96 protein-coding genes, 1 rRNA gene and 2 pseudogenes (1 of these 99 running past the window's edge) are annotated in these 115,343 nt (G+C 54.1%); 35 read left to right on the top strand and 64 right to left on the bottom strand.

Annotated features, from left to right (window positions below; all coding sequences use genetic code 11):
- From FE839_RS12275 to dapA, 5 genes are all read right to left on the bottom strand, one after another.
- On the bottom strand, window positions 1-935 hold the 5' portion of the coding sequence (locus FE839_RS12275; RefSeq protein ID WP_138361085.1) for a tRNA(Met) cytidine acetyltransferase TmcA. The gene continues 1,066 nt to the left of window position 1, outside the view; 935 of the gene's 2,001 nt are visible here — the first part of the coding sequence; the start codon lies at window positions 933-935; its stop codon lies off the left edge, out of view.
- Between the two features lie 12 nt (window positions 936-947).
- Window positions 948-1,817, bottom strand: a complete 870-nt coding sequence (gene ypfJ, locus FE839_RS12270) for a KPN_02809 family neutral zinc metallopeptidase (protein ID WP_138361084.1) — start codon at window positions 1,815-1,817, stop codon at window positions 948-950.
- 238 nt (window positions 1,818-2,055) lie between these two features.
- Complete coding sequence (gene purC, locus FE839_RS12265; RefSeq protein ID WP_138361083.1) at window positions 2,056-2,769, bottom strand: phosphoribosylaminoimidazolesuccinocarboxamide synthase; 714 nt, start codon at window positions 2,767-2,769, stop codon at window positions 2,056-2,058.
- 230 nt (window positions 2,770-2,999) lie between these two features.
- Window positions 3,000-4,034, bottom strand: coding sequence for an outer membrane protein assembly factor BamC (gene bamC / locus FE839_RS12260; protein ID WP_138361082.1), 1,035 nt, complete (start codon window positions 4,032-4,034; stop codon window positions 3,000-3,002).
- A 16-nt stretch (window positions 4,035-4,050) separates the two neighbouring features.
- Window positions 4,051-4,929 carry a 4-hydroxy-tetrahydrodipicolinate synthase gene (gene dapA, locus FE839_RS12255; protein ID WP_138361081.1) on the bottom strand — a complete coding sequence of 293 codons (879 nt, stop codon included), beginning with the start codon at window positions 4,927-4,929 and terminating at the stop codon, window positions 4,051-4,053.
- A gap of 153 nt (window positions 4,930-5,082) precedes the next feature.
- Between dapA and FE839_RS12250 the strand changes: the two genes are divergently transcribed.
- Together FE839_RS12250 and bcp are read left to right on the top strand one after the other, a co-directional pair.
- Window positions 5,083-5,652, top strand: coding sequence for a glycine cleavage system transcriptional repressor (locus tag FE839_RS12250; protein WP_138361080.1), 570 nt, complete (start codon window positions 5,083-5,085; stop codon window positions 5,650-5,652).
- Between the two features lie 3 nt (window positions 5,653-5,655).
- Window positions 5,656-6,126 (top strand): thioredoxin-dependent thiol peroxidase, encoded by a 471-nt coding sequence (bcp, locus tag FE839_RS12245; RefSeq protein WP_138361079.1) that lies wholly within the window; start codon window positions 5,656-5,658, stop codon window positions 6,124-6,126.
- Between the two features lie 77 nt (window positions 6,127-6,203).
- On the opposite strand, the gene FE839_RS12240 is transcribed toward bcp, so the two are convergent.
- The gene (locus tag FE839_RS12240; RefSeq protein WP_138361078.1) at window positions 6,204-7,271 is read right to left on the bottom strand and encodes an AI-2E family transporter; all 1,068 of its coding nucleotides are present in this window, start codon (window positions 7,269-7,271) and stop codon (window positions 6,204-6,206) included.
- Between the two features lie 225 nt (window positions 7,272-7,496).
- On the opposite strand from FE839_RS12240, the gene bepA reads away from it, so the two are divergent.
- Window positions 7,497-8,960, top strand: coding sequence for a beta-barrel assembly-enhancing protease (gene bepA, locus FE839_RS12235; protein ID WP_138361077.1), 1,464 nt, complete (start codon window positions 7,497-7,499; stop codon window positions 8,958-8,960).
- Between the two features lie 9 nt (window positions 8,961-8,969).
- The gene (gene arsC, locus FE839_RS12230) at window positions 8,970-9,329 is read left to right on the top strand and encodes an arsenate reductase (glutaredoxin) (protein WP_138361076.1); all 360 of its coding nucleotides are present in this window, start codon (window positions 8,970-8,972) and stop codon (window positions 9,327-9,329) included.
- Between the two features lie 39 nt (window positions 9,330-9,368).
- Here the strand turns inward: arsC and FE839_RS12225 are convergent, their stop codons facing one another.
- From FE839_RS12225 to FE839_RS12210, 4 genes are all read right to left on the bottom strand, one after another.
- Window positions 9,369-10,070: a DnaA inactivator Hda gene (locus tag FE839_RS12225; RefSeq protein WP_213799324.1), complete on the bottom strand. Its 702-nt coding sequence runs from the start codon at window positions 10,068-10,070 to the stop codon at window positions 9,369-9,371.
- Between the two features lie 95 nt (window positions 10,071-10,165).
- The gene (gene uraA, locus FE839_RS12220) at window positions 10,166-11,455 is read right to left on the bottom strand and encodes a uracil permease (RefSeq protein ID WP_138361074.1); all 1,290 of its coding nucleotides are present in this window, start codon (window positions 11,453-11,455) and stop codon (window positions 10,166-10,168) included.
- Between the two features lie 91 nt (window positions 11,456-11,546).
- Window positions 11,547-12,173 (bottom strand): uracil phosphoribosyltransferase, encoded by a 627-nt coding sequence (gene upp, locus FE839_RS12215; RefSeq protein WP_138361073.1) that lies wholly within the window; start codon window positions 12,171-12,173, stop codon window positions 11,547-11,549.
- Window positions 12,174-13,035: 862 nt separating this feature from the next.
- On the bottom strand, window positions 13,036-14,466 hold the full coding sequence (locus FE839_RS12210; RefSeq protein WP_138361072.1) for a 6-phospho-beta-glucosidase: 1,431 nt from the start codon (window positions 14,464-14,466) through the stop codon (window positions 13,036-13,038).
- Between the two features lie 362 nt (window positions 14,467-14,828).
- Here FE839_RS12210 and purM point away from each other — a divergent pair, with 362 nt between their 5' ends.
- The 4 genes from purM (at window position 14,829) to ppx (ending at window position 20,287) form a co-directional block, all read left to right on the top strand.
- Complete coding sequence (purM, locus tag FE839_RS12200; RefSeq protein WP_138361071.1) at window positions 14,829-15,866, top strand: phosphoribosylformylglycinamidine cyclo-ligase; 1,038 nt, start codon at window positions 14,829-14,831, stop codon at window positions 15,864-15,866.
- Entirely contained in the window at window positions 15,863-16,504 is a 642-nt protein-coding gene (gene purN, locus FE839_RS12195; RefSeq protein ID WP_138361070.1) for a phosphoribosylglycinamide formyltransferase, read from the top strand. Before purM ends, purN begins: the two co-directional genes overlap by 4 nt.
- Window positions 16,505-16,684: 180 nt before the next feature.
- Complete coding sequence (ppk1, locus tag FE839_RS12190) at window positions 16,685-18,745, top strand: polyphosphate kinase 1 (protein WP_138361069.1); 2,061 nt, start codon at window positions 16,685-16,687, stop codon at window positions 18,743-18,745.
- Window positions 18,746-18,748: 3 nt separating this feature from the next.
- A complete protein-coding gene (gene ppx, locus FE839_RS12185) occupies window positions 18,749-20,287 on the top strand; it encodes an exopolyphosphatase (protein WP_138361068.1) in 1,539 nt (512 codons plus the stop codon).
- Here the strand turns inward: ppx and FE839_RS12180 are convergent.
- The gene (locus tag FE839_RS12180) at window positions 20,284-22,545 is read right to left on the bottom strand and encodes a sensor domain-containing phosphodiesterase (protein WP_138361067.1); all 2,262 of its coding nucleotides are present in this window, start codon (window positions 22,543-22,545) and stop codon (window positions 20,284-20,286) included. The two genes, ppx and FE839_RS12180, sit on opposite strands and share 4 nt — an antisense overlap.
- 372 nt (window positions 22,546-22,917) lie before the next feature.
- On the opposite strand from FE839_RS12180, the gene FE839_RS12175 reads away from it, so the two are divergent.
- Both FE839_RS12175 and FE839_RS12170 read left to right on the top strand, forming a co-directional pair.
- A complete protein-coding gene (locus tag FE839_RS12175; protein ID WP_171034871.1) occupies window positions 22,918-23,109 on the top strand; it encodes a YfgG family protein in 192 nt (63 codons plus the stop codon).
- A 455-nt stretch (window positions 23,110-23,564) separates the two neighbouring features.
- Entirely contained in the window at window positions 23,565-23,786 is a 222-nt protein-coding gene (locus FE839_RS12170) for a hypothetical protein (RefSeq protein ID WP_142502377.1), read from the top strand.
- A gap of 408 nt (window positions 23,787-24,194) precedes the next feature.
- On the opposite strand, the gene guaA is transcribed toward FE839_RS12170, so the two are convergent.
- On the bottom strand, window positions 24,195-25,772 hold the full coding sequence (gene guaA / locus FE839_RS12165) for a glutamine-hydrolyzing GMP synthase (protein WP_138361064.1): 1,578 nt from the start codon (window positions 25,770-25,772) through the stop codon (window positions 24,195-24,197).
- A 68-nt stretch (window positions 25,773-25,840) separates the two neighbouring features.
- Window positions 25,841-27,307, bottom strand: coding sequence for an IMP dehydrogenase (guaB, locus tag FE839_RS12160; protein ID WP_138361063.1), 1,467 nt, complete (start codon window positions 27,305-27,307; stop codon window positions 25,841-25,843).
- Window positions 27,308-27,465: 158 nt separating this feature from the next.
- Between guaB and xseA the strand changes: the two genes are divergently transcribed.
- Window positions 27,466-28,836, top strand: coding sequence for an exodeoxyribonuclease VII large subunit (gene xseA, locus FE839_RS12155; protein ID WP_138361062.1), 1,371 nt, complete (start codon window positions 27,466-27,468; stop codon window positions 28,834-28,836).
- 6 nt (window positions 28,837-28,842) lie between these two features.
- Here xseA and FE839_RS12150 read toward each other — a convergent pair whose 3' ends face one another.
- The gene (locus FE839_RS12150; RefSeq protein ID WP_138361061.1) at window positions 28,843-29,061 is read right to left on the bottom strand and encodes a zinc ribbon domain-containing protein; all 219 of its coding nucleotides are present in this window, start codon (window positions 29,059-29,061) and stop codon (window positions 28,843-28,845) included.
- Between the two features lie 493 nt (window positions 29,062-29,554).
- On the opposite strand from FE839_RS12150, the gene FE839_RS12145 reads away from it, so the two are divergent.
- A complete protein-coding gene (locus tag FE839_RS12145; protein ID WP_241675627.1) occupies window positions 29,555-31,621 on the top strand; it encodes a TonB-dependent receptor family protein in 2,067 nt (688 codons plus the stop codon).
- Between the two features lie 237 nt (window positions 31,622-31,858).
- On the opposite strand, the gene FE839_RS12140 is transcribed toward FE839_RS12145, so the two are convergent.
- The 11 genes from FE839_RS12140 to FE839_RS12090 form a co-directional block, all read right to left on the bottom strand.
- Entirely contained in the window at window positions 31,859-32,152 is a 294-nt protein-coding gene (locus tag FE839_RS12140; protein WP_138361060.1) for a hypothetical protein, read from the bottom strand.
- A 468-nt stretch (window positions 32,153-32,620) separates the two neighbouring features.
- Window positions 32,621-34,099, bottom strand: a complete 1,479-nt coding sequence (gene der, locus FE839_RS12135; RefSeq protein ID WP_138361059.1) for a ribosome biogenesis GTPase Der — start codon at window positions 34,097-34,099, stop codon at window positions 32,621-32,623.
- 115 nt (window positions 34,100-34,214) lie between these two features.
- Complete coding sequence (bamB, locus tag FE839_RS12130; protein WP_138361058.1) at window positions 34,215-35,393, bottom strand: outer membrane protein assembly factor BamB; 1,179 nt, start codon at window positions 35,391-35,393, stop codon at window positions 34,215-34,217.
- A 10-nt stretch (window positions 35,394-35,403) separates the two neighbouring features.
- Window positions 35,404-36,024: a YfgM family protein gene (locus FE839_RS12125; RefSeq protein WP_138361057.1), complete on the bottom strand. Its 621-nt coding sequence runs from the start codon at window positions 36,022-36,024 to the stop codon at window positions 35,404-35,406.
- A 34-nt stretch (window positions 36,025-36,058) separates the two neighbouring features.
- Entirely contained in the window at window positions 36,059-37,333 is a 1,275-nt protein-coding gene (hisS, locus tag FE839_RS12120) for a histidine--tRNA ligase (protein ID WP_138361056.1), read from the bottom strand.
- A gap of 91 nt (window positions 37,334-37,424) precedes the next feature.
- Window positions 37,425-38,546 (bottom strand): flavodoxin-dependent (E)-4-hydroxy-3-methylbut-2-enyl-diphosphate synthase, encoded by a 1,122-nt coding sequence (gene ispG, locus FE839_RS12115; protein ID WP_138361055.1) that lies wholly within the window; start codon window positions 38,544-38,546, stop codon window positions 37,425-37,427.
- A 26-nt stretch (window positions 38,547-38,572) separates the two neighbouring features.
- Window positions 38,573-39,550 (bottom strand): cytoskeleton protein RodZ, encoded by a 978-nt coding sequence (gene rodZ / locus FE839_RS12110; RefSeq protein WP_138361054.1) that lies wholly within the window; start codon window positions 39,548-39,550, stop codon window positions 38,573-38,575.
- Window positions 39,551-39,824: 274 nt separating this feature from the next.
- Entirely contained in the window at window positions 39,825-40,991 is a 1,167-nt protein-coding gene (rlmN, locus tag FE839_RS12105) for a dual-specificity RNA methyltransferase RlmN (protein ID WP_138361053.1), read from the bottom strand.
- 289 nt (window positions 40,992-41,280) lie between these two features.
- On the bottom strand, window positions 41,281-41,712 hold the full coding sequence (ndk, locus tag FE839_RS12100; RefSeq protein WP_138361052.1) for a nucleoside-diphosphate kinase: 432 nt from the start codon (window positions 41,710-41,712) through the stop codon (window positions 41,281-41,283).
- A 431-nt stretch (window positions 41,713-42,143) separates the two neighbouring features.
- Window positions 42,144-44,468, bottom strand: a complete 2,325-nt coding sequence (gene pbpC, locus FE839_RS12095; RefSeq protein WP_138361051.1) for a peptidoglycan glycosyltransferase PbpC — start codon at window positions 44,466-44,468, stop codon at window positions 42,144-42,146.
- A complete protein-coding gene (locus FE839_RS12090) occupies window positions 44,469-49,415 on the bottom strand; it encodes an alpha-2-macroglobulin family protein (RefSeq protein ID WP_138361050.1) in 4,947 nt (1,648 codons plus the stop codon). It abuts the gene before it with no gap.
- Window positions 49,416-49,955: 540 nt separating this feature from the next.
- Between FE839_RS12090 and FE839_RS12085 the strand changes: the two genes are divergently transcribed.
- From FE839_RS12085 to sseA, 3 genes are all read left to right on the top strand, one after another.
- Entirely contained in the window at window positions 49,956-51,167 is a 1,212-nt protein-coding gene (locus tag FE839_RS12085) for a hypothetical protein (protein WP_138361049.1), read from the top strand.
- 36 nt (window positions 51,168-51,203) lie between these two features.
- Window positions 51,204-52,388 carry a M20 family metallopeptidase gene (locus FE839_RS12080; RefSeq protein WP_138361048.1) on the top strand — a complete coding sequence of 395 codons (1,185 nt, stop codon included), beginning with the start codon at window positions 51,204-51,206 and terminating at the stop codon, window positions 52,386-52,388.
- Between the two features lie 123 nt (window positions 52,389-52,511).
- Window positions 52,512-53,357: a 3-mercaptopyruvate sulfurtransferase gene (sseA, locus tag FE839_RS12075; protein ID WP_138361047.1), complete on the top strand. Its 846-nt coding sequence runs from the start codon at window positions 52,512-52,514 to the stop codon at window positions 53,355-53,357.
- 34 nt (window positions 53,358-53,391) lie between these two features.
- Here the strand turns inward: sseA and sseB are convergent, their stop codons facing one another.
- The 11 genes from sseB to trmJ form a co-directional block, all read right to left on the bottom strand.
- Complete coding sequence (gene sseB / locus FE839_RS12070; RefSeq protein ID WP_138361046.1) at window positions 53,392-54,168, bottom strand: enhanced serine sensitivity protein SseB; 777 nt, start codon at window positions 54,166-54,168, stop codon at window positions 53,392-53,394.
- Between the two features lie 100 nt (window positions 54,169-54,268).
- Window positions 54,269-55,555 carry an aminopeptidase PepB gene (gene pepB, locus FE839_RS12065; RefSeq protein ID WP_138361045.1) on the bottom strand — a complete coding sequence of 429 codons (1,287 nt, stop codon included), beginning with the start codon at window positions 55,553-55,555 and terminating at the stop codon, window positions 54,269-54,271.
- A gap of 269 nt (window positions 55,556-55,824) precedes the next feature.
- Entirely contained in the window at window positions 55,825-56,025 is a 201-nt protein-coding gene (gene iscX, locus FE839_RS12060) for a Fe-S cluster assembly protein IscX (protein ID WP_004104502.1), read from the bottom strand.
- Window position 56,026: 1 nt separating this feature from the next.
- Window positions 56,027-56,362 (bottom strand): ISC system 2Fe-2S type ferredoxin, encoded by a 336-nt coding sequence (fdx, locus tag FE839_RS12055; RefSeq protein WP_138361044.1) that lies wholly within the window; start codon window positions 56,360-56,362, stop codon window positions 56,027-56,029.
- Between the two features lies 1 nt (window position 56,363).
- Window positions 56,364-58,214, bottom strand: a complete 1,851-nt coding sequence (hscA, locus tag FE839_RS12050) for a Fe-S protein assembly chaperone HscA (RefSeq protein WP_138361043.1) — start codon at window positions 58,212-58,214, stop codon at window positions 56,364-56,366.
- Window positions 58,215-58,229: 15 nt separating this feature from the next.
- Window positions 58,230-58,745 (bottom strand): co-chaperone HscB, encoded by a 516-nt coding sequence (gene hscB, locus FE839_RS12045; RefSeq protein WP_138361042.1) that lies wholly within the window; start codon window positions 58,743-58,745, stop codon window positions 58,230-58,232.
- A 197-nt stretch (window positions 58,746-58,942) separates the two neighbouring features.
- On the bottom strand, window positions 58,943-59,266 hold the full coding sequence (iscA, locus tag FE839_RS12040) for an iron-sulfur cluster assembly protein IscA (protein ID WP_004104506.1): 324 nt from the start codon (window positions 59,264-59,266) through the stop codon (window positions 58,943-58,945).
- A 19-nt stretch (window positions 59,267-59,285) separates the two neighbouring features.
- On the bottom strand, window positions 59,286-59,672 hold the full coding sequence (gene iscU, locus FE839_RS12035) for a Fe-S cluster assembly scaffold IscU (RefSeq protein ID WP_002913991.1): 387 nt from the start codon (window positions 59,670-59,672) through the stop codon (window positions 59,286-59,288).
- Window positions 59,673-59,698: 26 nt separating this feature from the next.
- Window positions 59,699-60,913 carry a cysteine desulfurase gene (iscS, locus tag FE839_RS12030; RefSeq protein WP_138361041.1) on the bottom strand — a complete coding sequence of 405 codons (1,215 nt, stop codon included), beginning with the start codon at window positions 60,911-60,913 and terminating at the stop codon, window positions 59,699-59,701.
- 176 nt (window positions 60,914-61,089) lie between these two features.
- On the bottom strand, window positions 61,090-61,581 hold the full coding sequence (gene iscR / locus FE839_RS12025; RefSeq protein WP_138361040.1) for a Fe-S cluster assembly transcriptional regulator IscR: 492 nt from the start codon (window positions 61,579-61,581) through the stop codon (window positions 61,090-61,092).
- Window positions 61,582-61,816: 235 nt separating this feature from the next.
- Window positions 61,817-62,551 (bottom strand): tRNA (cytosine(32)/uridine(32)-2'-O)-methyltransferase TrmJ, encoded by a 735-nt coding sequence (gene trmJ, locus FE839_RS12020; protein ID WP_138361039.1) that lies wholly within the window; start codon window positions 62,549-62,551, stop codon window positions 61,817-61,819.
- Between the two features lie 120 nt (window positions 62,552-62,671).
- On the opposite strand from trmJ, the gene suhB reads away from it, so the two are divergent.
- Entirely contained in the window at window positions 62,672-63,475 is an 804-nt protein-coding gene (gene suhB / locus FE839_RS12015; protein WP_138361038.1) for an inositol-1-monophosphatase, read from the top strand.
- Between the two features lie 259 nt (window positions 63,476-63,734).
- On the opposite strand, the gene FE839_RS12010 is transcribed toward suhB, so the two are convergent.
- Window positions 63,735-64,715, bottom strand: a complete 981-nt coding sequence (locus FE839_RS12010) for a nickel/cobalt transporter (RefSeq protein ID WP_138361037.1) — start codon at window positions 64,713-64,715, stop codon at window positions 63,735-63,737.
- Complete coding sequence (locus tag FE839_RS12005; protein ID WP_138361036.1) at window positions 64,706-65,344, bottom strand: DUF1007 family protein; 639 nt, start codon at window positions 65,342-65,344, stop codon at window positions 64,706-64,708. Before FE839_RS12005 ends, FE839_RS12010 begins: the two co-directional genes overlap by 10 nt.
- Before the next feature lie 414 nt (window positions 65,345-65,758).
- Between FE839_RS12005 and FE839_RS12000 the strand changes: the two are divergent.
- The 7 genes and pseudogenes from FE839_RS12000 (at window position 65,759) to csiE (ending at window position 74,049) form a co-directional block, all read left to right on the top strand.
- A pseudogene (locus tag FE839_RS12000) lies at window positions 65,759-66,742 on the top strand (substrate-binding domain-containing protein).
- A gap of 104 nt (window positions 66,743-66,846) precedes the next feature.
- Window positions 66,847-68,355 carry a sugar ABC transporter ATP-binding protein gene (locus tag FE839_RS11995; protein ID WP_138361035.1) on the top strand — a complete coding sequence of 503 codons (1,509 nt, stop codon included), beginning with the start codon at window positions 66,847-66,849 and terminating at the stop codon, window positions 68,353-68,355.
- Window positions 68,348-69,337, top strand: a complete 990-nt coding sequence (locus FE839_RS11990) for an ABC transporter permease (protein ID WP_138361034.1) — start codon at window positions 68,348-68,350, stop codon at window positions 69,335-69,337. Before FE839_RS11995 ends, FE839_RS11990 begins: the two co-directional genes overlap by 8 nt.
- 1 nt (window position 69,338) lies before the next feature.
- On the top strand, window positions 69,339-70,292 hold the full coding sequence (locus FE839_RS11985) for an ABC transporter permease (protein ID WP_138361033.1): 954 nt from the start codon (window positions 69,339-69,341) through the stop codon (window positions 70,290-70,292).
- Window positions 70,293-70,309: 17 nt separating this feature from the next.
- Entirely contained in the window at window positions 70,310-71,947 is a 1,638-nt protein-coding gene (locus FE839_RS11980) for an FGGY-family carbohydrate kinase (RefSeq protein ID WP_138361032.1), read from the top strand.
- Complete coding sequence (locus tag FE839_RS11975; RefSeq protein WP_138361031.1) at window positions 71,944-72,555, top strand: KpsF/GutQ family sugar-phosphate isomerase; 612 nt, start codon at window positions 71,944-71,946, stop codon at window positions 72,553-72,555. The genes FE839_RS11980 and FE839_RS11975 overlap by 4 nt, the downstream gene beginning before the upstream one ends.
- 216 nt (window positions 72,556-72,771) lie before the next feature.
- Window positions 72,772-74,049, top strand: coding sequence for a stationary phase inducible protein CsiE (gene csiE / locus FE839_RS11970; RefSeq protein ID WP_138361030.1), 1,278 nt, complete (start codon window positions 72,772-72,774; stop codon window positions 74,047-74,049).
- Here the strand turns inward: csiE and FE839_RS11965 are convergent.
- A complete protein-coding gene (locus tag FE839_RS11965; protein WP_138361029.1) occupies window positions 74,046-75,179 on the bottom strand; it encodes a 3-phenylpropionate MFS transporter in 1,134 nt (377 codons plus the stop codon). The genes csiE and FE839_RS11965 overlap by 4 nt on opposite strands.
- A gap of 69 nt (window positions 75,180-75,248) precedes the next feature.
- On the opposite strand from FE839_RS11965, the pseudogene FE839_RS24870 reads away from it, so the two are divergent.
- A pseudogene (locus FE839_RS24870) lies at window positions 75,249-75,362 on the top strand (hypothetical protein); the annotation flags it as partial.
- Between the two features lie 95 nt (window positions 75,363-75,457).
- Here the strand turns inward: FE839_RS24870 and glyA are convergent.
- On the bottom strand, window positions 75,458-76,711 hold the full coding sequence (gene glyA / locus FE839_RS11960; RefSeq protein WP_138361028.1) for a serine hydroxymethyltransferase: 1,254 nt from the start codon (window positions 76,709-76,711) through the stop codon (window positions 75,458-75,460).
- 323 nt (window positions 76,712-77,034) lie between these two features.
- On the opposite strand from glyA, the gene hmpA reads away from it, so the two are divergent.
- Complete coding sequence (gene hmpA / locus FE839_RS11955; RefSeq protein ID WP_138361027.1) at window positions 77,035-78,225, top strand: NO-inducible flavohemoprotein; 1,191 nt, start codon at window positions 77,035-77,037, stop codon at window positions 78,223-78,225.
- 100 nt (window positions 78,226-78,325) lie between these two features.
- Here the strand turns inward: hmpA and glnB are convergent, their stop codons facing one another.
- The 5 genes from glnB to purL all read right to left on the bottom strand — a co-directional run bounded on the left by glnB (window position 78,326) and on the right by purL (window position 86,791).
- On the bottom strand, window positions 78,326-78,664 hold the full coding sequence (gene glnB, locus FE839_RS11950; RefSeq protein ID WP_002914032.1) for a nitrogen regulatory protein P-II: 339 nt from the start codon (window positions 78,662-78,664) through the stop codon (window positions 78,326-78,328).
- Between the two features lie 65 nt (window positions 78,665-78,729).
- The gene (gene glrR, locus FE839_RS11945) at window positions 78,730-80,067 is read right to left on the bottom strand and encodes a two-component system response regulator GlrR (RefSeq protein ID WP_138361026.1); all 1,338 of its coding nucleotides are present in this window, start codon (window positions 80,065-80,067) and stop codon (window positions 78,730-78,732) included.
- Window positions 80,054-80,758, bottom strand: coding sequence for a two-component system QseEF-associated lipoprotein QseG (gene qseG, locus FE839_RS11940; protein WP_138361025.1), 705 nt, complete (start codon window positions 80,756-80,758; stop codon window positions 80,054-80,056). The genes glrR and qseG overlap by 14 nt, the downstream gene beginning before the upstream one ends.
- Before the next feature lie 13 nt (window positions 80,759-80,771).
- Window positions 80,772-82,208, bottom strand: coding sequence for a sensor histidine kinase (locus FE839_RS11935; RefSeq protein WP_138361135.1), 1,437 nt, complete (start codon window positions 82,206-82,208; stop codon window positions 80,772-80,774).
- Window positions 82,209-82,903: 695 nt separating this feature from the next.
- Window positions 82,904-86,791, bottom strand: coding sequence for a phosphoribosylformylglycinamidine synthase (gene purL, locus FE839_RS11930; RefSeq protein WP_138361024.1), 3,888 nt, complete (start codon window positions 86,789-86,791; stop codon window positions 82,904-82,906).
- Between the two features lie 174 nt (window positions 86,792-86,965).
- Between purL and mltF the strand changes: the two genes are divergently transcribed.
- Entirely contained in the window at window positions 86,966-88,582 is a 1,617-nt protein-coding gene (gene mltF, locus FE839_RS11925; RefSeq protein ID WP_138361023.1) for a membrane-bound lytic murein transglycosylase MltF, read from the top strand.
- A 42-nt stretch (window positions 88,583-88,624) separates the two neighbouring features.
- Here mltF and tadA read toward each other — a convergent pair whose 3' ends face one another.
- Both tadA and yfhb read right to left on the bottom strand, forming a co-directional pair.
- Window positions 88,625-89,119 carry a tRNA adenosine(34) deaminase TadA gene (gene tadA, locus FE839_RS11920; protein ID WP_206665973.1) on the bottom strand — a complete coding sequence of 165 codons (495 nt, stop codon included), beginning with the start codon at window positions 89,117-89,119 and terminating at the stop codon, window positions 88,625-88,627.
- Window positions 89,120-89,178: 59 nt separating this feature from the next.
- The gene (gene yfhb, locus FE839_RS11915; protein WP_138361021.1) at window positions 89,179-89,814 is read right to left on the bottom strand and encodes a phosphatidylglycerophosphatase C; all 636 of its coding nucleotides are present in this window, start codon (window positions 89,812-89,814) and stop codon (window positions 89,179-89,181) included.
- Between the two features lie 211 nt (window positions 89,815-90,025).
- Between yfhb and FE839_RS11910 the strand changes: the two genes are divergently transcribed.
- Window positions 90,026-90,874, top strand: a complete 849-nt coding sequence (locus FE839_RS11910; RefSeq protein ID WP_138361020.1) for a MurR/RpiR family transcriptional regulator — start codon at window positions 90,026-90,028, stop codon at window positions 90,872-90,874.
- A 95-nt stretch (window positions 90,875-90,969) separates the two neighbouring features.
- A complete protein-coding gene (locus FE839_RS11905; protein WP_138361019.1) occupies window positions 90,970-91,230 on the top strand; it encodes a YfhL family 4Fe-4S dicluster ferredoxin in 261 nt (86 codons plus the stop codon).
- Here the strand turns inward: FE839_RS11905 and acpS are convergent.
- From acpS to rseD, 12 genes are all read right to left on the bottom strand, one after another.
- Window positions 91,227-91,607 carry a holo-ACP synthase gene (acpS, locus tag FE839_RS11900; protein ID WP_138361018.1) on the bottom strand — a complete coding sequence of 127 codons (381 nt, stop codon included), beginning with the start codon at window positions 91,605-91,607 and terminating at the stop codon, window positions 91,227-91,229. The genes FE839_RS11905 and acpS overlap by 4 nt on opposite strands.
- Window positions 91,607-92,338, bottom strand: a complete 732-nt coding sequence (pdxJ, locus tag FE839_RS11895; protein ID WP_138361017.1) for a pyridoxine 5'-phosphate synthase — start codon at window positions 92,336-92,338, stop codon at window positions 91,607-91,609. Before pdxJ ends, acpS begins: the two co-directional genes overlap by 1 nt.
- 11 nt (window positions 92,339-92,349) lie before the next feature.
- On the bottom strand, window positions 92,350-93,087 hold the full coding sequence (gene recO, locus FE839_RS11890; protein WP_138361134.1) for a DNA repair protein RecO: 738 nt from the start codon (window positions 93,085-93,087) through the stop codon (window positions 92,350-92,352).
- A gap of 164 nt (window positions 93,088-93,251) precedes the next feature.
- The gene (era, locus tag FE839_RS11885; protein WP_138361016.1) at window positions 93,252-94,157 is read right to left on the bottom strand and encodes a GTPase Era; all 906 of its coding nucleotides are present in this window, start codon (window positions 94,155-94,157) and stop codon (window positions 93,252-93,254) included.
- Window positions 94,154-94,834, bottom strand: a complete 681-nt coding sequence (rnc, locus tag FE839_RS11880; protein WP_138361015.1) for a ribonuclease III — start codon at window positions 94,832-94,834, stop codon at window positions 94,154-94,156. Before rnc ends, era begins: the two co-directional genes overlap by 4 nt.
- A gap of 224 nt (window positions 94,835-95,058) precedes the next feature.
- Window positions 95,059-96,033 carry a signal peptidase I gene (lepB, locus tag FE839_RS11875; RefSeq protein WP_138361014.1) on the bottom strand — a complete coding sequence of 325 codons (975 nt, stop codon included), beginning with the start codon at window positions 96,031-96,033 and terminating at the stop codon, window positions 95,059-95,061.
- Window positions 96,034-96,048: 15 nt separating this feature from the next.
- Window positions 96,049-97,848 (bottom strand): translation elongation factor 4, encoded by a 1,800-nt coding sequence (lepA, locus tag FE839_RS11870; protein ID WP_138361013.1) that lies wholly within the window; start codon window positions 97,846-97,848, stop codon window positions 96,049-96,051.
- Window positions 97,849-98,033: 185 nt separating this feature from the next.
- The gene (gene rseC / locus FE839_RS11865) at window positions 98,034-98,513 is read right to left on the bottom strand and encodes a SoxR-reducing system protein RseC (RefSeq protein WP_138361012.1); all 480 of its coding nucleotides are present in this window, start codon (window positions 98,511-98,513) and stop codon (window positions 98,034-98,036) included.
- On the bottom strand, window positions 98,510-99,466 hold the full coding sequence (rseB, locus tag FE839_RS11860; RefSeq protein ID WP_138361011.1) for a sigma-E factor regulatory protein RseB: 957 nt from the start codon (window positions 99,464-99,466) through the stop codon (window positions 98,510-98,512). The genes rseC and rseB overlap by 4 nt, the downstream gene beginning before the upstream one ends.
- Entirely contained in the window at window positions 99,466-100,116 is a 651-nt protein-coding gene (rseA, locus tag FE839_RS11855) for an anti-sigma-E factor RseA (RefSeq protein WP_138361010.1), read from the bottom strand. Before rseA ends, rseB begins: the two co-directional genes overlap by 1 nt.
- Window positions 100,117-100,148: 32 nt before the next feature.
- On the bottom strand, window positions 100,149-100,724 hold the full coding sequence (gene rpoE, locus FE839_RS11850; protein WP_004104583.1) for an RNA polymerase sigma factor RpoE: 576 nt from the start codon (window positions 100,722-100,724) through the stop codon (window positions 100,149-100,151).
- A 39-nt stretch (window positions 100,725-100,763) separates the two neighbouring features.
- The gene (gene rseD, locus FE839_RS25100; protein WP_395034070.1) at window positions 100,764-100,862 is read right to left on the bottom strand and encodes a rpoE leader peptide RseD; all 99 of its coding nucleotides are present in this window, start codon (window positions 100,860-100,862) and stop codon (window positions 100,764-100,766) included.
- Between the two features lie 292 nt (window positions 100,863-101,154).
- Between rseD and nadB the strand changes: the two genes are divergently transcribed.
- Complete coding sequence (gene nadB, locus FE839_RS11835) at window positions 101,155-102,774, top strand: L-aspartate oxidase (RefSeq protein ID WP_138361009.1); 1,620 nt, start codon at window positions 101,155-101,157, stop codon at window positions 102,772-102,774.
- Here the strand turns inward: nadB and trmN are convergent.
- A complete protein-coding gene (trmN, locus tag FE839_RS11830; protein WP_138361008.1) occupies window positions 102,759-103,499 on the bottom strand; it encodes a tRNA(1)(Val) (adenine(37)-N(6))-methyltransferase TrmN in 741 nt (246 codons plus the stop codon). The genes nadB and trmN overlap by 16 nt on opposite strands.
- Before the next feature lie 132 nt (window positions 103,500-103,631).
- Here trmN and srmB point away from each other — a divergent pair, with 132 nt between their 5' ends.
- A complete protein-coding gene (gene srmB, locus FE839_RS11825) occupies window positions 103,632-104,960 on the top strand; it encodes an ATP-dependent RNA helicase SrmB (protein WP_138361007.1) in 1,329 nt (442 codons plus the stop codon).
- Window positions 104,961-105,006: 46 nt separating this feature from the next.
- Here the strand turns inward: srmB and grcA are convergent, their stop codons facing one another.
- Window positions 105,007-105,390 (bottom strand): autonomous glycyl radical cofactor GrcA, encoded by a 384-nt coding sequence (grcA, locus tag FE839_RS11820; RefSeq protein ID WP_138361006.1) that lies wholly within the window; start codon window positions 105,388-105,390, stop codon window positions 105,007-105,009.
- Between the two features lie 310 nt (window positions 105,391-105,700).
- Between grcA and ung the strand changes: the two genes are divergently transcribed.
- Window positions 105,701-106,390 (top strand): uracil-DNA glycosylase, encoded by a 690-nt coding sequence (gene ung / locus FE839_RS11815; protein WP_138361005.1) that lies wholly within the window; start codon window positions 105,701-105,703, stop codon window positions 106,388-106,390.
- A gap of 66 nt (window positions 106,391-106,456) precedes the next feature.
- Here the strand turns inward: ung and FE839_RS11810 are convergent, their stop codons facing one another.
- Entirely contained in the window at window positions 106,457-107,530 is a 1,074-nt protein-coding gene (locus tag FE839_RS11810; protein ID WP_138361004.1) for a tRNA/rRNA methyltransferase, read from the bottom strand.
- 203 nt (window positions 107,531-107,733) lie between these two features.
- On the opposite strand from FE839_RS11810, the gene trxC reads away from it, so the two are divergent.
- From trxC to pssA, 4 genes are all read left to right on the top strand, one after another.
- Window positions 107,734-108,159 (top strand): thioredoxin TrxC, encoded by a 426-nt coding sequence (gene trxC / locus FE839_RS11805; RefSeq protein WP_138361003.1) that lies wholly within the window; start codon window positions 107,734-107,736, stop codon window positions 108,157-108,159.
- A gap of 69 nt (window positions 108,160-108,228) precedes the next feature.
- On the top strand, window positions 108,229-108,909 hold the full coding sequence (tapT, locus tag FE839_RS11800; protein ID WP_138361002.1) for a tRNA-uridine aminocarboxypropyltransferase: 681 nt from the start codon (window positions 108,229-108,231) through the stop codon (window positions 108,907-108,909).
- A gap of 53 nt (window positions 108,910-108,962) precedes the next feature.
- A complete protein-coding gene (locus FE839_RS11795) occupies window positions 108,963-111,617 on the top strand; it encodes a bifunctional acetate--CoA ligase family protein/GNAT family N-acetyltransferase (RefSeq protein ID WP_138361001.1) in 2,655 nt (884 codons plus the stop codon).
- A 117-nt stretch (window positions 111,618-111,734) separates the two neighbouring features.
- The gene (gene pssA, locus FE839_RS11790; protein WP_138361131.1) at window positions 111,735-113,090 is read left to right on the top strand and encodes a CDP-diacylglycerol--serine O-phosphatidyltransferase; all 1,356 of its coding nucleotides are present in this window, start codon (window positions 111,735-111,737) and stop codon (window positions 113,088-113,090) included.
- A 56-nt stretch (window positions 113,091-113,146) separates the two neighbouring features.
- On the opposite strand, the gene FE839_RS11785 is transcribed toward pssA, so the two are convergent.
- A complete protein-coding gene (locus FE839_RS11785; protein ID WP_138361000.1) occupies window positions 113,147-114,445 on the bottom strand; it encodes an MFS family transporter in 1,299 nt (432 codons plus the stop codon).
- Window positions 114,446-115,139: 694 nt separating this feature from the next.
- Window positions 115,140-115,255 (bottom strand): 5S ribosomal RNA (gene rrf / locus FE839_RS11775).
- Between the last annotated feature and the right edge of the window lie 88 nt (window positions 115,256-115,343).

Below are 115,343 nucleotides of genomic sequence, written 5' to 3'. Positions count from 1 at the left end.
GTCAAACTGAACTGCCGCAAATGCGTAAAACTGGCGCAAAACTTAAGCAGAAAGCCGCGTCCGGTACCTTCATACCCCTGCACGGTCGTGGTCAACAGCGTTCGCGGAAAGCGGGCGATAAGCTGGCGCAACTGCGGGCCAGGAATGGCGGCGGCCTCGTCGACAATCAGCCATGAAGCATTGCATTCTGACGCCAGTAATGCATCGGGAGCCATAAAACGAAAATCCCCTCCGGCGAAAGCCGCCATCACATCGGTTGCTCCACGTGCAGGCGCCGTAACAATGGCATCGCCCGCCAGTTGGCGAATAAGCATTCCGGCGAGAGCGGACTTTCCTCGCCCGCGTTCTGCGATCAGCGCGGCAATACCGGGGGAAAAATCGGCCAGTTCGGCAAGAACGGTGGCCTGCTCCGCCTGCGGATGACCATCAGCAGGATGCCATGCGACGCGCGCTGAAAAGTCCGGCACAACCAGTTTGTGTCTCTGCCGCCAGAGAATGGACTCACTATCGGCAATAATTTGCTGACAGAAGCGGTAGACAAAATTCGGCGCAACCACAGGCAGGAGAGTGTCGCTCCAGCGCAAAGAATCCGCATCTGGCCGCATGGCCCACTGCGCGAAATCAGGCGTCAGCAGGATCAGCCAGCTTCCGGCGCGCAGCGTACCGGCGAGCGCAGCCAGCGCCGCGACATCAAAGCCCTCGCGGGCATCAAAAAAGGCATGCTGAAATTCGCGTCCCAGCAGGGATTTCAGCGTTCCAGGTGAGGTGTACGGTGCCGGCATCGGCTGCGGGCCGACCCACAGACCGTCACCGGCCAGCGCCGTTCGCAGTATTTGCGCCTGACGCAAAGTCCAGGCATCATCGCCGCTGAGGACCAGCAGACGACGGATGCCTTCACGCGCCATTTGTGTGGTCAGATGAAGCAGTTCATCCATGACGGGCCGAGGTTATAACGTACTGCCAAATGTATTGCACTGCGCCGGGTCACCGCTGTCAAAACCGCGCTTAAACCAGGTATAGCGCTGCTGTGACGTCCCGTGGGTAAAGCTGTCCGGCACCACGCGCCCCTGGCTCTGCTGCTGCAAGCGGTCATCGCCAATCGCCTCTGCGGCGTTCAGCGCCTCCTGCAGATCGCCGGCCTCCAGTAAATCCTGCTTCTGCATATTGTAGCCCCAGACGCCCGCAAAACAGTCCGCCTGTAGCTCCATTTTTACCGACAGGCGATTGGCTTCCGCCTGTGAAGCATTCTGCTGTAGCTGGCGCACTTTCGATTCAATCCCCAGCAGCTTTTGCACATGATGGCCCACTTCATGGGCGATAACGTAACCCTGGGCGAAATCGCCGCCCGCGCCGAGCCTGGTTTTCATGTCATCGTAGAACGACAGATCGATATAAACAGTGCTGTCTGCGGGACAGTAAAATGGCCCCATCACCGACTGGCCAGTACCGCAGCCGGTTGGCGTCGAACCGCGATACATCACCAGCCTCGGTTGCCGATACTGATTGCCCATATCGTTAAAAATCGCGCCCCAGGTATCTTCCGTATCCGCCAGAACCACTTTCGTGAATGTCGCGGCTTCGTCATCCTGCGGGCTGATGGAGCGTTGGTTGGTGGTCTGCTGCTGAGAGAGCGGTTCGCCGGTCAACATACCGGTTAAATCTACGCCGTAATAGCCCGCCACCAGAATAATAATCAGCAGCACAATGCCGCCTTTCCCGCTGGGAAGACGAAAACCCCCGCCCCCGCCCATTGACGAACCAGATTGACCACGGCGATCTTCAACATTGTCGCTTTCGCGACGTCCTTGCCAACGCATAACTACCTCTATCTTCTTCTATAAATTACTCCTACGATCGTAGGCGGTTATGAACGGGATTACCACTGGAAATATGTCGGAGGGCATGTCCCCGGCCTCACGTTATCTGACCGGAATACGGAGAGTTATTGTCGACCTGATGAGCATAACGTCATCAGTGACATGCCGGATGGCGACGTAAACGGTGCATCCGGCATGGAGAGCGAGGCCTGTCAGCCCGGCAGAAAGAGAGGAAGGCTTAATCCAGTTTGACGCCTAAACGGTGCGCCACTTCTTCGTAGGCTTCAATCAGACCGCCAAGGCTCTGGCGGAAGCGGTCTTTATCCATTTTATCCATGGTCTTTTTATCCCACAGGCGGCTGCCGTCCGGAGAGAATTCGTCACCCAGCACCACTTCACCTTTGAACAGACCAAACTCCAGCTTGAAGTCCACCAGGATCAGGCCTGCGTCGTCGAACAGCTTTTTCAGCACATCGTTAGCTTTATAGGTCAGTTCCCGCATCCGGGCCAGGTTCTCTTTGCTCACCCAGCCAAAGGTTTCGCAGTAGGATTCGTTGACCATTGGGTCATGCATGGCGTCGTTTTTCAGGAACAGATCGAACAACGGCGGATTCAGTTCAATACCTTCTTCAATCCCTAAGCGTTTTACCAGAGAACCGGCAGCGCGGTTACGCACCACGCACTCCACCGGCACCATATCCAGCTTTTTAACCAGACATTCGGTATCGGACAGCAGCGCTTCCATCTGGGTCGGGATACCCGCTTCCGCCAGCTTGCTCATAATGAAATGGTTGAACTTGTTGTTCACCATGCCTTTACGATCAAACTGCTCAATGCGAGCGCCATCCCCTGCTGACGTATCGTTACGGAATTCGAGTATCAACAGATCCGGATTTTCGGTGCTGTATACCGTTTTCGCTTTACCACGATACAACTCAGCTTGCTTTTTCATCTTTCACCACTCCAGTGATATTAAGCCCAAAAAATACATTCCCGCCTGTACACAACATCATTCAAAGCGCATTGAGGCGGCAACTGAGCGAATCCCCGGTCATTAACATAAGCAAGTGACTGGGGTGAACGAAGGCAACCAACAACGACGCAATTTGAAGGATGATGCGCATACGCACACGTTTGCGTCACTATACATTAAAAAGGGCCGGATTGCTCCAGCCCTGTTTATTACTTACTGAATGCCGCCTGGAATACGGCGACCAGCGCATCATTTTGCGACTGCGTCAACGTATGCCCTTTCGGATCGATAAACTGCAGACTGCTGCGGTTATCGAGATCCCCGACCTGCAGTTTATAATCGCCGGATACCAGCTGCGGGTCGCGAGCCCCCAGATCGGTCCAGCCGCTGTCAGATAGCGGTTTGTAAGTCACAGAAAGACTGCCCTGAGAACGAGAGCTGTCGGTTACCTTCATCCCCACTTTTCCCAGCGCGCCCGGCAGACGTTGCCAAACCAGGTTAAACGGCGCACGCACCACCAGCATCGGCAGGCCGGTGTCATCAGCCGCGCTCTGCACGTCGAAAGTCGCTCCGGCATTTTTCTGCGCGGCGTTCTGTGCGTTGGTGGCGTTCAGATCCAGCCCCTCGGAAATGACGTTCAGCATCGCGGTGCTGTAGCGCTGCAGCGACGCCGGATCGGCAACGGGTTTACCCGCTTGCTCCAGGTTCACCAGCTTCACGATCACTGCCTGCTGATAGCCCTGCTGCTTCACTGAGATTTGATAGCGACCACGGTACTGCTGATCTTCATCAAGGCGATTCCAGTCGACCCAGTCGGTATTCAGCGTCTGGCTGGCATCATCACGCTTAGCAATAGTGTAGTTTTTCGCCTGCACGATGCTTGCCACCTGTGCCCACAACGAACCGCTGCGGCCATTTTCCACCATCAGCGTCGCGGTATCCCCCTTAAACTGGGTGCTCGCGCCGCTGAGCAGGGCCAGAGGCTGAGCAGGCGGACGGATGTCCAGCGCTTTACCTGTGTTACCGGTGCTGGTCGCAACCGGAATGTTATAATCACCCACCTGAACCGGCAGGATCATGCCTGCTGGCGCATGAAGTTCACTGAGCGGCGTTGCCTGCAAATAGGCCTCATCGCCGCTCACCTGGCGCTTATAGCGCGAATCAGAACTACAGGCCGCGAGGAGTAGAACCAGCGAAACACCCGCAACCTTCGCCAGGCGCGACTTCTGTACTGAGTAAGCCATCAAATCTCCCTAAACTTTACAGCAAACCGGCATGCTTCAACGCGGCGGTGACAGCCTTAATACCATTTTCGGTAATTGGTGTCATCGGCAGACGTAGCGTATCGGTCGCCACAAGACCCAATGCCTTACAGGCCCATTTGGCCGGGATAGGATTGGGTTCGACAAATAATTTGGTATGCAACGGCATCAGACGCTGGTTAATCGCACGCGCTTCAGCAAATTGACCCGCCAGCGCCAGTCGGCACATTTCGGCCATTTCACGCGCCGCAACGTTTGCCGTTACGGAAATCACGCCATGACCACCAAGCTGCATAAAGTCCATTCCGGTCGCGTCATCGCCGCTCAACAGAATAAAGTCATCTGAAACCAGCTCTTTGATCTGATGAACACGCGTTAAGTTCCCCGTTGCTTCCTTAATACCGATAATATTTTTGATTTCCGCCAGACGGCCAACGGTTTCCGGTAACATATCGCACCCCGTACGGGACGGCACATTATACAGAATTTGCGGCAAATCAGTATGTTCGGCAATCGCTTTAAAATGCTGGAACACCCCTTCCTGAGTCGGGCGGTTGTAATAAGGCGTTACCGTCAGACAACCTACCACACCGCTATCGTTAAAGCGTTTAGTCAGACTAATCGCCTCGGCGGTGGCATTCGCACCGGTACCGGCAATCACCGGAATACGCCCGTCAGCCAGTTCCAGCGTCTGCATCACCACATCACCATGCTCTTCATGGCTTAGGGTTGCGGACTCTCCGGTAGTCCCTACCGAAACGATCGCCGAGGTTCCATTGGCGACATGGTAATCAATCAGTTTTTTCAGGCTTGATCGGCAGACATTGCCGTTTTCATCCATCGGCGTGACAAGCGCTACAATACTTCCCGTAAACATGGGCCATCCTCAGAGCAGAAGTGGGATAAGATATTCAATGTTACGTTTGGTGCTGTAATAAAAGCAAGAGACCCGATGCCATCAGGGATGTTGTATGCCGGTTTTTTTTATGCTTTCCTAACGTTACCTCACCTTTTTAAAGGAAGAACAGGTTTGACCGCCTCATTACAACACTATCTGGTTATTACCGCATTGGGCGCAGACCGCCCGGGCATCGTGAATACAATCACTCGCCACGTCAGCAGTTGCGGCTGTAATATCGAAGACAGCCGGTTGGCTATGCTTGGCGACGAGTTTACGTTTATCATGCTGCTTTCCGGCTCGTGGAATGCGATTAACCTGATTGAATCCACTCTGCCGCTGAAAGGCGCCGAGCTGGAACTGCTTATCGTGATGAAGCGTACAACCGCAAGACCGCCTCAGGCGATGCAGAATACCGTCTGGATTCAGGTTGAGGTGCCGGATTCACCGCATATTATTGAGCGATTTACCGCCCTGTGTGATAAATGGAAAATGAATATTGCCGAACTGGTTTCCCGCACCCAATCGGGCGCAAACGACGATTCCGTTCAGCTTTTTATCCAAATCACCGCCCATAGTCCAACAACGCAAAATGCGTCAAATATCGAACAAGCATTTAAAGCACTATGTACAGAACTGAATGCACAAGGCAGTATTAATATCGTTAATTATTCACAGCATGATGAACAGGATGGAGTTTGAGTAATGAACCCACTGAAAGCCGGTGATATTGCACCGAAATTTAGCTTACCGGACCAGGACGGCGAGGAAGTAAATTTGACCGACTTCCAGGGACAGCGTGTTCTGGTTTATTTTTACCCGAAAGCCATGACCCCGGGCTGCACCGTACAGGCGTGCGGTTTGCGCGATAACATGGACGACCTGAAAAAAGCAGGCGTTGAAGTACTGGGCATCAGTACGGATAAACCAGAAAAACTCTCCCGTTTCGCCGAAAAAGAGCTGCTGAACTTCACTTTGCTCTCTGATGAAAATCATCAGGTATGCGAACAGTTTGGTATCTGGGGTGAAAAAACGTTTATGGGGAAAACCTACGACGGCATTCACCGCATCAGCTTCCTCATTGATGCCGATGGCAAAATCGAGCATGTATTTGATGATTTCAAAACCAGTAATCACCACGAAGTGGTGTTGAACTGGCTGAAAGAAAACGCCTGACGCTGAGAAAAATGCAAGACCCGGGTCGTTACCCAACCACCCGGCGTCTTTTTTAGCGCATATTTTTCAGCTTCTCGCTACTTCCCGTCTTCGATAACAGGGCCATCCGGCCAGGCATGCATTACCGCTTTGATTAACGTCGCCAGCGGAATCGCGAAGAACACGCCCCAGAATCCCCACAAACCGCCGAAGATAATCACCGACAGAATAATGACCAGCGGATGCAGATTAACCGCTTCTGAGAACAATACCGGAACCAGCAGGTTGCCATCCAGCCCCTGAATAATCAGGTACACCATGAACAGGCTCCAGAACTCGGTGCCCGCGCCAAACTGAAACAGCGCCACGCCAATCACCGGAATGGTGACCACAAACGCGCCAATGTAAGGGATCAATACCGAAAAACCGACCAGCACTGCCAACAACAGCGAATAATTGAGCCCAAAAAGGATAAAGCCAACCCATGTCGCCACGCCGACGACAATCATTTCCAGCACCTTACCGCGTATATAGTTGGTAATTTGCTGGTTCATCTCTTCCCACACCTGCCCGGCCAGACCGCGGTTACGCGGCAGAACACGGCGCACGGCATTCAGCATCTGCGCTTTATCTTTCAGCAGGAAGAACACCATCAGCGGGACCAGTACCAGATAGACCGCCAGCGTCAGCAGCCCGACCAGTGAAGCCAGGGAGTATTTCACCACCGAATCGCCGACGGTTAACATCCGGCTGCGCATATTTTCCGCCATCGCGTCGATAATTCCGGCATCCATTAAGGCGGGATAACGACGCGGCACGGTGGCGGCAAAGTCAGAAAGTTTGTTCAGCATGCCAGGCATATCGCGAATCAGATAAATACCCTGTTGCCAGGCAACCGGCATCACCACGAAAGCCATCAGGAGCAAAATACCAACAAACAGAATCAGAACAACTGACGTGGCCCAGGTCCGTGAAAAACCGATGCGCTCCAGTCTGACGGTCGGCCATTCCAGCAAATAAGCCAGTACGATAGACACTAAGAGCGGCGCCAGCAGGCCGCTAAAGAAAAACATAATGCCAAACCCGGCCAACAAAATGACCAGCAGCGCTATCGCCTCCGGATCGCTGAACCGGCGACGATACCACTGCATTAACATCTGAAGCATAAAACCCTTCCCTGAAGAGCGAAGCTGTAACAATCTCAGGAATTGTATCGAAATGTCACAAAAAAGACTTCGCTTTTTATGGGTAAAACGACAAACATTAATGACCGGGTGAATATCATATTTTCAATGCGGTTCACCCCAGCTAAACTCGCTGGAGTTGCGGTCAGGGAACATTACGCCGCACAATCGGTCAAACTGGCACATCCACATTACAGGACAGGGGTTATGTTCAGGCAGTTGAAGAAAACGCTGGTGGCAGCCGTCATCGCGTCGTTGACGCTGGGGTCGATATTACCTGCTTTTGCCGATACCGCAGATACGTTGCCAGACATGGGCACCACCGCAGGAAGCACGCTCTCCATCGGTCAGGAAATGCAGATGGGAGATTACTATGTTCGTCAGCTGCGCGGCAGCGCGCCGTTAATCAACGACCCTCTTCTGGTGCAATATATTAATGGCTTAGGCATGCGGCTGGTCTCGCACGCCAATTCAGTGCGTACGCCATTCCACTTTTATCTGATTAATAATGACGAAATTAACGCCTTTGCTTTCTTCGGCGGCAACGTTGTGCTGCACTCGGCGCTCTTCCGTTACGTGGATAACGAAAGCGAGCTGGCATCCGTCATGGCGCACGAAATTTCACACGTCACCCAACGCCACCTTGCCCGCGCAATGGAAGATCAGAAGCGTAATGCCCCACTGACCTGGGTCGGCGCGCTGGGGTCTATTCTGCTGGCGATGGCCAGCCCGCAGGCCGGGATGGCGGCGCTCACCGGCACGCTTGCCGGTACTCAGCAGGGGATGATCAGCTTTACCCGACAAAACGAAGAAGAGGCGGACCGTATTGGTATTCAGGTGCTTCAGCGTTCAGGGTTCGATCCTCAGGCCATGCCGGCATTTATGGAAAAACTGCTTGACCAATCACGTTATTCGACTCGTCTGCCGGAAATGTTGCTGACTCACCCATTGCCGGAAAGCCGCCTCGCCGACGCCCGCAACCGGGCGAATCAGATGCGCCCGGTTGTCGTGCAATCTTCCGCAAACTTCTATCTGGCAAAGGCCAGAACCCTCGGGATGTATGCTTCCGGAGACAATAAGCTCAATAATGATCTACTGAGCAGTTGGGAAAAAGGCAATATCCGCGAACAACACGCCGCCCGATACGGACGCGCCCTGCTGGCAATGGGCAGCGATAATTACGATCTGGCGCGCAAAACGCTGCAACCGCTGTTAAACGCCGATCCGCAAAACGCCTGGTATCTCGATCTGGCAACCGATATCGACCTCGGGCAAAAGAGAGCAACTGATGCGATCAGGCGCCTGAAAAATGCCCGTGAACTTCGTACCGATCCGGTTCTACAGATAAACCTTGCCAACGCGTTACTGGAAGGCGGGCAACCGGCGGAAGCCGCAACTATTCTTAACCGCTACACCTTTAATAATAAAGAGGACGTCAACGGTTGGGATTTACTGGCCCAGGCGGAAGCCAAACTCGGCAATCGCGATCAGGAACTGGCGGCGCGTGCAGAAAGCATGGCGCTGGTCGGGCGACTCGATCAGGCTATCTCATTACTTAGCCGCGCCAGTTCGCAAGTGAAATTAGGCAGCTTGCAACAAGCGCGCTACGACGCGCGCATCGATCAGTTGCGACAGTTGCAGGAACGCTTCAAACCGTACCAGAAAATGTAAGGAGATCTCGTGTCCGAGACGGTCAAAATCTATCATAATCCCCGCTGCTCCAAGAGCCGCGACACCCTGAGCCTGCTGAAGGCCAACGGTATCGACCCCGAAGTGGTGCTTTATCTGGAGACGCCACCGGATGCCGCAACGCTGCGCCAGTTGCTGAAGATGCTGGGAATGGCCAGCGCACGCGAATTAATGCGCCAGAAAGAAGATCTGTATAAATCACTGGAGCTGGCAAATCCGCAGCTCAGCGAAGAAGCGCTGATCCAGGCGATGATCGATAATCCGAAGTTGATCGAACGGCCTGTCGTCGTCAGCCGCGGCAAAGCGCGTATCGGTCGCCCACCGGAGCAAGTGCTGGAAATCATTGGCTAACGCGCTTTCACGGCGGCGGATTAGAACGTCGCCGTGCAGTTAAAGCTTCAGGATCTCTTTCACAAATGGAATCGTCAGTTTGCGCTGGGCGGTAATCGAGGCGCGATCGAGCTGATCGAGCGTCATAAACAACGAACGCATTTCGCGATCCAGTCGCTTAAGCAGGAAACGGCAGACGTCCTCCGGCATTTCGAAACCGCGCAGTCTGGCGCGCAGTTGCAGTGCCTGGAGCTTATCCTCATCCGACAGGGGTTGCAGTTTGTAGATTTGCCCCCAGTCGAGACGCGAGGCCAGATCCGGCAGCCCCAGCTTAAGCTGGCGAGGCGGCCGATCGCCGGTAATCAGCAGCCGGGTTTTCCCTGATTCAAGAATGCGGTTATAGAGGTCGAAGATAGCCATTTCCCACAGTTCATCACCGGCCACACATTCAATGTTGTCGATGCAAACCAGCGATAGCTGCTCCATTCCGTCCAGCACTTCCGGCACAAACCACGTCCGTTTATCCAGAGGAACATAGCCCACTGCATCGCCACGCTGGGAGAGTTCCGCGCAGGCGGCGTGTAATAAATGACTGCGCCCCGCCCCTTCGCGCGACCAGATATAGATATATCCGCTATGTTCCTGCCGCAGCACGTTCTGGAGGGCAGCAAGAAGAGAAGGGTTATCACCCGGCCAGAAACTTGCGAAAGTTTCATCATCGGGAAGATACAGTGGCAAAGAGAGCTGTGCCGGTGCGTTCAGATGGACCTCAACATAGGCTTGCAGAAAAACGCGAAGAGTTTAGCACAGAAATACGCAAGGAGAGAACCGGGCAGGCTCACCGCCCGGTATAAGGATCACGGTTTTGCGTCTTCACTGTCCGCGGCATCGAGGACAACCTCTTCCGGGCGCAAAACGCCGATCAGCCTGAAGATCAGGCTCAGACAGATACCGACAATGGTCGCCAGTGCCATACCTTTCAGTTCGGCGGCGCCAATATGCACTTTCGCGCCACTGACACCGATAATCAGGATAACGGAGGTGAGGATCAGATTCTGCGCCTTATTGTAATCCACTTTGGATTCAATCAGCACGCGAATACCTGATGCGCCAATCACACCATACAGCAGCAGGGAGACGCCGCCCATGACCGGTAGCGGAATAATCTGGATCGCTGCGGCCAGTTTCCCGACGCAGGAGAGCAAAATGGCGATGATCGCCGCCCCACCGATAACCCAGGTGCTGTATACACGGGTAATCGCCATGACGCCGATATTCTCGCCGTATGTAGTATTCGGCGTTGAACCAAAGAAGCCGGAGATCACCGTAGACAGACCGTTGGCAAACATCGAGCGATGTAAACCCGGATCGCGGATAAGATCTTTTTTGACGATATTGGCCGTCACCACCAGGTGGCCAACGTGCTCGGCGATCACCACCAGCGCGGCAGGTAAAATGGTGAAAATCGCAAACCATTCAAAACGTGGCGTGTAGAAGGTCGGTAGCGCAAACCAGTGCGCCTCAGCGATAGGCGTGGTATCGACTACCCCCATGACAAAAGAGAGCGCGTAGCCGACCAGTACGCCGATTAAAATCGGGATAATCGCCAGAAAGCCACGGAACAGCACCGAACCGAAGACCGTCACGGCCAGCGTCACCAGTGAAATAATGATGGTCTTGCTATCCGGCGATTGCCCTTCGGCAGGCAACAGACCGGCCATATTTGCCGCGACGCCCGCCAGTTCCAGGCCGATAACCGCGACAATTGCCCCCATCGCCGCCGGAGGAAACATCACGTCCAGCCAGCCGGTACCGGCTTTTTTCACCACAAAGGAGACAATACAAAACAGTACGCCGCACATGATAAAGCCGCCGAGAGCGACTTCGTAGCCCAGCGGCAGCAGAAGCAGAACCGGAGAAATAAACGCAAAGCTCGATCCAAGATAAGCCGGGATTTTACCTTTGCAGATGAAAAGGTATAACAGTGTACCAATGCCGTTAAACAGCAGTACCGTGGCCGGATTTATATGAAACAGAACGGGCACCAGTACCGTTGCGCCAAACATGGCGAACAGATGTTGCAAACTAAGCGGGATTGTCTGTAAAAGTGGTGGTCTTTCACTCACCCCGATAGCACGGCGCGTCATAGCATTTTCCTCTGAGAGTCGTTTGTTAGTTGCTGTGTGTTTTATTCAAAAAAAAGCCGACTATCAAAGTCGGCTTTTTTTACTTCATCATTTACTTGGTACCAAAGATCTTATCACCGGCATCGCCGAGCCCCGGAATAATGTATCCGTGCTCGTTCAGGCCCTGATCAATCGACGCGGTGTAGAGTTCCACATCCGGATGAGCTTTCTCCAGCGCGGCAATGCCTTCCGGTGCAGCCACCAGAACCAGCACCTTAATGCTGTTACAGCCTGCTTTCTTCAGCAGGTCAATGGTGGCGATCATTGAGCCGCCGGTTGCCAGCATAGGGTCAACCACCAGCGCCATGCGTTCGTCGATATTGGACACCAGCTTCTGGAAATAGGGCACCGGCTCAAGGGTTTCTTCATTACGGTAGATACCCACGACGCTGATGCGCGCGCTTGGGACGTGTTCAAGCACGCCGTCCATCATGCCCAGACCTGCGCGCAGAATCGGCACCACAGTAATTTTTTTGCCTTTGATCTGCTCAATGTCTACCGGGCCGTTCCAGCCTTCAATGGTGACTTTTTCCGTCTCCAGATCGGCGGTCGCTTCATAAGTCAGTAAGCTGCCCACTTCTGAGGCGAGTTCACGGAAGCGTTTGGTGCTGATGTCGTGCTCACGCATCAGCCCCAGCTTGTGTTTGACGAGTGGGTGTTTCACTTCCACAATCTTCATTCTCTTTCTCCTCTGAAGGGCAACCACAAAAAAAATCGCGGGATTATACCGCTTTTTCCCTTTTGCGCCATAGCCGATATGTTTGACCCCGATCAAGCAAAATGCTTTACGCTGCCTGAGGCAGTATAAACGAAATAAAAAAAGCCCCGCCAAAAGCGGCAATGCCGTTCACTTAAGCAAACCATTGGTGTTGCCTTTTGTTTTATTTGCCTGTGGCAATCGCATTATCGGTGGTTTAAACGAAAATCTGATTCGATTGATTCAATTACTGAGCTGATACGGGCTGAATGAAATATAAAGGATATAACTTTTTTTATGATTTTCAGCCTCTGAAAAGCCCCTGACGAATAACGGACTCACCGCATGGGGGTTGGGCGCATCAAGGAAAGCCTCGCGAGAACGCAGGCGCGCATCCATGACTGGCCGCCAGGACGGTGGCCAGAGGGCGGGTCGAGACAGGACAAAATTGCCGGGAGCAATTTTGAACAGCGCTTGCGCTGGCCCTGGAAGGGCGAGTCCCGGGGATGGGACGAGTAGCGTCGAGTCCCGCCCGGTCCGCCAGATGAAGCCGGAGTGGAGCGAACCGCGCAGCGGCAGGTTTTCAGCGCCATGCCGGGGGTGCAGGGGGACGGGCGAAACGTCCCCCTGCCCGTTCACACGCTGTGGATATAACGAATATCCGCGAATTTATCGTGAACGGAACAGGCCACTAAGCCAAAATGGGTGAAAATGAAAAATGCGTCATGTTCGCCAGAACCACCGATTGATGACAGAACCGCTCAGCCAGCCATAAATACAACTGACAGCCCTTAACTGACCAGCATTGCGCCAAAAGCGGGGCCGTATAAGGCTTTGCGACGATTTACAACCTCTCGCCGTTGCTGGCGATAACCTGCTGATACCAGGCAAACGATTTCTTGCGGCTACGCGCCAGCGTACCGTTGCCCTCATTGTCTTTATCGACATAGATAAAACCGTAGCGTTTTTTCATCTCGCCGGTACCGGCGGAGACCAGGTCGATGCAGCCCCACGGGGTATATCCCATCAGCTCTACGCCATCTTCAACAACCGCCTTTTTCATCTCAGCGATATGCGCGGCGAGATAGTCAATACGATACTGGTCATCCACCGAACCATCCGCTTCACGCACATCAATGGCGCCGAAGCCATTCTCAACAATAAACAGCGGCAGTTGATAGTGATCCCAGAACCAGTTCAGAGAGTAACGCAGGCCGACAGGATCAATCTGCCAGCCCCAGTCTGACTTCTGTACATACGGGTTAGAAACCAGGCTGGTGGTTTCATCATAATCCAGTTGCGGATTGTCATCGGTCGCTTTGGTGGCGAACGACATATAGTAGCTAAAGCCGATATAGTCGACGCAGCCCTCGGTCAGCGCCACGCGGTCCTCTTCGCTCATATCCAGCGCAAAACCGCGACGCGCATAGTAGTTCAGCAGATGTTGCGGGTATTTGCCGCGCACGTGAACATCGGTGAACCAGTAGCGACGATGCATGGCGTTCATCGCCATCATCATGTCGTCTGGCGCGCAGCTCAGCGGGTAAATCGGACACATGGCGATCATGCAGCCAATCTGCAGTGACGGGTTAATCTCGCGAGCCGCTTTGACCGCCAGCGCGCTGGCGACCAGCTCATAGTGCGCCGCCTGGTACATCACCGGCTCACGATCTTCTCCCGGCAGAAACTTCAGTCCCGAGTTGGTGAACGGCGCAAAATCTTCATGGAAATTAGCCTGGTTGTTGATCTCATTAAAGGTCATCCAGTACTTCACTTTATGCTGATAACGGGTAAACACAACCCGCGCAAAACGAACAAAGAAATCAATCAGCTGACGATTACGCCAGCCGCCGTATTCCGTCACCAGATGGTACGGCATTTCAAAGTGGGAGAGCGTAATCACCGGCTCAATGCCGTGCTTCAGACACTCATCGAACAGATCATCATAAAACTGTAGCCCGGCTTCGTTGGGCTCCAGCTCATCTCCTCGCGGGAATATACGCGTCCAGGCAATAGACGTCCGAAAGCATTTAAAGCCCATTTCGGCAAACAGCTGAATGTCATCTTTATAACGATGATAAAAATCAATTGCCTGATGATTGGGGTAATTTTTCCCGGGCAACACGCCATCGGTGATTTCGCGCGGTACACCGTGCGCGCCCGCGGTCATGACATCGGCGACGCTAACGCCTTTACCCCCCTCTTTCCATCCGCCTTCCAGCTGATGCGCGGCAACCGCCCCGCCCCACAGAAAACCTTGTTTAAATCCAGACATGCTCTCTCCCTATGCGCAGCGGCCGCTATGCGCCTCTGCTGCTGATTAAAAGGGTAACTGACATCCGCCTGAGCGCCTCATTACGCCATTTTTAACGCCGTATCGCTGATATCGCATTCGCGGTTTATCTGCGTCATACGGCATGCGACAAAAACAGAAACCGGTTTCAGTGGCATAATGATCATTCGTGTACACCGTAGCAAGCGGAAGAATGTACCCGGTTTCATTTTCGTGAACAGTATCAAATTTGTACACTTAGCCGTCGTTTTGTATTGACTGCAAAGCAGGCTCGCAAACGTTTGCTTTCCCTGTTAGAATTGCGCCGTTTTTTATTGCTACCGCAAACGCGTGGAGACTTCGCAGTGACCGATAAAACCTCTCTCAGCTATAAAGATGCCGGCGTGGATATTGATGCAGGCAACGCTCTCGTCGACCGTATTAAGGGCGTGGTGAAGAAAACCCGTCGCCCGGAAGTGATGGGTGGACTGGGCGGATTCGGCGCACTGTGCGCGCTGCCGCAGAAGTATCGCGAGCCGGTACTGGTTTCCGGCACCGATGGCGTTGGCACCAAGCTGCGTCTGGCGATGGACCTGAAGCGTCACGACACTATCGGTATCGACCTGGTCGCCATGTGCGTGAACGATCTCGTGGTTCAGGGCGCAGAGCCGCTGTTCTTCCTTGATTACTACGCGACCGGAAAACTGGATGTCGATACCGCAGCCAGCGTGATCAACGGCATTGCCGAAGGTTGCCTGCAATCAGGTTGCGCGCTGGTGGGCGGTGAAACGGCGGAGATGCCGGGCATGTACCATGGCGAAGACTACGACGTAGCAGGTTTCTGCGTCGGGGTAGTAGAAAAAGCGGAAATTATCGACGGCAGCAAGGTGGCCGATGGCGATGTTCTCGTCGCACTGGCCTCCAGTGGCCCGCACTCCAACGGCTACTCTCTGGTGCGCAAAATTATCGAAGTCAGCGGCGTTGACCCGCAAACTACCGATCTCAACGGCAAGCCTCTGGCCGATCACCTGCTGGCACCGACCCGTATTTATGTGAAACCGGTACTCGACCTGATTGCCAACGTTGACGTGCACGCCATCGCCCATCTGACCGGCGGCGGCTTCTGGGAAAATATCCCGCGCGTTCTGCCGGACAACACTCAGGCGGTTATCGATGAGTCCTCCTGGCAGTGGCCGGCGGTGTTCAAGTGGCTGCAAACGGCCGGAAACGTCAGCAACCATGAGATGTATCGTACCTTTAACTGCGGCGTTGGCATGGTTATCGCTCTCCCGGCGGAAGCGGCCGATAACGCAATCGCTTTCCTGAACGACAAAGGTGAAAACGCGTGGAAAATAGGTTATATCAAAACCTCAGATTCCGAACAGCGTGTGGTTATTGAATGAAAAACATCGTGGTGCTGATTTCCGGTAACGGCAGTAATCTGCAGGCCATTATTGACGCCTGTGCCCGGAAAAAAATCAACGGCACCCTGCGTGCAGTCTTCAGCAACAAAGCCGAAGCCTTCGGCCTGGAGCGCGCTCGCGCGGCGAATATTCCGGCTCATGCGCTCTCTCCCGGCCAGTTTGCCAGTCGTGAAGCCTTCGATCGTGAACTGATGCACGAAATTGATGCTTACGCGCCGGATCTGGTGGTGCTGGCCGGCTATATGCGTATTCTGAGCCCGGCATTTGTCGCGCACTATCAGGGGCGTTTGCTGAACATCCATCCTTCCCTGCTGCCGAAATATCCGGGGCTGCACACCCATCGTCAGGCGCTGGAAAACGGTGATGAGGAGCACGGGACATCGGTGCATTTCGTGACTGATGAGCTGGACGGAGGCCCGGTGGTGCTGCAGGCGAAAGTGCCGGTCTTTACTGAGGATACCGAAGACGAGATTACCGCCCGTGTACAGGCTCAGGAACACGACATCTATCCGCTGGTCATCAGTTGGTTTGTCGACGGTCGCCTTCGCGCGGTAGGGAATGAAGCCTGGCTTGATAAGGTCAAACTGCCACCGCAAGGCTACGCCGCTGACGAGTAACCCACCGCCCTGCGCTTTATCCACGCGGGGCTTTTTTTTGATTAAAATCGCTTAACAATCAATCATATTGAAGAGTATTGTTCTTCTTACTGTCATATTATTGTGACACAGTGGATCGCTATGCGGAAAATTTCGTCATAATAGTCTACGTCCTGTGAGTTAAACGGAGTGTGAGTTGTAATGGGCCAGGAAAAGCTATACATCGAAAAAGAACTCAGCTGGTTGTCCTTTAACGAGCGTGTACTTCAGGAAGCGGCGGACAAAAGCAATCCGCTGATCGAGCGCATGCGCTTTTTAGGCATTTACTCCAACAATCTCGATGAATTTTATAAAGTCCGTTTTGCCGAGCTGAAGCGGCGCATCATCATTAGTGAAGAACAAGGTATTACCGCCCACTCTCGCCACCTGCTGGGTAAAATTCAGACGCGCGTATTGAAGGCCGATCAGGAGTTTGACAGTTTATATAACGAGCTGTTACTGGAAATGGCGCGTAACCAGATTTTCCTGATTAACGAGCGTCAGCTTTCGGTTAATCAGCAGTCATGGCTGCGTAACTACTTCAAGGTCTACCTTCGCCAGCATATCTCGCCAATCCTGATCAACCACGAAACGGATCTGGTACAGTTTCTGAAGGATGATTATACCTATCTGGCCGTTGAGATCATCCGCGGAGAAACGATCAATTACGCGCTGCTGGAGATTCCGTCAGACAAGGTTCCCCGTTTTGTGAACCTTCCGCCGGAAGCGCCACGTCGCCGTAAGCCAATGATTCTATTAGATAATATTCTGCGCTATTGCCTCGATGATATCTTTAAGGGCTTCTTTGATTACGACACGCTCAACGCCTACTCAATGAAAATGACGCGTGATGCCGAATACGACCTGGTGCACGAGATGGAATCGAGCCTGATGGAGCTGATGTCCTCCAGTCTGAAACAGCGTCTGACCGCCGAACCGGTGCGCTTCGTCTATCAGCGCGATATGCCTGACGCGATGGTCGAAATGCTGCGCGATAAGCTCTCTATCTCCAACTACGACTCGATGCTGCCGGGCGGACGCTACCACAACTTTAAAGATTTTATTAGTTTCCCGAATGTTGGCAAAGCCAACCTGGTTAACAAGCCGATGCCGCGCCTGCGCCATCTGTGGTTCGATAAGTTCCGCAACGGATTTGATGCGATTCGCGAACGCGATGTGCTGCTCTACTATCCGTACCACACCTTCGAGCACGTGCTGGAACTGCTGCGTCAGGCCTCTTTCGACCCGAGCGTGCTGGCTATCAAAATCAACATCTATCGTGTCGCTAAAGATTCGCGAATTATTGATTCGATGATCCACGCCGCCCACAACGGTAAAAAAGTAACCGTAGTTGTGGAACTGCAGGCGCGTTTTGATGAAGAAGCCAACATTCACTGGGCCAAACGTCTGACCGAAGCCGGCGTGCACGTTATCTTCTCCGCGCCAGGGTTGAAGATCCACGCCAAGCTGTTTCTCGTTTCCCGTAAAGAAGGGGATGAAGTCGTCCGTTATGCGCATATCGGTACCGGCAACTTCAACGAAAAAACCGCCCGTCTCTACACCGACTATTCATTGCTCACCGCCGATGCGCGGATCACCAATGAAGTTCGTCGGGTGTTTAACTTTATCGAAAACCCCTATCGCCCGGTAAGCTTCGACTATTTGCTGGTATCACCGCAAAACTCGCGCCGACTGCTGTATGAAATGATCGACCGTGAAATTGCTAACGCGCAGAATAGCCGGCCATCAGGCATTACGCTGAAGCTGAACAACCTGGTTGATAAGGGGCTGGTGGATCGTCTGTACGCGGCCTCAAGTTCCGGCGTCCCGGTGAACCTGTTGATTCGCGGCATGTGCTCGCTGATCCCCGGTCTGGAAGGCATCAGTGACAATATTCGCGTGATCAGCATCGTTGACCGCTTCCTTGAGCATGACCGGATCTATAGCTTCGAAAACGGCGGCGATAAGCAGGTCTGGTTATCGTCCGCGGACTGGATGACGCGCAATATCGACTATCGTATCGAAGTCGCCACGCCGCTGCTGGATCCCCGACTCAAACAGCGCGTGCTGGATATTTTAGATATTCTGTTCAGCGATACGGTAAAAGCGCGCTATCTTGATAAAGAACTGAGTAATCGCTACGTGCCGCGCGGCAACCGCCGTAAAGTTCGCGCACAGATGGCGATATACGACTACCTCAAATCACTTGAACAGCCCGATTAACCTATGCCAATAAACGAAAATGCCCCCCGGCCACAAGAGTTTGCTGCGGTCGACCTCGGTTCGAACAGTTTTCATATGGTGATCGCCCGTGTCGTCGACGGAGCAATGCAGATCATCGGTCGTCTGAAGCAGCGTGTACACCTGGCTGACGGTCTGGATGAAAATTCTCTCCTCAGCGAAGAGGCCATCAAACGCGGGCTGAACTGTCTGTCGCTGTTTGCCGAGCGCTTGCAGGGGTTCGATCCCTCAAGCGTCTGCATTGTCGGCACTCATACGCTACGCCAGGCAACCAACGCGGCGGAATTTCTCAAGCGCGCCGAGCAGGTCATCCCCTATCCGATTGAAATTATCCCCGGCAACGAAGAAGCGCGTCTGATTTTTATGGGCGTGGAGCATACGCAACCGGAGCGAGGCCGTAAGCTGGTTATTGATATCGGCGGCGGTTCTACCGAGCTGGTCATCGGCGAAGATTTTGAACCCCGTCTGGTGGAAAGCCGCCGGATGGGCTGCGTGAGCTTCTCCCAGGTTTATTTTCCTGGCGGCGTTATCAGTAAAGCAAATTTCCAGCGCGCACGCCTGTCAGCCGTGCAAAAGCTGGAAACGCTGGCCTGGCAGTTCCGTATTCAGGGCTGGAACGTCGCCCTCGGCGCATCCGGCACCATCAAAGCCGCGCATGAAGTGCTGGTGGCGATGGGCGAGAAAGATGGCGTTATTACCCCGGAACGCCTCGAAATGCTGGTTGATGAGCTATTGAAATACAAAAATTACGACTCGCTGAACCTGCCGGGCTTATCGGAAGATCGTAAGGCCGTGTTTGCTCCCGGCCTGGCAATTCTCTGCGGCGTATTCGACGCGCTGGCGATTAAAGAGCTGCGTTTGTCCGATGGCGCGCTGCGCGAAGGCGTGCTGTACGAGATGGAGGGCCGGTTCCGTCATCAGGACATTCGTAGCCGCACCGCACAAAGTCTGGCCAACCAGTACAATATCGATCGTGAGCAGGCGCGGCGGGTACTGGAGACAACCACCCATATGTTTGAGCAGTGGCAGGAGCAAAATCCTAAGCTGGCTAATCCGCATCTGGAGGCGCTGCTGAAATGGGCAACCATGCTACATGAAGTCGGCTTAAATATTAATCACAGCGGAATGCATCGCCACTCGGCTTATATCCTGCAAAACAGTGATCTGCCGGGCTTTAATCAGGAACAGCAAATGCTGATGGCGACGCTGGTCCGCTACCATCGGAAAGCCATTAAGCTGGATGATTTGCCGCGTTTTACGCTGTTTAAGAAAAAGCAGTTTTTGCCTTTGATTCAGCTTCTGCGCCTTGGCGTCCTGCTGAATAACCAGCGTCAGGCGACGACAACGCCGCCGACCCTCACGCTGAAGACCGAAGCCAACCACTGGACGCTGGTGTTCCCCCATGACTGGTTCAGCCAGAATGCGCTGGTACTGCTCGATCTGGAGAAAGAGCAGGAATACTGGCAAGGCGTTCCGGACTGGTTGCTGAAGATCAGCGAAGAAAAACCTGACGCCGAGGGTTAAGTCATCCCCGATGGGCCGCCCCCCGGCCCATCGCTATCAGCGGGCATCACCAGCTTCTCAAGCGGGACAGGCTTGCCAATATCATCACCCTGCATATAGTCAATCCCCAGCGAAATTACCGCCTGACGAATTTCTGGCGTGTCGACATAATCGGCCACCACCTGCATATTGTGCATTCGCGCAACAAGGCAAATGGATGCGACGGTCTGATAGATAAGACTACTGCTCAGTAGATTACGAATAAAACCACCGTCAATTTTCACCAGATCCGCATTGATCATTTTCAGTTGCGCGTCGCTGGAATAACCGTGGCCAAACTCATCCATCACTACGCGACAGCCCATCTCCTGCAAGTACGCCTGCGTATTCCGCGCCCGTTCCGGGCTGCCCCGAAAATGGTTTTCAGTCAGTGCAAAAATAAGCTGCCAGGGCTCAATATCGTAGCGGATCAGCAGCATTTTCACCTGCCGATGAAAGTGGCTATTGTTCACGGAAAAAGGCGAAACATTCATGATCAGGCGTATTCCCGGCAGAGTATTACGCTGCCTGTCCATAAATGCCAGAGTACGCTCCAGAACCCAGCTATCAATACGCGCTGAGAGACCCAATTCCTCTGCTACCGGCAAAAAAGTCTCCGGCATAATGATCTCATCATTGTCATTCCGCACCCTGAGCAGGACTTCATGATAACTGTCGCCGCGGATACCAACTATCGGCTGGGCCATCAGCAGAAATCGATCCTGTTCCAGCGCTTTCATCAGTTGATTCATCATTGTGATTTTATTTTTTAGCTGCTGCTGCAAATTGATCGCGCCACTGCGCTGTAAATTTTCCGGCTCCCCGGTAGCCAGCGAGAGATCGGTCACGCTGTTGAGTTCACCAAGCAGCAAATGCAGACGGCTCACCGGAGAGTTGACGCTACAATAGCTCACTCCCACTGGTGGTTGTAATGGCATATCATTCCAGACAAAGCGAAACGTTTGAATCCGCTCATATAACAAGGGGATTCGTTGATGATGACCTTCGCTGTTGAGGCGGATCGCCAGCCCATGCCCGGTCATTTGATAGATATCTTCCCCCGGCTGTAATAACTTGCTGAGCACCCCGGCCAGTTGCTGTTTGTACTGAACGGGCAGCAGAATGCCGTAGTGATGCCCCAGTATTTCCAGCCCCGGAATACGTAAAAGGCACAGTACCGACCGGGGTGTGTAATTGAGTTCGCGGCTCAATGCGCGCAAATTAGGCAAGTTAATCGTCCGATCCAGTAAAGCCATCCGCCGCCTGTGCGAGCAAATCGTTCGTTGTCGCGTCGCCAGCATCGACATATAAATAATAATAAAAGAGAACACCAGATAGCTGGAAGAAGTTATAGCCAATTGGTTATTATAAGTCAGAGATAACGGCAGGTATTGATAATGAAAGTGAATAAGAACAATGAGAACGGGCAACCAAATTAACGAAATAACGTAACAGCCGAAGCGTATTGCCCCCCATAGCATGACCAGCATAAGCCATGACAACGTATAATATGTATTAAGAATAGTACTCGCACGACTTAACGGCATTAATAGTAGAATGAATAACATGCATAGCGCCGCAGCCCATAAAAAGATCTCCGGGAACGTTACTTTCGGATCACTTTGCAGCCTGATTTGAGAAATAACCCCGCGGATATACGGTGGATGCCGGATGATACGAATTAAAAAATAACACAATATTCCCCCGGTTAAACACCCCACCATCAAAGCCTGAAACGTGATGAGCGAATGCAAACTTAAAGGGTTTATCTCCATCAGGTGCATCGCCTGCGGCTGAATACCAAGACACTCAGCGAGTTGCCAGAGAATAAGAAAGATACCAGATGGCATAAACACCTGCCAGAAAAGCCGCTGAGGCATTGCTCTTGGGTGACAAAGTGAAATTTGCTGCCTGCGCGGCACAAAAATATGGTATCCGCCCCGGCATAAAACTGCCGGAATAAGAAAATGGAAAATGACGCAAATGGAATTTTCCAGCGTCATACCGTGCGTAATGGAAAGTAACAAACCGAGAATAATGCCTGGCAACGAAGCCCAGCCAAAAAACATCATCAGGCTGAGTACCATTGCCAAGGGTAAATAGTAAAGATAGACGTCTCTCCCCTCCAGCAATACGGTGGTATTGGCCCATCTTGACATGGGGAGCAGAACAACGGGTAAGACGAACGGCAGCGCCCACCATTTATCACGATATTGCCTGTAAAGTTTAATTATCTTCATTGATGTTATACGGATATCCCTAAATCCCACCTCAAAATAGTCGGGTGGGCATCTAACCAGCCATCATAATCATACCAGGGTTAACAACGCGGAACTGGCTGGTGATTTTAGTTATCAACGACGACAGACGATTGATATAAATCAATAAATCGCCTGGCCTATATTGATAACGCCCTGTTTTTTAGCATCTGCTCGCTATAAGCAGAAAATATGTCAATACAACAATTCTCTTATATAACATTTGGTAATATATTGAACAGCGGATTTTTGCCTTCTCATCAATTGACCCTTCCGCTTTCCTGTGCCTTAATACGCACATCGCCCATTCGCCGGGTATACTTGAAGGAACCTTTTGTGAGTCAGGCATCCAGTATGCGTAAACGACATCGATTTAACCGTCGCATGACCCGTATCGTACTGCTTATCAGCTTTATCTTCTTCTTTGGACGCTTTGTCTACTCTTCTATCGGTGCCTGGTATCATCATCAGGACAAAAAGCAATCACAGCAATCAACCATCACCGTTGAACCTTCCGATCCAGCAAAAGCACCCGTGCAAAAATAAACGCGCAGCAGTCCTGATGCCGCATCACGTCTGGCGGCAATGATGCCATTGATTCATCGCGATACCGGGCAGAAGACTGGAAACCGTCAATACAGTACAACCAGAATGGTACTCCGAAGATACGGTTACAAACTGACAGTTGGGCCATAAAATCGGGCTGGATGATGGATGACAAAGTGTCCGACCGTGAGGGTGGCATTATCGAACACCAGGCGGCAATTGTTGACTATGCCGCCTCCGGACAGAGGGCATTACGTTTTTTTGACTGAATACAGTGGTACGATTCCTTGCCTTTTATTTTCTCCGGCACGGTCACATTTATCCCGACGGTGTGCATTAAAGTCTGGAACGATGGAATTGATAGCTAATTTTAATCTGAAATCTGCCGATATCTGAAATAAAATATCTCTCAACTTCAACTGACAGACCTTTTGAAATCGATGACCATGGATAACATGCTAACCTTTGCCGTTGCTGCCTTCTGTTCGCTTTTATTGACCAATGGAATTGCTGCATTTCGAACGATCATCAAGGCCACGCACGAAGAGAAATATGAGAAAATTCAGGTAGGTAATATGAATATGACCATGCGTCGTTATATGGCAGGAGAAGGCGTAGGCTATACTCTGACATCAGCAGTAACCATTATGGCGTGGTTATCTTTTATTACCGGTTAATCAATACATTGGCAATAACTCAGCTCATCCCAGAGCTTCATCCTGACAGACACCATGAACAGCGTTATAATTCGTGCCTGAACAATTTGATCTGCAACCCGAATATCTGGCGCATAACTATTATTGACTGATAAATATCCTGTTTGGTCATTTTCCGCTTATCCCCATGCTCATTGAAAATACTTGATTTTCAACGGCAGAGGATCATATTACCTGCCATAAAAGATTTCATCATTGGCCAACAAAAAGCGAAACTTGAGCATCTCCATGCCATTACCCGCGACAGATGTGTTCGCAGCTGGATTTAAAACTATTCTTCTGGCCCCTGAAGACCAGGCGTAAAAAACCCTCTGCAAAACAGAGGGTTTCATTCAGCCATTAAAATCAGTCATAGAAAATTGAGGGAAATCATTCCCACTCTATTGTTGCCGGCGGTTTACCGCTGATGTCATACACCACGCGGGAAATACCGTCGACTTCATTGATGATGCGGTTAGACACGCGGCCGAGAAAATCGTACGGCAGATGCGCCCAGTGGGCGGTCATAAAGTCGATGGTTTCTACCGCGCGCAGGGACACCACCCAGTCGTACTTACGACCATCGCCCATCACGCCGACGGAGCGAACCGGCAGGAACACAGTGAACGCCTGGCTCACTTTGTTATACAGATCGGCTTTGTGCAGCTCTTCAATAAAAATAGCATCCGCGCGACGCAGCAGATCGCAGTACTCCTTCTTCACTTCGCCCAGCACGCGAACGCCAAGACCCGGCCCCGGGAACGGATGACGGTACAGCATGTCGTATGGCAGGCCCAGTTCGAGACCAATCTTACGCACTTCATCTTTGAACAACTCACGCAGCGGTTCAACGAGGCCCATCTTCATCTCTTTCGGTAGTCCGCCCACGTTGTGGTGAGATTTGATGACGTGCGCTTTACCGGTCGTGGAGGCCGCAGACTCAATGACATCAGGGTAGATAGTGCCTTGCGCCAGCCATTTAACATCTTCCAGCTTCAGCGCCTCTTCGTCGAATACCTCAACGAACACACGGCCAATGATTTTACGCTTCGCTTCAGGATCGTTTTCCCCAGCCAGCGCGGCCAGGAAGCGGGATTCGCCTTCCACATGAACGATGTTCAGACCGAAACGGTCGCCAAACATATCCATCACCTGTTGTGCTTCGTTCAGGCGCAGCAGACCGTTATCCACAAATACACAGGTCAGATTTTTGCCGATAGCGCGGTGCAGCAGCATCGCGGTAACAGAGGAATCCACGCCGCCTGACAGGCCAAGGATCACTTTATCGTCGCCGACCTGCTGACGAATACGCTCGATGGCATCGTCAATAATTTTCGCTGGCGTCCACAGCGCTTCACACTGGCAGATCTCAAGCACAAAGCGCTCCAGCATACGCAGTCCCTGACGAGTATGGGTCACTTCAGGATGGAACTGCACGCCATAGAAACGCTTCTCTTCATTAGCCATAATGGCAAACGGGCAGGTTTCGGTGCTGGCGACGGTGACGAAGTCAGACGGAATGGCGGTAACTTTATCGCCGTGGCTCATCCAGACATCCAGCATAGCCTTGCCATCCGCGCTCAGCGCATCTTCAATACCATGGATCAGCGCGCTATCGGTCTGAACTTCAACCTGCGCATAGCCGAATTCACGCTCATTGGACGCTTCAACATGACCGCCAAGCTGCATCGCCATGGTCTGCATACCGTAGCATACGCCAAATACCGGCACGCCTGCTTCGAAGACATACTCCGGCGCGCGCGGGCTGTTATCTTCGGTAGTGCTTTCCGGGCCACCGGAAAGAATGATGCCGTTAGGATTGAACTCACGAATTTGAGCTTCAGTCACGTCCCATGCCCACAGTTCACAATAGACACCTAATTCACGCACGCGACGCGCAACCAGTTGGGTATACTGAGAACCGAAGTCCAGGATAAGAATACGATGTTTATGAATGTTATCCGTCATTGACGATAATTCCGAGGCAAGTGATACAGGTTAAATAAATCGCCCGGCACATGGCCGGGCGATGAAAATCAGGAGCCCATCCGGTAGTTCGGGGATTCCTTGGTGATGGTCACGTCGTGAACGTGGCTCTCCTGGATACCCGCGCCGCTGATGCGCACGAATTCCGCTTTGGTCCGTAGTGTATCAATAGTACCACAACCGGTCAGCCCCATACAGGAGCGCAGGCCACCCATCTGCTGGTGAATGATCTCTTTCAGACGGCCTTTATAGGCGACGCGGCCTTCGATACCTTCCGGCACCAGTTTGTCGGCAGCATTGTCGCTCTGGAAGTAACGGTCGGAGGAGCCTTTGGACATCGCGCCAAGGGAACCCATACCACGGTAAGATTTATAAGAACGCCCCTGATAAAGTTCAATTTCGCCCGGGGATTCTTCGGTACCGGCCAGCATAGAGCCAACCATTACCGCCGCCGCGCCTGCGGCAATCGCTTTGGCGATATCGCCGGAGAAACGGATACCACCATCAGCAACCACCGGAATACCGGTACCTTCCAGCGCTTCAACCGCATCGGATACTGCCGTGATCTGCGGAACGCCCACGCCGGTGACGATACGCGTGGTACAGATGGAGCCAGGACCGATCCCTACTTTCACCGCGCTCACGCCCGCTTCAGCCAGCGCCCGCGCGCCCGCGCCGGTGGCAACGTTGCCGCCGATAATCTGCAGATCAGGATATTTAGCGCGAGTTTCACGAATACGCTGCAATACGCCTTCGGAATGACCGTGAGAGGAGTCGATCAGCAGAATATCAACGCCCGCAGCAACCAGCGCATCTACGCGCTCTTCGTTACCCGCGCCTGCGCCAACTGCGGCGCCAACACGTAAGCGGCCCTGCTCATCTTTACAGGCGTTCGGCTTACGTTCCGCTTTCTGGAAATCTTTAACCGTGATCATGCCGCGAAGATGGAAGCTGTCATCCACGACCAGCGCTTTCTCAACGCGTTTTTCATGCATTTTGGCAAACACCACTTCGCGGCTTTCACCTTCGCGAACGGTGACCAGACGCTCTTTCGGCGTCATATAAACGCTAACCGGTTGATTCAGATCGGTCACGAAACGCACATCACGACCGGTGATAATACCGACCAGTTCGTTGTCTTCAGTCACCACCGGATAACCCGCAAAACCGTTACGTTCGGTCAGTTCTTTCACTTCCCGCAGCGTGGTGGTCGGCAGGACGGTCTGCGGATCGGTTACCACGCCGGACTCATGCTTCTTCACACGCCTGACTTCTTCAGCCTGGCGCTCGATGGACATATTTTTATGAATAAAGCCGATGCCGCCTTCCTGTGCCAGAGCAATTGCCAGACGCGCCTCGGTCACGGTATCCATTGCTGCGGAGAGCATAGGAATATTCAGACGAATGGTTTTCGTCAACTGAGTGCTGAGATCGGCGGTATTTGGCAGAACGGTTGAATGAGCGGGAACGAGGAGGACGTCGTCAAACGTCAGAGCTTCTTTAGCGATACGTAGCATGGGCAATATCTCGACCAGGGTGGATAAATATTGCCGTGGCATTATACAGAGCGTAACCGATTGCATCTACCCTTTTTTGAAAATAATACTTGCGATCCCCTCTGAGCAGGTTACTATCGACTGAATAACCTGCTGATTTAAAATTTGATCTTGCTCACATGTTTCCATCCCAGTCACCCTCAATTTACACGGTAAGTCGCCTGAATCAGGCGGTTCGTCTGCTGCTGGAACGTGAAATGGGGCAGGTATGGATTAGCGGCGAGATTTCAAATTTCAGCCAGCCATCATCAGGCCACTGGTACTTCACCTTAAAGGACGATAACGCTCAGGTGCGCTGCGCGATGTTCCGCAACAGCAACCGCCGCGTCACTTTTCGCCCACAGCACGGGCAGCAGGTGCTGGTGCGCGCGAATGTTACCCTTTACGAACCACGCGGCGATTATCAAATCATCGTTGAAAGTATGCAGCCAGCAGGTGAAGGTCTGCTTCAGCAGAAGTATGAGCAGCTCAAGGTGATGTTGTCTGCAGAAGGGTTGTTCGATCAGCAGCATAAACAGCCCCTCCCCTCACCGGCACACTGCACCGGCATTATTACGTCAAAAACCGGCGCCGCACTGCACGATATTTTGCAGGTGCTCAAGCGTCGCGATCCCTCGCTACCGGTTATTATTTACCCGACCGCCGTTCAGGGCGATGACGCCCCAGGGCAGATCGTTCGCGCGATTGAGCTGGCCAACGCACGTCAGGAGTGCGATGTGCTTATCGTCGGGCGCGGCGGCGGTTCACTGGAAGATTTATGGAGTTTTAACGACGAGCGGGTCGCGCGGGCGATTTTTGCCAGTCAAATTCCAATCGTCAGCGCGGTAGGCCATGAAACCGACGTCACTATCGCTGATTTCGTCGCTGATCTACGGGCGCCAACGCCTTCCGCCGCGGCGGAGATTGTCAGCCGTAACCAGCAGGAGTTGCTGCGCCAGATACAATCCGGGCAGCAGCGTCTGGAAATGGCGATGGACTACTTCCTTGCCAACCGCCATCGTCGCTTTACCCAGCTTTTTCACCGCCTGCAACAGCAGCATCCCCAGTTGCGGCTGGCTCGCCAGCAAACGGAACTGGAAAGATTGCGTCAGCGCATGCGTTTCGCCCTTGAGGCGCAAATGAAGCGCGCCGACCAGCGCCAGCAGCGCGCCATACAGCGCCTGAATCAGCAAAACCCGCAGCCGCGTATTCACCGTGCCCAGAGCCGTATTCAGCAACTCGAATACCGACTGGCGGAAAACATCCGTGCACGACTTGCTGAACAGCGCGAACGCTTCGGTAATATGGTCACGCACCTGGAAGTCGTCAGTCCACTGGCCACCCTCGCCCGCGGCTATAGCGTGACTTCCGCCAGCAACGGTACCGTGCTGAAGCAGACCAAACAGGTACGCGAAGGCGATCTCCTCACCACTCGCCTGAACGATGGTTGGGTAGAGAGCGAGGTAAAAACGGTTACGCCGGTGAAGAAAACCCGGGTAAAAAAGAAGTAAGGCCAGTTACTCTACCGCTTCCCACTCAACGCGTTTTTTCGAAATCAGCCCGTGTCCGTTCTGACAAAAGTAATCCACCGCGCCGCAGGCTTTTAAAACGTCCAGCGGCTTATGGCACTCCGGGCAGCGAGCTTCCACTGCAAAATCTTTCGCACAATGCTCACAATGAATGCTATTGGCCTGTACCTCAAGCCGGGCGCGGCATACGGGGCAATCAAATTCCATAGTGACTCCTGATGAAGTTGGTCTTGCGCGATTTTATCATGTTTCAGGTTTGATAAAGCCTGCGTACATAACTGCCTTTTCGGTTTGATATGGTGAAAATAGCGCATTTTTTGTTTTCACCTGGTATCCGTTACCGCACAGCAACCTGCTGATGAGCGATACACTTCCGACGGTTTCGTCCAGTGGACCGGAACAACCTAATAATTGCCCCATAAAATAGTTTCATTCATAAACTTTAAACATCTTTATCAAAAATTTTGATTTAGGTTAAGTCTCTATTTAAGTTCAACAGTAATCACACTCTCTGTGGCGCGTCTTTCCTGCTTTTCTCACTGAAACCTGTCGTATTACACACCATATCCGCCCTTTAACCAGGCCACCAAACCAACCCTTGACAACATCATTTCATTTTCGGGTAGATACCGACCCACAATTAATAATGATAATGTTTATTAAAATCATTATTAATAACAACCATTATTCAGGGATAAAAATGCAGTACTCGAAGATAGCAACATTAATAACACTCCTGATGGCAGGAAACGCCAGCGCCGCTGCTGAACAAACAATCGTAGTTAATGGCAACATCCTCGGTGACTCTCGCGCTGAAGCGGTAAAAACATGGGCCGGAAGCCGGACCGTTATCAGCAATGAACAATTAGAAAAAGGGGCGAATCGCACACTGGATGATGCCCTACAGCGCGTTCCCGGAGTAAAAATTCAGGATGAAACGGGGACCGGAATTCTGCCACAAATCGCGATCCGCGGTTTGTACGACAGTCGTAGCGGCCGAGCGCAAATCCTTGAAGATGGGATCCCCCTGGCGCTGGCACCATACGGACAAGAGGGAATGTCGCTTTTCCCGGTGACGTTTGCCACCATTGACCGTATCGATGTGGTTCGCGGCGGTGCGGCTGTACAGTACGGTCCCAACAATGTCGGCGGCGTAATAAATCTGATCAGTAAACCCATCCCGTTGAAATGGGAGAATGAGATCTCAGAGCGAGCCACCTTTTATGGTAAGGGCCGCAACCTGTGGGACACCTACCTGAGAACTGGCGGAATGTTGAACGATGATTTTGGCTTGCAGGTTGAAGCCAATCAGGTAAAAGGTAACTCTTTCCGCGAACACAGCGACAGTAAAGTGCAAAATTTCCGCATAAGAGGTCTCTGGAACATCAATGAAGACACAACCCTAAACCTCTCATACCAATACTACGATGCACATGCAGATCTCGCCGGCGCGCTATCGGCTGAGGACTATCAGCATGATCGCAGGCAGAGCACTCGTCCGTGGGACGATTATGATGGCCATACCAAACGCTACAGCGCTGTCTATAACCAGCTATTAGGATCCCTGGGAATCATCGACTCTGCCGAATTTAACTGGCTATTTTTCGGGCATAACTCCGATCGCGATTTTCATGTCGGAATGAGTAAAGTCTCCGGCCAGACATGGAACCCTTCGCTACCTGCAGACATCGTACAAAACTCTCCACGACACTTTAAGGTATGGGGTACGGAGCCACGTCTGAGCATGGATATTACGGGCGATAACGTCAATCAACAGTGGATCATTGGTGGTCGTTTTGTCAGTGAAAAAATTGATTATCAGGTACGCCAGAAAACCCTCGCCACAGGTACAACCGCGGTAACCCGCGACTGGAGTTTTAATGATAAGGCCTGGGCCGGTTACATCAGCGACGCCATAAAACTCTTCGATGATTCATTAACTATTACTCCGGGTATGCGTTTCGAACATGTCAGCGAAAAGTACACTGACAACAATACGGGTCTGCATACCTCTTCCCCTGACGACCAGTGGTTACCCGGGCTGACCGTAGGTTATCAAATGACGCCGCAATGGTTCCTGTATGCTGATATGCAAAAGAGCCTTCGCCCCGTACAGGTCACGCAAATTGTAAAAGGCGGAGATGTCAACTCGGAGCTGGCCTGGAACTATGAAAGCGGCGTGCGCTATACGCCGACAAAAAACATCAGCCTGCATGCGGATATTTACCGGATCGACTATAAAGATCAAATCTCTTACGACAGCACATCAGACAGCTATCTCAATATAGGCCGTACCCGACATCAGGGGATTGAGCTGGAAGGGTTCTGGAGTCCAGACGTGGTTAGCGGGCTAAAATTGCATGCAGGGTACGCATATCTGCAGGCAGAACAACGTAATGGCGTCAACCGAGGAAAAGAAGTGCCATACGCCTCGCGCAATCAGGTAACACTCGACGGTAATTATGACTGGCGTGGTACAACCTTTACTCTCGCGGGTTACTACTTCAGTAAATCTTATTCCGATGCAGCAAACACGCTTGATGAAAATAGCACCGGCTCAGCAGGACAACTGCCATCCTATTGGGTATGGAACGCACAGGTTAGCCGCGATCTCTACAAATCCGGCAACACCGTTTTGAACGGTTATATTGGTATCAATAATCTCTTTAATCGTGATTACTGGTTCCGCGGAATAGACACCAGCCCGTGGGGACGTCAACCCGCACCGGGGCGTTCGGTTACCGCTGGCGTTAGTATGAAATTCTAACCATCATAAAAGCCAGTTTATATTTGAACTGGCTTTACTACTCACCCCGGTCTCACAAACAAGAAAACCTCAGTTTTACCACTCCGGCACTGGCATCGTTTCACTATTGGTGAATAACGCTGTGTTAAAAAAATAGACATGGGCGATCCTGCCAATTAAATTATTTATATAGCAAGATAAAAAGGATTAGCAGGCTGAAAACATCAAAACCGCTGTATCCGAATCACGAATTTCAACTCATTGATTCCGCTGACGCCATTCTTTAACCATCTCTTTTGTCACTTCTTTTTTATAACAAATCGGCGAGTAACCTCCGGCTTTGCTCCAGGCGCTGCGGCGACCGCATGAACTTCCGTTACGTGCCGTATTAAATGGGCAGGCGCATGTACCGGGGTAGGAAGCGATAGAGTCGTCAATAATCCTCTGCTTCACCTGGTTATCTGTTAACGGAGCCAATTTGGCGATAGCCATATCTGACGCCAGGATAAAACCAGCAGCAAGCAACGAAATAGTCACTAATTTGATGTTCATTTGACTCTCTCCGGGCAGTTGATAAACATCCAGAGTATGCGTTGAATAGTAAATCAATATTGTTCTTTACCAACCGCATCAGTCTACCTATTAAAAATAGTAGTTTACGCGGTATGACACAGGAGATCCGTCTGACTAATATTAAATAATATATGATCTACAGAATTTGGGCGCCGGGAAAATTCGGGTAAGACGATCAGGCTAAATTAATCTTCAAAGATAAAAATATCAATATTATCAAGCCGCCTGATTCCGGCCCGTCACTATAGCAATGTTCTTACTACAGCAAAAAGCTAAGTGGGATATTGAGCTCTTTCCAGAGCAGTACTGATTAATAACACCTCATCTTGTTTCAAAAAATACGTTGGCTTTGCCATAAAAAACTGCACCTTACTTAGTCGGTGTCCAACTTTTAGGGTGCAGTTCACGTTCACAGATGCGGCTTCGTATTTCTCGCCAGTGGATCGCTTATTTGCTTTTCTTGATATGTTTAATCAGGCGCTTACGCTTACGCATCTGGTTCGGCGTCAGGGTATTGCGTTTGTTGGCAAACGGGTTCTCCCCTTCCTTGAACTGAATACGAATAGGCGTCCCCATCACTTCCAGCGATTTGCGGAAGTAGTTCATCAGATAACGTTTGTAAGAATCCGGCAGATCTTTCACCTGGTTACCGTGGATCACCACGATTGGTGGGTTATAGCCACCAGCATGGGCATATTTCAGCTTCACGCGACGACCGCGCACCAGCGGCGGCTGATGATCTTCGGCAGCCATGGTCATGATGCGGGTCAGCATCGCGGTGCCCACGCGACGGGTTGCGCTGTCGTAGGCCTCACGTACGGATTCAAACAGGTTGCCGACGCCGCTACCGTGCAGCGCGGAGATAAAATGCACCCGGGCAAAATCGATAAAGCCCAGACGGAAGTCCAGGGTCTCTTTCACCTGCTCTTTCACTTCCTGGCTCAGACCGTCCCATTTATTGACGACAATCACCAGCGAGCGACCGCTATTGAGGATAAAGCCCAGCAGGGACAAATCCTGGTCGGAGATACCTTCTCGCGCATCAATCACCAGCAGCACGACGTTAGCGTCTTCAATTGCCTGCAGGGTTTTGATAACCGAAAATTTCTCTACAACGTCAGATATTTTACCGCGCTTACGCACGCCCGCGGTATCGATAAGCACATATTCACGCTCATCACGTTCCATTGGGATATAGATACTGTCACGAGTCGTGCCCGGCATATCGTAAACCACCACACGCTCTTCGCCCAGGATGCGGTTGGTGAGCGTTGACTTACCTACGTTCGGGCGACCGACAATGGCCAGCTTAATTGGCAGATCCTGCGGGTTAAAGTCATCTTCCGGCTCGGCAACGTCTTCACCGTTCTGTTCCGCTTCAAACTGCGCCCAGTATGCCGCGTCGTCATCAACTTCTTCTGGCGGATTCACTTCGTCAACCCACGGCAGAAGCACATGCTCCAGCAGGCTGGTCACGCCGCGACCATGTGAAGCAGCGATCGGATAAATATCGCCTAACCCCAGCGACCAGAAATCAGCAATCGCCTGATCGGCATCAATACCGTCAGTTTTGTTTGCCACCAGGAAGGTTGGCTTTTCACGAGAGCGCAGATGTTTAGCAATCGCCGAATCCGCAGGCATCAGACCAGCACGCGCATCGACCATAAACAGCACTACGTCCGCTTCTTCAATCGCCAGCAACGACTGCTCCGCCATCCGCGTCTCAACGCCATCTTCGGTACCGTCGATCCCGCCAGTATCGATACAGATAAATTCACGGCCTTCCACTTCAGCACGACCGTACTTACGGTCACGAGTCAGCCCCGGAAAATCCGCGACCAACGCATCACGAGTGCGCGTTAAGCGGTTAAAAAGCGTGGATTTTCCAACGTTAGGGCGCCCGACAAGCGCGACCACAGGTATCATGTTAAATGCCTCATACAAAAATCGATACAACGCCGTATATCGCGACGTTTTTTAAAAAGTCAAAACGGCCCCTGTCTGCCAGGGGCCGTTTCTCAAAACCAGACAACTGCCGTATTTAAAGCGTAATCGCGTACAGCGTGCCGTCTTTGGCCTGGATCAGCAACTTACCGTCAGCAACGATCGGATCGGTCAGGAAGCCTGAGCTGTCCACCTTCTGCTGAGCGACAAAGTGACCATCTTCGGGATTGATCCAGTGCATATAACCTTCGCTATCGCCAACAACCAGGTTGCCATTATACAACGCAGGCGCCGTCAACAGACGATGCAGTAGATCGCTTTGCGTCCACAGCGTCACGCCGCCATCGGTGGTCAGCGCCAGCAGGCGATCGTTCTGGTCTACCAGGTAAATACGGTTTCCGTCAACGATAAAGTCGTTTACCGAGCCCAGTTCACGTTTCCACATAATCTGACCACTGCGCAGATCAAGCGCTGTCAGATTGCCGTTATAAGCCAGCACATAAACCACACCGTTCACGATAACCGGCGTCGTATCAACGTCATTAAGACGATCGATTTCAGTCGGCCCGGTCGCTGTAGAAATGCGCTGTTGCCAAATCATTTGCCCTTGCTGCATCAGCACCGCGCTGACGCGGCCGTTATCACCGCCAACAATAGCGGCGCCATAGGCGGTAGCCGGCGCGGATTCACCGCGCAGGGAGAGTGCGGGCATATCAAGGTTAACGGTCCATTTTATCGCCCCATCGGCTTCGTTCAGCGCCTGCAACTGACCGTTGGAGGTATGGATCAGGACCATGCCGTCGCTCACGACCGGACGAGACATCGCTTCGCCCGCAACGCTCGTCTCCCATGCGACGCTACCGTCGCTGGTATTCAGCGCATAAACTTTGGCTTTTTCGCTACCGATATAAACATGACCGCCGGAAACAGTGACGCCACCGGAAAGCAACGCAGGCGCACGTGAGAACCAGCCGTCTTTCTCAGCCAGGTTAACCGACCATACCTCTTTACCGTCGCCTGAGCTCAGGGCCTTAACGGTACCTTTACGATCGGCGGCATACACCACACCATCAGCAAAAGCTGGGTGCAGATTAGAGTAGAATTCGCCAATACCGTCGCCGACAGAGGTGCTCCAGGACGTGGACGGCGTAAACTGGTTTTCCACCGTCGGCAGTGGCGACATCTTCACCACATCTTCTTCGCCGTTGAACAACGAACAACCGCTCAGTAAGGTAACGGAAAGCAGCCCTGGCAAAAGTAATTTACGCAATTGCATCGAGTCCCTCTCAGATGGACAAATTATTTATTTTCATACGCATCATTTCGCTGAGCGCCGGTGAAGCATCGCTTGTCGAGCCAGCTTCCCAGGCCGCTTTCGCCCCTTGCTTATCGCCTTTACTCAGCAGGATCTCGCCGCGCAAATCGGCAACAATCGCCGTCCAGCCTTCGCCTTTCACGGCATCCAGGGTTTTCAGCGCCGCATCGGGTTGCTTAAGCTGCAGTTGTACACGCGCAAGACGCAAATTGATAACCGATTTCAGGTTATCATCAGAAGCGGCCGCCAGCCCCTGCTGAAGCTGCTTTTCAGCACTCTGCAGGTCGTTTTTATCAACAAACTGCTGCGCCAGCTCAAGCGAAGCAAAGGCACCATAGGTGTTTTTGCTGTCGGCGGCAAACTTCTGCGCGGCGTTCAGCGCATCTGGCTTATCCGATTTGAGCGCGGAAATCGCATTCTCATAAGCCAGCGATGAGCCTCTGGCGGTATCTAACTGATGGGAGGTCCAGTAGCGCCAGCCAACCAGTGCGCCAACGCCTAAAATCACCCCGACGGCCAGCGCTTTGCCATTTTCGGCAAAGAAACGCTTAAGCGCATCGACCTGATCATTTTCGTTATTGTAAATTTCCACGCAGTCCTTCTCCTGACTAATGATTCCCGGGAGATTACCCCAGAAGTGTGCGCAAATGCGCGGCAACGCTATCCTGCGTTACGGTAGTTTGCTCACCTGAGCGTAAATCTTTCACTACCACGTTTCCGTCAGCGATTTCTGATTCACCCAGCACCAGCGCAACGCGCGCGCCCCATTTATCAGCGCGCGCAAACTGCTTCTTAAAGTTGCCGCCGCCGTGGTTGGTCATCAGCTTAACGCCGGGTAACGCATCGCGTACCTGCTCAGCCAGACGCATTGCTGCAGACTGGGTGCCGGTTCCGGAGGCTACCAGGTATATATCGACAACAGGATCGGCTTTAAATTCCGGATTCACTGCCTGGACCAGTAAAACAAGACGTTCCAGCCCCATCGCAAAACCTACGCCAGGCGCGGCGCGGCCACCGAGCTGCTCAACCAGACCGTCATAACGGCCGCCAGCGCAGACGGTCCCCTGGGAACCAAGGCTGGTGGTTACCCACTCAAATACCGTGCGGTTGTAATAATCAAGACCGCGCACCAGACGCTGATTCACGGTATAGCGGATACCGGCATCATCCAGCAGCGCGCACAGCCCGGCAAAGTGCGCTTTAGACTCTTCATCCAGATAGTCGCCCAGCGCCGGCGCGTCGTTCAGCAGCGCCTGTACCTCAGGATTTTTCGAATCCAGCACGCGTAGCGGGTTGCTGTACATGCGGCGTTTGCAGTCTTCATCAAGCTTATCTTTAAATTGTTCAAGATAGGCCACCAGTGCGTCGCGATAGTTGGCGCGGGCTTCCAGCGAACCGATAGAGTTCAGCTCCAGGGCAACATGGCCGGAGATACCCAGTTCACGCCACCAGCGGGCGGTGAGCATAATCAGTTCCGCGTCGATGTCCGGGCCCTGCAGGCCAAAAACTTCTGCGCCTATCTGGTGGAACTGGCGATAGCGCCCCTTTTGCGGACGCTCATGACGGAACATCGGCCCGATGTACCACAGGCGTTGCTCTTGATTGTACAGGAGACCATGTTCAATACCGGCGCGCACGCAACCAGCGGTACCTTCCGGACGCAGGGTCAGGCTATCGCCGTTGCGGTCCTCAAAGGTGTACATCTCTTTTTCAACCACGTCGGTCACTTCACCGATAGCGCGTTTGAATAACGGGGTCTGCTCTACAATCGGCAAACGGATCTCGCTGTAACCGTAGCTACCAAGCACCTGCTTCAGTGAGCCTTCAATGCGCTGCCAGAGAGCGGTTTCGCCCGGCAGATAATCGTTCATGCCACGGATGGCTTGAATGTTCTTTGCCACGTTTAGTCTCTTTATATATACAAAAATGAACCCCGACGCTTCGCGCCCGCAGGTTCAATCATACACGGGAAGCGTATTGCTTCCCAATACGTTATTTCGCTTCAACCTGCTGAATATCGATACGACGCGCTTCATCAAGCATCGAAGCTTTCGCACGAATACGCGATTCCAGTTGCGCGATCATATCGTCGTTATCCAGCCTGTCTTTACGCACACCATCTTCGTACAGGCCGCTTTTTTTATTGCCGCCGGTCACGCCAAGCGTCGAAACCAGCGCCTCGCCGGGACCGTTTACAACACAGCCAATGATCGAAATATCCATTGGCGTAATGATATCTTCCAGGCGCTGCTCCAGCGCATTGACGGTACCGATAACGTCAAATTCCTGGCGAGAACAGGTCGGGCAGGCAATAAAGTTGATGCCGCGAGAGCGGATTCGCAGCGACTTCAGAATATCGAAGCCGACTTTAATCTCTTCAACCGGATCCGCCGCGAGGGAAACACGCAGGGTATCGCCGATCCCTTCGGAAAGCAGTAAACCGAGCCCGATAGCGGACTTCACCGCGCCGCTGCGCGCGCCGCCCGCTTCGGTGATCCCAAGATGCAGAGGCTGCTCGATCTGTTTAGCCAACAGACGATAGGACTCGACCGCGAGGAAGACATCGGACGCTTTTACGCTGACCTTGAACTGTTCAAAATTCAGACGATCGAGATGATCAACATGACGCATCGCTGACTCCAGAAGCGCCTGTGGGGTCGGCTCGCCGTATTTTTCCTGGAGATCTCTTTCCAGTGAACCGGCATTCACGCCAATGCGAATGGGGATATTTTTATCACGAGCGCAATCCACCACCATACGGATACGCTCTTCATTGCCGATATTACCCGGGTTAATACGCAGGCAATCGACGCCATATTCCGCCACTTTCAGCGCAATTCGGTAATCGAAGTGGATATCGGCGACCAGCGGGACATTAACCTGCTGTTTGATAAGCCTGAAGGCTTCCGCCGCATCCATCGTTGGCACCGAAACGCGAACGATATCTGCGCCAACGCGCTCCAGAGCTTTAATTTGCTTGACCGTCGCTGCCACATCAGTGGTGCGCGTGTTTGTCATCGACTGTACGGCAATGGGGGCGCCATCGCCAATCGGCACATTCCCAACGTAAATTCGTTTCGATTTTCTACGTTGAATCGGAGCCTGGTTATGCATGAAAAATCTCCCGCGTTACCCGTCTGTTACTGCGCCGGTGATGGTTCGGCATTGAGGGTCAGACGCGCAACCTGGTTAGTTCTGATAAAACGACTTAAATCGACGGGTTTACCCAGATACTGAATCTGCACCGCCGCCGGCGCACCGATTTTCAGTTTATAAGGCGGATGACCGCTCAGATTGAGATTACCGCCTTTGCGCTGCAAACCGCTGAACAGCTTTTTACCGGTGGAATCGCTGACTTCCAGCCAGCAGTCAGCGGTAAAGTTCAACACCAGATCCTGAACAGAGGTCGCCGCAGCGGCCACACTTGCCTGATCGGTCGGCAGTGGTGAAGCCGGATTTGCGGGCGCTGGAGCTGCCGTCGTGTCAACGTTCGCCTGAGAAGGCGCAACGACGGCGTTATTATCAACCGGAGCCGGAGTCGACGCCGCAGGCGCCGGAGGAGCCTCTACCGGCGCACTGTTCGCAACAGCGTCCGGTGTGGAATTCGCCGTACTGTTATCCAGAGGGATACGTTGACTGCTGTTATCGACAGCATTGAGTTCAGCGGAAGATTGATCGGCCATGGTGGAGATCTCGTCCTGCTGTGCTTTGTGATCCTGCCACCACCAGGCGCCGCTGAGGCCAATCACCACGAACAGCACCAGCCAAGTGAAACTCATCAGCCAGCCGTCACGCTTTTTACGGCGTTTGCCGAGCGAGAAGCTCTGCATCGGCGCAACTTTCGCCGCACGAATCGGCGCCTGCTTTGCCATCATCGGCAGCAGTTCTTCTTCCGGGATATGCACAAGACGGGCATAAGAGCGGATATAGCCGCGCAGGAAGGTTGAAGCAAGATCGGCAGGCGCCTTATCGTCTTCAATATCACGAACCGTGGAAACCTTCAGGCATAAGCGTTCAGCCACGGCTTGTTGGCTGAGCCCGAGTTGTTCGCGGGCATTACGCAGACGCGCGCCCGTGGTGTTTGCTTCTTGATGATCTTGAGTGGCTTCAGTATTCATTCGTTACAACTACTGGTACGTGAAATTTAAAGTTCAGCGCCGGTAACCCCGCGCCGCGAGACATCTGCTCAACGTCAGACAAACAGTATAAGTCCGTATGACGCGCTATCACAGAGACTTATCAATATTGAATGCTAAGCGGTTGTTGTACCGCTACATACTGCCTCAAAGTCGACAAAAACGCACCGTAATTATTAATCAGAACAGCGTATTTCGCCCGGCGATGCAACAGAGTGACGCAACACACATCCTGGGTTGTGCATTGCATCATTTATCAGACTGCTTTCACCGCGATCGCTTCACCCTGCATCCGTTTACGCAGCGTACGCTTGGTACGATCGATAACATCCCCGGCCAGTTGACCGCAGGCGGCGTCAATATCGTCACCACGGGTTTTACGCACAATGGTGGTGAAGCCATACTCCATCAGCACCTTAGAGAAACGGTCGATACGGCTGTTGGAGCTACGACCATACGGCGCGCCCGGGAAAGGGTTCCACGGAATCAGGTTGATCTTGCACGGCGTATCTTTCAACAGCGCAGCCAGTTCATGCGCATGTTCGGTACCGTCATTGACGTGATCCAACATAACGTACTCGATGGTGACGCGACCCTGGTTGGCGTTGGACTTCGAAATGTAGCCACGCACCGAATTCAGGAAAGTTTCAATATTGTATTTCTTGTTGATCGGCACGATCTCATCGCGAATGGTGTCGTTCGGCGCGTGCAGGGAGATCGCCAGCGCCACGTCAATCATATCGCCCAGTTTGTCCAGCGCCGGAACCACGCCGGAAGTGGAGAGCGTGACGCGGCGTTTGGAAAGACCAAAGCCGAAGTCGTCCAACATGATTTCCATTGCCGGAACCACGTTGGTCAGGTTCAGCAGCGGCTCGCCCATTCCCATCATCACCACATTGGTGATCGGACGCACGCCGGTGGTTTTCACCGCGCCGACAATTTTCGCCGCGCGCCAGACCTGGCCAATAATTTCCGACACCCGCAGGTTACGGTTAAAGCCCTGCTGCGCAGTAGAGCAGAATTTACACTCCAGCGCACAGCCAACCTGTGAAGAGACGCACAGAGTGGCGCGATCGTCTTCCGGGATATACACCGTTTCAACGCGCTGATCGCCGACGGCAATCGCCCATTTGATGGTGCCGTCGCTGGAGCGCTGCTCTTCAACGACTTCCGGCGCGCGGATCTCCGCGACTTCTTTCAGTTTGCTGCGCAGAACTTTGTTGATGTCGGTCATCTCATCAAAGTTATCGCAGCAGTAGTGATACATCCATTTCATCACCTGATCGGCGCGGAAAGGCTTTTCGCCCATGTTTTTGAAAAACTCGCGCATCTGCTGACGGTTGAGATCCAGCAGGTTGATTTTGGCATCGTTGTTCGGCACCGTCAGCGCGGCGCTATCAGGTGTGACTATTTGTTCAGACATAATTGATTCCGGCCTCGTTATTACACGTTATGGCCCCTGGAGGGTTGAAAAAGAAACGCCCCGGAGAGCAACGGCTCATCCGGGGCGCTGTATTCTACAAATTCTGGCCCATCAATACCACGTTTGCACGCGGCAATGATGAAAAAATCTGTAACTGCCGGCCTGATCCTCTAAGGATTTTCAACTGTCGCAAAGCGGCCAGTTCGCAAATCCCCGTGAGCATAGATAACTCTGTGACCGGGGTATGCGAATAACGCCAACAAAGCGGTGGCGTGAAAGACGCAGAAGATTAGCGGGTGCGCGGGCAAACCTCGCCTTCAGCAAAGAAGAACGCGATTTCGCGCGCCGCGGATTCAACGGAGTCGGAACCGTGGGTGCCGTTCTCGGTGAAGCTGTCCGCATAGTCAGCGCGCAGGGTGCCCGCCAGCGCGTTCGCCGGGTTGGTTGCGCCCAGCAGATCGCGGTGGCGCTGTACTGCATTTTCGCCTTCCAGCACGGAAACCACGATCGGACCGGAAGTCATAAATTCAACCAGACCGTCGAAGAACGGGCGACCTTCGTGCTCAGCGTAGAAACCACGAGCCTGCTCAACGCTCAGATGCAACATTTTGGTGCCAACAATTTTGAACCCTGCTGCTTCAAAGCGAGAAAAGATACTGCCGATAACGTTTTTTGCCACCGCGTTTGGTTTGATGATGGAAAAAGTACGTTCGATAGCCATGATAACCTCTTTATATATGTTGTTCTGGTTCGCAGATGAGACCGATATACCCATCATACTTCAAATTGCAGATGCGTTGACTTCTGAACGACGCGTCTCATCCATGCGACTTGCCCTTACAGGCCGTCGCAAGCGATGTTCAAATCTGCTCCCGGCAGATTTGTCACTCAGCCCAGTCACATAACTATCGATGTGCCCGGGGATTCACGCTCTCGCCGCGTAATTCGGCCTGTGGCCTCGCCTTGACGAGGCCAGCAGAAACGCGGTTTAAAGCGGTTAACCGTTTTGTCCCGCAACTCGAATTATTTAGGGTATAAATAAGGCGCGAATTATAATCATCATCTATGGCGATTGCCTATGTGTTTAGGTAACATTTTTTTAAAAAAAAGCGACCGTAAACAACAAATCCGGCCAATTAAGCCTCACGCCGCTTATTGCACGGTGAAATTCTCGGCAACAATCTGCCCGCTCTCATCCATCACCACCAACTGGTAACTATCGGCACGCTCAAGATTAAGGGTGATGCCGGCCCCTTCCGCCGTCAGCGGCGCGCCATTCAGAAACCACCAGCGCCGCCCTTCCCCGCCGGTCGTCTGCAACGGCAGCATAACCTTGCGCTCGCCGGGCAGACGTTTAATTACCGTCCCCTCGCGAATACCTGATAGCCCCAGCGGAGCGGCATTGACGATTTGCAGCGGCGAACACTCCGCCGCTGCCGCGGGCAACCTGGCGAGACGCCGTTCGCCTGCGGGTAGCCAGGGCTCCAGCGGCAGCGGCCAGACGTCGATCGTTTTCTCCATCGCGCCAGGGCAATCCGCCGCCGTTCGTAACCCTTTTTCATTTAACCATATCGGGAAACGGATCCCGCGGATACCTTCCTGCCCCGGCAGCAGCAGCGTCGGCGGCTGGCTCTTATCCAACAGCCAGGTTGCCAGCCGTCGGCGGCAGTTCGCATCGCCCGTCGGCAAATTCTGCCCGCCGGGCCAGCAAATGGTTCCGGCGCTCACCGATGGCGGGCGCGGATCGGTCGGTAACCCGCCACGGCTCATCGTCGGTCGTGCCAACAGCATGTTATTGACCTGATTAAGCAGCGGCACCGCGCTGGCAAAGCCAAACTGCCCGACGACCGGCGTTCCATCGGGTCGCCCGGTCCAGATACCGATCAGGTAACGGGCATTTATGCCGATTGCCCAGGCATCGCGATAGCCGTAGCTGGTGCCCGTTTTCCACGCCAGCGGCACCACCTGCGTCAGCGACGCATCGGGAACAGGCTGCGCTTCACCGGCCAGAATGCGCCGCACAATCCATGCCGCCCCCGGCGACAGCAGCGGCCGTTCCAGTAACGGAGAGCCCGGCGTGATACGCAGTCGCGCCGCCTTACCATGACGGGCGAACGCGCTGTAGGCCGCCACCATATCCTCAAGGCGCGCTCCGGCGCCGCCGAGGATCAACGACAGATTTGGCTCCGCGCCTCCGGGAAGCACCAGCGACAACCCGGCGTTACGTAGCCGGGCGGCAAAACGTTTCGGTCCGTAGGCCTCCAGCACCTGCACCGCCGGAAGATTCAGCGACCGGACCAGCGCGTCGCTGGCGCTAACCGGGCCGTGAAAACCGCTATCAAAGTTGCCCGGACGATAGTCGCTAAAGCGGCGCGGAACATCCTGTAACAAAGAAGCCGGGTGAATCAGCCCTTCATCCAGCGCCATACCATAGACAAACGGCTTGAGTAACGAGCCGGGAGAGCGGATAGCCGACACCATATCAATATGACCAAAGCGGCTGTCATCGCGAATATCCGCCGACCCCACCCAGCCGCGTACTTTCATATTGGTATGATCGACAACAATCATCGCCAGCGAACTGCGCGGCGGCAGGCGCGACTTCCAGTTCAGCGCCAGATCCTCCAGTTGTCGCTGCAGCCCGGCATCGAGGGTTGTCACCACCTTCTCGTCACGGCTGCCCGCCAGCGCGCGGCGGGAAAAAAGCGGCGCCAGCTGCGGCATCCGGCGCGGAAACAGCCATACGGGTTCTTCGATAGCTTCGCGCACCGCTTTTGACGGCCACACGCCCTGGCTTTGCATCCGCAGCAATACTTTATCGCGCGCCGCCTGGGCGCGCTGCGGCCAACGGTCCGGACGCAGGCGACTCGGCGCCTGGGGCAGCACCGCCAGCAGCGCCGCTTCGCCATAGCTTAACTGCGCGGGCGGTTTACCGAGATAGGCCCAACTGGCCGCGCCGATACCCTGTAGTGTCCCGCCGAACGGCACCCGGTTGAGATATAGCGTGAGAATTTCGCTTTTTGACAGATGCCACTCCAGCTGTAGCGCCCGCCAAAGCTGACGCAGCTTGCCGCCGAAGGTACGAGGATGCGGATCGATCAGGCGTGCTACCTGCATTGTCAGCGTACTGCCTCCGGAGATCACCCGCCCGGCGGTCAGATCCTGCCAGGCGGCCCTGGCGACCGCCAGGGGATTTACGCCGGGATGATCCCAGAACCAGCGATCTTCATACTGGATCAGCGCCTGCAAATAGCACGGTGACACATCGGTAAGCGTCAGCGGATAGCGCCAGACACCCTGGGCATCGGCAAAGCGCCACAGCGGCGTCCCGTCTTCCGCCACCACCACTCTGGCAGGCGTGACGTCATGCAGCGGCAGCGGCCACACTCTGTCGGCCGCCAGCACCGCCAGCCACAACAGGGCAATACTCGCCGCCAGCCAGCGCCAGCGACGCTTTATGCGACTCAGCGCGCGCATTTAAGGAGCAACGGTCAGCGGGCCGCTGGCCGCGCCGGTTGCCCGCCACTGCGGGACATACATGGACTCCACCTGCGGTTGCGGAACCTGATACGTTCCCGGCGTCACCGCGCGCGCCAGATAAACCAGCGTCACCGGCTGACCTTCATTAATCGCCACGGCGGCCACAAAACGATCGTCGCGAAACTCAATGTGCTGGATATCCGCCTGCTGCATCTGGTTCAGCAGACTCTGCACCACCTCGCCATTTTCCTGCAGGCTGGCGCTGCTGTTGGCCAGATTCTGGTTTTCCAGCTCCATCCCCGCCGGCAGTAAATCCACCACCAGCGCGTCAGGCACGTTACGCCTGGCGGTGACTTCCAGCTTCACCAGTACCAGCTCGCCGCTGTGCAGCGAAGTGAGCGATTTTTGCTGCCCCTGGGTATCAAAAATCTGCCGTTCAATCCCCAGCACGTTGCCGCCCGGCTGCGGGGCGCTCTGCGGATAGCCGCTGCTGTCGAGGCGTAGCCACAGCGGCTGCTGGCCGGTGTTGCTCACCTGCAGCGCCGCCAGTTGGTCGCCGGTCAGATTACGGGTTTGCGCCTTATCGCCAGAGAGCGGTCCGGCCTGCAGGGAAGTTTGTGCCTGCCAGTCGCCAGGACTCTCCTGCAACCTGCGCCCGGCAAGAAACAGAGCGTTACTCTCCTGCGTTGAGAGCCAGCGCTGGCCATATGCTTCTTCCGCCAGCTGGCTTAACAGGGTATTTTGCGCCTCCGGCAGCAGCGTGTTCTCCTCCAGCAGCGCCAGCTTCAGCGCATCATCGCGCAACTCGCTACCGTAGTCGCCAAACCAACGATTAGCATCCTGACGCGGCGTGATCATCGCCAGCTTCAGGGCTTCATCGCCGCGCGGCACATCGCCCATCGCTTTCAGCGCAATCCCCAGTTGCAGCAGCGGCAGCCCGGAACGCGCCTGGTCGTGACGGCTCCAGATTTCGCGCAACGCGCCGAGCGGCGCTTTTTGCTGTCGCGCCAGCACCAGCGCGGCGTAAGCCTGAGCGGCAAAGCGGCTGGCCCGGGCATCATCGCTATAGCGAACGGTGATCAGCCCCGGCTGCTGTAAATAACGCAGCAGGCGCTGGTTGCCGTTGTTGACGGCGTTAACCGGCACGCTGTAGCCCTGTTCACCCGCACGCACAAGAAAGTCCATCGCATAGGCGGTCAGCCAGTACTCCTCCGGCCCCTCTTTATCCCACAGGGCAAAACCGCCATCATCACGCTGCATTTGCAACAGACGCGAAATGCCGATATCCACCGCCGCGCGCCGTTTTTCATCGCTGTCGCCACGAATGCCCAGCGCCTTAAGCTGTGCGGCGTTAGTGTAGAGCGACGGGAACAGTCCGCTGGTGGTCTGCTCCAGACAGCCATAAGGATAAGCTTTCAGATCGCGAATATAGCGCGCCAGATTCAGCGGCGGTTTGCCGCTCAACACCAGTTGCCCTTGCAGCGTGGCGGGCGAGAAGCCCTGACGTTGCGCGGCCGGAGCCTGCCAGCTTTCACCCGCTTGCAGGAGCACGCCGGAACTCACGGTTTGCGCCGGAAAGGCCGGGCGCACGCCCAGCGTCCACTGTTTCTGCATCGGCGTAAAAGTTTCGCCCGGCAGATTCAGGCCGCTGATTGTGGCGTTAACCTGTCCGTCGCCAAAACCGTCATTCGCGCGAACGGAGACAAACAGCGTGCTGCGCGCGCCGGGGGCAAGCTGTACTGGCGCCAGTTCTCCGCCTTCCAGCTGAAGCAGGCCGCTGGCGGTCAGAGCAACATTAAGCGTTTGCGGCTTATCGGTCAGGTTGCTGAGATCCAGCGCCAGACGAGCGGTATCTCCGCTGGCGAGAAAACGCGGCATATTCAGCTCAGCTATTACCGGCGCGGCAACGATAACTTTCTCTTCGCTGCTGCCAAAATCATCGGCCGTCCACGCCTGGGCCATTACCCGCAGTTCGCCGTTAAAGTCACCGACTGGCAGGGTGACCGTGCCTTCGCCTTTATCATCCAGTACCACTGGCTGCGCCTGCTGCGCGACAATCATGACGTGGTTGACCGGCGGCTTGCCGCCACGCTTGAGCTCATCGCCGTCACCGCCGAAGCGCAGGCTGGCAAGTCGCCCCTGTCCTTCAATCACCTGGCCGTAGATATCGTAAATATCCGCGCCGTAGCGCTTCTGGCCAAAGAACGCGTTCCACGGATCCGGCGTCGCATAATCGGTAATATTCAATACGCCGCTATCCACCGCCGAGAGCAGAACGTTCACCTGCTTCGGCGTCTCGCCATCTTTGACGCTGGCTTTAACGTTAACCGTCAACGGCCGGTTCGGCCGCATTTTATCCGGCACGTCCAGCGCCAGGTTCAGGCGGCGATTTTCATCGCCAAGCGGCAGATGCAGCAGACCCACCGCCCGTTTTGGCGTCGCGGAGCGTGATTTATCTCCCGGACGAATCACCAGCGTGCTGAGATACAGGTCGTGACGATTCCAGGCTTTATCTACCGGAATAGACAGATCCATGCCTTGTTCCGGAACCTCTATTTCCTGCCACCACAGCGGCCCGTCGCTCGATTCCACCAGCGCATAACCTTTACCCGCCGCCGGAGCGGCAATATGCAGCTTGATGGTATCGCCCGGTTTATAGGCCGGTTTGTCCAGCTTCATGGTAACGCGATCCGGGCGCGTCGCCCCCTGGCCGTCGCTGTTATCCTGCCAGCTGTAACCGGCCCAGAAGCGCACGCTGCTGACGACATCTTCCGGCCCTTTGACTTCCAGGCGATACGCGCCCCACTCAACCGGAAAGCTCACTTTCGCCGTCTGCCCGGCAGACAGATCCAGCGACGCCTCGCCTTCCAGGAGATCTTTTTGATCGAACTGCGACTGCCAGCCCTCGTTATCGGACCAGTTCCAGTAGTAGTCCCGGCGCTCGCGAATCAAGCGCACCTGCAAACCGGAGACCGCTTTTTTCTCGCCTTTGGCATCGGCGTAGACAATCTCAAACGCGGCGTCGCCGTTTTCATCGACGACCGGCTGCCTGACGGTTCTGTCGGTGCGATAGTCGTAAACCTCTTTCAGGGGAAATTGCGGACGAATGCCCGGTAGCGTATCGGCTGGCCAGATTGGCTGCCGGACGGTACGCGTAACCGGGCGTCCGCCAGATTCCAGCAGGCTGGCCTGCAGGATCACCTGCAACGGCGAGTGGCTCTCTTTCCATTGGCTGGCGGCGGTGATTTCGGCATGCCCCTGCTCATCAAGAGTGGCCCGCACTTCATCAAGGCTACGGGAAAGGTTCTCTTCGGCGATATCGCCAAACTGGAAGCCCGGCAGCGCAGGCACCGCGTCGCGCAGCGGGCGCAGGAACAGTTTGCCCTGTAGTAGGTTACCGCTGGCCGGCGCGCCGTACAGATACGCGCCGGTAACGGCAAAACGCACATCCGCCGCAGGCGCAATCGGCATATTTTGCGGCGTCAGGTTTAGCGCCATGCGCTCGGGCATAAAATCTTCCACATGGAAGTCCCACTCGCGCGGCTGGTTATCGCCCGTGCTGGCGCGTATATGCCACATTCCGGTCGCTGCCCCACTATCGAGCGGATACGTAAACTGATACAGGCCATTAACCGGTTTGCTGAGCGTTGAACGGATAACCTGGCCGTCCGGTTGTACCACTTCGAGCTTTACCGGTTGCTCTGTCAGCGGTTTACCGTCGCTATCGCGAAGTAACGCGTTAAGCATCACCGTTTCGCCGGGACGATAAAGGTCGCGTGGACCAAACATAAAGAGCTGCTTACTGAAACCCGGCGCGCCGGCAATAGAAAATTCAGCCAGATCCAGCGCCGGAAGTTTAAGATCCAGCAGCGTGGTTTGCCCGTCCTTGCGCGCCAGCAGCAGCGCAGCGTCTTTATCGGTTTGCAGCGTGACGTGGCCCTGAGCGTCGCTTTCCGCCTGCGCCAGAATCTGCCCTTTGGCATTCAACAACTGCACATTAATACCGGACTGCGCCGCGCCGTTTTCCAGACTCTGGGTAAAGACATCCAGTCGGTTATGGTAACGGTGCGCGGATACGCCAATATCGCTGAGCGTGAACAGCGTCGCGGCGTTGCTATAGCTGTAGCGGCCCGCCTGATTCATCACTGCGATATAGACGCCCGGCTGTTGCAGAGGTTTGATATCCGCCAGCGGCAGCAGCCGTTTTTCTCGCGTATTGCGGGCGGGGTTGAGATCGAAACGGCCAGTATAGACCAGATCGGCCATTTTCAGCAGCTCATCCGACTCCCAGTTGCTCAGCGAATGACGGTATTCCCACTGGCTGACAAAAGCGGAGAGCGATTCTGGTTTGACACGGAAAAAGTTCACATCGACATTATCAACATTCAGCGTCATCACCGGCAGACCGGCGACCACTTTCCCCGGCAACAGCGAGCCGCGGCTGGCAAACCCGATACTCGGGGCAATATCGCGGGTCGTGATGGTTTTTTCAAAACTGCGCTCAAACGTCGCGTGATTTAGCGCCGTCAGCGTCGGGTCTACCGAGACAATCAGCTCACGTTTTGGCTCCAGATGGCGAAACCGCAGCTCTTTCAGGTTCGGCGCCAGCTCCCAGGCACCGTCCACTTTGCCGTTTTTTTTGTCCACCAGATGCACGCTACGGGAGAAATCCTGATCCGGCTGCAGAGGGATAGAAAAGGTCAGCACCAGCGTCGCCGCGCCGTCAAGCTGTGCTTCTGAGGCATCAAGCAGCGTCAGCGCTTTGCCCTGGCTTTTTTCCGCCAGCGCCGCCAGCCTGTCGCTGTCCGGTTTCGCGCTGTCTTTATCCGCTACCGCGGAGGCCGCAGGGGCGACCGCCTGTGGTTTGCCGCTGTCATCGCAGCCAGTCAACGATAATGCGGTGAGTAGCGCCAGCGAGAGCGCCGCCAAACGAAATGGTTTCATCCTTCTAACCCCTCGGCCCGAGAGCCAGATACATTCAGTGAACACATTATTATGCCTTAACGACAAAATTACCAATGGCTCGCCAGCCGGTGATATTGAACGATGTGAAACAAAAATGGGTGTGGATAACGAATATCTGCAATGAATTAATTATCAAAATATCAAAGAGCAACATTCTTCTCACATAGAAAAAATCATCCGCGTTGCATCTGAATGGCGGCGAAAAGGAACCTGTAAGCTTACGCAAGCGAAGTGACCGGATAGATTCTGGCGACTGACCAATATGCATCCTGAAAGGGAACGGGTATCCGTATTGAATATCATCGGCGATATGACTTTTTTTTCTGAATTATTACTCTCATCAGACATATAAATTGACAACCTACATAATTTCCATTACTTGATATCTATCAATGCCTTTAATTATAAATTATCCCTCTGAGGCGACGATATTAGCTGCCAGTTCCGCAGTTTCTTCGATAACACAACATCAACCCATCCCATAAAACATTTACGGGATGAATAATATGGAAATTATTTATGTCACAAATGGTCGCACTGTCGGTTATTATTTTCATTCTTTATATCGGCGACGTTGTTTCTACTCGCACAAAAGCCTGGATTCCTTCGGTATTTGTCTGCGCGGTGTTGTTTTTAATTGGTTACTGGACATTTTTCCCGGCGGATATTGTCAGCCAGGCCGGAATAGGTACCCCTGTCGCCATAATGATGATGTATCTATTAATCACCAATATGGGTACACTGCTGTCGCTTAAAGAATTAGTGCAGCAGTGGAAGACCGTGGTCATTTCCTTCGCCGGTATTGCCGGAATAACGGCGGGGGTTTTCGCCGTATCTATGGTGTTGTTTGACCGCAACACCGCACTGGTGACCATTCCTCCGCTGGTCGGCGGGATTGTGTCATCGCTGATTATGTCTCAAGGCGCGAGTAACGCCGGGCTGGTGGACCTGTCGGTCTTCGCTATTTTGATCTACGTAATGCAAGGCTTCGCCGGATACCCGTTGACCGCCATTATGCTGCAGCGCGAAGGCAAAGCGGTTCTTGCCCGTTATCGCCGCGGCGAGTACCAACCTGATAGTATCCCTAATGAGCAGCCCCTCACCGCCGTTGGCGAGGAACACATGCCGCGCCTGTTCAGCAAAATCCCCGTCGGCTATAACAGCAACTACTTTAAATTCCTGCGCCTGGCGCTGGTCGCTTGTCTGGCCTGGGTTGTCTCCGATCTCGCAAAACCGCTGGTCAACATTAGCCCCTTCGTGCTGTGTCTGTTTTTTGGCGTGGTCTTTGCTTCGTTAGGTTTCCTGGAAAAACACACCCTGCATAAAGCCAACGGCTTTGGTTTCGCCATTATGGCATTGATGCTATTTATCTTTGATACGCTGAATAAAGCGACCCCGGAGATGCTGCTGCGCCTGATTTTCCCGATGGTGGTGTTAATCGCCACGGCGGTCATCGGCATGTTTATCGTCTCCTGGCTGGTCGGGAAACTGCTTGGCGTTAGCGGTCCAATGTCGTACGCCATCTCTCTGACCGCACTGTACGGTTTTCCCGCCGACTACATTATTACCAACGAAGCTATCAACGCCCTCACTCATGATGAAAAAGAGCGGCAGATACTGACTCACCACATGCTGGCGCCGATGCTGGTTGGCGGGTTTATCTCCGTCACCATGGTTTCAGTGGTGTTAGCCGGGATCCTGGTCAGCTACCTGACGCCCGTTGTCAGTTGAGCACATTGAACGTTCAGCTATATATGGAGATACAAAATGATTAATCCAGCTATTACAGCCATTATCGCAAGGGAAGAACAGGCGATGATCGCTTTTCGCCGCGACCTTCACGCCCACCCGGAACTCCCCTGGGAGGAGAAGCGCACTACCGATCGCGTCGCCGCCGGGCTGGAGGCCATCGGCATTCCTTTCCGTCGTACCCATCCCACCGGGATTATCGCCGACATCACCGGCGGCCAGCCGGGGAAAACGGTAGCCCTGCGCGCCGATATGGATGCGTTACCGGTGCTGGAACTAAACGATCGGCTCAGCTACAAGTCGCAAACCGCAGGGAAAATGCACGCCTGCGGTCATGACTCACATACCGCCATGCTGCTGACCGCCGCCCGCGCGTTATATGAAATCCGCGAACAGCTTGCGGGTAACGTGCGGCTGATCTTTCAGCCTGCGGAAGAGATTGCCGAAGGCGCGAAGGCGATGATCGAACAGGGGGCAATCGACAACGTGGATAACGTTTTTGGTATGCATATCTGGTCAGTCACGCCGTCCGGAAAAATCTCCTGCAACGTCGGATCATCATTTGCATCGGCGGATTTACTGAAAGTCACTTTCCGCGGCCGCGGCGGACACGGTTCAATGCCGGAAGCGTGCGTCGATGCGGCGGTGGTCGCTTCGGCTTTCGTTATGAACCTGCAGGCTGTCGTGGCGCGCGAAACGTCACCGCTGGAGTCTGCCGTGGTCACCATCGGCAAAATGGATGTCGGCACGCGCTTTAACGTCATTGCCGAAAATGCCGTACTTGATGGCACCGTGCGCTGCTTCAGCATTGAAGCCCGCCAACGTCTGGAGGCGGCGATCGCCCGCTACGCGGAGCACACCGCCGCTGTTTATGGCGCGACTGCCGAGGTGGAGTACCGCTACGGCACGCTGCCAGTGATCAACGAGGAACGCAGCGCACTGCTGGCGCAGTCGGTTATTCGCGACGCCTTTGGCGAGGATGTTCTTTTCAACGAAAGGCCGACCACCGGCGGCGAAGATTTCAGCTTTTATATGGAAAATATTCCCGGCGCGTTCGCACTGCTAGGCTCAGGTAATAAAGAGAAAGGCAGCGATTATGCGCATCATCATGGCTGCTTTAATATTGATGAGCAGGTGATGAAAAACGGTGCGGAGTTGTATGCGCAGTACGCCTGGCGCTACCTGCGGCAAAGCCAGTTTTAAGCGTCTGTTCCCCCGATCCGTTCGGGGGCGTCTCACATTACCGCCGCCTCCTCTTGAAAATGCCTTGTCCATAAGGCAAAAAACAACAACAATCACTTAATTGTTGATGACACGGAGGCACTTATGTCTACCTCATTTTTTGTCGCCGCCGACTGGCTGGCGGAACACATTAATGACCCGGAAATCCAGATAATCGATGCGCGGATGGCGGCGCCGGGGCAAGAAGATCGCGATCTCAACGCCGAATACCTGGCAGGCCACATTCCCGGCGCGCTCTTTTTCGATATTGAAGCGCTCTCCGACCATACCAGCCCGCTGCCGCATATGATGCCGCGCGCGGAGACATTCGCCGTCGCGATGCGCGAACTTGGTGTTAACAGCGATAAGCATCTGGTGGTGTACGACGAAGGCAATCTCTTCTCCGCCCCGCGCGCCTGGTGGATGCTGCGGACTTTCGGTGTCGAAAAGGTCTCGATTCTTGCTGGCGGGCTTGAAGGCTGGCGTCGCGATGAGCTACCGCTGGAACAAGGGCCTGTGGATCTGGCGGAAGGGGATTTTGACGGCCGTTTCGATCCGCAGGTGATCAAACGCCTGACCGATGTGCTGTTAGTCAGTCATGAGGGATCGGCGCAGATCGTCGATGCCCGCCCGGCAGCGCGCTTTAATGGCATCGTCGCGGAACCGCGTCCAGGCTTGCGCAAAGGGCATATTCCCGGTGCGCTGAACGTACCCTGGACTGAACTGGTCATGAACGGCGAACTAAAAACCGTCGATGAGCTGAACGAGATTTTCGCCCGTCAGGGAGTGGATTTTACGCGGCCAATCATTGCCAGCTGCGGCTCCGGCGTAACGGCGGCAGTCGTGGTGCTGGCGCTCACCACCCTGGGCGTCAACGGTGTGTCCCTGTATGATGGCTCATGGAGCGAATGGGGGGCGCGAACGGATTTGCCCATTGAACCGACACAGTAGATAACACACCGGGGGTGCAAGCCCCCGGTGATATTCAGATAATGCGGTTCTGCTTAAAGTCGCGCAGGAAACTGCCCCAGCGCTTTTCATAGAACGGCGTGATGTGGGCAATCATAAAGTGGCTGATCCCCTTTTCCCCCTCCATCACCTGACAGATATCAATCGGCTCGTCGCCGGGAAAGGTATCGGTGGCGACGCTGCCCGTAGCCTGAATAATCTCCTCAATATCGCCTTCCGCTTCGATACCAATCAACAGGTTGGCTGGCGCATCGGCGCTATCTTTAATGGAGCACAAAAAAGCGCGCTTCACCGTCTTCAGGGTTTTAAACAAGGTGGTCAGCGAATCCACCATCTGCGCGGGCGGCTCGGCAACTTCGGAAAGCAGCAGCGACTCCCCGCCTTCAAGCACGGTCTGGGAACTGAGCGGACTCCCCTCTTCCCCCAGCAGATGGCTAATCTCGCGCGGCGAAAACTCTTTGCCGGTTGGCAGCTTAGCGTTGAGATAGAGCGTCTCGCCGAGGGTCATGGCGAACAGCGTACGCACCGGCATCGCGACAAAAGACTGCTCGTCTTTAACAACCTCTTGCAACGCTTGCAGAGAAGTAAAAAAAGGGATCACTGATGTGCCGTCGTCTTTTTCCCAGTGCTGCAGATCCAGCACGCTATCTTCAGCGACCGGCTCACCCTCTGCCGCAGCTCCCGGAACCCAGACGGTGGCTTCCAGCAAGGTACGGAAAAATGCCGGGCGATGACCGGGCTCGGTGGCCGCCTTCTCCAGCAAGATTTCTAGCTCATTTTTAGTTTCGGACATAGTGGTTCCAGAACGGTGATGCCCCAATCCCGCCATCTCCCGCAGGCAACGCGGGAGAAAGCCGCACAGCGCCCTCTCCCTGTGGGGAGAGGGTCAAAGATTATTCCGCGGTCAGCAGATTTGCGATGGTACGCACGCCGAGACCGGTCGCCCCCGCCGCCCACTGTTCAACCGCAGATTTGCGGTAAGTCGCCGAACAGTCGATATGCAACCAGCCTTGCTGATAGTTTTCCACAAAGTGGGACAGGAAGCCTGCCGCCGTACTGGCGCCAGCCGGATAGGCCGCGCTGCCAGTGTTATTCAGTTCAGCAAAGTTCGACGGTAACTGACCACGGTGGAACTCAGCCAACGGCAGGCGCCAGAAGGCTTCATTCTCCGCCTGCGCGCTCGCCAGCAGACGATTCGCCAGATTATCATCAAAGCTGAACAATGCATGATAATCATTGCCCAGCGCGGTTTTCGCCGCGCCGGTCAGGGTGGCGGCATCAATAATCAGCTCCGGCTGCTGCGCGGACGCGTCAATCAGGCCATCCGCCAGCACCAGACGACCTTCAGCATCGGTATTCATAACTTCGACGGTTTTACCGTTGCGATAACGAATAATATCACCAAGCTTGAAGGCGTTGCCGCTAATCAGGTTATCAGCGCAGCACAGATACAGCTTCACGCGTTTATTAAGGCCGCGGGTTATGGCAAACGCCAGCGCACCGGTTACCGTCGCCGCGCCGCCCATATCGGACTTCATCGAATCCATAAATGCGCTTTGCTTGATGCTGTAACCACCTGAATCAAAGGTGATACCTTTACCCACCAGGCAAGCATACACCGGGGCGTCTTTATCGCCGGTTGGGTTATAATCCAGCGCCAGCAGAACCGGTTGACGCTCGGACCCGCGGCCAACGGTGTGCAGGCCGAGGTAATTCTGCTCGCGCAGGTCTTCGCCTTTAGTAATGCGGTAAGTGACATTGTCGCAGGCGACGCTGCACAGCAGGTCTACCGCACGCTGCGCCAGCTGTTCCGGCCCCAGCTCTTCCGCAGGCGTATTAATGGTATCGCGGACCCAATCGATAATGGTCAGGCGGTTGTCCAGTTCGCTTTTCTGCGCGTCATCCAGGGCTGGCCACTCAACTTTACGACTCCCCTTCGGCCCTTTATAACCCGCCCAGAACGCCCAGGCGCGATCGCTATCCCAGCCTTCACCGTCAAGCGCAACGTGTTTGATGCCCAGACCGTCAATTTTACGCGCCGCGCGCTGGATCAATCCCAGGTCGTCTTTGCCGTTCAGATGCAGGGCAATACCGTCGTTATTAATGCTGTAAGACGCTTTTTCTCCCCAGCGCGCATCGGCTGGTTGAGCAGTAAGCGTAATTTTCATAGCTTCGGTCATTTTATTTATCCTTATTAGCAAACGGGCCACCCTCTGGCAGCCCGTTAGATTTTTCTCGCTAAGAGCCTATCCCACCAGGCGTTATTGGCGCAGACAGTTTGAACACGGCCAGCGCGGAAGAACCGGAGCGTACACCTAGTACGCGAGGATTCTGAGCACTGCCCAGGTTCAAAATGACAAGCAAAATAGCCCTAATGGGATAGACTCTAAATGATTCGCGTTGCAGCAACGTGGACAACACCTCTGCAACGGGGATCATGACGCGAAAATTATTCGGCTTCGTCTAACCAGACTAACAGAATCGCCTCAAGAATTTTTTCATTGGATGCGTTCGGATCGTCATCAAACTCTTCGAGATCGCAAATCCACTGGTGCAGATCGGTGAAGCGAACGGTTTTCGGGTCGAGATCCGGGAAAGCGTCATACAGCGCTTCGCCAATTTCACGACTGTCGGTCCATTTCAGTCCCATATTAATGCTCGCGTGCGTGGTTGATGGTATAGCGCGGAATTTCGACGACCAAATCTTCGTCGGTCACGCGCGCCTGGCAGCTCAGACGGCTATCGGGCTCCAGCCCCCACGCCTTATCCAGCATGTCGTCTTCATCTTCGGTACTTTCAGCCAGCGAGTCAAAGCCTTCGCGTACGATGCAGTGGCAGGTGGTGCAGGCACAAGATTTTTCGCAGGCGTGCTCAATCTCGATTCCGCTACGCAGCGCGGCATCAAGAATGGTCTCACCCGTTTCAGCTTCCACAACTACGCCATCCGGACACAGGTCCTGATGGGGCAGAAAAACAATTTTTGGCATTTTAAACCTCGTCCACGGATTGGCCTTTCAGCGCAATACGGACCGATTGATCCATACGACGTGCGGCAAATTCCTGGGTTTGTGTGTCGATATTTTTAATCGCTTCTTTAATCGCATCGGCGTCATCGCCTGCCGCTGCGGCGCGAACCTGCGCCGCAGCGTCATCGATAGCCTGACGCTCTGCGGCGCTTAACAGCGCGGCGTCGGCGGCCAGCGCGCTCGCCAGACTTTCCAGAACACGTGCGGCTTCGACTTTTTGCTCGGCCAGCATACGTGCCTGAATATCCTGTTCAGCGTAGCTCATTGAATCTTTGATCATATTGGCGATCTCGCCATCGGTGAGGCCATAGGACGGTTTCACCTGGATAGAAGCCTCGACGCCGGTCGATTTCTCCATCGCCGTCACGCTCAGCAGACCGTCAGCATCCACCTGGAAAGTCACGCGAATATGCGCCCCGCCCGCCGGTAGTGGCGGAATGCCGCGCAGCGCAAAGCGCGCCAGGGAGCGGCAATCCTGCACCAGCTCGCGCTCGCCCTGCATCACATGGATAGACATCGCCGTCTGACCATCTTTGAACGTGGTGAACTCCTGGGCGCGCGCGACCGGAATGGTGGTGTTGCGCGGAATCACCTTCTCCACCAGACCGCCCATGGTTTCCAGACCCAGCGAGAGCGGAATAACGTCGAGCAGCAGCAGTTCGCTGTCCGGCTTATTGCCCACCAGAATATCCGCCTGAATCGCCGCGCCGATGGCGACGACTTTATCCGGATCGATGGAGGTCAGCGGGGAACGGCCAAAGAACTCTCCGACGCGCTCGCGTACCAGCGGCACGCGGGTAGAGCCGCCGACCATCACCACTTCCAGCACCTCATGCCCCTCCACGCCAGCATCTTTCAGGGCGCGACGGCAGGCCAGCAGCGTACGCTTCACCAGCGGCGCGATCAGGTCATTAAACTGGCTGCGGGTGATTTCCCCCTGCCAGCCGCCAACATTTACGCGCGTAACATCGGCGTCGCTGAGGGCGATTTTCGCCGCAATGGCCGCGTCCAGCAGTTCACGCTGCAGGCGGTTATCGCTACGATCGCTGAAACCCGCCTGCTCGCGCAGGTAATCGGCCAGCAGATGATCGAAGTCATCGCCGCCAAGCGCGGAATCCCCGCCGGTGGCCAGCACTTCAAATACCCCGCGGCTTAAACGCAGCACGGAAATATCAAAAGTACCGCCGCCGAGATCGTAAACCGCAATGACCCCTTCCTGACCGGAGTCCAGGCCGTAGGCAATCGCCGCCGCTGTCGGTTCGTTCAGCAAACGCAGCACATGAAGACCCGCCAGACGCGCCGCGTCTTTGGTCCCCTGACGCTGGGCATCGTCGAAGTAGGCCGGAACGGTAATCACTACGCCATCAAGCTCTCCTGCCAGCGCCTCGGTGGCGCGCTCAGCCAGTGCCTTCAGAATATCGGCAGAGACGCGAATCGGGTTCAGCAGACCAGCGGCGGTCTGGATCATCGGCAGACCGTTTTCGCTTGCCTGTAGCTGATAAGGCAGATGCGGGTAGCGGGATTCGATATCAGTAAGAGAGCGCCCCATCATGCGCTTGACGGAGCTGATGGTGTTGACCGGATCCTGGGCCGCGTTCTGTCGCGCCGCATAGCCAACCGTCAAACCCGAGGCCTGATAGTTAACTACCGACGGCAGCAGATAGCGCCCTTGATGGTCGGCTAACGTTTCGGCCTGACCGCTACGCACGGTAGCAACCAGCGAATTGGTGGTGCCCAGGTCGATACCCGCCGCCAGACGTCGCTGGTGCGGCGCGGCGCTCTGGCCAGGCTCACTAATTTGTAATAAGGCCATAATTGCTTCCGAAAATTAAAAATCGAGCAGTTTTTCTTCGAGTTGTTCCGCACTGCTTCGCAGTTTATCGAGAAAACGCAGCTTGCGCACGGTATCCGCCGCCGCCTCCCACGTCTCGTTATTCAGTTGTTCAACCATCAGTTGATGCCGGGTATCAAATTGCGCTTTGACACGCTTGATAAAGCCTTCCAGCCGCGCCTCGTCTTTCGCTTTGCCTATTTCATCCAGCTCTTCCCGCAGCTCAAGCTGTTCCATCAGAAACGCGGTATCGCGTACGGTATGCTGCTCGCTGGCGAGATCAAAACCGTGAAGCGAAAGGAGATATTCGGCGCGGGTCAACGGATGACGAAGAGTTTGCCACGCCTGATTGATGGTCGCGGACTGCTGTACGGCGGCAAGCTGTTCAGCCGCGGTACCGCTGGCGAATTTATCAGGGTGATACTGGCGCTGTAGCTCCTGGTACCGGGCAGCCAGGGGTTCTAACGAAAGGGTATAGCTGGCCGGTAACCCGAAGAGGGTAAAATAGTCCATAGCGACCTCAGGGTTAACGAGATAAAGCAAACCCCACGCGCAGCGAGACTACGGTGGGGCTATACCTTCTTACTTCGCGCTGCAGATGCGTTGTCTACACTTGTTCACCCCAGTCACTTACTTAAGTAAGCGCCTGGGATTCACTCGCTTGCCGCCTTTCTGCAACACGAATTAATCGGTATAACAGAGAAACGTGATTACACGTTAAAGCTTTCGCCGCAGCCGCACTCGTCTTTCACGTTCGGGTTGGTGAACTTAAACCCTTCGTTAAGACCTTCTTTGACGAAATCCAGCTGCGTACCGTCGAGGAACTGCAAACTTTTGCCGTCGATCACGACCTTCACGCCTTTGTCTTCAAACACGGTGTCTTCTGCCGCCGGTTCGTCAACAAACTCCAGTACATAAGCCATACCTGAACAGCCGGAAGTTCTCACTCCCAGACGCAGACCAAACCCTTTTCCGCGGTTGGCCAGAAAGGTATTGACTCGCGCTGCCGCACTGTCGCTTAAAGTAATCGACATAACAAACCTCAACTCTTAATTATTTTGCTTCACGTTTGCTTTTGTAATCCGCAATCGCGGCTTTAATCGCGTCTTCCGCCAGAATAGAGCAGTGAATTTTCACCGGCGGCAACTCAAGCTCGTCGGCAATATCGGTATTTTTAATCGCCTGCGCTTCATCCAGCGATTTCCCTTTCACCCATTCGGTCACCAGGGAGCTGGAAGCGATGGCGGAACCACAGCCGTAGGTCTTGAAACGCGCGTCTTCAATGATACCTTCATTGTTGACTTTAATCTGCAGCTTCATCACGTCGCCACATGCCGGCGCGCCAACCATGCCGCTACCGACATTTTCGTCGCTATTGTCGAAAGAGCCGACGTTGCGCGGATTCTCGTAGTGATCGATAACTTTTTCGCTGTAAGCCATGATGAATTCTCCTTATTGAAACCGAATTAGTGATGTGACCATTCAATGCTGTTCAGATCCACGCCCTGTTTGAACATTTCCCACAGCGGAGAAAGCTCGCGCAGACGGCCAATGGCGTTGCGAACCAGATTGATGGTGTAGTCAATCTCTTCTTCGGTTGTAAAACGACCTAAAGAGAAACGGATGGAGCTGTGCGCCAGCTCATCGGTCATCCCCAGCGCGCGCAGCACATAGGATGGCTCAAGGCTTGCGGAAGTGCAGGCTGAACCGGAGGAAACCGCCAGGTCTTTCAGCGCCATAATCAGCGACTCGCCTTCAACATAGTTAAAGCTGACGTTAAGAATATTCGGCGCGCCCTGTTCAAGATCGCCATTCAGGTAGACCTCTTCCATGTCTTTTACGCCTTCCCACAGACGGTTACGCAGGCCGCGCAGGCGGGCCACTTCGCTTTCCATCTCTTCTTTCGCGATACGGTAGGCTTCGCCCATACCGACGATCTGGTGGACAGGCAGCGTACCGGAACGCATTCCGCGCTCGTGACCGCCGCCGTGCATCTGCGCTTCGATACGCACACGCGGTTTGCGACGCACGTACAGTGCACCGATACCTTTCGGACCATAGATTTTATGGCCAGAGAAAGACATCAGATCCACTTTCAACTGGCTCAGGTCGATAGGCAGCTTGCCCACGCTCTGGGTCGCGTCAACATGATAGATAATACCGCGGGCGCGGCACATTTCGCCGATAGTCGCGATATCCTGCACGACGCCGATTTCGTTGTTGACGTGCATAATGGAAACCAGGATGGTGTCATCACGCATCGCTGCTTCCAGTTCTTTCAGATCGATAATGCCGTTACGCTGCGGGGCGAGATAGGTCACTTCAAACCCTTCGCGCTCCAGCTGACGACAGGTGTCCAGCACGGCTTTGTGTTCAGTTTTGCTGGTGATGATGTGCTTGCCTTTTTTCTGATAAAAGTTGGCTGCACCTTTAATCGCCAGGTTGTCGGATTCCGTCGCGCCGGAAGTAAAGACGATTTCGCGCGGATCGGCGCCGACCAGATCGGCAATCTGATTACGGGCGATATCTACCGCCTCTTCAGCCTGCCAGCCGAAACGGTGTGAACGAGAGGCCGGGTTACCAAAGGTCCCGTCCAGCGTCAGGAACTGCATCATTTTCTCGGCAACACGCGGGTCCACCGGCGTGGTTGCGGAGTAATCGAGATAGATCGGTAATTTCATTGCTCTATAAACTCCGTACATCGCTTCAATGCAAGGAATCAGGCAACCGGCTTGATGTACGACCGAGTAGACAGGATGATGAAATATCCCGGCCTGATTCTGAAATCTTTTTATCGTTTTTACTCAGCGCGTTTCATCTTGCAGCCGGACAGCTGCAAGATGAAACAAAATAAGAACTACGCGCGCAGTTTAACGTCGATAGCATCCTGAGCACGGGCATTACGCTGAGATTCATGATTGTGCTGACGACCGGAGACATCAAGGATTTCCTGGTTATTCACCAGTTCACCCAGCGTGATGTTATTCAGGAAACTGGTCAGCCGCTCGCTCAGATCGCGCCACAGCGCATGAGTGAGGCATTTATCGCCGCCCTGGCAGCCGCCTTTACCCTGGCAACGGGTGGCGTCAACGGATTCATCCACTGCGCTGATAACTTCGCCAACGGCGATGCTACCCGCTTCTTTACCCAACAGATAACCGCCGCCCGGCCCACGAACGCTGGAAACCAGGCCATTTTTACGCAGGCGAGAGAACAGCTGCTCCAGATAGGAAAGCGATATTCCCTGACGCTCTGAAATATCCGCCAACGGAACCGGACCTGATTCAGAGTTGAGCGCAACGTCAAGCATCGCGGTCACAGCATAACGCCCTTTAGATGTCAGTCTCATGTCTTACTTAACCTCAAACTCGCCCCTGCCCGGGCTTTTTATTAAAATGGGTATTGCATAGCAAGGCCAAGTCTGACATTCCCGAGTAATTTGGTCAACTATTTACTTGACTGTTTTAGTCAGGTATTAAGCTTTCCGTGCTCCCACCGCGATTGTCGGGTGGCGCTACGCTTATCCAACTGACACAACCGCAGGCTTGCGCAAGCATCGCGCCGCCGGGTAATAACGTGCAATACTACTCTTTATTTTTCTGCTGCTCGATCGACGCCAGCATACCGCGCAGGATATTCAGCTCCTGACTCTCCGGGCGGGCGCGGGTAAACAGACGGCGCAGCTTGTTCATGACTTGTCCCGGATGACCGGCGCGAATAAAACCGGTTGCCAGCAACGTCTGTTCAAGGTGACCGTAGAAACGCTCCAGGTCATCGACCAGCGGATAAGGAGTGTCTTCGTGTTCAACGGCGGGCGCGTTTTGCGCCTGCGCCGCCAGCCAGGCCATGCGTACTTCGTAGGCGATCACCTGCACCGCCATTGCGAGGTTCAATGAGCTGTATTCCGGGTTCGCCGCGATGGCTACATGATAGTGGCACTTTTGCAGTTCATCATTAGTGAGCCCGACGCGTTCACGGCCAAATACCAGCGCAACCGGCGCATGCCCGGCTTCAGCGACGCTTTTCAGGCCACATTCGCGAGGGTCGAGCATTGGCCACGGCAGCGTACGCGAACGAGCGCTGGTACCGACCACCAGGCTACACCCCGATAGCGCCTCATCGAGGGTATCGACAATATTTGCATTGCCAATCACGTCGCTGGCGCCGGCCGCCAGAGCGATAGCCTGAGAATCGGGTTTTACCAGCGGATTAACCAGCCAGAGATTAGTTAACCCCATGGTTTTCATTGCGCGGGCGACAGAGCCCATATTGCCGGTGTGTGAGGTTTCTACCAGTACAATTCGGATATTTTGCAGCATTACGGTTCTTCGACTAAAGATTATTCGTGCATGCTACCATAAAACGGAGACATAAGCAGATTTCACTGCTATTATATGTGCCGTTTTTTCCCGTTCTTTAACATCCAGTGAGAGAGACCGATGCATCCGATGCTGAACATCGCCGTGCGCGCAGCGCGCAAGGCGGGTAATTTAATTGCCAAGCACTACGAAACGCCAGACAGCGTAGAAACCAGTCAGAAAGGCAGCAATGATTTTGTGACTAACGTCGATAAAGCCGCCGAAGCGATTATTATCGAAACCATTCGCAAATCTTACCCTCAGCACACCATCATCACCGAAGAAAGCGGTGAACACGAAGGTATTGATCAGGATGTTCAATGGGTTATCGATCCACTGGATGGCACCACCAACTTCGTAAAACGTCTTCCTCATTTCGCCGTCTCCATCGCCGTCCGTATTAAAGGGCGTACTGAAGTGGCGGTGGTTTACGATCCCATGCGTAACGAACTGTTTACCGCGACCCGCGGTCAGGGCGCGCAGCTAAACGGCTACCGTCTGCGCGGCAGCAGCGCTCGCGACCTGGACGGCACCATCATCGCCACCGGCTTTCCGTTCAAAGCGAAACAGCACGCCACCGCTTACATGAACATCCTCGGCAACATGTATACCGAATGCGCAGATTTCCGCCGCACCGGTTCCGCGGCCCTGGATTTGGCCTACGTTGCCGCTGGCCGCGTTGACGGATATTTTGAAATTGGTCTCAAGCCGTGGGATTTCGCGGCGGGCGAACTGATCGCCCGTGAAGCAGGCGCGATTGTCTGCGACTTTACCGGCGGCCATAACTATCTGCTGACCGGCAACATCGTTGCAGGTAACCCGCGCGTCGTGAAAGCCATGCTGGCGAATATGCGCGAGCAGTTGAGCGAAGCGCTGAAGCGCTAATTCCTCACTGACTGAAAAGCAAAAAGGAAGCCACGGCTTCCTTCAGATTGCTGACAAAGTGCGTTTTTCCGGAATTGCCCGGCGGCGCTTCGCTTGCGCGGGCCTACGAAAAACCCATAACATGATGATATTATTGGTTTTACATGCCAGGTAAGGCGATAGCCGCCACCCGGCAGAAATGCGAGCACAATATCTAAATCAGGTTTGTCATCAGCCTCAAGGAAGCCACGGCTTCCTTTTTTCTCTCTTTTTTCTCTCTTTAAAACGGACGCAGGCCGCCGCCCTGTGGCATCGCACTACTCCACATCACCACCGCTGCTGCCAGTAAAATCATGCCGCCGGCCAGCGCCAGCGTTGCCCAGCCGACCTGCTTCCAGAGTACCGGCGCCCGATTCGCGCTCAGCCTGACCGCCAGTTGACGAAAACCGTGCACCAGCAGCGCCAGGCTGCTAATCGTCAACGATGTTCCTGCCGCCATCGCCATTGCCGCCGCCATCCCCCAGCCAAATACGCCAATAACTTTGCTGAACAGCAACACCATAATGGCCCCGGAGCAGGGCCGCATCCCCATCGATAGTACAATCACCAGCCGCGCCCGCCAGTCGTCGCCGCTTTGCCGCTGTTCCGGAGTCGGTAAATGCTGGTGCCCGCAGCCGCAGTTAGCATGATGAACATGGTGCGGAGTGAAAGCGGTAAATTTTGGTCGTCGCAGCAGCATCCGCAGCTTTTTCAGCGCCCGCCAGCATAGCAGCACCCCCAGCGCACCGACCAGCAGGTAGCTCCCCTTCTCCAGCCAGAAACTACTCAGATGCAACTGTCTTGCCGGAAGCTGTAGCAAGGTGAGCACCGCCACCACTAATGCGATTGCCACCATTCCCTGCAACAACGACGCGGCCAGCGTCAGACCGATACTTGATTTCAGTTTCGAGGGATGGGTAGCCAGCCAGGTCGTAATCACCATTTTTCCATGCCCGGGCCCCAGAGCATGCAGAACACCATATACGAAGCTAAATCCCAGCAACGATAGCCCCGCAGCGGAAGGATTGTTAGCCACCGACTGTAACAACGCGCTCAGTTCGACATTCAGCGCACGCTGCCAGATGGCGCTTTGCAGCAGCACCTGCGGCCACGCTCGCCATAGCCAGAAGCCCGCGCCTGCCACCAGCAGCAAAAATAGCGCCAGCGGCCACAGCTGACGCCAGCGCGGCGAACGTCCGGTTTGCGTGAAAATTACTGACATTGCAGCGTCACCTTTTGTGCGAAGTAGCTTCCCAGTTCCATATCTTCCGGCGGGGCATCCGCTTTATCCAGCGACTGGGCATAAGACAACATTTTTTCATTTGGTTTCGGCGTCATGACTTTCGCTGTACACATCGGCTTCATTGCAGCCGGCAGGGTGAAGTCTGACGCTTTGTCGTAATACATATCGACAAAATAAGTGGGATCATATGTCGAAAAGGTAAATTTTTGCCCGGCCAGAGGCTGCGGCTTCGCCAGCGGCAAGGTAAAGGTGAGTACCGCCTGGTGGCCGTTGCGCTCAAGGCCATAGCCATCGGGGCGATTCTCAAATTTCACCCGCTGGCCGTTATGCCACAGTTCGCTGAAATAGTGCTGGCCCAGCACGTTAGCCATCACTTCCGCCGCCAGTTTCTTCCAGATTTCGCTGCCTGGCTTAGCATTACCCGCATCATAAAGCAGATCGGCAGAGGTCATTTCATCCATCGTCCAGCGCATTTTGAAACCGGTGAGCAGACCCTTTTCCGCCACGGCCTGCGTTTGCAAACTGATGAAACTGTGTGGATGGGCGCTGACACCAGAAGACAGGACAGCGAACAAGAACGTTATGACGAGACGATGAACGCGGTGCATGAACTCTCCACGGCTAAATCCTGACCGCCATCAGTTACGGTCGTTGATGAGATTGCCGTGAGAATATCATCGAACGAGAAAATAGTGAGCATCGATTTCTGGTCTCGATTCAGTCCTCAATTTTGCAAATTTCTTCACTTACAGACAACCTTAAGCCGGAGTATTCAGCCGCTTCAAACGCTCACATTGTAAATTATATGTTAAATAAATGATAATATAAATTATATCATTAACACAATCACACGATGAATGAATGTCACATCATTTAAATTAACTAAAATTTAACTAAATTTTATCTACAAGTTAACAAAAATGGTTATTCATCACATTTTCACAACTTTATATTCATTACCTCTTCCCTTCGTTGTTAACCTCACGCCGTGACATGCCCTGCTCCCTACAAAAGGTACAATTATGAAATTCAAACTCGCATTACTCAGTGCAACCCTGGCTTCTGCATGCGTTTTGTCTGGCACGTCCTTTGCGGCAGAGAAATACGAAATTGCAGTGGTGGCTAAAGTCACCGGTATTCCATGGTTTAACCGAATGGAAACCGGCGTCAACGAAGCAGCGAAGAAACTGGATGTCAACGCTTATCAGACCGGCCCATCCACACCGGATCCGGCCCAACAGGTTAAGGTGATTGAAGATCTGATTGCCAAAAACGTGAACGCCATCATTGTGGTGCCTAATGATGCCAAAGTCCTTGAACCCGTACTGAAGAAGGCGCGCGATAAAGGCATTGTTGTCCTGACGCATGAGTCGCCGGATCAGCAAATTGGTCAGTGGGATATTGAGACCATCGACAGTGAAAAATATGCGCAGGCCAATGTCGATGAGCTGGCAAAAGATATGGGCGGTAAAGGGGGTTATGCTATCTATGTCGGCTCGCTGACCGTTCCCTTACATAACGCCTAGGCTGATTACGCCATAAAATACCAGAAAGAAAAATACCCAGAGATGTTCGAAGTCACTTCACGTCTGCCAGTCGCTGAGAGTATTGATAAATCCTACTCCACCACCCTGGATCTGATGAAAACCTATCCGCAGATGAAAGGGATCATTGGTTTCGGCTCTTTGGGCCCAATTGGTGCGGGCCAGGCGGTACAGAAAAAACGAGCTAAAGATAAAATCGCCGTGGTTGGTATTGCGATGCCAGCCCAGGCGGCCCCTTATCTGATGCGCGGCGACATCAAGAAAGCGCTGCTGTGGGACCCAAAAGACGCAGGTTATGCGCTGGTTACGGTAGCTGACCAGTTGCTGCAGGGCAAAGAGGTCACCCCGGATCTGACAATTGACGGTTTAGGGAAAGCGGATGTCGACATGGATAAGAAAGTAATCCGCTTTAACAAAATCCTTGAGGTCACGAAAGACAACGCCCAGTCACTCGGTTTCTAGGGCATCACGCCAACACCAGGTAACTCTGACGCCGGCCGTCTGGTCGGCGCTATCGACAAATTAACAACTCAGCGTCCAGCCGGACGCTCGCAGGGGTATTGTCCATGACAGACACCACCGCATTTATCACTCTTGAGAATATCAGCAAGCAATTTCCGGGCGTGCTGGCGCTGGATAATGTGAATCTGACGCTGAAGAAAGGGGAAGTTCACTGTCTGGCGGGTCAAAACGGCTGCGGCAAAAGCACCATTATTAAAGTGATCTCCGGGGTATATCACCCGGAGAAAGGGGCGCAGATTCAGCTTGACGGTAAACTGTTTCACCACCTGACACCCCAGCTTTCCTCGCACTACGGTATTCAGGTTATCTATCAGGATCTGTCGTTGTTTCCAAACTTCAGCGTGGCGGAGAATATTGCCGTTAACCGCTATCTGCCCAGCGGCGACATCTGGGTACGCCGCGGCGCAATGAAACAGCAGGCGCTGGCCGCAATGAAGCGCATAGGCGTAACGATCAACCCGGATAAAAAAGTTGAAAAACTCTCTATTGCCGACCGCCAGTTAGTGGCCATTTGCCGGGCGATTGCCGCCAATGCACGTCTGGTGATCATGGATGAGCCTACGGCCTCTTTGACGCGTCAGGAGGTTAACGGCCTGCTACGAGTCGTCAATGAGCTGAAAGCGGCCGGGATCTGCGTGGTGTTTGTCAGCCATCGACTGGATGAAGTGATGGAAGTGGCCGATCGCATCAGCGTGATGCGCGATGGCAAGCTGGTCGGCACTTTCCCTGCCAGCGAACTCGACAGTCACGAGCTGGCCTTCCTGATGACCGGCCAACGCTTCCACTACAGTCCGTTGCCGGAAAAACCGCCCGTTGAACAGGAACCCATGCTGGAGCTGCGTAACCTGAGCCGCAAGGGGAAATATCACAATATCAACCTGTCGTTGTGCAGCGGCGAGATTGTTTCGATCGTTGGTCTGCTGGGAGCCGGGAGAACCGAACTTTGCCTTAGCCTGTTTGGCATGACCCATCCGGAAAGCGGCGAAATGCGGATTAACGGCCAGCCAGTCAGACTACGTAGTAATCGCGATGCCATCAAACACGGGATCGGCTATGTCTCGGAGGATCGCCTGACCCAGGGGCTGATCATGGAGCAGTCAATCTACGATAACACTATCGTCACGGTGTTTGACAAACTGCATACCCGCAGCGGCCTGCTCGATCATGGCAAGGCGCAAAAGCTGGTCGCCGATCTGATCCGCGAACTGAACATCAAAGTCGCCGATCCGCAGCTGCCGGTTAAAACGCTCTCCGGCGGTAACGCCCAGCGCATCGCTATTGCCAAATGGGTGGCGACCAACCCACGTATCCTGATTCTGGATTCTCCCACCGTTGGCGTGGACATCGCCAACAAAGAGGGAATCTACCAGATTGCTCGCGATCTTGCGGAGCAGGGCATGGCGGTTCTGATGATTTGCGATGAAATCCCGGAAGCCTATTACAACAGCCACCGCGTGCTGGTGATGCGTCGCGGCGAACTGGTGGCGGAGTTTAACCCTCATCGCTGTCGCGAAGAGGAGATTGCTGAAGTAGTTGAGGTCATCAATGAATAATGAGCGTCTTTCCCGCTTAATCGGGCAACATGAATTCTGGCTGGGACTGCTGGTGGTCGCGCTGGCCGTTGGCCTGAGCATCAGCACCGACGAGTTCCTTTCGCTCGGCAACCTGACGGATGTCGCCACCAGCTACGCCATTCTGGGCATTCTCGCCTGTGGGCTGTTTGTGGTCTTAATATCCGGCGGCATTGACATTTCATTCCCGGCAATGACCGCTATCGCGCAGTACGCAATGGCAAGCTGGATCATTGGCCACGGCGGCAACTTTGTGCTGGCGCTGATTATCGCGATGGCGGTGGGTCTGGTTCTGGGGCTTATCAACGGTATTCTGGTCTACAGGTTGCGCGTACCGGCGATCATCATCACCATCGCCACGCTGAATGTTTATTATGGCCTGCTGGTCTACACCACCAAAGGTACCTGGCTGTACGGTTTCCCCGACTGGTTTATGAACGGCATCAACTGGTTTTCATTCACTGCAGCGGACGGTTACGATTACGGCCTTACGCTCCCCCTACTCTGTCTGGCGGCAGTGATTGTCTTTACCGCGGTGCTGATGAACTACACCCGTCCTGGACGGCAGATTTACGCCATGGGCGGCAATCGGGATGCGGCTTCTCGCCTGGGACTGAATCTGCTGAAACTGCATTTCTACGTTTACGGCTATATGGGTATTCTCGCCGGTGTTGCCGCCGTGGTGCAGGCGCAGATCACCCAGTCCGTCGCGCCAAACTCCCTGCTTGGTTTTGAACTGACGGTGCTGGCGGCAGTGGTGCTCGGCGGCACCAGTATGAGCGGTGGTCGCGGTACGTTAACCGGTACGCTGCTCGGGGTCATTCTACTGGCCTTTTTACAAAATGGCCTGACCCTGCTCAGCGTCTCTTCTTACTGGCACACCGTTTTCAGTGGCGCCATTATCCTGATCAGCATTAGCGCTACGGCCTGGAATGAAAAACGCAAACTGGCAAGGGAGCTTTAAGATGAAAACAATCGCCAGATTTTTACCCGGTGATGCCATCATTCGCCTGCAGTGCATCATTATTATTGTGGTGGTGCTGGCTTTCTCCGCCCTGCTTGGCGGCCGTTTTTTCAGTGTGGCAAATTTCCAGTCCATTGGCTCACAACTGCCGATTCTCGGTATGCTGGCGCTGGGAATGGGCATCACGATGCTGACCGGGGGCATTAACCTGTCGATTATCGCCGGGGCTAACGCCTGCTCACTGGTCATGGCGGCGGTGATTGTCACTCATCCGGATAATCCGCTGTTTCTGGTGCTCGCCCTGCTGGCGGGGCTGGCGGTGGCCGTGGCGATTGGTACGCTCAACGGCGCGCTTGTCGCCTGGGTTGGCGTCTCCCCGATTCTTGCCACCCTGGGAACGATGACGCTCATCTCCGGCCTCAATATTTTGCTCTCCAATGGAACGGTAATTTCCGGTTTCCCGGCGGCCATTCAGTTCCTCGGCAACGCCACGCTTGCCGGTATTCCGGTGGCGCTGTTGCTCTTTTTACTGGTCGCGGTACTGCTGTGGGTACTGCTGGAACACACCACGCTGGGCCGCAGCCTTTATCTGGTGGGGTCTAATGAGCAGGCGACCCGTTACAGCGGCGTCAGTACCGTTCGGGTGCAAATTTCCGTCTACATCATTTCTGCCCTGTTGGGCTGGATGGCAGCCATTTTGATGATGGCGAAATTTAACTCCGCAAAAGCCGGGTACGGTGAATCATACCTGCTGGTGACCATCCTCGCCTCCGTACTGGGCGGTATCAACCCGGACGGCGGTTTCGGGCGCATTGTCGGTCTGGTGCTGGCACTGATTGTGCTACAGATGCTGGAAAGCGGCTTTAACTTGCTGGGGATTAGCAGCTATCTGACGATGGCGCTCTGGGGCGCAGTGCTGATCCTCTTTATCGCATTACAGAACCGTAACGCCTGATTTCAGGAGAAAAAATTATGGCGAGCTATTTTATTGGTGTGGATGTAGGAACCGGAAGCGCCCGTGCAGGCGTGTTTGACCTCAACGGCAGAATGGTCGGTCAGGCCAGCCGTGCCATTGACATTTATCGTCCGCAGGCCGATTTCGTTGAACAGTCTTCAGATAACATCTGGCAGGCGGTGTGCAACGCGGTTCGTGATGCGATCAACCAGTCAGATATCAATCCCATTCAGGTTAAAGGGCTGGGATTTGATGCCACCTGCTCTTTGGTGGTACTGGATAAAGAAGGCAGACCGCTGACCATCAGCCCTTCCGGGCGCAGCGAGCAGAACATTATCGTCTGGATGGACCACCGTGCCATCTCTCAGGCTGCGCGTATCAATGCCCTGCACCACCGGGTACTGGACTACGTCGGCGGAATTATCTCTCCGGAAATGCAAACGCCAAAACTGCTGTGGCTGAAGCAGCATATGCCCAACACCTGGGCGAACGCCGGATACTATTTTGACCTGCCTGATTTTCTGACCTGGCGGGCAACCAACGACGATACCCGATCGCTGTGTTCCACCGTCTGTAAATGGACCTACATGGGCCATGAGGATAAGTGGGATGCCAGCTATTTCCGCCAGATTGGACTGGAAGAGCTGCTGGAGCACGACGCGGCAAAAATCGGTCGTTACGTCAAAACCATGGGGGAGCCGTTGGGTCACGGCCTGACCCAACGCGCCGCCAGTGAACTGGGCCTGATCCCAGGGACGGCGGTGAGCGTATCCATTATTGATGCCCACGCCGGCACGCTCGGTACGCTTGGCGCCTGTGGCGTTTCTGGCGAAGTGGCGGATTTTGACCGTCGTATCGCGTTGATTGGCGGGACCTCCACCGGGCATATGGCGATCTCCAAAGAGCCGCGTTTTATCGGCGGCGTCTGGGGGCCTTATTATTCTGCTGTCCTGCCAGAGTACTGGCTCAACGAAGGTGGTCAGTCTGCCACGGGTGCATTAATCGACCATATTATTCAGTCGCATCCGTGCTATGAAACTCTGTTGGCGCAGGCAAAAACCCAGGGGCAGACAATTTATGAAGTGCTGAATGCGCTGCTGCGGAAAATGGCCGGCGAGCCGGAAGATATCGCTTTTTTAACCCGCGACATGCACATTCTCCCCTACTTCCACGGCAACCGTTCGCCGCGCGCGAATCCGACCTTAACTGGCGTGATTACCGGACTGAAACTCTCCCGCACGCCGGAGGATATGGCGCTCCAGTATCTGGCGTCCATCCAGGCAATTGCCTTAGGTACCCGGCATATTATTGAGACGATGAATCACAGCGGTTACAGCATCGATACGATCATGGCCAGCGGTGGCGGCACCAAAAATCCGATCTTCGTTCAGGAACACGCTAACGCTACTGGCTGCGCCATGCTGCTCCCCGAAGAGAGTGAAGCCATGCTGCTGGGCGGTGCCATGATGGGTACCCTTGCCGCCGGCGTGTTTGAAACCTTCCCTGAAGCAATGTCGGCGATGAGCCGGATTGGGAAAACCGTCACTCCACAGACCAATCGCATTAAGCAGTATTACGATCGTAAATATCAGGTATTCCACGAGATGTATCAGGACCATATGAAATACCGTCAACTGATGCAGGGGGACGCATGAATCATACATGGCATCAAGCCACTCACGTCTGGCAACTGTACAGCGAAGAGCTGGCGGCTCTGGAACGCCATCTGAGTGCGGAACAATGGCAGACGCTGATGGCTGAACTGCGCGGCTGTCAGGGTAAAATCGTGGTCACTGGCGTCGGGACTTCCGGCATAGCGGCACGAAAAGTCGCGCATATGCTCGCTTGCGTTGAGCGCCCGGCGATATACCTCAATGCGACTGACGCCGCGCATGGCGATTTGGGGTTTTTACGTACCGACGATCTGGTAATCATGCTTTCACGCGGCGGCAATTCTGATGAGCTCACCCGGCTGTTGCCTGGACTCGCAGCGAAAAATGTTCCCATCCTTAGCGTCACGGAAAATCCAGATTCCGCCATTGCCAAAGCTGCTCGTCTGGTGATTTCCACCGGCGTGCGGCAAGAAGCCGATCCACTCAATATGTTAGCCACGACATCAATCGTTCTGGTGCTGGCGATTTTCGATGCCGCCTGCGCCTGTCTGATGAACGAGAGCGGTTATTCGAAAGAGACACTTCTGGCTGTACATCCGGGTGGTGACGTAGGGTTAACGCTAAGTCAGGCGCATAACATGCAGAAATGAGATACCGGCTCGGCCACTCTCGTTGGCGGAGCCCGGTTTCAGCCAAAGATAAAACAGCGCGAAAGTACATTCAGAGATTACGCGTCACACCTTCAGTCGCTACGTTAAAAATTCTGTGACCCTCCTCCGTATTCCAGACGGAAAGCCTTTCATTCACCATTTCTATAAACAAACTTTAGCTATTCTTAGCTGACATACTTACCGGAGACCTGACGGATGATGCCAACGCTTGCTCCACCATCTGTACTTTCCGGTCCCCAGCGCCGATGCCAGGTACTGCTGACGCTTTTCCTGCCGGAGCAAATTGTCACCACCAAGACATTCAGTACATTAAATGACGTTGATGAGCACATTGTCCGCGAAGATATTCTCGAAACAGGGCAGGAGATTCAGCGTGACCATCAGTTGACCATTACTGTCAGTCGGGATGACCGCTACCGGATTGAAGGAACCGTGCTTAATCAACGTCTTTGCCTCTTACACGGGTTAAAACGCGCCCTGCGCTTATGCCCGCATTTTGTCAGTCAGCATTTTACCCCGGCATTAAAAACGCAGCTTAAACAGCAGGGTGTCGCGCGCACGCTGTATGACGACACCAACCTGCAGGCTCTGGTCAACCGCTGCGCACGGGCGCTTAACCGGCATTTTGACTGCCGTGACAGGCACTTTCTGCGTCTCTATTTGCAGTATTGCCTGCTGCAACACCATGTCGGACAGAGTCCCTTCTTCACCCGTGAGCAGCAGAGATGGGTACAGGCCGCTACGGAGTTCTCCCTTGCACAAGAGATTGTACGCCACTGGCAACGGCGGGCCGTGACAGCGCTGCCCCCTGAGGAGCGGTTGTTTCTCGCCCTGCTGTTTATGTTGCTGAAAACGCCCGATCCCATCCACGACGGTCATCAGCAGGACCGACGGCTGCACCTGGCGATTTCCGGCCTGATTTACCGTTTTCAGCGTCTGTCCGGCCACGCCTTTAGCGATGAACAGGGGTTGAGCGACCAACTCTATATTCATCTTTCTCAGGCGCTGCACCGCAGCGTATTCGCTATCGGAATCGATAACGCGCTACCGGAGGAAATTAGCCGTCTGTACCCGCGTTTAGTGCGCACAACGCAGGCGGCGCTGGAGGATTTTGAAACTGACTGGAAAGTGCGTTTTAGCCATGAGGAAGTGGGGTTAATCGCAGTAATTTTCGGCGCGTGGCTGGTGCAAAAAAGTGACCTGCAGGAGAAGCAGGTGCTTCTGATCACTGCGGATAATCCGCGACTGGAACAATCGCTGGAGAGGCAGTTACGCGAGTTAACCCTGCTGCCGATCAATATTAAATATCTGAGCGCTCATGCTTTTCAGAAAGAAGGGGCGCCGAAGGGAATAACGCTTATCGTGACCCCTTATGCCACAACATTACCGCTGTTTTCACCGCCGCTGTTTCATGCCGAAGAAGCGTTCAGCGATCATCAGCGGCAGCAGATTTGTAAAATGCTCGAAACCTAAACTACCGCTTTTGGCCGCACCACCAGCGCGGGTAATGCCACCAGCGCCATCACCCAGAAGACGCCCTGATGCAGGTGCTGATAGAGGAATCCGGCAAATACCGTCATAACCGCAATACTGCCCCCCATCGCGATAGCGGAATAGACCGCCTGCAGACGGATCACCTCGCTACCCTGCCGAGCGGAGATATAGCGCATTGCCGCCAGGTGGCAAACCGTAAAAGTTCCGCAATGCAGGATCTGCACGACGATAAGCCACGGCAGCGCCGTGGTCCATCCCATCAGCGACCAGCGAATCAGCCCACACACAGCTGATAGCAGCAATAAATCGCGGGCGCTGAAGCGACGGAAAACTTTTTTGCTCAGCGCGAAAATCACCACTTCCGCCACCACGCCCAACGACCACAGATAACCGACAGCGGAAGCGGAGTAACCAGCCTCCTGCCAGTAGATGGCGCTAAATCCGTAGTAGGCGGCATGCGCTCCCTGCAACAGACTGACGCAAACCAGGAAAGGCCAGGTTTGTCGTACCAGCGTCAACCAGGCAGGTAGTCCCGCCGTTTCCTGCTGACGGACTCCCCCCTGTGGCATCACCGACGGTTTCAGCAGCATACCAAGAAGCATTGAGGCGATACCAAGACTGAGCATCGTCAGTATCGCCCGATAGTCAAACAAACTCACCAGCTTACCGGTCAGCGCGGAACCAATCACAAAGGCAATCGATCCCCATAAACGCACACGTCCGTAGTCCAGGGGGAACTGCTTCTGCCAGGTATTCGCCAGCGCATCGGTCAGAGGTACCAGTGGGGAAAAAAAGAGGTTAAAACCAACCATCACCACCATGAGCCAGGCGACATTCGTCCCCATCCAGAAGGCGATGGCAAAGAGTAGCGTGAGCAGAGCCAGAATACGCAACGCAGAAATCAGTCGGGATGGATCGCTCACCCGTGGAGCGATGAACAAACTACCGAGAAAACGCGCCACCAGCCCGGTGCCAAGCAACAGGCCGATAGTTTCCGGCGTAAGTCCGAGGCCTTTGAGCCAGACGCTCCAGAAAGGCAGGAAGATGCCGTAGCTAAAAAAGTAGGTAAAATAACTAAGCGCCAGCCAGCGCGTGGAGTGCAAAACCATGATTCCCTCCTGAATGGAGGCGATAGTCTGGCGATAAAGTCAGGTGCATGCAAGATGTCTCTCACTGCCGACAGGGCGCAAGCGCACGCCACCCAAATCGGCTTTGGCAAACTCACCCGTGCGCAGCAACTTATGGGGATTGGCTATCTGTATGTGGAGGAACAACTGCAAACGTTGCGTTAAGCCCGGACGAGACACGACCAGAGCATAGACCTTATGTAAGACAGACGCAAAAAAGGCCGCAATCGCGGCCTTCGTTACAGCTTAACGGTTAAAGGTTATGCATAAACCGGGAAACGTGCGCAGATATCCAGCACTTTACCTTTGATGCGCTCGATAACCGCTTCATCGTTGATGTTGTCCAGCACATCGCACATCCAGCCTGCCAGCTCTTTAGCTTCCGCTTCTTTAAAGCCACGACGCGTAATGGCCGGAGAGCCGATACGGATACCGGAAGTGACGAACGGGCTCTTCGGATCGTTCGGCACACTGTTTTTGTTGACGGTGATGTTGGCACGACCCAGCGCGGCGTCAGCTTCTTTACCGGTCAGGTTTTTGTCCACCAGATCCAGCAGGAACAGGTGGTTCTCCGTACCGCCGGAAACCACTTTGTAGCCACGGTTCAGGAACACTTCCACCATCGCTTTGGCGTTTTTCGCAACCTGCTGCTGGTAGACTTTGAACTCCGGTTCCATCGCTTCTTTCAGCGCCACCGCTTTACCGGCGATCACATGCATCAGCGGGCCACCCTGAGCACTCGGGAAAACGGCAGAGTTCAGTTTTTTGTACAACTCTTCGTCACCGCCTTTCGCCAGGATCAGGCCGCCGCGCGGACCCGCCAGGGTTTTGTGCGTGGTGGTGGTCACAACGTGAGCATGCGGAACCGGGTTCGGGTAAACGCCTGCGGCAATAAGACCCGCGACGTGCGCCATATCAACAAACAGGTACGCGCCAATGCTGTCGGCAATTTCACGCATTTTTGCCCAGTCAACGACGCCGGAATAAGCAGAGAAACCGCCGATGATCATCTTCGGTTTGTGAGTCTGAGCCAGCTTCGCCATCTCTTCGTAGTCAATTTTACCGGACTCATCGATGCCGTAAGGCACGATGTTGTACAGTTTACCGGAGAAGTTTACCGGAGAACCGTGAGTCAGGTGGCCACCTTGCGCCAGGTTCATACCCAGAACGGTGTCGCCCGGTTGCAGCAGCGCAGTGTAGACCGCGAAGTTAGCCTGAGAACCAGAGTGAGGCTGGACGTTGGCGTAGTCGGCGCCAAACAGCGCTTTCGCGCGGTCAATCGCCAGTTGCTCAACGACATCCACATATTCGCAACCGCCATAGTAGCGCTTGCCCGGATATCCTTCAGCGTATTTGTTGGTCAGCTGAGACCCTTGTGCCTGCATTACGCGCGGACTGGTGTAGTTTTCGGAGGCGATCAGTTCGATGTGCTCTTCCTGACGTACTTTTTCCTGCTCCATAGCCTGCCACAGTTCGGCATCATAATCGGCAATGTTCATTTCACGCTTTAACATCCGCATCTCCTGACTCAGCTAACAATAAAATTTCGGCCTAAAAGGCGGTCCGATTGGACAACGGCCCACAGTATAACTGAATCATTCTGTGATAACAGGTCTTGACAAAGGATTTTACGCAAACGATTGGCTCGGCGTTACACAAGGCTTTGAGCAATAAAGACGCTGCAATTATCAACGGATTTCTTTTCAGCTATGTGATGCAAATAATTCATGTTGTAACGGCTTTCAGGAAAGTATTGCAGAACCATTTACAATGCAGGGTTATCTTTATAAGATGCATTTAAAATACATCAATTAAATAACACGTAAAGGAAGCCACTATGCTCGACGCGCAAACCATCGCCACGGTGAAAGCCACGATTCCCCTGCTGGTTGAAACTGGCCCTAAGCTGACCGCCCACTTTTACGATCGCATGTTTACGCATAACCCGGAACTCAAAGAAATTTTTAATATGAGTAACCAGCGTAACGGCGATCAGCGGGAAGCGTTGTTTAACGCGATTGCCGCTTACGCCAGCAATCTTGAGAATCTCCCTGCGCTGCTGCCCGCGGTAGAGAAAATCGCCCAGAAGCACACTAGCTTCCAGATAAAACCCGAGCAGTACAACATCGTGGGCTCCCACCTGTTAGCAACGCTGGACGAAATGTTCAGTCCGGGTCAGCAAGTGCTGGATGCCTGGGGCAAAGCCTATGGCGTACTGGCGAACGTTTTTATTCACCGTGAAGCGGAAATCTACCGTGAAAGCGCCGGTAAAACCGGCGGCTGGGAAGGCACCCGCGCATTTCGCATCGCGAAGAAAATCCCGCGCAGCGCGCTGATTACCAGTTTCGAATTTGAGCCGGTCGACGGCGGCCCGGTGGCTGAATACTCTCCAGGGCAATATCTGGGACTCTGGCTGAAACCGGAAGGTTTTCCCCATCAGGAAATTCGCCAGTATTCCCTGACCCGCCAGCCCAATGGCAAAAGCTATCGCATTGCGGTCAAACGGGAAAACGGCGGACAGGTTTCAAACTGGCTGCATCATTCGGCCAAAGAAGGCGACGTGGTTTACCTGGCCGCACCGGCGGGCGATTTTTTCCTCAACGTGGCGCCAGAAACACCGGTCACGTTGCTCTCCGGCGGCGTCGGCCAAACGCCAATGCTGGCGATGCTGGATGTACTGGCGAAAACGCAGCATCCGGCCCAGGTTAACTGGTTCCATGCGGCAGAAAACGGCGAGGTTCATGCCTTCGCCGACGAGGTTAAAGCACTGGGCGCAACGCTGCCGAAGTTCGTTTCTCATGTCTGGTATCGCGCGCCGAGTGAAGCTGACCGCCGGTCGACACCGTTTGATAGCGAAGGTTTGATGGATTTATCAGCGCTGGAGGAGAAGCTCAGCAACCCGCAGATGCAGTTCTATCTGTGCGGCCCGGTCGCATTTATGCAGTTTGTCGCGAAGCAACTGGTAGAACTGGAAGTAAACCACGATAACATTCATTACGAATGCTTCGGCCCGCATAAGGTACTATAGCTGCGTATTGGTAAATTCCCCGGCGGCGCGGCGCTGACCGGGGCGACAGACTAATGGGATGTTCAGGATTAGCCACGCTGCGCCTAATCCTGAATTGCGTTTAAATCGCCGCGTCGTCTTCTTCGCCGGTACGGATACGAATCACCCGCGCGACATCGAAAACAAATATTTTACCGTCGCCGATTTTGCCCGTCTGCGCAGTACGGATAATGGTATCTACGCAGGTGTCAACGATATCATCGGTAACCACAATTTCGATTTTCACTTTCGGCAGAAAATCCACCATATACTCAGCGCCACGATACAGCTCGGTATGCCCCTTCTGGCGGCCAAAGCCTTTCACTTCCGTTACCGTCATCCCGGTGATGCCGACTTCCGCCAGCGCTTCACGCACGTCATCCAGTTTGAAAGGTTTAATAATCGCATCAATCTTTTTCATGGTGTTCCTGTTTTAGTCACATAACCGGTCACTAACCGTATCATAACGTGCGTTATGTTGCGGGGCTACTCTTTAAAGTCGTTGGCGTCGAGCTCGTGGCGTGACAGTAACTTATAAAATTCAGTGCGGTTGCGCCCCGCCATCCGCGCCGCATGCGTAACGTTGCCTTTAGTAATTTGCAGCAACTTGCGCAGATAATTCAGCTCAAACTGATTACGCGCCTCAACAAAAGTGGGCAGCGCAGTATTTTCCCCTTCCAGGGCCTGCTCCACCAGCGCATCGCTGATCACCGGCGAAGAGGTCAACGCTACGCACTGCTCAATCACGTTCACCAACTGGCGCACATTCCCCGGCCATTTCGCCGCCATCAGCCGCTTCATCGCATCGGTGGAGAAAGCGCGGACAAACGGTTTATGTCGATCCGCAGACTGACGCAGCAGATGGTTAGCCAGCAGCGGGATATCTTCAGTGCGCGCCGCCAGCGGCGGAATTTTCAGATTCACTACGTTCAGGCGGTAAAACAGATCTTCGCGAAATTCGCCGCGCACCATCGCTTTCGGTAGATCGCGATGGGTGGCGGAAATAATACGCACATCAATATTAATATCACGGTTGCTGCCCAGCGGACGTACTTTACGTTCCTGCAGGACGCGCAGCAGCTTCACCTGTAACGCCATCGGCATATCGCCGATTTCATCAAGAAACAACGTTCCGCCTTCCGCAGCCTGAAATAACCCCTCGCGCTGGCTCACCGCTCCGGTAAACGCGCCGCGCGCGTGGCCGAACAGTTCCGATTCCAGCAGTTGTTCAGGAAGCGCGCCGCAGTTGATGGCGATGAATGGTTTATCGCGACGTGGGCTGGCATTATGGATTGCCTGGGCGACGATCTCCTTCCCGGTACCGCTTTGCCCATTAATCAGCACGCTGACGTCCGACTGCGCCACCATCCCGGCCTGCTCCAGCAGGCGCTCCATCAACGGACTGCGGGTAACAATCGCCTGCCGCCAGCGCTCATCGGTGGTCGGCGCGCTCTGTTCCAGGGCATCGTCAATGGCTTTATACAGCGCGTCTTTGTCGACTGGTTTGGTGAGAAAGCTAAATACCCCCTGCTGAGTCGCGGCAACAGCATCCGGAATAGAACCGTGAGCGGTCAGAATGATCACCGGCATCCCCGGCTGGGCCTTCTGGATCTCGCTGAACAACTGCAGACCATCCATCTCATCCATCCGCAGGTCGCTGATCACCAGATCCACTTTATCACGCCCCAGAATACGCAATGCTTCCGGGCCGCTCTCAGCGGTGAGCACACTATATCCCTCGCTGACAAGACGCATTCCTAATAACTTCAGCAGCCCCGGATCGTCGTCCACTAATAGCAGGCGGGCCGGTTTACGGATCGTCATGGATCACCTCCGGCACCTTATCGCCGCCATGCCCGCCTTCAGAATTAAAATTGCCCCCGGGTTTACGGCTGGAAAGCCGACGCTCAATATCCGTCAGATTTTCCAGCTTGCGGGTCGTGAGTTCGAGCTGGCTGCGTAATGCCTGTTCCTGCTGCCGCAACGCCTCAAGTTCCGTATCGCTGGACTGCTGTAGTCTGGCATAACGGGAACGCTGGTCAATTAACTGAATCTGCCGGTCCTGAGCATCGCGCCAGAGCTGATAAAGCGGACGAATCTGCGGGTCAATTTGCACGCTGAAGCTGTCCAGACGCGCCAGCATATCCCGGCGTTCATCAGGCGTGATTCTGGCATCGCCCAGTAAAATGCCGCGCTTAAAGGCATCTTGCCAGCTGTCGTCATTGTGCCGCCGGGCTTCCGCACGCGCCTGCTCCGGGGCAAGGCGCTCCGCGCAATCAATTCCCCGCAGCCAGTAAAGTGGATTTTTATCGCTGACCTCATTTTGCAGCGCCCAGATGTCGGCGCACTCGACAGCCAGAAAATCAGCAACCTGCTGCTGCGGTAGCGCAAAACGCGTTTTGTCATCCGCGCTATGTGATGATGTGAAGGCGGAGCAGCCCGCCAGCGCCAGGCAGGAAAGACCCGGCAGCAGCCATTCCCTGAGGGAACGGACAAATACGAAGAAGTGGGACATATTCACCCGATAGTTATACGTTATTTTTTTCAGCCTCAGCGGCGGGCAGCGTAATACGGAAACAGACAAGCCCTGAGTTATCATCTACCAGGCTTAGCTCGCCCTGCATTTGCCGCACACAGTCGCGAGCAATGCTCAGCCCCAGGCCGCTGCCTTTTACTGCCCCTTTACGCTGGTGGCTTCCCTGATAAAAAGGCTCGAAAATCATGTTTCTCTCAGTTGGCGGGATCGGCTCGCCATCATTAATGACGTCAATGCACACCTGCTCATCGCGCCGATAGCTATGAATACGAATGTTACCGGATTCAGCCCCATAGTGCACCGCATTGGAGTAGAGATTATCCAGAACGCTCACTAACAGCGCCGGTTCTGCCAGGCAAAAACGCGCGGTAAGCGACAGTTCGGTATGCATCATTTTAGCTCTTGCCGGCAGGTTATGGGCGGAAACCACATTCTCCACCAGTTCACGCAGATCTATTACCTCGCGAGCAACCGGGACATCAGCCTGTTTACGGTTGTAATCGAGCAATTGTTCAATCAATTTTTGTAAATTTCGGCTGCTGCTATCGAGAATCTCGACGATCTCCCGCTGTTCCGGCGTCAGCGGCCCGGCCACATGGTCGGCGAGCAACTCTGTCCCTTCGCGCATGCTGGCCAGCGGCGTTTTCAGCTCATGGGAGAGATGGCGCAAGAACTGATGGCGCTGGGATTCGAGCCAGGCGAGGCGCTCACTCAGCCAGATAATGCGTTTCCCGACCGAACGCAATTCTCGCGGGCCGGTAAACAGCGCGGCATCATCCAACGATTTCCCCTCGCCCAGTCGGTTAATCATTCTTTCGATGCCTTTCACCGGGCCGATAATCATGCCAGTGAAAAGCAGGACCAGCGCAAGGCTCAGCAGAAACAGCACCAGCGCCTGCCAGCCAAAAAACTGGCCGCGCTCGGCAATTTCTTGCTGCAGCTGTTGTCCACGAGAAGAGACTACCGCGCGAGTCGCCTGGACCATATCGCTATTGGCTGAGGCAAACGCCTCCAGACTGGCGGCGGATTTCGCCGCCGGACCGCTATTTTTGCACTGAAGATCCGCCAGATCGTCAAGATCCCGACGCAACGCCTGCCAGATTTTTTCGTCCGGAAGAACGCCCGCATGAGCCTCAAGCATTTCACTGTAGCGTTTACGCTGATTTTGATAGACCCGCGCCAGCGTCGGGTCGTCCAGCACGCAGTATTGTCGGTAGCTGCGCTCCATCTCCAGAGAAGCATTGATCATCGCCTCACTACGGCGGGCATCGATAAGGGTGGTACGGTTGATATGCGCCGCCTGCGCGCTCAGCGCGTTGAGGCTCTGCCACGCCTGCCATGCCAGCACCAACAGCGGGAGCAGGATCAGCACGAACGACAGCATAACCAGCTGACGCAACGAACGGGGAAAAAGGGAGAGTCGCTTCAAGGATATCGTCTCACTCATTGGCTCATTACGATGCTACCCCGAAAATGCCCGATATACGCTATGGATTTCATGTTACAGGTCAAAACACACGGTGTTCTGAGCCGCGTTTACACCGGCGCCGGAGAGAGCCTGTCGCGCAAACGATAACGAATATAATAAAGCCAGGCTGTAAACAACCTGGCTTTATTAAGAAATGAGGCGGTGCCTAACTCGACGTTTCGCCCGATGACTGATAAAGCGTCGCTATTATCAGGAGTTGGACGGCAGGCACCTGTTTGTGCGTCATTCGAAGTTTATGTAGCGCGTCCCGAAGGGGCTGACATAAGAAGGTGAATGAGCCACTGACTGTAATTATGCACGAAGCGTGCCATATCACAAAGATATTTATTAATTCAATGATAAATAAGGAATATTTAACAGCCTCAGTGCGTAATGATAGTGAACATCATTTGCACAAAGTGTCGCTAATCAGCAACACCGAATAAGTGATTTTTTTATACCATTTAAAATCAATTAGTTAAGTGTCTCCTTTTAGCGACACCGCTATAAGGCATTTGTCGGCGATTCCCGACACCCTTGCCAACGGCCACCAGATACAGAAAAGCCCCCTGCAGTCGCAGGAGGCTTGATGAAGTTTACCCGCGGAGCAGAATTGCGCGTTCCTCCGGGCAATTCACGCTCAATAACCTGAAGACTTAACCCAGCTGTTTACGCGCATTGCGGAAAATACGCATCCACGGGCTGTCTTCACCCCAGTTTTCCGGGTGCCAGGAGTTCGACACGGTACGGAAAACACGCTCCGGGTGCGGCATCATGATCGTGGCGCGCCCGCTTTCGCTGGTTACGGCGGTGATACCGTTCGGCGAACCATTCGGGTTAGCCGGATAGTTTTCCGTGACCTGACCGAAGTTATCCACGAAACGCAGCGCCACCAGACCTTTGCTCTCAAGCTGCGCCAGATGCGCGCCATCACGGACTTCCACCTGCCCTTCACCGTGAGAAACGGCAATTGGCATCATCGACCCGACCATGCCCTGCAACAACAGCGACGGGCTTTGGGTCACTTCAACCAGGCTGAAGCGCGCTTCAAAACGGTCAGACTGGTTGCGCACAAAGCGCGGCCACAGGTCACTGCCGGGGATCAGCTCACGCAGATTTGACATCATCTGACAACCGTTGCACACCCCCAGCGCCAGCGTCTGCGGACGATGGAAGAAGGTGGCAAACTCGTCGCGCACGCGCTCATTAAACAGAATCGATTTCGCCCAGCCTTCGCCTGCGCCTAACACATCGCCGTAGGAGAAGCCGCCACAGGCCACCAGCGCCTGGAAATCCGCAAGACCGGTATGGCCCGCCAGCAGATCGCTCATATGTACGTCGATAGCGTCAAAGCCTGCGCGATGGAACGCGGCGGCCATTTCAACGTGTGAGTTAACGCCCTGCTCACGCAGCACCGCAACCTTCGGACGTGCGCCGGTAGCAATATAGGGAGCAGCAATATCGTCATTGATGTCGAAGGAGAGCTTCACGTTAAGGCCCGGATCGGCATCGTTAGTTTTCGCATCGTGCTCCTGGTCAGCACACTCCGGGTTATCACGCAGACGCTGCATCTGCCAGGTGGTTTCTGCCCACCAGGTACGCAGGGTGGTACGACTTTCGCTAAATACCACACGGTCATCCGCCGAAATAACAAAGCGGTCGCCCGCCGTCGCCTGGCCCAGATAGTGAACGCAATCCGCCAGCCCATTTGCCGCCAGCAGCGCTTCAACCGCCTGGCGATCGGCTGCACGAACCTGAATTACGCCGCCCAGCTCTTCATTAAACAGCGCCGCCAGATGGTCAGCGCCAAGCGCGGCGATATCAACATTGACGCTGCAGTGACCGGCAAACGCCATTTCAGCCAGCGTCACCAGCAGGCCGCCATCGGAACGGTCATGCCAGGCCAGCAGCTTATCCTCCGCCACCAGCGTCTGCATTGCGTCCCAGAAGCCTTTCAGTTGAGCAACGTCGCGAACGTCCGCGGTGACATCCCCGAGCTGGCGATAAACCTGCGCCAGCGCGGTTGCGCCCAGCGCATTATTCCCCTTGCCCAGATCAATCAACAGCAGGGCGTTCTCTTCGCTGGAGAGCTGCGGCGTCACGGTGCGGCGCACGTCCTCCACGCGGGCAAAAGCGGAAATCACCAGCGACAGCGGAGAGGTCATTTCACGCTGTTCAGCCCCTTCCTGCCAGCGGGTTTTCATCGACATCGAATCTTTACCCACCGGAATCGTCAGCCCCAGAGCCGGACAAAGCTCTTCGCCAACCGCTTTTACCGCCTCATATAAGCCAGCGTCTTCCCCCGGATGGCCGGCTGCGGCCATCCAGTTTGCCGACAGCTTCACGCGGTTAAGCGCGCCAATCTGCGTGGCGACAATGTTGGTCAGCGCCTCGCCTACCGCCAGACGGGCGGAAGCGGCAAAATCCAGCAGCGCGACCGGCGCGCGTTCGCCGATTGACATGGCTTCACCGTAGTAGCTGTCGAGGCTGGCAGTGGTTACCGCGCAGTTGGCAACCGGAACCTGCCACGGGCCGACCATCTGATCCCGCGCAACCATGCCGGTTACGGTGCGGTCGCCAATAGTGACCAGGAACGTTTTCTCCGCCACGGTCGGCAGATGCAGTACACGATTCACCGCGTCGGCAATGGTGATACCCTGACGTTCCAGATTCTGGCCCTGGGCTTTCAGAGACTGCACATCGCGGGTCATTTTCGGCGTTTTGCCCAGCAGTACGTCCAGCGGCAGATCAATCGGTCGATCGTTAAAGTGGCTATCGCTGAGGCTCAGGTGCTGCTCTTCAGTCGCTTCACCGATGACCGCGTACGGCGCGCGCTCGCGGCGGCACAGCTCATCGAACAACGGCAACTGCTCCGGGGCTACCGCCAGAACATAGCGTTCCTGAGATTCGTTACACCAGATTTCCAGCGGACTCATGCCCGGCTCATCGCTAAGGATGTCACGCAACTGGAATTTACCGCCGCGGCCGCCATCGCTGACCAGTTCCGGCATCGCATTCGACAAACCGCCCGCGCCAACATCGTGAATAAACAGAATCGGGTTAGCGTCGCCCAGTTGCCAGCAGCGGTCGATCACTTCCTGGCAGCGGCGCTCCATTTCCGGGTTGTCGCGCTGTACGGACGCAAAATCCAGATCCGCATCAGACTGACCGGAAGCCATTGAGGAAGCCGCGCCTCCGCCGAGACCAATATTCATCGCCGGGCCCCCGAGGACAATCAGCTTCGCGCCAACCACGATTTCGCCCTTCTGCACGTGTTCGCCGCGAATGTTGCCGATACCGCCCGCCAGCATAATGGGCTTGTGATAGCCGCGCAGCTCTTCGCCGTTATGGCTGGTCACTTTTTCTTCATAGGTACGGAAATAACCGTTCAGCGCCGGGCGCCCAAATTCGTTATTAAAGGCCGCGCCGCCCAGAGGGCCTTCGGTCATGATATCCAGCGCGGTAACAATACGCTCCGGCTTGCCGAAATCCTCTTCCCAGGGTTGTTCAAATCCCGGAATACGCAGGTTGGAAACGGAGAAACCAACCAGGCCTGCTTTCGGTTTAGCCCCGCGACCGGTCGCGCCTTCATCGCGGATTTCGCCGCCGGAACCGGTAGCCGCCCCCGGCCACGGAGAGATCGCCGTCGGGTGGTTGTGGGTTTCAACCTTCATCAGAATATGCGCCTCTTCCTGATGGAAGTCATAGCGGCCGGTTTCATGGTCAGCAAAGTAGCGCCCCACCGCCGAACCTTCCATCACGGCAGCGTTATCTTTATAGGCCGACAGCACATAATCAGGAGTCTTCTCGAAGGTGTTTTTGATCATTTTGAACAGCGACTTCGGCTGCTGTTCGCCATCAATAACCCAGTCGGCGTTAAAAATCTTGTGTCGACAGTGCTCGGAGTTGGCCTGTGCGAACATGTAGAGTTCAATATCATTCGGGTTACGCCCCAGCGTCTGGAAGGCATCCTGCAGATAGTCTATTTCGTCATCCGCCAGGGCCAGCCCCAGACGGAGGTTGGCATCAATCAGCGCCTGACGCCCCTGCCCCAGCAAATCGACGCTGGTCACCGGAGTTGGCTGATGGTGGGCGAACAGTTTTTCCCCCGCTTCCAGCACATCGAATACGCTTTCCATCATCCGGTCGTGCAGTTCAGCCGCCACCTGCGCCCATTGTTCATCATTCAGGCTGCTGGCTTCAACGTAGTACGCGACGCCGCGCTCCAGGCGCACAATCTGGGACAGACCGCAGTTATGGGCGATGTCGGTAGCTTTAGAAGACCAGGGAGAGATGGTGCCAGGACGGGGAGTGACGAGCAGTAGCTTACCGGTTGGGGTATGGCTGCTTAAGTTCGGGCCATACTTGAGCAACCTGGCCAGTTTCTCGCGATCGTCGCCGTTTAACGGGGCGCTGAGGTCGGCAAAATGAACATACTCGGCATATATCGTGCTTACCGGAAGGTTGGCCGCCTGGAAACGTGCCAGCAGTTTATTGATACGGAATGCCGACAGTGCAGGTGAACCACGAAAAATTTCCATCATAAGTCTCTCGTCTTCGAAGCTTTCAGGGTGAGCCAGGGGGGAAACGGGCGCCATTATAGTGAATCCTGCGTCACGACGAAACCGTTTGCGTAGAAATAAAATACTTGCCGTCATTTCGCAATTAATGTGCCCCGTCTCGCGAATAAGTTGCCAACTGGCGCATTCTTAAGCAAAATGCCGCTCATTCAACAACAGGCTTTTATTTTTTCCGCTCATAATCTGCTGAGGATCCGGACGCTGCAGAAAATTAACCATCTGAAAAAGCTGAAGATTAATTATCTGCTTATCGGCATTGTTACGCTCTTGCTGGCAGCGGCTCTGTGGCCGTCAATCCCGTGGACCGGGAAACCAGAGAATCGCGTGGCGGGGATCATCGCGCGCGGAGAACTGCGCGTCAGTACCATTAATTCGCCGGTGACCTTTACGACCATCAATGAGAATACCTACGGTTTCGACTATGAGCTGGCGCAGCAGTTTGCCGACTACCTCGGCGTTAAGCTGAAAATCACCGTCCGGCAGAATATCAGCCAGCTATTCGACGATCTTGATGAGGGGAAAGCCGATATGCTGGCCGCCGGCCTGGTCTACAATTCTGAGCGGGTGAAGAACTATCAGGCCGGGCCGACCTACTATTCCGTTTCACAGCAGCTGGTTTATCGCGTTGGCAGTCCGCGCCCGCGTAGCCTGGCGGATCTCATCGCCGGGCAGCTGATTATCGCGCCGGGGCATGTGGCGATTAACGATTTGCAGGTAGTGAAAGCGCAAAAATACCCCGATCTCGCCTGGCGCGTGGACGATAAACGCGGGACAACGGATCTGATGCAGGCGGTCATTGATGGCAAGCTCGACTACACCATCGCGGATTCGGTGGCCATCAGCCGCTTTCAGCGCGTCCATCCGGAGCTGGCCGTGGCGCTGGATATCAGCGACGAACAACCGGTGACCTGGTTTAGCGAAAAGGGCGAGGATAATTCCCTGTCGGCGGCAATGCTCGATTTTTTCAATAATATCAATGAAAACGGCGCTCTCGCGCGCCTGGAAGAGAAATATCTCGGCCACGGCAACGATTTTGATTACGTCGATACCCGGACCTTTCTGCGCGCGGTGGAAAACGTCCTCCCGGAACTGCAGCCAATGTTTGAAAAATATGCCCGGCAGATAGACTGGCGACTGCTGGCGGCTATTTCCTGGCAGGAGTCACACTGGGATCCGCAGGCCACCTCGCCGACCGGCGTTCGCGGAATAATGATGCTCACCCGTAATACGGCGCAAAGCCTCGGCCTGACCGACCGTACTGATGCCGAGCAAAGCATCGACGGCGGCATGCGTTATTTACAGGACATGATGAGTAAAGTCCCGGACGCCGTTCCTCAGGACGAGCGAATCTGGTTTGCGCTGGCGGCTTACAATATGGGCTATGCGCATATGCTTGACGCCATGGCGCTGACGAAAAAGCAAAAAGGCGACCCCAATAGCTGGGCCGATGTGAAGCAACGCCTGCCGCTACTGAGTCAGAAAAACTACTACAGCCGGCTAAAATACGGCTATGCGCGCGGTCATGAAGCTTACGCCTACGTCGAGAATATCCGTAAATACCATATTAGCCTCGTGGGCTATCTTGCGGAAAAAGAAAGGAGAGAGGCGCAGGTCGCGGCCATAGGCGAAAGCTACCCGGCGGTCATGCCGGATGAACTGGATAAAGAAGAGCCGTTTGCCATGCCCTTTTTCAAACTTAGCGCCGAGGCCCTGGTTGATAACGCAAAATTGAAAATTCCGGGGCTGGGGTATTAGGCAGTATCCTGTAATAGTGCCTGTTCCGGGGCACCGCCTGACCTACTGGCTCGCTTTCTTTAGCGCCTTTTTCTCTTCGCGCCGCCAGCGGAAAAAGTCGCTCAGCATGCCGGAGCACGCTTCCGCCAGAATGCCTTCGGTTATCTCGACCCGGTGATTCATTCCAGGATGGTGCAACACATCAAGCAGCGACCCGGCTGCGCCGGTTTTAGCGTCTCTGGCGCCGAATACCAGCCGGGAAATACGGCTGTGCACCATCGCCCCGGCGCACATCACACAAGGCTCAAGGGTCACATACAGCGTCGCATCGATCAGGCGATAGTTTTGCAGCACTAACCCCCCCTGACGCAGCGCCATAATCTCAGCGTGGGCAGTCGGATCGTGGCGGCCGATTGGCCGGTTCCAGCCCTCACCGATAACCTGATGATTGTGCACCAGCACCGCGCCGACCGGCACCTCCCCCTCTTCCCACGCGCGTTGCGCCAGCGTCAGAGCGTGATGCATCCAGTATTCATCATTTAATTCATGGTCAGACAAAGCGGACACTCCTGCGGAAAAAGCGGGGCGCATTATACATGGTCGCTCTGTATTACACACTATTCTAACTGCTGCAGATCGCCCTTTGGCGTGACTCGCCAGCGGTGCTGGCAAAAATAGAGCAGCGGGTTATCCTGCTCGCTGTCGCTATAGCCGCTATATAAGCGTAAAGGCGCGCCGATTTTTTGTTCCAGTTGCCTCACTTTTTCGTTGCCAAGGCAGCGTACCGTCAGCACCCAGCCGCCATAACGACGAGCCATTCGACTGGCAAGCACATTCACCCGCGGCAGCCATACAGCATCAACATAAACCTGTTCAACCAGCGACTGCGGCGAGCCGGTAATCAACCAGACATCCGCATCGGTACTGGTCAGATAGTTATTCAGCCGCGCCTGCACAACCGGAAATGCCGTGACGCGCTGACGAAACCAATGGGCAAAATTAACCTCAAGACGTTTAAGATGAATCTCGCGGCGCCCAAAGGTCGCCGCCCAGAGGAGGAGGCTCATCGGCCAACGCGCCGCACGGCCGTTTAACAGCAGTCCGGCAACAATAACCGGCAATGCAGGAACCACCAGCAGCGCATTCAACGGCTGATGGCGTAAAACATAGCGTAAGAAGCTGCCGAACATATCCTGCTGATGTAACGTTCCATCCAGATCAAAGAAAACCACCCGCCGTATACTGCTATTCAAAACTCACTCCCCTGAACGATTGCTCCGATAACTCACAGATTAACAGCCTCAGGCCGCATACGGGGAAAACATCGACCGTCGTTGAGCCTGGATTAAGAAAATGCTTTTGCTGAAAAATCTGAGACATAGAATTTTTAATTCGCGATAATCCTTTTATAATTGAATACAAAATTCTTTCAGCCGAGGGTAAAAGCTGTCCTCCGGAGCCGCTATGAACTGTTTGACCCGTATCCGCCAGCGCTACCCCTCGCTGGCCGCCAGTGATAAAAAACTGGCTGATTTTATTCTGGCTCAACCGGATCAAACCCGCCACCTCAGCTCGCAGCAGCTGGCGGGCGAAGCCGGTATCAGCCAGTCAAGCGTCGTGAAATTCGCCCAGAAAATGGGATTCAAGGGCTTTCCGGCCTTGAAGCTGGCGTTAAGCGAAGCGCTGGCCAGCAGTAGCACCGCGCAATCCGTACCGGTGCATAATCAAATTCGCGGCGATGATCCTCTGCGACTGGTGGGAGAAAAGCTGATTAAAGACAATATCGCGGCAATGCACGCGTCGCTGGATGTCAATACTGAAGATAAACTACTGGAAGCCGTTGCGCTATTGCGTCACGCCCGGCGGATTATTATTACCGGTATCGGCGCGTCGGGGCTGGTGGCGAGAAATTTTAGCTGGAAGCTGATGAAGATTGGCATTAACGCCGTTGCTGAACAGGATATGCATGCTCTGCTGGCAACGGTACAAGCGATGTCGTCGGACGATCTGCTGGTGGCGATCTCCTATTCTGGCGAACGGCGTGAAATCAATATGGCTGCCGGTGAAGCATTACGAGTGGGGAGCCAGATTCTGGCGATCACCGGCTTTAATCCTAACGCGCTGCAACAGCAGGCAACCCTGTGTCTGTATACCATTGCTGAAGAGCAGGCTACGCGCAGCGCCGCCATTTCCTCCACCAGCGCGCAAATGATGCTCACCGACCTCCTGTTTATGGGCCTCATCCAGCAGGACCTTGAGCATGCTCCGGATCGTATCCGTCACAGCGAAGCGCTGGTGAAAAAGCTGGTGTGACGGCGAGCGCTTCTGCGCGATGCAAAAGAGCTGGCCTGAGCAGATAATGGGCGTATAATGCCCGCCCTGTTTGTGTTGTTTCTGAGAATTTCTTGATGGCGCTGTTAATCACCAAAAAATGCATCAACTGCGATATGTGCGAACCGGAGTGTCCGAACGAAGCGATATCCATGGGTGACAGCATTTACGAAATTAATAGCGACCGCTGCACCGAATGCGTGGGTCATTATGACACGCCGACCTGCCAGAAAGTGTGCCCGATCCCGAATACCATTCTGAAGGACCCGGCACATCAGGAAAACGAAGAGCAGCTATGGGATAAATTCGTCTTACTGTATCACGCCGATAAAATCTAACTCTCAACGATAACCGTGGCGCACGCGTAGTGACGCTCATCAGCCAGCGTAACGTGAATATGGCCGACCCCCATGCGTTCCGCCAGATCCTTAGCTTCCCCCCACAGTCGTAGCCTGGGTTTTCCCAGTTCGTCGTTGTAAACTTCAAACTGATTAAACGCCAGACCATTGCGAATACCTGTGCCAAGCGCCTTCGCCGCGGCTTCTTTAACTGCAAAGCGCTTCGCCAGAAATCGAACCGGCTGCTGGTGCTGCTCCCATATCGCCCATTCATGATCGCTAAGTACCCGACGAGCAAGACGATCGCCGCTGCGGGCGATCACGGCTTCAATACGCACAATTTCAACAATGTCAGTACCCAGCCCGAGAATAGCCATTAAGCACGCGCTTCCTGCATCAGACGCTTCATTTCAGCAACCGCCTCTTTCAGGCCGCTCATCACCGCGCGACCAATAATGGCGTGGCCGATGTTCAGCTCGTGCATTTCCGGCAGGGCCGCGATCGCTTTCACGTTATGATAGGTAAGGCCATGACCGGCATTGACCTTCAACCCCAGACTGGCGGCGTAGGTTGCCGATTTAGCAATACGCGCCAGCTCTTTTGCCTGCTCAGCGTCCGTTTCCGCATCGGCATAGCAGCCAGTGTGAATTTCGATATAGGGCGCGCCGACCGCCGCTGCCGCCTTAATTTGCGCCTCATCAGCATCAATAAACAGGGACACCTGGATCCCCGCATCGGCGAGACGTTTGCAGGCATCACGCATTTTATCTGGCTGACCAGCAACATCCAGCCCGCCTTCGGTGGTTACTTCCTGGCGTTTTTCCGGCACCAGGCAGCAGAAATGGGGTTTAACCTCACAAGCAATATTCAGCATCTCTTCCGTTACCGCCATTTCCAGATTCATGCGCGTATCAAGGGTCTGGCGCAGAATACGAACATCACGATCGGTAATATGTCGGCGATCTTCACGTAAATGAACGGTAATACCATCGGCGCCGGCCTGCTCAGCGATAAAAGCCGCCTGTACCGGGTCCGGATAAGCGGTGCCGCGCGCGTTGCGTAATGTCGCAATGTGGTCAATATTGACCCCTAACAGTAATTCAGCCATGACAATCCTCATTAATCGTTATTTGGTTTATCGGCACGCGCCGCCCGCGCGGGCATAAACTGGCGAAACAGCTCCCGACTCTTTAACGGTTTTCCGCCAAGATAGGGCTTCAGGGCGATACGGGTGAAACGTTTTGCCGCGCGCAGGGCGTCGCCGTCAGGAAATTCCCGGCTCGCCAGCGCCTTAAGATGGTGCCCGGTAAAGGTGTTGTTATCAATAACCACGCTGGCGATAAAACCTTTCTCTTCACGGTAGCGATAGGTCATGGTGTCGTCAACCGGTTCCCCGCTCCCGGCGCAGTGCAGAAAATCAACGCCGTAGCCCAGGTGCCCAAGCAGCGCCAGTTCAAAACGACGCAGCGCCGGTTCCGGCGAGCCGCTCGCGCCGGCCAGAGACTGAATACAGTGCAGATAATCAAAGAAGAGTTCAGAGAAGCGCGTTTCGTGCTCCAGCACGCGGGAAAGCAGTTCGTTAACGTAAAGCCCGCTATAAAGCGTGATACCGCTAAGCGGCAGCGCCAGGGAAACGGCCTCCGCGCTGCGCAACGTTTTGACTTCGCCGCGCCCGCTAAAGCGGAGCAGTAAGGGAGTGAAAGGCTGAAGCGCGCCTTTAAGACTGGAGCGTTTAGAACGTGCGCCTTTAGCGACAAGGCGTACGCGCCCTGACTCTTCCGTGAAGGCGTCCAGCATCAGGCTGCTTTCGCTCCAGGGTCGACTATGCAGAACAAAAGCGCGCTGCCAGCCGTCCATCATATTTGCCGTCTTTTACGTTGCCGACAGACGGGTTGCGCCCGCTTTCCGCCACTGCAAACGACAGTATGCTCCCCGGATCCAGTGCTGACCGAGTCAGCGCAAGCGCTGTTCAAAACCCCGCGCGTTTTTTCCGGCTCCCGGAAAGCCATAGCGTATCCAACTCAGAGATCGTCGACGTAACCGAGACTGCGCAACGCGCGTTCGTCATCGGCCCAGCCGGATTTCACTTTCACCCACAGCTCCAGGTGAACCGGCGCTTCGAACATCTCCTGCATGTCTTTACGCGCTTCGATACCGATGGTTTTGATTTTGGCGCCTTTATTGCCAATCACCATCTTCTTCTGCCCTTCACGCTCAACCAGAATCAGGCCGTTGATATCGTAGCCGCCGCGTTCGTTAGACACGAAGCGCTCAATTTCGACAGTAACGGAATACGGCAGTTCAGCCCCGAGGAAACGCATCAGTTTTTCACGGATGATCTCGGAAGCCATAAAGCGCTGGGAGCGATCGGTGATGTAATCTTCCGGGAAATGATGGATAGCCTCCGGCAGATGCTTGCGCACGATCCCGGCGATAGTATCCACGTTCAGCCCGGTTTCCGCGGAGATCGGCACAATATCGAGAAAATTCATCTGGCTACCGAGAAACTGCAGGTGCGGCAGCAGATCCGCTTTTTCCTGTACGTTATCGACTTTGTTCACCGCCAGGATCACCGGCGCTTTACCGTCACGCAGCTTGTTGAGCACCATCTCGTCGTCTGGCGTCCAGCGGGTACCTTCAACCACGAAGATAACCAGCTCAACGTCGCCGATAGAGCTGCTGGCCGCTTTGTTCATCAGGCGGTTAATGGCGCGCTTTTCTTCCATATGCAGACCGGGAGTATCGACATAGATTGCCTGATATGGACCTTCGGTATGAATACCGACAATGCGGTGACGCGTAGTCTGGGCTTTACGGGAAGTGATAGAGATCTTTTGCCCGAGCAGCTTATTCAGCAGAGTGGATTTACCCACGTTAGGACGACCAACGATGGCAATAAATCCGCAGTAGTTTTTTTCTTCGCTCATTCCAGCTCCAGCTTTTTCAGCGCCTGTTCGGCGGCAGCCTGCTCCGCCTTACGGCGGCTAGAACCCGTGCCAACCACCGGTTCACTCAGGCCGCTAACCTGGCAGTGGATAGTAAATTCCTGATCGTGCGCCTCGCCGCGAACCTGGACAACCAGGTAAGACGGTAGCGGCAGGTGACGCCCCTGCAGGTACTCCTGCAAGCGGGTCTTCGGATCTTTTTGCTTATCACCCGGACTAATTTCGTCCAGACGGCTTTGGTACCAGGAGAGAATCAGGCGCTCCACGTTCTGAATATCGCTGTCGAGGAAAATCCCGCCAATTAAAGCTTCAACGGTATCCGCCAGGATGGATTCACGGCGAAAACCTCCGCTTTTCAATTCACCCGGTCCAAGACGCAGACATTCACCTAGCTCAAATTCGCGAGCAATCTCCGCCAGCGTATTGCCTCGCACCAGTGTCGCGCGCATACGGCTCATATCGCCTTCATCCACACGTGGAAAACGATGATAGAGCGCGTTTGCGATCACAAAACTCAATATTGAGTCGCCTAAAAACTCCAGACGTTCATTGTGTTTGCTGCTGGCACTGCGGTGAGTTAATGCCTGTTGCAACAGATCCTGATGATGAAAAGTGTAGCCCAGCTTTCGTTGAAGCCGATTAATTACGATGGGGTTCATGCGTTACCAATAGATAAATGCGTCAAAAATGCAGCACACGAAACCGACCTGAGTAACAACCAACGCGGTTTCGTGTGCTGTGTCAATCTTACGAAAGACAACCTAAAACTTCGGGGGGATATTCTATACGCAACAACAAGGGATGTCGTTAGTTTGGCAAGATTTAAATCTTAAATAATTCACGCTGCCGTTATTACCGCGGCAGCGTGAATAAGAGCGGGAAATTAATGGATGCCGCCGATACGGGATAAACGGACTCCGGTAGGCCACTCACCTTCCTGTTTTTCGAAGCTCATCCAGATTGCGACCGCTTTACCCACCAGATTGGCTTCCGGCACAAAGCCCCAATAACGGCTGTCAGCGCTGTTATCACGGTTGTCGCCCATCATGAAATATTGCCCCGGCGGAACGATCCAGGTCGCCAGCGGCAAGCCGGACTGATGGTAATACATCCCCACCTGGTCCTGCGCAATCGGCACGGTCAGAATACTGTGCGTGACGTCGCCCAGCGTCTCTTTGCGTTCCGTCAGCCGGATACCGTCAGCCTTAGTTTCGCCTTTTGGCAACTGCCAGAAACCGCTACTCGCTTCACCGCCATTGCTACGAGAGAAAGTCTGTACGAAATCGCTCGGCTCAACGTTGGAATAGGTTATCGGCAGAGCATTGCCGCAGGCCTGGCCAGAACTACAGCCTGGCTGAATGGTGATCTGTTTAGCGATCGGATCGTAAGTGACTTTATCACCCGGTAAACCCACCGCACGTTTAATATAATCCAGGCTCGGATCTTGCGGATATTTGAAGACGACGATATCGCCCCGTTTCGGATGACCGGTTTCAATTAGCGTTTTCTGATAAATCGGATCTTTAATGCCGTAAGCAAACTTCTCCACCAGGATAAAATCGCCAATCAGCAGGGTCGGCATCATTGACCCCGAAGGGATCTGGAAGGGCTCATAAATAAATGAGCGAACCACCAGCACAATGGCCAGTACCGGGAATACCGAAGCGCCTGTTTCCAGCCAGCCGGGTTTCGGGCCAACTTTTTTCAGCGTTTTTTTGTCCAACTGGTCGCCAGTCGCTGCCAGAGCAGCGGCCTGATGATCACGACGTTTTGGCGCAAAGATAAATTTATCGAGGCACCACAACAGACCCGTCACCAGTGTAGCGATGACCAGGATCAGGGCAAACATGTTCGCCATGCCAACTCCTTAAGGTTATTTACCGTCTTTACCAACGTGCAGAATGGCGAGGAACGCTTCCTGCGGCAATTCAACGTTACCCACTTGCTTCATACGCTTCTTACCTTCTTTCTGCTTCTGCAGCAGTTTCTTCTTACGACTGACGTCGCCGCCGTAGCATTTCGCCAGCACGTTTTTACGCAGTTGTTTAACGGTGGAGCGGGCAATAATGTGGTTGCCGATAGCGGCCTGGATAGCAATATCAAACTGCTGGCGCGGGATCAGATCTTTCATCTTCTCAACCAGCTCGCGACCACGATACGGCGCGTTATCGTTGTGGGTGATCAGCGCCAGCGCATCAACGCGTTCGCCATTGATCAGCACATCCACGCGCACCATGTTGGAAGCCTGGAAACGCTTGAAGTTATAGTCCAGCGACGCATAGCCACGCGAGGTAGACTTCAGACGATCAAAGAAGTCGAGCACCACTTCCGCCATTGGGATTTCATAGGTCAGCGCAACCTGATTACCGTGGTAAACCATGTTGGTTTGCACACCGCGCTTTTCCACACACAAGGTAATCACGTTGCCGAGATACTCCTGCGGCAGCAGCATATGACATTCGGCGATCGGTTCGCGCAACTCCTGGATATTGTTCAACGGCGGCAGCTTAGACGGGCTATCAACGTAGATCACTTCTTTTGAGGTGGTTTCGACTTCATAGACTACCGTTGGCGCGGTGGTGATCAGATCCAGATCGTATTCACGCTCCAGGCGCTCCTGGATGATCTCCATATGCAGCAGGCCGAGGAAGCCACAGCGGAAACCAAAGCCCAGCGCAGTTGAGCTTTCCGGCTCATAAAACAGAGACGCATCGTTGAGGCTCAGTTTGCCCAGCGCGTCGCGGAAGTTTTCATAATCATCCGAGCTTACCGGGAACAGGCCGGCATAAACCTGCGGTTTGACCTTTTTAAAGCCCGGCAACGCTTTTTCCGCCGGGTTACGGGCGAGCGTCAGCGTATCGCCAACCGGCGCGCCGAGAATATCTTTAATCGCGCAAACCAGCCAGCCAACCTCACCGCATTCCAGTTCAGTACGGTCAATCTGCTTCGGCGTGAAAATACCCAGACGATCGGCGTTATACACCTGCCCGGTACTCATCACCTTGATTTTATCGCCTTTGCGCATGGTGCCGTTTTTGATACGCACCAGGGAGACAACGCCGAGGTAGTTATCAAACCAGGAGTCGATAATCAACGCCTGTAGCGGCGCTTCCGGGTCACCCTCCGGCGGCGGAATATCCCGTACCAGACGCTCCAGCACATCCGGTACGCCAACGCCGGTCTTCGCCGAACAGCGCACCGCATCAGTAGCGTCAATACCTACGATGTCTTCAATCTCTTCCGCCACGCGTTCCGGATCGGCCGCAGGCAGGTCGATTTTGTTCAGGACCGGCACCACTTCGAGATCCATTTCCATCGCCGTATAACAGTTAGCCAGCGTCTGGGCTTCAACGCCCTGACCGGCGTCAACCACCAGCAAAGCGCCTTCACAGGCCGCAAGGGAACGGGAAACTTCATAAGAGAAATCGACGTGACCAGGGGTGTCGATAAAGTTCAGCTGATAGGTCTCGCCATCAGTCGCTTTATAATCCAGCGTAACGCTCTGCGCCTTAATAGTGATACCGCGCTCACGTTCAAGATCCATGGAGTCCAGAACCTGAGCCGCCATTTCACGATCGGACAGGCCACCGCAAATCTGGATAATACGATCAGACAACGTCGACTTACCGTGGTCGATGTGGGCGATGATGGAAAAGTTACGTATATTCTTCATATTTAGAGTTAATTATGCCTTACGCGTATCATGAGGCCGCAGTTCTGCGCCTGACGTTTTTTAATCCGAAAACGCCGCATTCTACACTACATCCACGAAACCAGGAAATGCTCTTACCGCTAGCATAACCGGAGTAAATGACGAGATCTTGCAGGAGTTGTAAGTAAAGATAAGGGCCAGTGAAATCACTGACCCAATGGTGAGGAAGGTGTCTCAACACGGACTAAATCTGGCGGCAAACCAACGCTAAGAATAACCGGCTGCCATGACTGCCGGGTGGCTAAGCCCGCTGAAAGACCACGGGCCAGCAAAAACCCGCCAACGCCCCCCAGAATTGCCCCACACAGCGAAGCGAAGTCATTGGCAAACAGAAACTGGAATATCGACGCCATCACGAATAGCCCGACTAACGGCACCATATAGACCAACATCGCTGACCCCAGCAGGCTGCTCTCCGCAATACCCAGTTCCACTTTTTGCCCGCCCGACAACGGTTGTTCATATGGAACGCTAATGGTATGACTGGTTTGCGGACCAAGCTTATTCAGCACCCGACTACCGCAACCGGCGCGGGAAGCGCAGCTACTGCAGGATGCCTTAACATCGCAGTGCACCTGCGCAATGCCGTTACTCCAGGAAACAACCGTCGCCCACTCTTTGATCATTGTGCTGCCCCGAATTTAATACTGTCGGCAATACGCTTCGCGGTTTGCGGCGGTAGCTCGCCAACAATGGTTATCTCTGCATTATCGCGCACGGTGGTGCTTACGGTACGACGGCCGGTACGCAGGAGCTGATCGCTGCTGTTTGCCGTGGCGTGATTGATATTGATAGAGAAACTAAACAACCCATCGGAATACAGCCGCGATTCTACCGGGCCATCGAAAGTGGGTAGACGGCGTCGGCTGCTGGACACCTCGGTAACGCCCTGCGGCAGCCAGGTTGGCGCCCAGTTAAAGTTGGCCTTATTACTACTCTCCGGAACGGACAGTTGCGGGGGGAGACTCGCCTTAGCCAGCGTTTCCATACTGGCGCTCACGTTATCGCCGACGTTAAACGCGACGACGCGGAATTGCTCAAGCGTTTCACCATCGCGATCAAGCAAATCAATGCGTAGCGGTAGCTTCGTTTCAACATCTAACCAGGCGATATAGCTGTAACGCGTACCGTCACGCGCAACGACGCGGACGACATCGCATAAGCGATCGGCGATGCGCGTACGCCCGACGGAGATAAAGTCGTAATAAGCCGCCAGCCGTTTAAAGTCGCTATACACCAGTGAAGGCAGGGAATCAACAATATAGTCACCGTTCAGAGTGAACGGATCAAGGCCCGGTTCAAAATAGCTAATTTCCGTGCCACGCAGCACCACTTCACGACGAGGCCCGTCGAGCTGTAACAGCTGAGCGAGAGGGCGATTATTCAGTTTTGCGTGTCGATAACGCAACGACTCAACGCCCTGCTTGTTGATGCTGACGAACGAAAGCTCGTAATTGAGGGACTGACTGGCCAGGTTCATCTGCTGCAACAACGCCCCGGACGATGCATCAGCCGAGGCGTTGACGGAGAAAAACAGACTGCCTGCCATGAGCGACATGGCACACCAAAATTGCTTCATTACTGCGATTGCGTTCCTAAAGTTTGATAGCCTGGCACCTGAATAGCAGCTTGCTGAGTCTGGGCCTGACCAAACTGAAGCTGTTCAGCATGCAGGCGACGCTGCAATTCATAGTCCTGCAGCATAGCATTAATTCTGCGGCGCTGTTCCTGCACCTGAGCCTGCTGACCGCTTCCTGCTGACGCATCCGCAGGTACGCCCAGACTGACCGGGCTGGCTTTACCCATCATCGGCAGAGTATTAAATACCGGCGCCTCGGGCTGCTGAGAAGAATCCGCCTGGCCATTATACTGTTGAACGCCGACAATCACCGCAAGGGATACGCACGCCGCGACGCCCATTTGAGTGAGCGAACTGGCCCATGGACGCAATTTTTGCCAGAAGGGCATCTTGCGCCACTGATGCGGTGTAGGTTGAGATTCAGGAATAAGAGGAACCGAATGACGAGCGGGCTCGTTTTCAATCGCAGCCATAACGCGAGCGGAGATGTCGAAATGGAGCACCTCGGTCGTATCGCCGCGCAGCGTATCGCGGATGAGATGGTAACTCTCCCAGGTTTTTTGCATTTCAGATGAACGACCCAGCTCATTGAGCAGCTCGTTATCCAGCGCCTCGCCATCCATTAAGGCCGAAAGTTTTTCTTTCTGCATACCTGATACCCTTTTCCAGTATTCCGCTATCGTCAACGCCTGATTAGCGGTTGAACTTTATTATCAATAGCTTCCCGCGCCCGGAAGATGCGCGAACGCACGGTGCCCACCGGACAATCCATGATGGCGGCTATTTCTTCATAGCTCATGCCATCCAGCTCCCGCAACGTAATCGCCATGCGTAAATCTTCCGGCAGCGATTCGATGGTACGAAAAACGATTTGTCTCAGCTCTTCTGACAACATTAAGTTCTCAGGGTTCGAAATTTCTTTCAACGCCCCGCCGCTTTCGAAGTTTTCAGCATCATTAGCATCAACATCGCTGGATGGCGGACGGCGCCCCTGAGCAACCAGATAATTCTTCGCCGTATTGACGGCAATGCGATACAACCAGGTATAAAAAGCACTATCCCCCCGGAAAGAATCCAGCGCACGCCATGCTTTTACGAACGACTCCTGAACAACGTCAGCGATATCGCCCGGCGGCACGTAGCGGGAAACCAGACTTGCAACCTTATGCTGGTAACGCACCACCAGCAAATTAAATGCTTTCTGATCTCCTTTCTGGACCCGCTCAACAAGGACCTGATCCGTTAACTGCTCGCTCATCCGAGGTAATGTCTCCCCAAACCCAATTCCCATGTGAATTCAAAAACACCACCCAATTACTGCATAAATGAGCAAGCTGTGGGTTGGAGTATCTGAAAACAATAAAGTTCCGTTACGCCTGTGTTTTTCGTCTTGCAGCCGCTGACAGGTTGTTATCTCTCATTATATGTCCCGGTTGCTAAACGATATGTAAGATAATAAGAAAAAGCGCAGGACCCGCCAGAAGGGTAGCGTAACCCAGCTTTTATTTCACTATAAAATCCAGATGCCAGCCAGCGGCGGCGTAAAACGTGTCTTTCATTTAAATTTACCGCCCGCTGGATTCAGGCGCTATGTTTAGCCGTCACAACACGCGACAAAAAAAATGTACAAACTATCGCCTTCAGGTGCTATTGTTCAGCAACCATGTTTAGTAAATTAAACAAAAACCATGAATACAACGCCTGATGTCTCCTGTGATGTGTTGATTATCGGTAGCGGCGCTGCCGGTTTATCCCTTGCCCTACGCCTGGCGAAACACTGTTCGGTCGCGGTGCTGAGCAAAGGCCCTGTCAGCGAAGGTTCAACGCTCTACGCGCAGGGCGGGATCGCCGCTGTCTTTGATGAAACCGACAGCATAGAATCCCACATTGAAGATACGTTGATTGCCGGTGCGGGTCTTTGCGATCGTCATGCGGTCTCTTTTGTCGCCAGTCATGCGAAAGCGTGTGTGCAGTGGCTTATCGATCAGGGCGTACTGTTCGATACCCAGGTTCAGGCGAATGGCGAAGAGAGCTATCACCTGACCCGTGAAGGAGGTCATAGCCATCGTCGAATTCTCCACGCTGCCGATGCAACGGGGAAAGCTGTTGAGACCACCCTGGTCAGTCAGGCGCTGGCGCATCCCAACATCCATGTGCTGGAGCGCAACAACGCCGTTGATCTGATTCTCTCTGATAAAATCGGCCTGCCGGGGACACGTCGCGTTGTGGGCGCCTGGATCTGGAATCGTAATAAAGAAGCGGTTGAAACCTGTCGCGCGAAAGCGGTGGTGCTGGCGACCGGCGGCGCGGCTAAAGTCTATCAATATACGACAAATCCAGACGTCTCCTCCGGCGATGGCATCGCTATGGCCTGGCGAGCGGGCTGTCGGGTCGCCAACCTTGAATTTAATCAGTTTCACCCTACCGCGTTATATCATCCGCAAGCGCGCAATTTCCTGCTGACTGAAGCGCTGCGTGGCGAAGGCGCCTTGTTAAAACGCCCGGACGGCACACGGTTTATGCCGGATTTTGACGAGCGCGGCGAACTGGCGCCGCGAGACATCGTTGCCAGAGCAATCGACCATGAAATGAAGCGTCTTGGTGCTGACTGCATGTATCTTGACATCAGCCATAAACCGGCGGAATTTATTCGCCATCACTTCCCGATGATCGACGAAAAGCTGCAGGGACTGGGTATCGATCTGACAAAAGAACCGGTGCCTGTCGTTCCCGCGGCCCACTATACCTGCGGCGGGGTGATGGTTGATGATAACGGACGCACCGATGTCGATGGCCTGTACGCCATCGGCGAAGTTAGCTATACCGGATTACATGGCGCTAATCGCATGGCCTCAAACTCGCTGCTTGAATGCCTTGTCTACGGCTGGTCCGCTGCTGAAGATATCGTTAAACGCATACCTTTCGCCCAGGCGGTCAATGCGCTGCCGTCGTGGGACGAAAGCCAGGTCGAAATTCCTGACGAGCTGGTGGTCATCCAACACAACTGGCACGAGCTGCGCTTACTGATGTGGGATTATGTCGGCATTGTGCGCACGACCCGCCGCCTGGAGCGCGCCCTGCGCCGCATCAATATGCTGCAACAGGAGCTTGATGAATACTATGCCCGCTTCCGTGTCTCCAATAATTTGCTGGAGTTACGTAACCTGGTTCAGGTTGCCGAACTGATTGTTCGCTGCGCCATGTTGCGTAAAGAGAGCCGCGGGCTTCACTATACGCTGGATTATCCTGATCAACTGACGAACAGCGGGCCGTCAGTGCTCTCTCCGCTGGATCACATAAAAAGATAAAAATCCTGAGTCAGCGCGGTAAATCCTTCGGAATATTGCTGCTCTGGCCCACGGATAACCAGGCGATCGCTAAAACACGCCTCCCCCGCCGTTGGTGAAAACGCCAACAGAACCCGATGCGGCGGGCGCACGTCCGTTTCCGCAACATCAGTACGTAAACGCAGATGCCAGCCCATATTCTGTGCCCGCTGCACAAACGCGTTACCAATATCGACCGGAAGCACAACGCAGAAAAAGCCCTCTTCGGTAATGAACTCAGCGGCGCAGGTTAACAACGTCGCGTGATCGAGCGAAGTGGTATAACGGGCCTGCTCGCGCTGCAAGGTTGCGCAGGGTACGCCTTCCACGAAAAAAGGCGGATTGCTGACAATCAGTTCATAACGCCGGGTTTGCGGCGGCTGCCATTGCTGAATATCCGCCTGGTGGATCTGGATACGCCTGCCCCATGGAGAATTCACCGCGTTTTCTCGCGCCTGTTCCGCCGCCTCTTGTTCCAGCTCTACCGCATCAACAATGACAGTTTCCCCGGTTCGCTGCGCGAGCATCAGCGCCAACAGGCCGCTGCCGGTGCCGATATCCAGCACGCGCTTTACCTGAGCTATCGGTGCCCATGCGCCAAGTAAAATACCGTCTGTACCCACTTTCATTGCACATCGATCGTGAGCGATAAAGAATTGTTTAAAGGTAAAACCATTGCGCGGCAGCGCAAACTTCGACTGAGACATCCTGAATAACCTTGCGGGCAAAAAACTCCTGAGCTTAAGGCTATGAACAATACCGGAGAACAGATAGCCTTACAAACAGATGAACATTGCGTCGGTAACGTCTATAATCGGCGGTCCACTCAGAGGTAGATCATGACTGTAACGACTTTTTCCGAACTCGAACTCGACGAAAACCTGCTGGACGCACTCCAGGATAAAGGTTTCACACGCCCGACCGCCATTCAGGCCGCCGCTATTCCGCCTGCGCTTGATGGCTGTGATATCCTCGGTTCAGCGCCAACCGGTACGGGTAAAACAGCGGCGTATCTCCTGCCCGCGTTGCAGCATCTGCTCGATTTTCCGCGCAAGAAGTCTGGTCCGCCGCGCATTCTGATCCTGACCCCGACCCGCGAGCTGGCAATGCAGGTTGCCGACCATGCGCGTGAGTTAGCAAAACATACCCATCTGGATATCGCCACGATCACCGGCGGTGTCGCATATATGAATCACGCCGAAGTGTTTAGCGAGAATCAGGACATCGTTGTCGCCACAACGGGCCGTCTGCTGCAATATATTAAAGAAGAGAACTTCGACTGCCGCGCCGTTGAAACGCTGATTCTTGATGAAGCGGACCGTATGCTGGACATGGGCTTTGCGCAGGATATCGAACACATTGCCGGTGAAACCCGCTGGCGTAAGCAGACGATGCTGTTCTCCGCCACCCTCGAAGGCGATGCAATTAAGGATTTTGCTGAGCGTCTGCTGGACGAGCCGGTTGAGGTCTCTGCTAACCCTTCTACTCGTGAACGCAAAAAGATTCACCAGTGGTATTACCGCGCCGATGACATTAAACATAAGACCGCATTGCTCGTCCATCTTCTGAAACAGCCAGAAGCGACGCGTTCTATCGTCTTTGTACGCAAGCGTGAGCGTGTTCATGAACTGGCTGGCTGGCTACGTGAAGCGGGTATTAATACCTGCTGGCTGGAAGGCGAAATGGTGCAGATGAAGCGCAACGAAGCGATTAATCGCCTGACGGATGGCCGTATTAACGTGTTAATTGCTACCGATGTTGCCGCCCGCGGTATTGATATTCCCGACGTCAGCCACGTCATCAACTTCGATCTACCGCGTACGGCGGATATCTATCTGCATCGTATCGGTCGTACCGGGCGCGCAGGTAAGAAAGGAACGGCAATTTCTCTGGTTGAAGCCCACGATCACCTGTTGCTGGGGAAAATTAGCCGCTATATTGAAGAACCGTTAAAGGCCCGCGTGATCGATGAGTTGCGCCCGGTAACGCGCGCGCCAAGCGAGAAGCTAACGGGTAAACCGTCGAAAAAAGTCTTAGCGAAGCGTGCAGAGAAGAAAAAGAAAGATAAAGAGAAACCGCGCGTGAAGAAACGTCATCGCGATACCAAAAACATTGGTAAGCGCCGTAAACCCAGCGCGGATACGGCGCCGCAGTCAAACGAAGAGTAAAAAAACGCCGGGAATGATATCCCGGCGTTTTCACATCAAATGAACCTTACAGACTTTCGGTAAAAGTACGGGCGATAACGTCGCGCTGCTGTTCCGGCGTCAGAGAGTTAAAACGCACCGCATAGCCAGAAACACGAATAGTCAGCTGTGGGTATTTTTCCGGATGTTCAACCGCATCCAGCAGCGTTTCACGGCGCAGAACGTTCACGTTCAGGTGTTGACCACCTTCAACACGAACTTCTGGTTTCACATCTACCGGGATTTCACGGTATTCGATCTTACCCAGGTTGCTTACCGCAACCACATCATCTTCAGCAAAACCGGCTTTAGCACACAGGCAACGGGCTTCGCCTTTTTCACTATCCAGCAGCCAGAAAGAGTTCAGCAGGTCGTCATTTGCAGCTTTAGTAATTTGGATACCAGTAATCATTTGGTGCCTCCCAGGCAGTGTTTATCGATTATTGGCCTTCTCGGCCAATTGGTAAAACCATTGTTGTATGAGTGTATATATATCAGCCGGACACCCGGCATTCTTTGATTTAAATCAACAAAAACCACACCAGAAAAATGGGTATAACCGGATATTATTGTTTTACATCAAGTTACGCCCCAGTGAATGCTAAATAAATTTGTAAATTTTCAATTTTATTTGCATGAAGAACGTCAATCTGGCGGCGCAAATTTTGTGATGCTGAAAGATGCAGTTAAGCTATGGCAATGACACTTTGCAGGAGAGCAAAATGACCGCCCCATCAACCTGGCACGATGTGCTGGCAGAAGAGAAACAGCAGCCTTATTTTATCAATACCCTGAAAACCGTAGCTGAAGAGCGCCAATCAGGAATCACCATCTACCCACCGCAAAAAGATGTCTTTAACGCGTTTCGTTACACTGAACTCAGCGACGTCAAAGTGGTGATTCTGGGCCAGGACCCCTACCACGGGCCGGGACAGGCTCACGGCCTTGCTTTCTCCGTTCGGCCAGGGATTGCGACGCCGCCATCGTTGCTGAATATGTACAAGGAACTGGAAGGAACAATACCCGGCTTCCAGCGCCCGAATCACGGCTATCTCGAAAGCTGGGCACATCAGGGAGTACTGCTGCTCAATACTGTATTAACGGTACGCGCAGGCCAGGCACACTCGCACGCCAGCCTCGGATGGGAAACCTTTACGGATAAAGTGATTTCCTTGATTAACCAGCATCGGGAAGGCGTTGTGTTTCTGCTGTGGGGTTCACATGCCCAGAAGAAAGGCGCGATTATCGATCGCCAGCGCCACTGCGTGCTGAAAGCGCCTCATCCTTCGCCGCTCTCCGCTCACCGCGGGTTCTTCGGCAGCAATCATTTCGTTCGGGCAAATCAGTGGCTGGCGGAACGCGGTGAAACGCCGATTGACTGGGTACCCAGGCTGCCGGCTGAAAGTGAATAACGCAGAGCCAGATTCAAAATGAGAATGCCAGCATTACGCTGGCATTTTTAACTCTGGACTAAGGCATCATGCTTTATTCTGACGCCACCATTCCGCCAGCAGCACGCCGGTCGCAACGGAAACGTTCAGGCTTTCAACATTGCCGGTTCCTTCAATCACCACATTCAGATCGGCGCTGGAGATAGCGGCATCGGACAGACCATCATTTTCCTGACCTAATACCAGCACCATTTTCTTCGGCAGTTCGGCTTTAAACAATGGCGTTCCGTTATGGCTCGACGTCGAAACAATCGCATAACCCGCTTTGCGGAAGCGCTCAAGCGTATCGATAAAGCTGTCGCCCGTAATCGGTTCAACATGTTCCGCGCCGCCTTCTGCGGTACGAATTGCAGCCCCGGACTCCATAACGCCCGCATCCTGCACAATCACCCCCTTCACCCCGAAGTGCGCGCAGCTGCGCATAATCGCGCCGAGGTTATGCGGATTGCCGACATCTTCCAGCGCCAGGACGCAATCTTCAGCATCGGCTTTCGCCACCCACTGTTCAACCGAGGTCCCGTGCCGCTTTTTAATCAGGAAACATACGCCCCCATGATGTTCAGTGCCGGACGCTTTCGCCAGTTCTGCATCATCGACCACGTGGTAGGCTTTACGATTAGCCGCCATCCAGCGCAGGGCTTCTTTGAAGCGCGGGGTGACACTCTGAATAAACCAGGCGCGTACGATGGCATCCGGACGGCTCTGGAAAAGCGCCTGACAGGCATTTTCACCATAGACGCGGGTCTCTTCCGCACGCTGGCGGCGCAGCACTTCAGGATCGATAAAGCTTTTTCCGCTGATCCCGCCGTGATCCACTTTTACCGGCGCGTCATCACCCGGCGCGCGGGATACGGTACGCCACGGAGAGGTTCCCTCACCGACAAAACCTTCACGCTTGCGCTCATCACGTTTACGCTCGCCGCCGCGGCTCTCTTTTTCATCGCGCGCAGGGCGGTGACGACCGTCAACACGAGACTTTCCTGGACGCCCCCCGCCTTTCCCGGTTCGTGGGTTATGGGTACGTCTGTCAGAATCATCATCACTGCGGACATACATCACTTTGACCTTGCCGCTTTTATTTTTCAGTTCGTCGTCGCTCATCAATTTTCTCCACCTGCGCTGCGCGAAGCGCGCAGATTACCCGATGTGCCATCACTTAGCCATTATTTCATTTAAAAGCCGGAGTCTATCGTATTCATTGAATAAAACTCATTGTCCTTTATTATCTGAGCATCAATAATATGTAACATTACAGAAACAAATCGGCCACGTGCCGCGCTGCAACCCATAACCAGAGGTTAGTTATGAATACCGTTTGTGCCAGTTGTCAGGCTCTGAACCGCATCCCGGACGATCGTAGCGCTGAAGGCGCGAAATGCGGACGCTGCGGTCACGATCTTTTTGACGGCGATGTGATCAACGCGACCGGGGCAACGCTGGATAAACTGCTGAAAGACGATCTCCCTGTTGTTGTCGATTTTTGGGCGCCGTGGTGCGGCCCTTGCCGTAACTTTGCGCCAGTATTTGAAGATGTGGCGGAAGAACGCAGCGGCGAAATGCGTTTCGTGAAGGTGAATACCGAAGTGGAACGAGAACTGAGCGCGCGTTTCCGCATTCGCAGTATCCCCACCATTATGATGTTCAAAAATGGTCAGGTTATCGATATGCTGAACGGCGCCGTCCCCAAAGCGCCTTTCGATAGCTGGCTAAACGAAGCAGGCCAGCAGTAAACGAGACGGGGCGCCGCTTGTGCCCCATTTTCACCTCTGCGACAATGGCGTCTTTTGTTAGCGATCCCCATGACTGATAACGCTGTCCTTCGCCTTCGCGCTGAACGCCTCGCACGCGCTACCCGGCCTTTTCTTGCCCGCGGCAACCGCATCCCTCGCTGCCAGGGTTGCCTGCTCCCGCAGAAGCAGTGTCTCTGCGCCACTCTCGCCCCGGCTACTGCCGCCAGCCGTTTTTGTCTGGTGATGTTCGATACCGAGCCAATGAAGCCCAGCAATACCGGACGGCTGATTGCTGACATCCTGCCGGATACGGAAGCATTTCAATGGTCACGCACCGAACCACCACAAGCGCTTCTCGACTTAGTCGCCGACTCGCGATACCAGCCGATGGTGGTTTTTCCGGCTTCTTATGCCGGTACTGAACGCCAGGTGCTTGATGCTCCGCCTCCGGGAAAACCGCCGCTGTTTATTATGCTTGACGGCACCTGGCCCGAAGCGCGAAAAATGTTCCGCAAAAGTCCGTGGCTCGATGCGCTGCCGATGATTTCCGTCGACCTGTCGCGTATCTCCGCTTATCAACTGCGGGAAGCTCACGCGGAAGGGCAATACTGCACCGCCGAAGTGGCGATTGCGCTGCTGGATCTCGCGGGGGATAAAACCGCAGCCGCTGCGCTTGGCGATCACTTTAGCTTATTCAGAACACGCTACCTGGCAGGAAAAACGCAGCACAGGGGCAGTATCACAGCATAATTGCCAGAAAGCGTTTAAAATCATTCGGTCATTGCGGATCAAAGGAGACCGGTATGAGCCAACGAGGCCTGGAAGCATTGCTGCGGCCAAAGTCGATCGCCGTTATTGGCGCATCCATGAAGCCACAGCGCGCCGGTTATCTGATGATGCGCAACCTGCTGGCTGGCGGATTTAACGGCCCGGTTCTCCCGGTGACGCCGGCATGGAAAGCGGTCCTCGGGGTGCTGGCCTGGCCCACCGTCGATACGCTGCCCTTCACGCCCGATCTTGCTGTGCTTTGTACTAACGCCCGCAGAAACCTTGAATTGCTGGAAGCACTGGGGAAAAAAGGGTGTAAAACCTGCATTATTCTCTCGTCCATTCCCGAACACTATCCTGCTCTGCTTGAGTGCGCCGCCCGCTACCAAATGCGGCTGCTCGGGCCGAATAGTCTGGGCCTTCTCGCCCCCTGGCAGGGTCTCAACGCCAGTTTTTCACCGGTCCCGATTCATCGCGGTAAACTGGCGTTTATCTCACAATCAGCGGCGGTCTCCAACACGATTCTCGACTGGGCTCAGCAGCGCGAGATGGGGTTTTCTTACTTTATTGCCCTGGGCGATAGCCTGGATATTGATGTTGACGACCTGCTCGACTTCCTTGCGCGCGACAGTAAAACCAGCGCTATTTTGCTCTACCTTGAGCACCTGAGCGATGCCCGACGTTTTGTTTCAGCGGCCCGTAGCGCATCGCGCAACAAGCCCATCCTGGTGATTAAAAGTGGGCGCAGCCCGGCGGCACAGAAGCTTCTGCACGTTAATTCCGGTATGGATCCCGCCTGGGACGCAGCTATTCAGCGCGCAGGCTTACTGCGGGTGCAGGACACACACGAACTCTTTTCTGCGGTCGAAACCCTTAGTCACATGCGCCCTCTGCGCGGCGAGAAACTGATGATTATCAGTAACGGCGCCGCGCCGGCAGCGCTGGCCCTCGACGAACTCTGGCTACGTAACGGCAAACTTGCCGTTCTCAGCGAGGAAACCTGCAACAATCTCCGCCAGGCATTACCTGACGGTATTGCCATCGCCAACCCGCTGGATCTGCGCGATGACGCCAGTAGCGAGCACTATCTCAACGCGCTGAATGTACTGCTGGATAGCCATGACTACGATGCGCTACTGGTAATCCATTCACCAAGCGCCGCCGCACCAGGAACAGAAAGCGCGCTGGCGCTCATTGACGCCCTGAAGCGTCATCCGCGCGGCAAGTTCGTCACCGTTCTCACCAACTGGTGTGGTGAATTTTCCTCTCAGGAAGCCCGACGTCTGTTTAGCGATGCAGGTCTGCCAACCTATCGCACGCCCGAAGGGACGATTACCGCCTTTATGCATATGGTGGAGTATCGGCGTAACCAGAAACAGCTCAGAGAAACCCCGGTACTGTCAAATTCCTTAACCGCCAATACCACCGAAGCTCATAGTTTGCTACAGCGTGCGATTGACGAAGGCGCAACGTCGCTGGACACGCATGAAGTGAGCCCTGTCCTGCATGCTTACGGTATTCATACCCTGCCAACATGGATTGCCGCAGATAGTGCCGAGGCTGTGCATATTGCCGAGCAGATTGGTTATCCTGTGGCCCTGAAGCTCCGTTCACCGGATATTCCGCATAAGTCGGAAGTTCAGGGGGTTATGCTTTATCTGCGTACCGCCAGCGAGGTCCAGCAGGCGGCGGATGCCATTATCGATCGCGTCAAAATGACCTGGCCGCAGGCACGCATTCACGGGCTACTGGTGCAAAGCATGGCCAATCGCGCCGGGGCGCAGGAGTTACGGGTGGTTGTGGAGCACGATCCGGTTTTCGGGCCGCTGATCATGCTGGGCGAAGGCGGCATGGAGTGGCGTGCGGAGGATCAGGCCGCTGTCGCGCTGCCTCCGCTGAATATGAACCTTGCGCGCTATCTGGTTATTCAGGCCATCAAAAGTAAAAAGGTGCGTGGGCGCAGTGCGCTACGCCCTCTGGATATTCCGGGCCTGAGCCAACTGCTGGTACAGGTCTCAAATTTAATTGTCGATTGCCCGCAGATTCAGCGTCTGGATATTCATCCTCTTCTGGCTTCCGGCCATGAATTCACTGCGCTTGACGTAACATTAAGTCTGTCCCCATTCACTGGCGATAGCGAAAGCCGACTGGCCATACGCCCTTATCCGCAGCAACTGGAAGAGTGGGTGATAATGAAGAATGGTGAACGCTGCCTGTTCCGCCCAATCCTCCCGGAAGATGAACCCCAGCTATTGGCCTTTATTGCCCAGGTCACGAAGGAAGATCTTTATTATCGTTACTTCAGCGAAATCAACGAATTTACGCACGATGACTTAGCCAATATGACGCAGATCGACTACGATCGAGAAATGGCCTTTGTCGCAGTACGTTCCACAACGGCGGGGAATGAGATCCTCGGCGTGACCAGGGCAATCTCCGATCCGGATAATATCGATGCCGAGTTCGCCGTACTGGTGCGATCTGACTTGAAAGGCCTGGGTTTAGGCCGCCGTCTACTCGAAAAGCTGATTGCCTATACACAAAGCCATGGACTTCAGCGGCTAAATGGCATCACTATGCCGAATAATAAAGGCATGATCGGCCTCGCCAGAAAGCTGGGATTCTCGGTTGATATTCAGCTTGAAGATGGGATTGTCAGTCTGTCTCTTCAGCTTGTATCTGAGCAATGACAAACAGCCGGGCGCAATTGTTGACTACTTTAACGGGTAGTAATGGTATTATTGCCCGCTTACGTCGTCTGCATGGTACAGAAGACCCTTCAATAAACAGAGAAGAAACGCACTGTGATGTTGTCAAAATTTAAACGTAATAAACATCAACAACACCTTGCCCAACTCCCTAAGCTTTATCAGTCAGTTGATGATATCGAGTTCTTTTACGCTCCGGCAGATTTTCGGCAAGCGTTACTGGCCAGGATAGCTCAGGCCACTCAGCGTATTTGTATTATTGCGCTCTATCTGGAGCAGGATGATGGCGGCAAAGGAATTCTGCAGGCATTGTATGATGCGAAGCGCCTGCGCCCTGAACTGGATGTTCGGGTGCTGGTGGACTGGCATCGCGCCCAGCGTGGCCGTATTGGTGCCGCAGCATCAAACACCAATGCCGACTGGTATTGCCGCATGGCGCAGAAAAATCCTGGTGTCGATATCCCGGTTTATGGCGTTCCGGTCAATACCCGTGAAGCGCTCGGGGTTCTCCACTTCAAAGGCTTTATCATTGATGATTGCGTGCTCTATAGCGGCGCCAGTCTGAATGACGTTTACCTGCATCAGCATGATAAATATCGTTACGATCGCTATCAGTGTATCCGCAACAGCAAGATGGCCGATGTGATGTTCGACTGGGTTGAGCAGCACCTGGTACAAGGCCGTGGCGTTAATCGTCTTGACAGATCCGATCGCCCAAAAAGCCCGGAAATCAAAAATGATATCCGTCAGTATCGTCAGGAACTTCGCGATAGCAGCTACCACTTCCTCGGGAATGCGGATGAAGACCGGCTATCGGTAACGCCGCTCGTTGGTCTGGGTAAGACCAGCCTGCTGAATAAAACAATCTTCCATCTGATGCCCTGTACCGAGCATAAACTGACTATCTGCACTCCCTATTTCAACCTGCCCGCTCTACTGGTGCGTAATATCATCCAGCTGTTACGCGGCGGGAAAAAAGTTGAAATTATCGTCGGTGATAAAACCGCTAATGATTTCTATATTCCGGAAGATCAGCCGTTTAAAATTATCGGTGCGCTACCCTATCTTTATGAAATCAATCTACGGCGTTTTCTGAGCCGACTACAGTATTATGTCAACAGTGGGCAATTGATTATCCGTTTATGGAAGGACGACGATAACAGCTACCACCTGAAAGGCATGTGGGTTGATGACGAATGGATGCTGCTGACCGGTAACAATCTAAACCCTCGCGCCTGGCGCCTGGATCTGGAAAATGCCATTCTTATTCATGACCCGGAGAATCAGCTTAGCGCAATGCGTGAAAAAGAGCTAAATCTCATCCGTCAACATACCACGATCGTCCAGCACTATCGTGATCTACAAAGTATTGCCGACTACCCGGTGAAAGTCCGCAAACTGATCCGGCGTCTGCGACGAATCCGAATAGATCGTTTGATCAGCCGCATTCTCTGAATTGTTGCCCCGTACCACGGGGCTTTTTTCTGACATTTGCAGGCATATCATTAATTCTACAAACGCAGGCCCTTACCTTTACGGTGCAACGTCAGGGAAACCAGGAAAGCAATCGCCCCCATGACGGTGACATACCAGTAGAAAGCGTGCTCAATCCCGGCCGATTTTAACGACAGAGCAACGTACTCTGCCGAACCGCCAAATAATGCATTGGCAACCGCGTAAGATAACCCAACCCCTAAGGCCCGAACCTGGGCCGGAAACATTTCGGCCTTCAGAATCCCGCTAATTGAAGTATAGAAACTGACGATCAGCAACGCGCATACCACTAAGGCAAATGCCGCATACGGCGAACTTACGTGTTGTAATGCATTGAGGACAGGAACGGTAAACAGGGTAACTAATGCGCCAAAGCAGAGCATAGAGGTGCGACGGCCAATTTTATCCGAGAGCGCACCAAACAACGGCTGAACTAACATATATACCAACAGGGCTGCGGTCATAATCATACTCGCGGTACCCACCGTCATGCCCGCGGTATTGACCAGGTATTTTTGCATATAGGTGGTGAAAGTATAAAAGCTCAATGAACCAGCGGCAGTGAAACCCAGCACCATAATAAATGCTTTGCGGTTACGCCATAATCCTTTAAACGATCCCGCCTCTTTTAGCGCGCGCGTTTCCTGTTTAGACGTTTCGTCCAATTGGCGCCGCAGCCACAGGGCAACGATAGCTAACACTGCGCCAAGCGCAAAGGGAATGCGCCATCCCCAGGCGTGCAGATCTTCATTGCTGAGGATTTGTTGTAAAACTACAACGACAAGTACCGCCAGAAGCTGGCCTCCAATCAGAGTGACATACTGAAATGAGGCATAAAAACCTTTCTTACCTTCAACGGCAACCTCACTCATATAGGTTGCACTGGTGCCATATTCTCCTCCGACAGACAGTCCCTGAAATAAACGCGCCAGCAGAAGCAGAGCCGGGGCCCAGGTCCCGATCGTTGCATAACCGGGTAAGCATGCGATCACCAGGGAACCAAAACACATCATACAAACGGAGATGAGCATGGAAGTTTTACGTCCGCGCCGATCGGCAATACGTCCGAATAACCAACCGCCGATCGGACGCATCAGGAAACCTGCGGCAAACACTCCTGCAGTTTGTAACAATTGCGTTGTGGTGTTTCCGGAAGGAAAGAAGATATGGGCAAAATAGAGTGAACAAAATGAATAAACATAAAAATCAAACCATTCAACCAGATTACCTGACGATGCTCCTACAATTGCCCATATACGACGTCGGGTATCGCCATGCTCCGGCGTTCTGCATGCGCTAATGCTACTTTCTGTCATTATAATTATACTCCAGCAAAGACTGTAATCTGTCTCGTCGGGCGTGGCAGATTATCTGGATAAATTAATTGGTGAATAAAATGTTATACAATTGTTATAATTTTATATGTGACGGTTATCACGTTTTATTCCGTGACAGGAGCATTCAAGATTAACGATAACGCACAGGCGAAGATGAAGTGAAATATGAGGATAAGTGAGTCTGAGCAGGCCTTTGTGTTGGTTCATACGTAAGCCGGATAAGGCGCAGCCGCCATCCGGCAGTGCCCGGACGGTATAAACGCAAAAAGGCCATCCGTGAGGATAGCCTTTGAGGCTGATGACAAACCTGATTTAGATATTGTGCTCGCATTTCTGCCGGGTGGCGGCCATCGCCTTACCTGGCATGTAAAACCAATAATATCATCATGTTATGGGTTTTTCGTAGGCCCGCGCAAGCGAAGCGCCGCCGGGCAATTCCGGAAAAACGCACTTTGTCAGCAATCTGAAAGGCCATCCGTGAGGATGACCTTTTCACTTATTTGATGCCTGGCAGTTTATGGCGGGCGTCCTGCCCGCCACCCTCCGGGCCGTTGCTCCGCAACGTTCAAATCCGCTCCCGGCGGATTTGTCCTCCTCAGGAGAGCGCTCACCGACAAACAACAAATAAAGCAAAAGGCCCAGTCTTTCGACTGAGCCCTTTGCTTTATTTGATGCCTGGCAGTTCCCTACTCTCGCATGGGGAGACCCCACACTACCATCGGCGCTACGGCGTTTCACTTCTGAGTTCGGCATGGGGTCAGGTGGGACCACCGCGCTACGGCCGCCAGGCAAATTCTTTGTGCTCTGTCCTGTGTCTTTTGCGCTGATACTGCGTTGGCTGCTCTGGCGAACGTCAGTCACATACCCGTGTATGCTC

The sequence above is a fragment of the Klebsiella indica genome, assembly GCF_005860775.1.
GTDB classification, from domain to species: domain Bacteria; phylum Pseudomonadota; class Gammaproteobacteria; order Enterobacterales; family Enterobacteriaceae; genus Klebsiella; species Klebsiella indica.
The sequence above is the reverse complement of the archived record's forward strand: the minus strand, read 5'-3'. Positions and strand labels throughout refer to the sequence as shown.

Bases quoted from the DNA above. Each gene is read 5' to 3' on its own strand.
- lepA (WP_138361013.1), bottom strand. From the start codon at position 97,848: ATGAAGAATATACGTAACTTTTCCATCATCGCCCACATCGACCACGGT.
- lepB (WP_138361014.1), bottom strand. From the start codon at position 96,033: ATGGCGAACATGTTTGCCCTGATCCTGGTCATCGCTACACTGGTGACG.
- glnB (WP_002914032.1), bottom strand. From the start codon at position 78,664: ATGAAAAAGATTGATGCGATTATTAAACCTTTCAAACTGGATGACGTG.
- pepB (WP_138361045.1), bottom strand. From the start codon at position 55,555: ATGACCGAAGCTATGAAAATTACGCTTACTGCTCAACCAGCCGATGCG.
- uraA (WP_138361074.1), bottom strand. From the start codon at position 11,455: ATGACGCGCCGTGCTATCGGGGTGAGTGAAAGACCACCACTTTTACAG.
- FE839_RS11965 (WP_138361029.1), bottom strand. From the start codon at position 75,179: ATGGTTTTGCACTCCACGCGCTGGCTGGCGCTTAGTTATTTTACCTAC.
- hscA (WP_138361043.1), bottom strand. From the start codon at position 58,214: ATGGCCTTATTACAAATTAGTGAGCCTGGCCAGAGCGCCGCGCCGCAC.
- FE839_RS11975 (WP_138361031.1), top strand. From the start codon at position 71,944: ATGAATCATACATGGCATCAAGCCACTCACGTCTGGCAACTGTACAGC.
- rlmN (WP_138361053.1), bottom strand. From the start codon at position 40,991: ATGTCTGAACAAATAGTCACACCTGATAGCGCCGCGCTGACGGTGCCG.
- recO (WP_138361134.1), bottom strand. From the start codon at position 93,087: ATGGACGGCTGGCAGCGCGCTTTTGTTCTGCATAGTCGACCCTGGAGC.
- FE839_RS12150 (WP_138361061.1), bottom strand. From the start codon at position 29,061: ATGGAATTTGATTGCCCCGTATGCCGCGCCCGGCTTGAGGTACAGGCC.
- ispG (WP_138361055.1), bottom strand. From the start codon at position 38,546: ATGCATAACCAGGCTCCGATTCAACGTAGAAAATCGAAACGAATTTAC.
- purN (WP_138361070.1), top strand. From the start codon at position 15,863: ATGAAAAACATCGTGGTGCTGATTTCCGGTAACGGCAGTAATCTGCAG.
- FE839_RS12080 (WP_138361048.1), top strand. From the start codon at position 51,204: ATGATTAATCCAGCTATTACAGCCATTATCGCAAGGGAAGAACAGGCG.
- FE839_RS12090 (WP_138361050.1), bottom strand. From the start codon at position 49,415: ATGAAACCATTTCGTTTGGCGGCGCTCTCGCTGGCGCTACTCACCGCA.
- bamB (WP_138361058.1), bottom strand. From the start codon at position 35,393: ATGCAATTGCGTAAATTACTTTTGCCAGGGCTGCTTTCCGTTACCTTA.
- FE839_RS12240 (WP_138361078.1), bottom strand. From the start codon at position 7,271: ATGCTTCAGATGTTAATGCAGTGGTATCGTCGCCGGTTCAGCGATCCG.
- bepA (WP_138361077.1), top strand. From the start codon at position 7,497: ATGTTCAGGCAGTTGAAGAAAACGCTGGTGGCAGCCGTCATCGCGTCG.
- FE839_RS11980 (WP_138361032.1), top strand. From the start codon at position 70,310: ATGGCGAGCTATTTTATTGGTGTGGATGTAGGAACCGGAAGCGCCCGT.
- ndk (WP_138361052.1), bottom strand. From the start codon at position 41,712: ATGGCTATCGAACGTACTTTTTCCATCATCAAACCAAACGCGGTGGCA.
- nadB (WP_138361009.1), top strand. From the start codon at position 101,155: ATGAATACAACGCCTGATGTCTCCTGTGATGTGTTGATTATCGGTAGC.
- sseA (WP_138361047.1), top strand. From the start codon at position 52,512: ATGTCTACCTCATTTTTTGTCGCCGCCGACTGGCTGGCGGAACACATT.
- iscA (WP_004104506.1), bottom strand. From the start codon at position 59,266: ATGTCGATTACTTTAAGCGACAGTGCGGCAGCGCGAGTCAATACCTTT.
- FE839_RS12175 (WP_171034871.1), top strand. From the start codon at position 22,918: ATGCGTAAACGACATCGATTTAACCGTCGCATGACCCGTATCGTACTG.
- xseA (WP_138361062.1), top strand. From the start codon at position 27,466: ATGTTTCCATCCCAGTCACCCTCAATTTACACGGTAAGTCGCCTGAAT.
- pdxJ (WP_138361017.1), bottom strand. From the start codon at position 92,338: ATGGCTGAATTACTGTTAGGGGTCAATATTGACCACATTGCGACATTA.
- FE839_RS12145 (WP_241675627.1), top strand. From the start codon at position 29,555: ATGCAGTACTCGAAGATAGCAACATTAATAACACTCCTGATGGCAGGA.
- der (WP_138361059.1), bottom strand. From the start codon at position 34,099: ATGATACCTGTGGTCGCGCTTGTCGGGCGCCCTAACGTTGGAAAATCC.
- FE839_RS11785 (WP_138361000.1), bottom strand. From the start codon at position 114,445: ATGACAGAAAGTAGCATTAGCGCATGCAGAACGCCGGAGCATGGCGAT.
- glrR (WP_138361026.1), bottom strand. From the start codon at position 80,067: ATGACGATCCGTAAACCGGCCCGCCTGCTATTAGTGGACGACGATCCG.
- FE839_RS12005 (WP_138361036.1), bottom strand. From the start codon at position 65,344: ATGCACCGCGTTCATCGTCTCGTCATAACGTTCTTGTTCGCTGTCCTG.
- trmN (WP_138361008.1), bottom strand. From the start codon at position 103,499: ATGTCTCAGTCGAAGTTTGCGCTGCCGCGCAATGGTTTTACCTTTAAA.
- iscS (WP_138361041.1), bottom strand. From the start codon at position 60,913: ATGAAATTACCGATCTATCTCGATTACTCCGCAACCACGCCGGTGGAC.
- FE839_RS11910 (WP_138361020.1), top strand. From the start codon at position 90,026: ATGAACTGTTTGACCCGTATCCGCCAGCGCTACCCCTCGCTGGCCGCC.
- iscR (WP_138361040.1), bottom strand. From the start codon at position 61,581: ATGAGACTGACATCTAAAGGGCGTTATGCTGTGACCGCGATGCTTGAC.
- srmB (WP_138361007.1), top strand. From the start codon at position 103,632: ATGACTGTAACGACTTTTTCCGAACTCGAACTCGACGAAAACCTGCTG.
- rpoE (WP_004104583.1), bottom strand. From the start codon at position 100,724: ATGAGCGAGCAGTTAACGGATCAGGTCCTTGTTGAGCGGGTCCAGAAA.
- FE839_RS12010 (WP_138361037.1), bottom strand. From the start codon at position 64,715: ATGTCAGTAATTTTCACGCAAACCGGACGTTCGCCGCGCTGGCGTCAG.
- fdx (WP_138361044.1), bottom strand. From the start codon at position 56,362: ATGCCAAAAATTGTTTTTCTGCCCCATCAGGACCTGTGTCCGGATGGC.
- pbpC (WP_138361051.1), bottom strand. From the start codon at position 44,468: ATGCGCGCGCTGAGTCGCATAAAGCGTCGCTGGCGCTGGCTGGCGGCG.
- FE839_RS11810 (WP_138361004.1), bottom strand. From the start codon at position 107,530: ATGAGCGACGACGAACTGAAAAATAAAAGCGGCAAGGTCAAAGTGATG.
- FE839_RS11990 (WP_138361034.1), top strand. From the start codon at position 68,348: ATGAATAATGAGCGTCTTTCCCGCTTAATCGGGCAACATGAATTCTGG.
- FE839_RS11905 (WP_138361019.1), top strand. From the start codon at position 90,970: ATGGCGCTGTTAATCACCAAAAAATGCATCAACTGCGATATGTGCGAA.
- grcA (WP_138361006.1), bottom strand. From the start codon at position 105,390: ATGATTACTGGTATCCAAATTACTAAAGCTGCAAATGACGACCTGCTG.
- rseC (WP_138361012.1), bottom strand. From the start codon at position 98,513: ATGATCAAAGAGTGGGCGACGGTTGTTTCCTGGAGTAACGGCATTGCG.
- FE839_RS12140 (WP_138361060.1), bottom strand. From the start codon at position 32,152: ATGAACATCAAATTAGTGACTATTTCGTTGCTTGCTGCTGGTTTTATC.
- bamC (WP_138361082.1), bottom strand. From the start codon at position 4,034: ATGGCTTACTCAGTACAGAAGTCGCGCCTGGCGAAGGTTGCGGGTGTT.
- FE839_RS12180 (WP_138361067.1), bottom strand. From the start codon at position 22,545: ATGAAGATAATTAAACTTTACAGGCAATATCGTGATAAATGGTGGGCG.
- rseA (WP_138361010.1), bottom strand. From the start codon at position 100,116: ATGCAGAAAGAAAAACTTTCGGCCTTAATGGATGGCGAGGCGCTGGAT.
- csiE (WP_138361030.1), top strand. From the start codon at position 72,772: ATGATGCCAACGCTTGCTCCACCATCTGTACTTTCCGGTCCCCAGCGC.
- acpS (WP_138361018.1), bottom strand. From the start codon at position 91,607: ATGGCTATTCTCGGGCTGGGTACTGACATTGTTGAAATTGTGCGTATT.
- tapT (WP_138361002.1), top strand. From the start codon at position 108,229: ATGACTGATAACGCTGTCCTTCGCCTTCGCGCTGAACGCCTCGCACGC.
- ypfJ (WP_138361084.1), bottom strand. From the start codon at position 1,817: ATGCGTTGGCAAGGACGTCGCGAAAGCGACAATGTTGAAGATCGCCGT.
- ppx (WP_138361068.1), top strand. From the start codon at position 18,749: ATGCCAATAAACGAAAATGCCCCCCGGCCACAAGAGTTTGCTGCGGTC.
- bcp (WP_138361079.1), top strand. From the start codon at position 5,656: ATGAACCCACTGAAAGCCGGTGATATTGCACCGAAATTTAGCTTACCG.
- hmpA (WP_138361027.1), top strand. From the start codon at position 77,035: ATGCTCGACGCGCAAACCATCGCCACGGTGAAAGCCACGATTCCCCTG.
- trxC (WP_138361003.1), top strand. From the start codon at position 107,734: ATGAATACCGTTTGTGCCAGTTGTCAGGCTCTGAACCGCATCCCGGAC.
- purC (WP_138361083.1), bottom strand. From the start codon at position 2,769: ATGAAAAAGCAAGCTGAGTTGTATCGTGGTAAAGCGAAAACGGTATAC.
- ppk1 (WP_138361069.1), top strand. From the start codon at position 16,685: ATGGGCCAGGAAAAGCTATACATCGAAAAAGAACTCAGCTGGTTGTCC.
- rnc (WP_138361015.1), bottom strand. From the start codon at position 94,834: ATGAACCCCATCGTAATTAATCGGCTTCAACGAAAGCTGGGCTACACT.
- era (WP_138361016.1), bottom strand. From the start codon at position 94,157: ATGAGCGAAGAAAAAAACTACTGCGGATTTATTGCCATCGTTGGTCGT.
- hscB (WP_138361042.1), bottom strand. From the start codon at position 58,745: ATGGACTATTTTACCCTCTTCGGGTTACCGGCCAGCTATACCCTTTCG.
- pssA (WP_138361131.1), top strand. From the start codon at position 111,735: ATGTTGTCAAAATTTAAACGTAATAAACATCAACAACACCTTGCCCAA.
- ung (WP_138361005.1), top strand. From the start codon at position 105,701: ATGACCGCCCCATCAACCTGGCACGATGTGCTGGCAGAAGAGAAACAG.
- purL (WP_138361024.1), bottom strand. From the start codon at position 86,791: ATGATGGAAATTTTTCGTGGTTCACCTGCACTGTCGGCATTCCGTATC.
- glyA (WP_138361028.1), bottom strand. From the start codon at position 76,711: ATGTTAAAGCGTGAAATGAACATTGCCGATTATGATGCCGAACTGTGG.
- FE839_RS12170 (WP_142502377.1), top strand. From the start codon at position 23,565: ATGCTAACCTTTGCCGTTGCTGCCTTCTGTTCGCTTTTATTGACCAAT.
- FE839_RS11795 (WP_138361001.1), top strand. From the start codon at position 108,963: ATGAGCCAACGAGGCCTGGAAGCATTGCTGCGGCCAAAGTCGATCGCC.
- qseG (WP_138361025.1), bottom strand. From the start codon at position 80,758: ATGTCCCACTTCTTCGTATTTGTCCGTTCCCTCAGGGAATGGCTGCTG.
- dapA (WP_138361081.1), bottom strand. From the start codon at position 4,929: ATGTTTACGGGAAGTATTGTAGCGCTTGTCACGCCGATGGATGAAAAC.
- FE839_RS11985 (WP_138361033.1), top strand. From the start codon at position 69,339: ATGAAAACAATCGCCAGATTTTTACCCGGTGATGCCATCATTCGCCTG.
- iscU (WP_002913991.1), bottom strand. From the start codon at position 59,672: ATGGCTTACAGCGAAAAAGTTATCGATCACTACGAGAATCCGCGCAAC.
- FE839_RS11995 (WP_138361035.1), top strand. From the start codon at position 66,847: ATGACAGACACCACCGCATTTATCACTCTTGAGAATATCAGCAAGCAA.
- FE839_RS12210 (WP_138361072.1), bottom strand. From the start codon at position 14,466: ATGTCTGGATTTAAACAAGGTTTTCTGTGGGGCGGGGCGGTTGCCGCG.
- trmJ (WP_138361039.1), bottom strand. From the start codon at position 62,551: ATGCTGCAAAATATCCGAATTGTACTGGTAGAAACCTCACACACCGGC.
- suhB (WP_138361038.1), top strand. From the start codon at position 62,672: ATGCATCCGATGCTGAACATCGCCGTGCGCGCAGCGCGCAAGGCGGGT.
- mltF (WP_138361023.1), top strand. From the start codon at position 86,966: ATGCCGCTCATTCAACAACAGGCTTTTATTTTTTCCGCTCATAATCTG.
- rseB (WP_138361011.1), bottom strand. From the start codon at position 99,466: ATGAAGCAATTTTGGTGTGCCATGTCGCTCATGGCAGGCAGTCTGTTT.
- guaA (WP_138361064.1), bottom strand. From the start codon at position 25,772: ATGACGGATAACATTCATAAACATCGTATTCTTATCCTGGACTTCGGT.
- sseB (WP_138361046.1), bottom strand. From the start codon at position 54,168: ATGTCCGAAACTAAAAATGAGCTAGAAATCTTGCTGGAGAAGGCGGCC.
- iscX (WP_004104502.1), bottom strand. From the start codon at position 56,025: ATGGGACTGAAATGGACCGACAGTCGTGAAATTGGCGAAGCGCTGTAT.
- upp (WP_138361073.1), bottom strand. From the start codon at position 12,173: ATGAAGATTGTGGAAGTGAAACACCCACTCGTCAAACACAAGCTGGGG.
- rodZ (WP_138361054.1), bottom strand. From the start codon at position 39,550: ATGAATACTGAAGCCACTCAAGATCATCAAGAAGCAAACACCACGGGC.
- guaB (WP_138361063.1), bottom strand. From the start codon at position 27,307: ATGCTACGTATCGCTAAAGAAGCTCTGACGTTTGACGACGTCCTCCTC.
- FE839_RS12085 (WP_138361049.1), top strand. From the start codon at position 49,956: ATGTCACAAATGGTCGCACTGTCGGTTATTATTTTCATTCTTTATATC.